Source organism: Streptomyces sp. NPDC026522, assembly GCF_055567555.1.
The window spans coordinates 364,522-476,453 of sequence record NZ_JBVHQF010000005.1 but is presented as its reverse complement, the minus strand read 5'-3'; the positions used below and the strand labels follow the sequence as shown (position 1 = coordinate 476,453).

Annotated in this window: 101 protein-coding genes and 1 riboswitch (2 of these 102 only partly in view); of the genes, 43 read left to right on the top strand and 58 right to left on the bottom strand. The window is 73.0% G+C overall.

Annotated features, from left to right (window positions below):
- Positions 1–446 carry the 5' portion of an alpha/beta hydrolase gene (locus ACZ4M3_RS16215; RefSeq protein ID WP_467732975.1) on the bottom strand. The gene continues 712 nt to the left of window position 1, outside the view, so the window shows 446 of its 1,158 coding nt (coding positions 1–446); its start codon is at positions 444–446; the stop codon falls past the left edge of the window.
- Positions 447–787: 341 nt separating this feature from the next.
- Here ACZ4M3_RS16215 and ACZ4M3_RS16210 point away from each other — a divergent pair, with 341 nt between their 5' ends.
- The 7 genes from ACZ4M3_RS16210 (at position 788) to ACZ4M3_RS16180 (ending at position 9,399) form a co-directional block, all read left to right on the top strand.
- A complete protein-coding gene (locus ACZ4M3_RS16210; RefSeq protein ID WP_467732973.1) occupies positions 788–2,053 on the top strand; it encodes an inorganic phosphate transporter in 1,266 nt (421 codons plus the stop codon).
- A 28-nt stretch (positions 2,054–2,081) separates the two neighbouring features.
- A complete protein-coding gene (locus ACZ4M3_RS16205; RefSeq protein WP_467732972.1) occupies positions 2,082–2,303 on the top strand; it encodes a hypothetical protein in 222 nt (73 codons plus the stop codon).
- A gap of 153 nt (positions 2,304–2,456) precedes the next feature.
- Positions 2,457–2,542: riboswitch (cobalamin riboswitch) on the top strand.
- A 58-nt stretch (positions 2,543–2,600) separates the two neighbouring features.
- Positions 2,601–3,560, top strand: a complete 960-nt coding sequence (locus ACZ4M3_RS16200) for a cobalamin biosynthesis protein (protein WP_467732970.1) — start codon at positions 2,601–2,603, stop codon at positions 3,558–3,560.
- The gene (locus ACZ4M3_RS16195) at positions 3,557–5,122 is read left to right on the top strand and encodes a cobyric acid synthase (RefSeq protein WP_467732968.1); all 1,566 of its coding nucleotides are present in this window, start codon (positions 3,557–3,559) and stop codon (positions 5,120–5,122) included. Before ACZ4M3_RS16200 ends, ACZ4M3_RS16195 begins: the two co-directional genes overlap by 4 nt.
- Positions 5,123–5,249: 127 nt before the next feature.
- A complete protein-coding gene (locus ACZ4M3_RS16190; protein WP_467732966.1) occupies positions 5,250–7,343 on the top strand; it encodes a putative cobaltochelatase in 2,094 nt (697 codons plus the stop codon).
- The gene (cobO, locus tag ACZ4M3_RS16185; RefSeq protein ID WP_467732964.1) at positions 7,343–7,942 is read left to right on the top strand and encodes a cob(I)yrinic acid a,c-diamide adenosyltransferase; all 600 of its coding nucleotides are present in this window, start codon (positions 7,343–7,345) and stop codon (positions 7,940–7,942) included. The genes ACZ4M3_RS16190 and cobO overlap by 1 nt, the downstream gene beginning before the upstream one ends.
- 11 nt (positions 7,943–7,953) lie before the next feature.
- Entirely contained in the window at positions 7,954–9,399 is a 1,446-nt protein-coding gene (locus tag ACZ4M3_RS16180) for a cobyrinate a,c-diamide synthase (RefSeq protein ID WP_467733131.1), read from the top strand.
- A 2-nt stretch (positions 9,400–9,401) separates the two neighbouring features.
- On the opposite strand, the gene ACZ4M3_RS16175 is transcribed toward ACZ4M3_RS16180, so the two are convergent.
- Complete coding sequence (locus ACZ4M3_RS16175) at positions 9,402–10,217, bottom strand: ZIP family metal transporter (RefSeq protein WP_467732963.1); 816 nt, start codon at positions 10,215–10,217, stop codon at positions 9,402–9,404.
- Between the two features lie 86 nt (positions 10,218–10,303).
- Here ACZ4M3_RS16175 and cobC point away from each other — a divergent pair, with 86 nt between their 5' ends.
- Positions 10,304–11,758: an Rv2231c family pyridoxal phosphate-dependent protein CobC gene (gene cobC, locus ACZ4M3_RS16170; protein ID WP_467732961.1), complete on the top strand. Its 1,455-nt coding sequence runs from the start codon at positions 10,304–10,306 to the stop codon at positions 11,756–11,758.
- An 889-nt stretch (positions 11,759–12,647) separates the two neighbouring features.
- Positions 12,648–13,868, top strand: coding sequence for a CapA family protein (locus ACZ4M3_RS16165; protein ID WP_467732959.1), 1,221 nt, complete (start codon positions 12,648–12,650; stop codon positions 13,866–13,868).
- Positions 13,869–13,892: 24 nt separating this feature from the next.
- Here the strand turns inward: ACZ4M3_RS16165 and ACZ4M3_RS16160 are convergent, their stop codons facing one another.
- On the bottom strand, positions 13,893–14,807 hold the full coding sequence (locus ACZ4M3_RS16160) for an SCO1860 family LAETG-anchored protein (RefSeq protein ID WP_467732957.1): 915 nt from the start codon (positions 14,805–14,807) through the stop codon (positions 13,893–13,895).
- A gap of 197 nt (positions 14,808–15,004) precedes the next feature.
- Entirely contained in the window at positions 15,005–16,123 is a 1,119-nt protein-coding gene (locus tag ACZ4M3_RS16155) for an amidohydrolase family protein (RefSeq protein ID WP_467733129.1), read from the bottom strand.
- Positions 16,124–16,205: 82 nt separating this feature from the next.
- On the opposite strand from ACZ4M3_RS16155, the gene ACZ4M3_RS16150 reads away from it, so the two are divergent.
- Positions 16,206–17,273: a pyridoxal-phosphate-dependent aminotransferase family protein gene (locus ACZ4M3_RS16150; protein ID WP_467733127.1), complete on the top strand. Its 1,068-nt coding sequence runs from the start codon at positions 16,206–16,208 to the stop codon at positions 17,271–17,273.
- A 29-nt stretch (positions 17,274–17,302) separates the two neighbouring features.
- Here ACZ4M3_RS16150 and ACZ4M3_RS16145 read toward each other — a convergent pair whose 3' ends face one another.
- The 5 genes from ACZ4M3_RS16145 to ACZ4M3_RS16125 form a co-directional block, all read right to left on the bottom strand.
- Complete coding sequence (locus tag ACZ4M3_RS16145) at positions 17,303–18,352, bottom strand: aminotransferase class V-fold PLP-dependent enzyme (protein WP_467732955.1); 1,050 nt, start codon at positions 18,350–18,352, stop codon at positions 17,303–17,305.
- A 60-nt stretch (positions 18,353–18,412) separates the two neighbouring features.
- Complete coding sequence (locus ACZ4M3_RS16140; protein WP_467732953.1) at positions 18,413–19,123, bottom strand: DsbA family oxidoreductase; 711 nt, start codon at positions 19,121–19,123, stop codon at positions 18,413–18,415.
- Positions 19,124–19,197: 74 nt separating this feature from the next.
- Positions 19,198–19,689 (bottom strand): GNAT family N-acetyltransferase, encoded by a 492-nt coding sequence (locus tag ACZ4M3_RS16135; RefSeq protein WP_467732951.1) that lies wholly within the window; start codon positions 19,687–19,689, stop codon positions 19,198–19,200.
- 62 nt (positions 19,690–19,751) lie between these two features.
- Positions 19,752–21,200, bottom strand: a complete 1,449-nt coding sequence (locus ACZ4M3_RS16130) for a peptidoglycan D,D-transpeptidase FtsI family protein (RefSeq protein WP_467732949.1) — start codon at positions 21,198–21,200, stop codon at positions 19,752–19,754.
- A 135-nt stretch (positions 21,201–21,335) separates the two neighbouring features.
- Complete coding sequence (locus ACZ4M3_RS16125) at positions 21,336–22,148, bottom strand: IclR family transcriptional regulator (RefSeq protein WP_467732947.1); 813 nt, start codon at positions 22,146–22,148, stop codon at positions 21,336–21,338.
- Between the two features lie 153 nt (positions 22,149–22,301).
- Between ACZ4M3_RS16125 and ACZ4M3_RS16120 the strand changes: the two genes are divergently transcribed.
- From ACZ4M3_RS16120 to ACZ4M3_RS16105, 4 genes are all read left to right on the top strand, one after another.
- Positions 22,302–23,828 carry an aldehyde dehydrogenase (NADP(+)) gene (locus ACZ4M3_RS16120; protein WP_467732945.1) on the top strand — a complete coding sequence of 509 codons (1,527 nt, stop codon included), beginning with the start codon at positions 22,302–22,304 and terminating at the stop codon, positions 23,826–23,828.
- 137 nt (positions 23,829–23,965) lie between these two features.
- Positions 23,966–24,184 carry a hypothetical protein gene (locus ACZ4M3_RS16115; protein ID WP_467732944.1) on the top strand — a complete coding sequence of 73 codons (219 nt, stop codon included), beginning with the start codon at positions 23,966–23,968 and terminating at the stop codon, positions 24,182–24,184.
- A 53-nt stretch (positions 24,185–24,237) separates the two neighbouring features.
- Positions 24,238–25,467: a TerD family protein gene (locus ACZ4M3_RS16110; protein WP_467732942.1), complete on the top strand. Its 1,230-nt coding sequence runs from the start codon at positions 24,238–24,240 to the stop codon at positions 25,465–25,467.
- A gap of 103 nt (positions 25,468–25,570) precedes the next feature.
- The gene (locus ACZ4M3_RS16105; RefSeq protein WP_361313450.1) at positions 25,571–25,747 is read left to right on the top strand and encodes a hypothetical protein; all 177 of its coding nucleotides are present in this window, start codon (positions 25,571–25,573) and stop codon (positions 25,745–25,747) included.
- A gap of 64 nt (positions 25,748–25,811) precedes the next feature.
- Here the strand turns inward: ACZ4M3_RS16105 and ACZ4M3_RS16100 are convergent, their stop codons facing one another.
- Together ACZ4M3_RS16100 and ACZ4M3_RS16095 are read right to left on the bottom strand one after the other, a co-directional pair.
- Positions 25,812–27,251 (bottom strand): alkaline phosphatase PhoX, encoded by a 1,440-nt coding sequence (locus ACZ4M3_RS16100; RefSeq protein ID WP_467732940.1) that lies wholly within the window; start codon positions 27,249–27,251, stop codon positions 25,812–25,814.
- Positions 27,252–27,481: 230 nt separating this feature from the next.
- On the bottom strand, positions 27,482–28,951 hold the full coding sequence (locus tag ACZ4M3_RS16095) for a hypothetical protein (protein ID WP_467732938.1): 1,470 nt from the start codon (positions 28,949–28,951) through the stop codon (positions 27,482–27,484).
- A 274-nt stretch (positions 28,952–29,225) separates the two neighbouring features.
- Between ACZ4M3_RS16095 and ACZ4M3_RS16090 the strand changes: the two genes are divergently transcribed.
- The 3 genes from ACZ4M3_RS16090 (at position 29,226) to ACZ4M3_RS16080 (ending at position 31,967) form a co-directional block, all read left to right on the top strand.
- A complete protein-coding gene (locus tag ACZ4M3_RS16090) occupies positions 29,226–31,067 on the top strand; it encodes an endonuclease/exonuclease/phosphatase family protein (RefSeq protein ID WP_467732936.1) in 1,842 nt (613 codons plus the stop codon).
- Between the two features lie 66 nt (positions 31,068–31,133).
- Positions 31,134–31,565, top strand: coding sequence for a GNAT family N-acetyltransferase (locus tag ACZ4M3_RS16085; RefSeq protein WP_467732934.1), 432 nt, complete (start codon positions 31,134–31,136; stop codon positions 31,563–31,565).
- Positions 31,566–31,712: 147 nt separating this feature from the next.
- Positions 31,713–31,967 carry a hypothetical protein gene (locus tag ACZ4M3_RS16080; RefSeq protein ID WP_467732932.1) on the top strand — a complete coding sequence of 85 codons (255 nt, stop codon included), beginning with the start codon at positions 31,713–31,715 and terminating at the stop codon, positions 31,965–31,967.
- An 80-nt stretch (positions 31,968–32,047) separates the two neighbouring features.
- Here ACZ4M3_RS16080 and dapD read toward each other — a convergent pair whose 3' ends face one another.
- On the bottom strand, positions 32,048–33,028 hold the full coding sequence (gene dapD, locus ACZ4M3_RS16075; RefSeq protein ID WP_467732930.1) for a 2,3,4,5-tetrahydropyridine-2,6-dicarboxylate N-succinyltransferase: 981 nt from the start codon (positions 33,026–33,028) through the stop codon (positions 32,048–32,050).
- 9 nt (positions 33,029–33,037) lie between these two features.
- Positions 33,038–34,342 carry an MFS transporter gene (locus tag ACZ4M3_RS16070; RefSeq protein WP_467732928.1) on the bottom strand — a complete coding sequence of 435 codons (1,305 nt, stop codon included), beginning with the start codon at positions 34,340–34,342 and terminating at the stop codon, positions 33,038–33,040.
- Between the two features lie 77 nt (positions 34,343–34,419).
- Here ACZ4M3_RS16070 and ACZ4M3_RS16065 point away from each other — a divergent pair, with 77 nt between their 5' ends.
- Positions 34,420–35,298, top strand: a complete 879-nt coding sequence (locus tag ACZ4M3_RS16065) for a winged helix-turn-helix transcriptional regulator (RefSeq protein ID WP_467732926.1) — start codon at positions 34,420–34,422, stop codon at positions 35,296–35,298.
- Between the two features lie 23 nt (positions 35,299–35,321).
- On the opposite strand, the gene ACZ4M3_RS16060 is transcribed toward ACZ4M3_RS16065, so the two are convergent.
- The 11 genes from ACZ4M3_RS16060 to ACZ4M3_RS16010 all read right to left on the bottom strand — a co-directional run bounded on the left by ACZ4M3_RS16060 (position 35,322) and on the right by ACZ4M3_RS16010 (position 44,404).
- Positions 35,322–35,891 carry a TetR/AcrR family transcriptional regulator gene (locus ACZ4M3_RS16060; RefSeq protein WP_467732924.1) on the bottom strand — a complete coding sequence of 190 codons (570 nt, stop codon included), beginning with the start codon at positions 35,889–35,891 and terminating at the stop codon, positions 35,322–35,324.
- A complete protein-coding gene (locus ACZ4M3_RS16055) occupies positions 35,891–36,214 on the bottom strand; it encodes a DMT family transporter (protein WP_467732922.1) in 324 nt (107 codons plus the stop codon). Before ACZ4M3_RS16055 ends, ACZ4M3_RS16060 begins: the two co-directional genes overlap by 1 nt.
- 50 nt (positions 36,215–36,264) lie before the next feature.
- A complete protein-coding gene (locus tag ACZ4M3_RS16050; RefSeq protein ID WP_467732920.1) occupies positions 36,265–37,629 on the bottom strand; it encodes a DUF3616 domain-containing protein in 1,365 nt (454 codons plus the stop codon).
- Positions 37,630–37,786: 157 nt separating this feature from the next.
- The gene (locus ACZ4M3_RS16045) at positions 37,787–38,131 is read right to left on the bottom strand and encodes a metal-sulfur cluster assembly factor (protein WP_030388904.1); all 345 of its coding nucleotides are present in this window, start codon (positions 38,129–38,131) and stop codon (positions 37,787–37,789) included.
- The gene (sufU, locus tag ACZ4M3_RS16040; RefSeq protein ID WP_190181976.1) at positions 38,128–38,589 is read right to left on the bottom strand and encodes a Fe-S cluster assembly sulfur transfer protein SufU; all 462 of its coding nucleotides are present in this window, start codon (positions 38,587–38,589) and stop codon (positions 38,128–38,130) included. The genes ACZ4M3_RS16045 and sufU overlap by 4 nt, the downstream gene beginning before the upstream one ends.
- A gap of 34 nt (positions 38,590–38,623) precedes the next feature.
- On the bottom strand, positions 38,624–39,895 hold the full coding sequence (locus ACZ4M3_RS16035; RefSeq protein WP_467732917.1) for a cysteine desulfurase: 1,272 nt from the start codon (positions 39,893–39,895) through the stop codon (positions 38,624–38,626).
- The gene (gene sufC, locus ACZ4M3_RS16030) at positions 39,892–40,656 is read right to left on the bottom strand and encodes a Fe-S cluster assembly ATPase SufC (RefSeq protein WP_053785807.1); all 765 of its coding nucleotides are present in this window, start codon (positions 40,654–40,656) and stop codon (positions 39,892–39,894) included. The genes ACZ4M3_RS16035 and sufC overlap by 4 nt, the downstream gene beginning before the upstream one ends.
- 7 nt (positions 40,657–40,663) lie before the next feature.
- Positions 40,664–40,981, bottom strand: coding sequence for a bifunctional 3-phenylpropionate/cinnamic acid dioxygenase ferredoxin subunit (locus tag ACZ4M3_RS16025; RefSeq protein ID WP_467732915.1), 318 nt, complete (start codon positions 40,979–40,981; stop codon positions 40,664–40,666).
- Positions 40,981–42,159: a Fe-S cluster assembly protein SufD gene (gene sufD, locus ACZ4M3_RS16020; protein ID WP_467732913.1), complete on the bottom strand. Its 1,179-nt coding sequence runs from the start codon at positions 42,157–42,159 to the stop codon at positions 40,981–40,983. The genes ACZ4M3_RS16025 and sufD overlap by 1 nt, the downstream gene beginning before the upstream one ends.
- A gap of 74 nt (positions 42,160–42,233) precedes the next feature.
- Positions 42,234–43,649, bottom strand: a complete 1,416-nt coding sequence (sufB, locus tag ACZ4M3_RS16015) for a Fe-S cluster assembly protein SufB (protein ID WP_361137935.1) — start codon at positions 43,647–43,649, stop codon at positions 42,234–42,236.
- Positions 43,646–44,404, bottom strand: a complete 759-nt coding sequence (locus ACZ4M3_RS16010) for a helix-turn-helix transcriptional regulator (RefSeq protein ID WP_467732911.1) — start codon at positions 44,402–44,404, stop codon at positions 43,646–43,648. The genes sufB and ACZ4M3_RS16010 overlap by 4 nt, the downstream gene beginning before the upstream one ends.
- A 204-nt stretch (positions 44,405–44,608) precedes the next feature.
- Between ACZ4M3_RS16010 and ACZ4M3_RS16005 the strand changes: the two genes are divergently transcribed.
- The 4 genes from ACZ4M3_RS16005 to ACZ4M3_RS15990 all read left to right on the top strand — a co-directional run bounded on the left by ACZ4M3_RS16005 (position 44,609) and on the right by ACZ4M3_RS15990 (position 48,541).
- Entirely contained in the window at positions 44,609–45,535 is a 927-nt protein-coding gene (locus ACZ4M3_RS16005; protein WP_467732909.1) for an ABC transporter ATP-binding protein, read from the top strand.
- Positions 45,532–46,314: an ABC transporter permease gene (locus ACZ4M3_RS16000; protein WP_467732907.1), complete on the top strand. Its 783-nt coding sequence runs from the start codon at positions 45,532–45,534 to the stop codon at positions 46,312–46,314. The genes ACZ4M3_RS16005 and ACZ4M3_RS16000 overlap by 4 nt, the downstream gene beginning before the upstream one ends.
- 84 nt (positions 46,315–46,398) lie before the next feature.
- Positions 46,399–47,547 carry a hypothetical protein gene (locus tag ACZ4M3_RS15995; protein ID WP_467732905.1) on the top strand — a complete coding sequence of 383 codons (1,149 nt, stop codon included), beginning with the start codon at positions 46,399–46,401 and terminating at the stop codon, positions 47,545–47,547.
- Between the two features lie 4 nt (positions 47,548–47,551).
- A complete protein-coding gene (locus ACZ4M3_RS15990; RefSeq protein WP_467732903.1) occupies positions 47,552–48,541 on the top strand; it encodes a COX15/CtaA family protein in 990 nt (329 codons plus the stop codon).
- A 14-nt stretch (positions 48,542–48,555) separates the two neighbouring features.
- Here ACZ4M3_RS15990 and ACZ4M3_RS15985 read toward each other — a convergent pair whose 3' ends face one another.
- The 3 genes from ACZ4M3_RS15985 to ACZ4M3_RS15975 all read right to left on the bottom strand — a co-directional run bounded on the left by ACZ4M3_RS15985 (position 48,556) and on the right by ACZ4M3_RS15975 (position 51,144).
- On the bottom strand, positions 48,556–49,677 hold the full coding sequence (locus tag ACZ4M3_RS15985; protein ID WP_467732901.1) for an amidohydrolase family protein: 1,122 nt from the start codon (positions 49,675–49,677) through the stop codon (positions 48,556–48,558).
- A 162-nt stretch (positions 49,678–49,839) separates the two neighbouring features.
- A complete protein-coding gene (locus ACZ4M3_RS15980) occupies positions 49,840–50,163 on the bottom strand; it encodes a hypothetical protein (RefSeq protein ID WP_467732899.1) in 324 nt (107 codons plus the stop codon).
- 39 nt (positions 50,164–50,202) lie between these two features.
- On the bottom strand, positions 50,203–51,144 hold the full coding sequence (locus ACZ4M3_RS15975; protein ID WP_467732897.1) for a heme o synthase: 942 nt from the start codon (positions 51,142–51,144) through the stop codon (positions 50,203–50,205).
- A gap of 278 nt (positions 51,145–51,422) precedes the next feature.
- On the opposite strand from ACZ4M3_RS15975, the gene tkt reads away from it, so the two are divergent.
- The 5 genes from tkt to pgl all read left to right on the top strand — a co-directional run bounded on the left by tkt (position 51,423) and on the right by pgl (position 58,157).
- The gene (gene tkt, locus ACZ4M3_RS15970; RefSeq protein WP_467732895.1) at positions 51,423–53,528 is read left to right on the top strand and encodes a transketolase; all 2,106 of its coding nucleotides are present in this window, start codon (positions 51,423–51,425) and stop codon (positions 53,526–53,528) included.
- Positions 53,529–53,562: 34 nt separating this feature from the next.
- Positions 53,563–54,681 carry a transaldolase gene (gene tal / locus ACZ4M3_RS15965; protein WP_467732893.1) on the top strand — a complete coding sequence of 373 codons (1,119 nt, stop codon included), beginning with the start codon at positions 53,563–53,565 and terminating at the stop codon, positions 54,679–54,681.
- 2 nt (positions 54,682–54,683) lie between these two features.
- The gene (gene zwf, locus ACZ4M3_RS15960) at positions 54,684–56,213 is read left to right on the top strand and encodes a glucose-6-phosphate dehydrogenase (RefSeq protein ID WP_389663921.1); all 1,530 of its coding nucleotides are present in this window, start codon (positions 54,684–54,686) and stop codon (positions 56,211–56,213) included.
- Entirely contained in the window at positions 56,210–57,247 is a 1,038-nt protein-coding gene (gene opcA / locus ACZ4M3_RS15955; protein ID WP_467732891.1) for a glucose-6-phosphate dehydrogenase assembly protein OpcA, read from the top strand. The genes zwf and opcA overlap by 4 nt, the downstream gene beginning before the upstream one ends.
- A 127-nt stretch (positions 57,248–57,374) precedes the next feature.
- Complete coding sequence (pgl, locus tag ACZ4M3_RS15950; protein WP_467732889.1) at positions 57,375–58,157, top strand: 6-phosphogluconolactonase; 783 nt, start codon at positions 57,375–57,377, stop codon at positions 58,155–58,157.
- A gap of 55 nt (positions 58,158–58,212) precedes the next feature.
- Here pgl and pgi read toward each other — a convergent pair whose 3' ends face one another.
- The 13 genes from pgi to ACZ4M3_RS15885 form a co-directional block, all read right to left on the bottom strand.
- Entirely contained in the window at positions 58,213–59,871 is a 1,659-nt protein-coding gene (pgi, locus tag ACZ4M3_RS15945; RefSeq protein ID WP_467733125.1) for a glucose-6-phosphate isomerase, read from the bottom strand.
- A gap of 164 nt (positions 59,872–60,035) precedes the next feature.
- Complete coding sequence (locus ACZ4M3_RS15940; protein ID WP_007263454.1) at positions 60,036–60,371, bottom strand: RNA polymerase-binding protein RbpA; 336 nt, start codon at positions 60,369–60,371, stop codon at positions 60,036–60,038.
- A 181-nt stretch (positions 60,372–60,552) separates the two neighbouring features.
- Positions 60,553–60,774 (bottom strand): preprotein translocase subunit SecG, encoded by a 222-nt coding sequence (gene secG / locus ACZ4M3_RS15935; RefSeq protein WP_453355027.1) that lies wholly within the window; start codon positions 60,772–60,774, stop codon positions 60,553–60,555.
- Between the two features lie 153 nt (positions 60,775–60,927).
- Positions 60,928–61,704 (bottom strand): triose-phosphate isomerase, encoded by a 777-nt coding sequence (gene tpiA / locus ACZ4M3_RS15930; RefSeq protein WP_467732887.1) that lies wholly within the window; start codon positions 61,702–61,704, stop codon positions 60,928–60,930.
- 6 nt (positions 61,705–61,710) lie between these two features.
- Positions 61,711–62,922, bottom strand: a complete 1,212-nt coding sequence (locus ACZ4M3_RS15925; protein ID WP_467732885.1) for a phosphoglycerate kinase — start codon at positions 62,920–62,922, stop codon at positions 61,711–61,713.
- Positions 62,923–63,061: 139 nt separating this feature from the next.
- Positions 63,062–64,069 (bottom strand): type I glyceraldehyde-3-phosphate dehydrogenase, encoded by a 1,008-nt coding sequence (gene gap, locus ACZ4M3_RS15920; RefSeq protein WP_467732883.1) that lies wholly within the window; start codon positions 64,067–64,069, stop codon positions 63,062–63,064.
- A 232-nt stretch (positions 64,070–64,301) separates the two neighbouring features.
- Positions 64,302–67,262 (bottom strand): M14 family metallopeptidase, encoded by a 2,961-nt coding sequence (locus ACZ4M3_RS15915; protein WP_467732882.1) that lies wholly within the window; start codon positions 67,260–67,262, stop codon positions 64,302–64,304.
- A 162-nt stretch (positions 67,263–67,424) separates the two neighbouring features.
- Complete coding sequence (gene whiA, locus ACZ4M3_RS15910) at positions 67,425–68,420, bottom strand: DNA-binding protein WhiA (protein ID WP_030237199.1); 996 nt, start codon at positions 68,418–68,420, stop codon at positions 67,425–67,427.
- Entirely contained in the window at positions 68,411–69,475 is a 1,065-nt protein-coding gene (locus tag ACZ4M3_RS15905) for a gluconeogenesis factor YvcK family protein (protein ID WP_467732881.1), read from the bottom strand. The genes whiA and ACZ4M3_RS15905 overlap by 10 nt, the downstream gene beginning before the upstream one ends.
- A complete protein-coding gene (gene rapZ, locus ACZ4M3_RS15900; RefSeq protein WP_467732880.1) occupies positions 69,472–70,449 on the bottom strand; it encodes an RNase adapter RapZ in 978 nt (325 codons plus the stop codon). The genes ACZ4M3_RS15905 and rapZ overlap by 4 nt, the downstream gene beginning before the upstream one ends.
- The gene (gene uvrC, locus ACZ4M3_RS15895; RefSeq protein WP_467732879.1) at positions 70,446–72,455 is read right to left on the bottom strand and encodes an excinuclease ABC subunit UvrC; all 2,010 of its coding nucleotides are present in this window, start codon (positions 72,453–72,455) and stop codon (positions 70,446–70,448) included. The genes rapZ and uvrC overlap by 4 nt, the downstream gene beginning before the upstream one ends.
- Positions 72,456–73,493: 1,038 nt before the next feature.
- Complete coding sequence (locus ACZ4M3_RS15890) at positions 73,494–74,282, bottom strand: hypothetical protein (protein ID WP_467732878.1); 789 nt, start codon at positions 74,280–74,282, stop codon at positions 73,494–73,496.
- Positions 74,283–74,286: 4 nt separating this feature from the next.
- A complete protein-coding gene (locus ACZ4M3_RS15885) occupies positions 74,287–74,877 on the bottom strand; it encodes a papain-like cysteine protease family protein (protein ID WP_467732877.1) in 591 nt (196 codons plus the stop codon).
- A gap of 229 nt (positions 74,878–75,106) precedes the next feature.
- On the opposite strand from ACZ4M3_RS15885, the gene ACZ4M3_RS15880 reads away from it, so the two are divergent.
- Positions 75,107–76,045: a hypothetical protein gene (locus ACZ4M3_RS15880; protein WP_467732876.1), complete on the top strand. Its 939-nt coding sequence runs from the start codon at positions 75,107–75,109 to the stop codon at positions 76,043–76,045.
- A gap of 22 nt (positions 76,046–76,067) precedes the next feature.
- Here the strand turns inward: ACZ4M3_RS15880 and ACZ4M3_RS15875 are convergent, their stop codons facing one another.
- Positions 76,068–76,499, bottom strand: coding sequence for a Rieske (2Fe-2S) protein (locus ACZ4M3_RS15875; protein ID WP_467732875.1), 432 nt, complete (start codon positions 76,497–76,499; stop codon positions 76,068–76,070).
- A gap of 82 nt (positions 76,500–76,581) precedes the next feature.
- Between ACZ4M3_RS15875 and ACZ4M3_RS15870 the strand changes: the two genes are divergently transcribed.
- On the top strand, positions 76,582–77,457 hold the full coding sequence (locus ACZ4M3_RS15870; protein WP_467732873.1) for a carbohydrate kinase family protein: 876 nt from the start codon (positions 76,582–76,584) through the stop codon (positions 77,455–77,457).
- On the opposite strand, the gene ACZ4M3_RS15865 is transcribed toward ACZ4M3_RS15870, so the two are convergent.
- Complete coding sequence (locus ACZ4M3_RS15865) at positions 77,447–78,052, bottom strand: TetR/AcrR family transcriptional regulator (RefSeq protein ID WP_467732871.1); 606 nt, start codon at positions 78,050–78,052, stop codon at positions 77,447–77,449. The genes ACZ4M3_RS15870 and ACZ4M3_RS15865 overlap by 11 nt on opposite strands.
- Before the next feature lie 69 nt (positions 78,053–78,121).
- Between ACZ4M3_RS15865 and ACZ4M3_RS15860 the strand changes: the two genes are divergently transcribed.
- Positions 78,122–78,772 (top strand): NAD(P)-dependent oxidoreductase, encoded by a 651-nt coding sequence (locus tag ACZ4M3_RS15860; RefSeq protein ID WP_467732869.1) that lies wholly within the window; start codon positions 78,122–78,124, stop codon positions 78,770–78,772.
- Between the two features lie 88 nt (positions 78,773–78,860).
- Here the strand turns inward: ACZ4M3_RS15860 and uvrA are convergent, their stop codons facing one another.
- On the bottom strand, positions 78,861–81,866 hold the full coding sequence (gene uvrA / locus ACZ4M3_RS15855; RefSeq protein ID WP_467732867.1) for an excinuclease ABC subunit UvrA: 3,006 nt from the start codon (positions 81,864–81,866) through the stop codon (positions 78,861–78,863).
- 175 nt (positions 81,867–82,041) lie between these two features.
- Between uvrA and ACZ4M3_RS15850 the strand changes: the two genes are divergently transcribed.
- The 3 genes from ACZ4M3_RS15850 to ACZ4M3_RS15840 all read left to right on the top strand — a co-directional run bounded on the left by ACZ4M3_RS15850 (position 82,042) and on the right by ACZ4M3_RS15840 (position 84,846).
- Positions 82,042–82,734, top strand: coding sequence for a maleylpyruvate isomerase family mycothiol-dependent enzyme (locus tag ACZ4M3_RS15850; RefSeq protein WP_467732865.1), 693 nt, complete (start codon positions 82,042–82,044; stop codon positions 82,732–82,734).
- Between the two features lie 9 nt (positions 82,735–82,743).
- Complete coding sequence (locus ACZ4M3_RS15845) at positions 82,744–83,400, top strand: MBL fold metallo-hydrolase (RefSeq protein ID WP_453356151.1); 657 nt, start codon at positions 82,744–82,746, stop codon at positions 83,398–83,400.
- 138 nt (positions 83,401–83,538) lie between these two features.
- On the top strand, positions 83,539–84,846 hold the full coding sequence (locus tag ACZ4M3_RS15840; RefSeq protein ID WP_467733123.1) for an MFS transporter: 1,308 nt from the start codon (positions 83,539–83,541) through the stop codon (positions 84,844–84,846).
- A 9-nt stretch (positions 84,847–84,855) separates the two neighbouring features.
- Here ACZ4M3_RS15840 and ACZ4M3_RS15835 read toward each other — a convergent pair whose 3' ends face one another.
- The 4 genes from ACZ4M3_RS15835 to uvrB all read right to left on the bottom strand — a co-directional run bounded on the left by ACZ4M3_RS15835 (position 84,856) and on the right by uvrB (position 90,908).
- Complete coding sequence (locus ACZ4M3_RS15835) at positions 84,856–85,839, bottom strand: TerC family protein (protein ID WP_467732862.1); 984 nt, start codon at positions 85,837–85,839, stop codon at positions 84,856–84,858.
- 294 nt (positions 85,840–86,133) lie between these two features.
- Positions 86,134–88,008 (bottom strand): TerD family protein, encoded by a 1,875-nt coding sequence (locus ACZ4M3_RS15830; protein ID WP_467732860.1) that lies wholly within the window; start codon positions 88,006–88,008, stop codon positions 86,134–86,136.
- Positions 88,009–88,076: 68 nt separating this feature from the next.
- Positions 88,077–88,655 carry a TerD family protein gene (locus ACZ4M3_RS15825; protein ID WP_136217164.1) on the bottom strand — a complete coding sequence of 193 codons (579 nt, stop codon included), beginning with the start codon at positions 88,653–88,655 and terminating at the stop codon, positions 88,077–88,079.
- 90 nt (positions 88,656–88,745) lie between these two features.
- Positions 88,746–90,908 (bottom strand): excinuclease ABC subunit UvrB, encoded by a 2,163-nt coding sequence (gene uvrB, locus ACZ4M3_RS15820; protein WP_467732858.1) that lies wholly within the window; start codon positions 90,906–90,908, stop codon positions 88,746–88,748.
- 303 nt (positions 90,909–91,211) lie between these two features.
- On the opposite strand from uvrB, the gene ACZ4M3_RS15815 reads away from it, so the two are divergent.
- The 3 genes from ACZ4M3_RS15815 to ACZ4M3_RS15805 all read left to right on the top strand — a co-directional run bounded on the left by ACZ4M3_RS15815 (position 91,212) and on the right by ACZ4M3_RS15805 (position 94,227).
- Complete coding sequence (locus ACZ4M3_RS15815) at positions 91,212–92,129, top strand: glycerophosphodiester phosphodiesterase (protein WP_467732856.1); 918 nt, start codon at positions 91,212–91,214, stop codon at positions 92,127–92,129.
- A gap of 61 nt (positions 92,130–92,190) precedes the next feature.
- Positions 92,191–92,754, top strand: coding sequence for a methylated-DNA--[protein]-cysteine S-methyltransferase (locus ACZ4M3_RS15810; protein ID WP_467732854.1), 564 nt, complete (start codon positions 92,191–92,193; stop codon positions 92,752–92,754).
- Between the two features lie 159 nt (positions 92,755–92,913).
- On the top strand, positions 92,914–94,227 hold the full coding sequence (locus ACZ4M3_RS15805) for an MFS transporter (RefSeq protein ID WP_467732852.1): 1,314 nt from the start codon (positions 92,914–92,916) through the stop codon (positions 94,225–94,227).
- Between the two features lie 10 nt (positions 94,228–94,237).
- On the opposite strand, the gene ACZ4M3_RS15800 is transcribed toward ACZ4M3_RS15805, so the two are convergent.
- The gene (locus tag ACZ4M3_RS15800; RefSeq protein WP_467732850.1) at positions 94,238–94,615 is read right to left on the bottom strand and encodes a cupin domain-containing protein; all 378 of its coding nucleotides are present in this window, start codon (positions 94,613–94,615) and stop codon (positions 94,238–94,240) included.
- 148 nt (positions 94,616–94,763) lie between these two features.
- Here ACZ4M3_RS15800 and ACZ4M3_RS15795 point away from each other — a divergent pair, with 148 nt between their 5' ends.
- Positions 94,764–95,708, top strand: coding sequence for a pseudouridine-5'-phosphate glycosidase (locus tag ACZ4M3_RS15795; protein WP_467732848.1), 945 nt, complete (start codon positions 94,764–94,766; stop codon positions 95,706–95,708).
- On the top strand, positions 95,705–96,625 hold the full coding sequence (locus ACZ4M3_RS15790) for a carbohydrate kinase family protein (protein WP_467732846.1): 921 nt from the start codon (positions 95,705–95,707) through the stop codon (positions 96,623–96,625). The genes ACZ4M3_RS15795 and ACZ4M3_RS15790 overlap by 4 nt, the downstream gene beginning before the upstream one ends.
- 3 nt (positions 96,626–96,628) lie before the next feature.
- Here the strand turns inward: ACZ4M3_RS15790 and ACZ4M3_RS15785 are convergent, their stop codons facing one another.
- Both ACZ4M3_RS15785 and ACZ4M3_RS15780 read right to left on the bottom strand, forming a co-directional pair.
- A complete protein-coding gene (locus ACZ4M3_RS15785; protein WP_467732844.1) occupies positions 96,629–97,234 on the bottom strand; it encodes a hypothetical protein in 606 nt (201 codons plus the stop codon).
- Positions 97,235–97,412: 178 nt separating this feature from the next.
- On the bottom strand, positions 97,413–98,066 hold the full coding sequence (locus ACZ4M3_RS15780) for a nucleoside/nucleotide kinase family protein (RefSeq protein ID WP_467732842.1): 654 nt from the start codon (positions 98,064–98,066) through the stop codon (positions 97,413–97,415).
- Between the two features lie 93 nt (positions 98,067–98,159).
- On the opposite strand from ACZ4M3_RS15780, the gene ACZ4M3_RS15775 reads away from it, so the two are divergent.
- Positions 98,160–99,605 (top strand): WGR domain-containing protein, encoded by a 1,446-nt coding sequence (locus ACZ4M3_RS15775; RefSeq protein WP_467732840.1) that lies wholly within the window; start codon positions 98,160–98,162, stop codon positions 99,603–99,605.
- A gap of 34 nt (positions 99,606–99,639) precedes the next feature.
- Here the strand turns inward: ACZ4M3_RS15775 and ACZ4M3_RS15770 are convergent, their stop codons facing one another.
- Complete coding sequence (locus ACZ4M3_RS15770; RefSeq protein ID WP_467732839.1) at positions 99,640–100,008, bottom strand: cupin domain-containing protein; 369 nt, start codon at positions 100,006–100,008, stop codon at positions 99,640–99,642.
- A 140-nt stretch (positions 100,009–100,148) separates the two neighbouring features.
- On the opposite strand from ACZ4M3_RS15770, the gene ACZ4M3_RS15765 reads away from it, so the two are divergent.
- On the top strand, positions 100,149–100,844 hold the full coding sequence (locus ACZ4M3_RS15765; RefSeq protein WP_467732837.1) for a DUF2293 domain-containing protein: 696 nt from the start codon (positions 100,149–100,151) through the stop codon (positions 100,842–100,844).
- A gap of 54 nt (positions 100,845–100,898) precedes the next feature.
- Here ACZ4M3_RS15765 and ACZ4M3_RS15760 read toward each other — a convergent pair whose 3' ends face one another.
- The 3 genes from ACZ4M3_RS15760 to ACZ4M3_RS15750 all read right to left on the bottom strand — a co-directional run bounded on the left by ACZ4M3_RS15760 (position 100,899) and on the right by ACZ4M3_RS15750 (position 105,790).
- Positions 100,899–101,504 carry a chaplin gene (locus ACZ4M3_RS15760; protein ID WP_467732835.1) on the bottom strand — a complete coding sequence of 202 codons (606 nt, stop codon included), beginning with the start codon at positions 101,502–101,504 and terminating at the stop codon, positions 100,899–100,901.
- Between the two features lie 237 nt (positions 101,505–101,741).
- Positions 101,742–102,947 carry an SWIM zinc finger family protein gene (locus ACZ4M3_RS15755; RefSeq protein ID WP_467732833.1) on the bottom strand — a complete coding sequence of 402 codons (1,206 nt, stop codon included), beginning with the start codon at positions 102,945–102,947 and terminating at the stop codon, positions 101,742–101,744.
- Positions 102,944–105,790, bottom strand: a complete 2,847-nt coding sequence (locus ACZ4M3_RS15750; protein ID WP_467733121.1) for a DEAD/DEAH box helicase — start codon at positions 105,788–105,790, stop codon at positions 102,944–102,946. Before ACZ4M3_RS15750 ends, ACZ4M3_RS15755 begins: the two co-directional genes overlap by 4 nt.
- Before the next feature lie 288 nt (positions 105,791–106,078).
- Here ACZ4M3_RS15750 and ACZ4M3_RS15745 point away from each other — a divergent pair, with 288 nt between their 5' ends.
- Together ACZ4M3_RS15745 and ACZ4M3_RS15740 are read left to right on the top strand one after the other, a co-directional pair.
- Positions 106,079–106,684 carry a hypothetical protein gene (locus ACZ4M3_RS15745; protein WP_467732831.1) on the top strand — a complete coding sequence of 202 codons (606 nt, stop codon included), beginning with the start codon at positions 106,079–106,081 and terminating at the stop codon, positions 106,682–106,684.
- A gap of 76 nt (positions 106,685–106,760) precedes the next feature.
- On the top strand, positions 106,761–107,021 hold the full coding sequence (locus ACZ4M3_RS15740; RefSeq protein ID WP_467732829.1) for a DUF6343 family protein: 261 nt from the start codon (positions 106,761–106,763) through the stop codon (positions 107,019–107,021).
- 23 nt (positions 107,022–107,044) lie between these two features.
- On the opposite strand, the gene ACZ4M3_RS15735 is transcribed toward ACZ4M3_RS15740, so the two are convergent.
- The 4 genes from ACZ4M3_RS15735 to rpsA form a co-directional block, all read right to left on the bottom strand.
- On the bottom strand, positions 107,045–107,482 hold the full coding sequence (locus ACZ4M3_RS15735) for a tetratricopeptide repeat protein (protein ID WP_467732827.1): 438 nt from the start codon (positions 107,480–107,482) through the stop codon (positions 107,045–107,047).
- Between the two features lie 29 nt (positions 107,483–107,511).
- Positions 107,512–108,153 carry a dephospho-CoA kinase gene (gene coaE / locus ACZ4M3_RS15730; protein ID WP_467732825.1) on the bottom strand — a complete coding sequence of 214 codons (642 nt, stop codon included), beginning with the start codon at positions 108,151–108,153 and terminating at the stop codon, positions 107,512–107,514.
- A gap of 44 nt (positions 108,154–108,197) precedes the next feature.
- Positions 108,198–109,136 (bottom strand): PAC2 family protein, encoded by a 939-nt coding sequence (locus ACZ4M3_RS15725; RefSeq protein WP_136217145.1) that lies wholly within the window; start codon positions 109,134–109,136, stop codon positions 108,198–108,200.
- A gap of 203 nt (positions 109,137–109,339) precedes the next feature.
- Positions 109,340–110,857 carry a 30S ribosomal protein S1 gene (gene rpsA / locus ACZ4M3_RS15720; protein ID WP_361136097.1) on the bottom strand — a complete coding sequence of 506 codons (1,518 nt, stop codon included), beginning with the start codon at positions 110,855–110,857 and terminating at the stop codon, positions 109,340–109,342.
- A 345-nt stretch (positions 110,858–111,202) separates the two neighbouring features.
- On the opposite strand from rpsA, the gene ACZ4M3_RS15715 reads away from it, so the two are divergent.
- Positions 111,203–111,932 carry the 5' portion of a class I SAM-dependent methyltransferase gene (locus ACZ4M3_RS15715; RefSeq protein ID WP_467732822.1) on the top strand. It continues 125 nt past the right edge of the window, so the window shows 730 of its 855 coding nt (coding positions 1–730); its start codon is at positions 111,203–111,205; its stop codon lies beyond the right edge, outside the window.

The following is a 111,932-nucleotide window of genomic DNA, read 5'->3' as shown; positions in this document are numbered from 1 at the left end:
GGGACGTCCACGTCGGCGTGGTCGAGCCCGAGGGCGGTGCGCGGGTTGCCGATGTGGACCTGGGGCGTGAGGACGACCCGGGTGCCGGGGTCGAGGCTGCCGTGGGTCACGGCGAGGAGGCGGCGGACCACGGTGTCGGCCCCGTGCGGGACGTCGGTGAGGACGGGGCCGACCACGGCGTGCACGCCGGGGGCGTCCAGGCCGTACCTGCCGGGGCGCAGGGGGCCGCGGGCGGGGGCGCCCCCGGCCGGGGGCCGGGGCACGGTCAGCACGACGCGGCCCGCCGCGGTGGACCGGACGGTCAGCTGGGGCGCATCGGGCAGAGGGCGACCCGGCCGGGGACGCAGGGCCGCGTCGGCGGCGTACCGGCCGGCCGCGATGACGGCCGCTCCGGCACCGATCAGGGTCGTCGTGACGGCCGCTGCCGTCGCTGTGGCGGTACGCACCGCTCCAGTGTCGGGGCGGGCGCCCCCGCAGGCCACCGGAGGAGATCATTCCGCAACCGCCGGGTAACGCCCGGTAACGGTTCCGCTTGGCCGCCGCGGAACGTGATCTGGGTCTCGTCGCGAGGCGGACGCGCCGCCGCCGGGGCGGCCGGGGCGGCTCTCCGAGGACCCCGTTCACCCGTCTTGACGTGCCCTTATCGCTGGATCTAGGGCCGAATCGGGAGGAAGGTCCCGATCGCGCCTCGACCCGAGACACCACCCGACCTCTCTCAGTTCATCTTCCGTTCACCCAGGTTGCCTACGGTCGCCGAGCCACTGACGCCAAACAGAAGCCTGGGTAAATGGAGCACATAACGCTTCTCCTCGGGATCGTGATCATCACCGCTCTCGTGTTCGACTTCACGAACGGTTTCCACGACACAGCCAACGCGATGGCGACCACCATCTCGACCGGCGCCCTCAAGCCCAAGACGGCGGTGGCCATGTCCGCCGTGCTCAACCTCGTCGGCGCGTTCATGTCCGTGGAGGTCGCCAAGACGATCTCCAAGGGCCTGGTCAACGAGCAGGGCATCCAGCCAGAAGTGATCTTCGCGGCCCTGGTCGGCGCGATCCTCTGGAACCTCGTCACCTGGCTGGTCGGACTCCCCTCCAGCTCCTCCCACGCCCTGATGGGCGGTCTGATCGGCGCCGCGGTCGCCTCGGCCGGCCTCGGCGCGGTCAACGGCAGCGTCGTCGTCACCAAGGTCCTCATCCCCGCCGTCGCCGCCCCCATCGTGGCCGGTGTGGCCGCCATGCTGGCCGCGAAGCTCACGTACAAGCTCGGCGGCAAGGTGGGCGGCAAGACCGCCACCAAGGGCTACCGGGCCGGTCAGATCGCCTCCGCCGGTCTCGTCTCGCTCGCCCACGGCACCAACGACGCCCAGAAGACGATGGGCATCATCACGCTCGCGCTCGTCGCGGGCGGCGCCCTGGACTCCGGCGCGAACCCGCCGGTGTGGGTCATCATTTCGGCCGGCATGGCCATCGCGACCGGCACCTACCTGGGCGGCTGGCGCATCATCCGCACCATGGGCAGCGGCCTGACCGACCTCCACCCGCAGCAGGGCTTCGCCGCCCAGACCTCCGCGGCGAGCGTCATCCTGGCTTCCTCCACCCTCGGCTTCTCGCTCTCCACCACCCACGCCTGCTCCGGCGCGGTCATGGGTGCGGGTCTGGGCCGCAAGGGCGGCGTGGTCCGCTGGTCCACCGCCACCCGGATGTTCATCGCGTGGGGTCTGACCCTGCCGGCCGCCGCCCTGGTCGGCGCCGGCGCCGAGATGGTCATGCGCACCGGCAACGTCGGCATCGCCGCCGTCGTGGTCTTCCTGGTCGCCTCCTGCGCCGCGATCTGGCTCATCTCGCGCCGCCAGGTCGTCGACCACCACAACGTCACGGACGTGGAGCCGGCCGCCGCCGAGGCGCCCGGAGTCGTCACCACGGCCATGGCCGCCGTCACCGTCCCGCCGATCGCCGCCGCCGGTACCACGGCCGCGGTGACGGACGAGGACCTCAAGGCCACCATCCCGGCGGCCGCCCCGGCACCCGCGGCTCCGGCCGCGGCGGTCTGACCCCGAGAACGACAGAGGATTCAGCGGTATGAAGATCGACTGGGCAGCACTCGGCTCCGTCTTCGGGGTCAGCCTCTCCGCCACCGTCGCCCTCGTGGCCCTGTTCACCCTGGGCCTGGTGGGTCTCTCCAAGCACGAGGCCGCCACCGAGCAGGGCGGCGCCGCCACCGCGGCGCGCAGCGGCGCGTACGCGTGCTTCGCGCTCTGCGGCGTCGCCGTGGCCTACGCGATCTATCTGATCGTCAGCTGACGCGACGACGCCGAAAGCTCCCCGCGGGAATCCCGCGGGGAGCTTTCGCATGCCCCCGCCCCGGCCGCCCCACCCCCTCGCCGCAGGTCAACGGCAAGTTGACGGGCGTTCTCGGCGCGTGGTGGACTGCCCGAGCCAATACGGCGGCATGGAGAGGAAGTCCGGTGCGAATCCGGCGCGGTCCCGCCACTGTCACCGGGGAGCGCACGCGGTCCGTGCGTCCCGGGAGCCAGGAACTCTCGCCGCCGGACACGTCGAACCAGGGCGCGGACCCTGAGCGAGGACATACCTGCCACCATGCGTGCCGATCGCGTATTCGCGTACGGCGTCACGGCGGGCCTGATCGGCGACCGGATCCTCGGGGATCCGCGCCGGGGGCACCCCGTCGCCGCCTTCGGAAGAGCCGCCGCCGCCCTCGAACGCGCCCTGTGGCGTGACGACCGGGCGCGGGGCGTGGTCCACACCCTGGTGTGCGCGGGGGGCGCGGCCGCCGTCGGGGCGCTCGGCGCCCGCGCCGTGCGCTCCCGGCCCGCGGCCGCCCGTATCGCCCTGACCGCCGCCGCCACCTGGGCCGTCGTCGGCGGTACCTCGCTGGGCCGGGAGGCCCGGGCCATCGGCGGGGCGCTCGCCGCCGGGGACGCCGAGGTGGCCCGGGAGCGGCTGCCGCACCTGTGCGGGCGCGACCCGCAGGCCCTGGACGAGCAGCAGCTGGCCCGCGCCGTCGTGGAGTCGGTCGCCGAGAACACCTCCGACGCGGTGGTCGGGGCCCTGGTCTGGGGCGCCGTCGCGGGCGTGCCCGGGCTGCTGGCGTTCCGTGCCGTCAACACCCTGGACGCGATGGTGGGCCACAAGTCGCCGCGCTACCTGCGCTACGGGTGGGCCTCCGCCCGGCTCGACGACGTGGCGGGCTGGCCCGGGGCCCGGCTGACCGCGCTGGCCGCCGTACTGGCCGGACCCGACAGGCGGGGCGCCCTACGGGCCTGGCGCGCCGACGCCGCCGCGCATCCGAGCCCCAACGCCGGGCCGGTGGAGGCCTCGTTCGCCGGGGCGCTGGGCGTACGGCTGGGCGGGACGCTGGCGTACGGCGGGCGGGTCGAGCACCGGGCCGTGCTGAACGGCGCCGCGGGGCGGCCGGTCGAAGTGGCGGACATCGAACGTGCGGTACGGCTGTCGCGTCAGGTGACGTGGGTGGCTCTGGGCGCGTGTGTGGCACTGCGGTGTGCGGTGACCCGGTGGTCGGGGAAGGGGCGGGCATGAGCGGCACGAGCGGTTCGAAGCGCGGCGGCGGCCTGCTGGTCGCGGGCACCACGTCGGACGCGGGCAAGAGCGTGGTCACGGCGGGCATCTGCCGCTGGCTGTCGCGCCAGGGCGTGAAGGTGGCGCCGTTCAAGGCGCAGAACATGTCGCTGAACTCGTTCGTCACCCGGGAGGGCGCGGAGATCGGCCGGGCCCAGGCGATGCAGGCGCAGGCCGCCCGCGTGGAGCCGACCGCGCTGATGAACCCGGTGCTGCTCAAGCCGGGCAGTGACCGCAGCAGCCAGGTGGTGCTGCTGGGCAAGCCGGTCGGCGAGATGAGCGCCCGCGGGTTCTTCGGGGATCCCGGGGGGCCGGCCGGCGGGAAGACGTCGCACGGCGGACGCGAGCGGCTGCTCGGGGTCGTCACGGACTGCCTGGAGCAGCTGCGGGGCACGTATGACGCCGTGATCTGCGAGGGGGCGGGCAGTCCGGCCGAGATCAACCTGCGCCGGACCGACATCGTGAACATGGGCATCGCGCGGGCCGCGCGGTTCCCGGTGGTGGTGGTCGGGGACATCGACCGGGGCGGGGTCTTCGCCTCGTTCTTCGGTACGACGGCGCTGCTGTCGCCCGAGGACCAGTCGCTGATCGCCGGCTACCTGGTGAACAAGTTCCGGGGCGACGTCTCGCTCCTGGAACCCGGCATGGAGATGCTGCGCGGGCTGACCGGGCGGGCCACGTACGGCGTGCTGCCGTACCGGCACGGGCTGGGCATCGACGAGGAGGACGGCCTGAGGGTCTCGCTGCGCGGCGCGGTACGGGAGTCGGTGGTCGCCCCGCCGGTCGGCGAGGACGTACTGCGGGTCGCGGTGTGCGCGGTGCCGCTGATGTCGAACTTCACCGACGTCGATGCGCTGGCGGCGGAACCCGGCGTCGTGGTGCGGTTCGTGGACCGGCCCGAGGAACTGACCGACGCCGACCTCGTGGTCGTGCCGGGCACCCGGGGCACCGTGCAGGCGCTCGGCTGGCTGCGCGAGCGCGGGCTGGCCGGCGCCCTGGCCGCGCGGGCGGCCGCCGGCCGGCCGGTGCTGGGCATCTGCGGCGGGTTCCAGCTGCTGGGCGACCTGATCGAGGACGAGGTGGAATCCCGGGCGGGCACGGTCCAGGGCCTCGGGCTGCTGCCCGTACGCGTGCGCTTCGAGCGGGAGAAGACCCTGGCGCGGCCGGTGGGTTCGGCGCTGGGCGAGCCCGTGGAGGGGTACGAGATCCACCACGGCGTGGCCGAGGTGCTGGGCGGAACCCCGTTCCTGGACGGCTGCCGGGTCGGTGAGGTGTGGGGCACCCACTGGCACGGCTCGCTGGAGTCGGACGGCTTCCGCCGGGCGTTCCTGCGGGAGGTCGCGGCGGCCGCGGGGCGCCGGTTCGTACCGGCGCCGGACACGTCGTTCTCCGCCTTGCGGGAGCGGCAGCTCGACCTGCTGGGCGACTTGATCGAGGAGCACGCCGACACCGCCGCGCTGCTGGGGCTGATCGAGTCGGGCGCGCCCGCCGGGCTCCCGTTCCTGCCGCCGGGCGCGCCGTGACGGCCCTGGCCCCGCGGGGCCGTTGCGCCACCCCGGCCCCTCCCCCGGCGCTTCCCGGTACCCGGGGCTCCGCCCCGGCCGCGGCGCCGCGACCGACAGCCGTCCGCTTCGAAGGAGTGAGTAACGCATGAGCCTGCCCTATCCGTTCACCGCGGTGGTCGGCCAGACCGACCTGCGGCTGGCGCTGCTGCTCAACGCCGTGAGCCCGGCGGTCGGCGGGGTGCTCGTGCGCGGCGAGAAGGGCACCGCCAAGTCCACCGCCGTGCGCGCGCTGTCCGCGCTGCTGCCGCAGGTGGACGTCGTGCCCGGCTGCCGGTTCTCGTGCGCGCCCGGTGCGCCGGACCCGGCCTGTCCCGACGGCCCGCACGAGCCCGGCAGCGGCGCCCTCCGGCCCGCGCGGATGGTCGAGCTGCCGGTCGGTGCCTCCGAGGACCGTCTCGTCGGGGCCCTCGACATCGAACGGGCCCTGGCGGAGGGCGTGAAGGCCTTCGAGCCGGGCCTGCTGGCCGACGCGCACCGCGGGATCCTGTACGTGGACGAAGTGAACCTCCTCCACGACCACTTGGTGGACGTCCTCCTCGACGCCGCCGCGATGGGCGCCTCCTACGTCGAGCGCGAGGGCGTCTCCGTACGCCACGCGGCCCGCTTCCTCCTCGTCGGCACCATGAACCCCGAGGAGGGCGAGCTCCGCCCGCAGCTGCTGGACCGGTTCGGGCTCACCGTCGAGGTCGCGGCCTCGCGCGAGCCCGCCCAGCGCGTCGAGGTGGTGCGCCGCCGGCTCGCCTACGAGGACGACCCCGCCGGTTTCGCGGGCCGCTGGGCCGAGGAGGAGCGCGAGGTCCGATCCCGGGTGGTGGCCGCGCGGGCGCTGCTGCCGCAGGTCGTGCTCGGCGACACCTCGCTGATGCAGATCGCGGCCACCTGCGCCGGCTTCGAGGTCGACGGCATGCGGGCCGACATCGTGATGGCCCGCACCGCGACGGCCCTGGCCGCCTGGGCGGGGCGGACCGAGGTGCGCAAGGAGGACGTCCGGCAGGCCGCGCTGCTGGCGCTCCCGCACCGGCGCCGCCGCAACCCCTTCGACGCGCCCGGGCTGGACGAGGACAAGCTGGACCAGATCCTGGACCGGTTCCCCGACGAGGAGCCCGAACCGGAGCCGGAACCCGAGCCGGAGGGCCCCGACGACGGTGGCCCGGGCGACGACGGCCCGGGCGGCGGCGGCCCCGACGGGGGTGGCGGCGTACCCCCGCAGGGCGACGGGCCGGACGCCGCGCAGGCGCCCGACGCCCCCGACGCCCCCGAGCCGCAGCCCGCCCCCGACGCCCCCGCCGACGGCGCCGGGCCGCCCGAACAGGCGCCCGTACGGGCCACCGAGCCGTTCCGGACCAAGATGCTGAGCGTGCCCGGCCTCGGCGAGGGCGCGGCCGGCCGCCGCTCCCGCGCCCGGACCGCGCACGGCCGTACCACCGGCGCCCAGCGCCCCCGGGGCCGGCTGACGAAGCTGCACCTGGCCGCGACCGTCCAGGCGGCCGCGCCGCACCAGAAGGCGCGCGGGCGCAGCGGCCGGGGGCTCGTGGTGCGCGGGGACGACCTGCGGCAGGCGACCCGTGAGGGCCGCGAGGGCAACCTCGTCCTGTTCCTCGTCGACGCCTCGGGGTCGATGGCGGCCCGGCAGCGCATGAGCGCGGTCAAGGGAGCCGTGCTGTCGCTGCTGCTGGACGCCTACCAGCGCCGCGACAAGGTCGGTCTGATCACCTTCCGCGGTGCGGGCGCCGAGCTGGCGCTGCCCCCGACCTCGTCCGTGGACGCGGCGGCGGCCCGGCTGGAGCAGCTGCCGACCGGCGGGCGGACCCCGCTGGCGGCCGGGCTGCTGAAGGCCCACGAGGTGCTGCGGATCGAGCGGTTGCGGGACCCCTCGCGCCGGCCGCTGCTCGTGGTGGTCACCGACGGGCGGGCGACGTCGGCCGGGGCGCTCGGCGGGGACCCGCGCGAGCTGTCGGCGCGCAGTGCGCGGCTGCTGGCCGCACAGGGGCTGGCCTCGGTGGTCGTGGACTGCGAGACGGGCCCGGTCCGGCTGGGGCTGGCCGGGGCGCTGGCCGCCGACCTCGGCGGCCCGGCCGTCACCCTCGACGGGCTGCGGGCCGACTCGCTGGCCGGCCTCGTGAAGAACGTACGTACCTCAGTGACCTCGACCACCACCCCCAACAGGAGGGCCGCGTAATGCCGCAGGGACAGCCGTCCGTCGTTCCGGACGACGGGCTCACGACGCGCCAGCGCCGTAACCGTCCGCTCGTGTTCGTCCACACCGGCCCGGGCAAGGGCAAGTCCACGGCGGCCTTCGGGCTGGCGCTGCGCGCCTGGAACCAGGGCTGGCCGATCGGGGTGTTCCAGTTCGTCAAGTCGGCGAAGTGGAAGGTCGGCGAGGAGAACGCGCTCAAGGTGCTCGGCGCCTCCGGCGAGGGCGGCCCGGTCGTCTGGCACAAGATGGGCGAGGGCTGGTCCTGGGTGCAGCGCGACGCGCAGCTCGACAACGAGCAGGCGGCGAAGGAGGGCTGGGAGCAGGTCAAGCGGGACCTGGCCGCGGAGACCCACCGGCTGTACGTGCTGGACGAGTTCGCGTACCCGATGCACTGGGGCTGGATCGACGTGGACGAGGTGATCGAGGTGCTGCGGGACCGTCCCGGCACCCAGCACGTGGTGATCACCGGCCGCAACGCGCCGCAGAAGCTGCTGGAGTTCGCCGACCTGGTCACCGAGATGACCAAGGTCAAGCACCCCATGGACGCCGGCCAGAAGGGCCAGAAGGGCATCGAGTGGTGACCTCGCTCCACATGCCGCGGCTGGTGATCGCCGCGCCGTCCTCCGGCAGCGGCAAGACCACCGTGGCGACGGGCCTGATGGCGGCCTTCGCGGAGCGCGGCCTCGCCGTGTCCCCGCACAAGGCCGGGCCCGACTACATCGACCCCGGCTACCACGCGCTGGCCACCGGCCGGCCGGGGCGGAACCTGGACGCCTTCATGTGCGGGCCCGAACTGGTCGCGCCGCTGTTCGCGCACGGGGCGGCGGGCTGCGACCTGGCCCTCGTCGAAGGCGTGATGGGGCTGTACGACGGGGCCGCGGGGCGGGGTGAGCTGGCGTCGACGGCGCAGGTCGCCAAGCTGCTGCGGGCGCCGGTGGTGCTCGTGGTGGACGCGTCCTCGCAGTCGCGTTCGGTGGCGGCACTGGTGCACGGTTTCGCGTCGTTCGACCCCCAGGTGCGGCTGGGCGGGGTGATCCTCAACAAGGTCGGCTCCGACCGGCACGAGGTGATGCTGCGGGAGGCGCTGGAGGAGGCCGGGACGCCGGTCCTGGGCGTGCTGCGGCGGGCTCCGCAGGTGGCCGCGCCGTCGCGGCACCTGGGGCTGGTGCCGGTGGCGGAGCGGCGGGCCGACGCGGTGGCCGCGGTGGCGGCGCTGGCGGACCAGGTCCGGGCCGGGTGCGACCTGGAGGGCCTGCTGGCCCTGGCCCGGACGGCGCCGCCGCTGGACTGCGCAGCCTGGTCCGCGGAACAGGCTCTGTCCGGTGCCACGGCGCCCGGTTCGGGCGCCGCCCGGCACAACCCGGCCCCGCCGGCGTTCGGGGCGCGGGGCTTCGGGGGCGGCGCCCCCGAAGACGGCGCTGCGCCGGACGAACCCCCGGTCATCGCGGTCGCCGGCGGCCCCGCGTTCACGTTCTCGTACGCCGAGCACGCGGAGCTCCTCACGGCGGCGGGGGCGGAGGTCGTCACCTTCGACCCGCTCCGGGACGAGGCCCTGCCCGACGGGACCACCGGCCTGGTGATCGGCGGCGGGTTCCCCGAGGTGTACGCGCCCGAGCTGTCCGCCAACGCCGCGCTGCGCCGGGCCGTCGCCGGCTTCGCCGCGGCGGGCGGTCCGGTGGCGGCCGAGTGCGCCGGGCTGCTGTACCTGGCGCGGTCGCTGGACGGGAAGCCGATGTGCGGGGTGCTCGACGCCGACGCGCGGATGTCGGAGCGGCTGACGCTGGGCTACCGCGAGGCGGTGGCGGTGTCGGACAGCGCGCTCGCCGCCGCCGGGACCCGGCTGCGGGGCCACGAGTTCCACCGGACGGTGATCGAACCCGGCGCCGGGGCGGCGCCCGCCTGGGGGTTCACGCATCCCGAACGCCGCGTCGAGGGATTCGTACAGGGCGGGGTCCACGCCAGTTACCTGCACACGCACTGGGCGGCGCAGCCGTCGGTCGCCCGGCGGTTCGCGGCAGCGGCCGCGGCGCGGGGGTGAGTTCAGTCCGCCAGGCCGACCACGAGCCAGATCCCGGCCACCCCGCCCACCGTGCACAGCAGCGTGGACAGGGCGGGGTGCCGGTGGTGCGCCTCGGGCAGGATCTCGGCGGCGGCCAGGTAGAGCAGGACGCCGGCGAAGAAGCCGAGGTACGCCCCGAGCGGTTCCTCCGGAAGGGTGAACACCAGGGTGGAAAGGGCGCCCACGACCGGCGCGGCGGCGTCCGCGAAGAGCATCAGCCGCGCCTTGCGGCGGGCGTTCCCGTACAGGCTGGTGAGCGTGTACGTGTTGAACCCGTCGGCGAAGTCGTGCGTCACGACGGCGAGGGCGACGGCCACGCCCATCCCGCCGCCGACCTCGAAGGCGGCGCCGAGGGCCACCCCGTCGGCGAGGCTGTGGCCGACCATGGCGGCGGCCGCGGCGAGCCCGACCTCGGGGGTCCGGTGCGCGTGGTCGTGGGGGTGCGGGTGGGGGTGGCCGGGCGCGGCTCCGTTCTCGGCTCCGTGCGCGGCTCCGTTTTCGGCTCCGTTCTCGGCTCCGTTCTTCGCGCCGTGCGCGGCCTGCCGTACGGCGAGCAGCCGCTCGGCGACGTGCGCGAGCAGGAAGCCGGTGACGAACAGCAGCAGGGCGAGCGGGACGCCGAACACCTCGCGGCCCGCCGCCCGCATCGCCTCGGGGAGCAGGTCGAGACCGACGACGCCGAGCATCAGCCCGCCGGCCAGGCCCAGCACGAGGTGGCGCCGGTCGGTGACGCGCTGCGCCGTCCATCCGCCCGCCAGGGTCATCAGGAACGCGCCCAACGCCACGATCACGGCCATGTGCCCCTGGATACCGATTGTCGGCGCCGCGCGCACTTCCCCGCGCGGGCGGGGTGCGAAGACGCCCGGACGGCGGCGGCCCGACAATGACTCGACAGGACGACGGAGGGAGGGCCCCGGTGGGCGAGTACGCGACCCGGCTGGTGGTCGGGGTGGGCGGACGTGCGGGGGTCTCCGTGGCGGAGGTCTGTGCGCTGGTCGAGGAGACGCTGCGGGGGGCCGGGCTGGCCACCGACGCGGTGACGGCCCTGGCCACGGTGGAGCCGAAGACGAAGGAGGCGGGGATCGCGGGCGCGGCGAAACGTTTCGGCGTGCCGCTGCTCGGTTACTCGGCGCAGAAGCTGGCGGCCATCCCGGTACCGCACCCCTCGGACGCGGCGCGCGACGGCGTCGGCACCGCCTCGGTGGCGGAGGCCGCGGCGCTCGCGGGGGGCGGGGAACTCCTCGTACCCAAACGCCGGTCGGTGGCGGCGACCTGCGCCGTCGCCACCGCGCAGGGGCACGACCTGCGCCACCACGGGGACGCGGAGGTACGGGACGCGGGCGGGGCGCTGGTCGACCTCGCGGTCAACGTACGGGCGCACACACCGCCGGAGTGGCTCAAGCAGCGGATCGCGGCCTCCCTCGGGGATCTCGCGGCGTACCCCGACGGCCGCGCGGCCCGCGCGGCGGTGGCGGAGCGGCACGGGCTGCCGGCCGGGCGGGTGCTGTTGACGGCGGGGGCGGCGGAGGCGTTCGTACTGATCGCGCGGGCGCTGGGCGCCGTACGGCCGGTGGTGGTGCATCCGCAGTTCACCGAGCCGGAGGCGGCCCTGCGGGACGCCGGCCACCGGGTGGAGCGGGTGGTGCTGCGGGCGGCGGACGGGTTCCGGCTGGACCCGGCGGCGGTGCCGGAGGAAGCCGACCTGGTGGTGGTCGGGAACCCGACCAACCCGACGTCCGTGCTGCACCCCGCGGCCACCCTGGAGGCGCTGGCCCGGCCGGGCCGGATCCTGGTGGTGGACGAGGCCTTCATGGACGCGGTCCCCGGCGAACGCGAGGCGCTGGCGGGCCGGACGGACGTGCCGGGGCTGGTGGTGCTGCGCAGCCTGACGAAGACGTGGGGGCTGGCGGGGCTGCGGATCGGGTACGTGCTGGCCGAGCCGGAGGTGATCGCGAAGCTGGCGGCGGCGCAGCCGTTGTGGCCGGTGTCCACCCCGGCCCTGGTGGCGGCGCAGGCGTGCGTGAGCCCGGAGGCGCTGGCGGAGGCGGAGGCCGCGGCGCGGCAGATCGCGGTGGACCGGGCGCACCTGCTGGCGGGGCTCGCGGAGTTCGAGGAGATCTCGGTGTCGGGGGTGGCGCAGGGGCCGTTCGTACTGATCCGGGTGCCGGGCGCGGAGCAGGTCCGGGCCCGCCTGCGCGCGCTGGGCTTCGCGGTCCGCCGGGGGGACACGTTCCCGGGCCTGGACGCCGACTGGCTCCGCCTCGCGGTCCGCGACCGCCCCACGACCGGCCGCCTCCTCCAGGCCCTGGATCACGCCCTGACCCTGAGCACCCGGTAACCCGGGCCCCGGCCCCGGCCCCGGCCCGAGGGTGGCCCGCCCGACCTGGCGCCGGCGGGGTCGTGAGCCCCAACGGCCCCCCGGCGGGCCGCCGGCGGGGGGGCGAGCAGCCCACCCACCCCAGCGCCGGGGCCGGGCCGGGGCGCCGACTCCGCCAGGACGCCGGCCGACGAGCCCGCGCCCGCCGGGTGACGTAAGGCGGCCCGACGGCAGCCACCCACCCCCAGGCCCCCTCGGCGGCGGGCTCGGGCTCGGGGCGCCGAGACCGCCGCGAGGAGCGGTCACCGCGGCCACCGCCCCCAGAACCAGCAGCAGGTTCCGCCCGCTGGCGGCTGCCCCCCTCCGCCACCGCAGGCACCGGGTCCGGAACGCGCCCAACGACCCCGGCAGCCGCCCGCCTCACCACCCTCGGACAGGAGGCCCGCCCCCGGCCGCGGACGCCACCACCCCACCCAGCCCCGCCGGCGCTTGAGGCGCGGGTCCCGGGCAGCACCGGGGCAACCGGCTCCGCCCGGACGCCGGGCCCGCGGCCCCGCGCACGAAAGGCCCCGGCAGGCCGCCTTGCCCACCGGGCAGGACCCGCCCCCGGTCGGCGCTCGGCGGCGCCCCGCCGCTGGACACGGCTGTCCCCGTCGCAGTCCCCGCCGGGGCTGGGATGGCGCCCCCGAGAGACCCAGCGCGGCCCCGGGCACGGCCGGGGCACCGGCACACACCACCGGCGCCAGGCCGGCCGCCTCACCCACCCACCGACAGGACACCCCACCCAGCCCCGCCGGCGCTTGGGGCGGGCGCCCCGGTGGGCCCGGCTCCGCCAAGGGGTCGCGTAGCGGTGGGGTGGGGGGTGCGGGAGGATCCCGGTAGTCGCATTCGGGATCACGGGGGTACGAAGATGAAGGCAGTCGGCAGGATAGGCGCGGCCCTGGGCGGGCTGGCGCTGGTGGGCGGAGCGGTGTACGCCGTACCGGTGCTGCTGGACCGGGCCGGCGGCGACACCGCCGCCGAGCAGCGGCTCGGGCCCAAGCCCGGGCGGGACACCCCGGCCGCCCCCGCCGGAAAGCCGTTCACCCTGGTGGCGACCGGGGACGTGATCCCGTACCCCTCGATCATCCAGCGCGCGGCGGACGACGCCCAAGGCACCGGCCAGAGCCACGACTTCCGCAAGATACTCGCCGGCGTCAAGCCCCTCGTCTCCGCAGCCGACCTGGCGATATGCCACCACGAGATACCGTACGGGCCGCCCGGCGGCCCCTACACCGGCTATCCCGCCTTCAAGGCCCCGCACCAGCTGGCCGACGCCCTCAAGGACGCCGGCTACGACAGCTGCTCCACCGCCTCCAACCACACCCTGGACGACGGCTACGCGGGCCTCGCCCGCACCCTCGACCACCTCGACCGCGTCGGCATCAAGCACGTGGGCTCGGCCCGCCGCGCCGAGGAGGCCGCCACCCCCGCCGTGCTCCAGGCGGGCGGCGCGAAGGTCGCCCAGTTGGACTACACCTACGGTACGAACGGCATCCCGCTCCCGGACGGCAAGCCCTGGTCCGTCAACCTCATCGACCAGAACCGGATCATCGCCGACGCCCGCGCCGCCCGCGCGGCCGGCGCGAACGTCGTCGTCCTCAGCATCCACTGGGGCACGGAGTGGCAGACCGCCCCCGACCGGCAGCAGAGCGACCTCGCCCAGGCGCTGACCGCCTCCCGCGCCCCCGACGGGCTCCCCGACATCGATCTGATCATCGGGACGCACAACCACGTGCCGCAGCCCTACGAGAAGATCAACGGCACCTGGGTGGTCTACGGCATGGGCGACCAGATCGCCAGCTTCTACGAAACCGCCCAGCTGCGCGGCAACATGTCCTCCGTGCCCCGCTTCACCTTCTCCCCGGCCGCCGCGCACCCGGGCCGCTGGGAGGTGGTGAAGGCCGAATACCTCACGCAGTACTCGGACATGGGGCCGCCGTTCCGGGTCGTCTGCGCCTCCTGCGCCGCCGCCGACGGCTCGCTGACCGCCGCCAAGCGCAGCGCGTACGCCCGCGTCGACCAGCAGGTCACCGCCGCGGTGACGGCCCGCGGCGCGACCGCCCAGGGGCTGGAGCACGCCACGCGCTGACGGGCCCCGGGGCCGGCCGGGTCGCTACGAGGACCTGCCGCGCCGGCTGAGGACCAGCGCGCCCGCGCCGACGCCGAGCAGGAGCAGCGCGCCGCCGGCCACGTAGGGGGTCGCCGAACTGCTCCCGGTCTCGGCCAGGTCGGCGCGCGCGGGGGCCGTACCGCCGGCCACCGTCTGGGGCTTGACGTCCGGCTTTGCCGGGGCGGACCCGCTCGGCGCGGCGCCGGCCGGGGTCTCGCAGTGCGCTTCGGCCAGGACGATCTCGCCCTCGACCTCGGCCACGTTCAGCTTCAGCGGGTTGACGGAGACCTTGAGCCGGAGCGCGGCCGCGGCGGCCGTGGTGGAGGTGGTCTGGGTACCGGACAGCTCCAGGGAGACCAGGCCGACCCCGGGGACCTCGACCTTGGTCGGGCCGCCCGCCGACAAGGTGACCTTCTTGCCGAGGACGGTGACGGCGCCGAGCACGTTCGCAGTGGCCACCGGCTCGCGGCCGGTCTCGCACACCGCCTTGGAGGTGACCTGCCCGACCTGGATCAGGGAGAGCAGCGGCAGTCCGGGCACGTGCACCTCGGCGTTGGCGAGGTGCGACTCCGCCTGGGCGCGGTGCGCGTCCGCGGTCGCCTTGGCGGTGGCCACGTCCGCCCGCAGGACGCTGACCGGCTTGCCCTGTTCGGCCCCGTCGAGGGTCACCGTGAGGGCGGTCTTCTCGGCCGTCGCGGGGGCGCTGACCTCGTTGAGGGTGGTCCGCAGCGGAACGTGCACGGCCTGGCCCAGCAGGCCGACGTCGAGCCCGGCGCGCAGGACGACGGCGCCGGCCTTGCCCTCGTCGGCCGCGCTGCCCCCGCCGGTGGCGGCGGTGGCGGCCGGCGCGGTCAACAGGGCCACCGCCCCCGTGGCGAGCAGGGCGGCCGCGGGCATGCGGAAGGTGTTGCTGTTCAAGGTGGTGGAACCCCCGGGGAGATGGGTGCCGTCGCGCGGCCAATGGGGGACATCGCGCACGCCGACGGCTTCGACCCTCGGATTCTTTAAGCACTGTGGGTGAACGCGGGTACACCTGAGGCGACTTCACCCCAACGGGTGGTTTCCGACCGTGCGTGCGAATCATCCGCCCCATGAGGAACGGGAGTTCCCGCTCGTCACGCCCGGACGGCCCCGTTGACCACCACCCGCAGCGGCTGCGCCAGGGTCCGTACGTCAACCCGCGGGTCCGAGCCGTAGACCACGAGGTCGGCCGGCGCGCCCTCGGTCAGGCCGGGCCTGCCGAGCCACTCGCGGGCCGACCAGGCGGTGGCCGAGAGGGCGGCCTGCACCGGGATCCCGGCCTTCACCAGCTCCGCGACCTCGGCGGCGACCAGGCCGTGCGGCAGGGAGCCGCCCGCGTCGGTGCCGACGTAGACGGGAACTCCCGCGTCGTAGGCGGCCCGTACCGTGTCGTAGCGGCGCTCGTGCAGCCGCCGCATGTGCGCCGACCAGGCCGGGAACTTCGCCTCGCCGCCCGCCGCCAGCTTGGGGAACGTCGCGATGTTCACCAGGGTCGGGACGATCGCGACCCCGCGCTCCGCGAACAGCGGGATGGTGTCCTCGGTGAGTCCGGTGGCGTGCTCGATGCAGTCGATGCCGGCCTCGACGAGGTCGCGCAGCGAGTCCTCGGCGAAGCAGTGCGCGGTGACCCGGGCGCCGAGGCGGTGCGCCTCGGCGATGGCCGCCTCGACCTCCGCGCGGGGCCAGCAGGCGGTCAGGTCCCCGGCGTCGCGGTCGATCCAGTCGCCGACCAGCTTGACCCAGCCGTCGCCGCGCCGCGCCTCGCGCCCGACGTACTCGACGAGGTCGGCCGGCTCGATCTCGTGCGCGTAGTTGCGGATGTAGCGGCGGGTCCGGGCGATGTGCCGGCCCGCCCGGACGATCTTCGGCAGGTCCTCGCGGTCGTCGATCCAGCGGGTGTCGGAGGGCGATCCGGCGTCGCGGATCAGCAGCGTGCCGGCGTCGCGGTCGGTGAGCGCCTGGCGTTCGGCGGTCCCGGCGTCGACGGGCCCGTGGGCGTCGAGGCCCACGTGGCAGTGCGCGTCGACCAGGCCGGGCAGGGTCCAGCCGGCGAGCGTGGTGATCTCGCGGGCGGCGCGCGGGCGCTCGTAGGAGATCCGGCCTCCGACCACCCACAGCTCGTCGCGCACGTCGTCGGGTCCGACGAGCACCCGCCCCTTGACGTGCAGCACTTCGCCCCCGGGCCCGCCGCCGGGCCGGCCCGCTCCGCTCATCTCGCGCGCATCGCTCATGGCGGCACCTTACGTCCGTGCTGGGTAGGCTCGGCCGGTGACCCCGGACGAAGAGAGCACCGCCGTGACCCACCCGCTGCTGGACCTCCCGGCGCTGACCGCCGCCCGTTTCGCGTCGATCGAGCGGGGGGTGGCGGAACTGCTCGGTACCCGCCAGGACGTGGTGATCACCCAGGGCGAGGCGCTGCTGCCGCTGGAGGCGTGCATCCGCTCGGGTGCCCGTCCCGGTTCGACGGCCCTGAACATCGTGACCGGGCCGTACGGGACCACGTTCGGCAACTGGCTGCGCGACTGCGGGGCGACGGTGGTGGACCTGGCGGTGCCGTTCCACACCGCCGTCACCGGGGAGCAGGTCGCCCGGGCGCTGGCCGAGCACCCGGAGATCGACTTCGTGTCGCTGGTGCACGCCGAGGCCGCGACGGGCAACACCAACCCGGTCGCGGAGATCGGCGAGGCCGTCCGGGCCCACGGCGCCCTGTTCATGCTGGACGCGGTGGCCTCGGTGGCCGCCGAACCGCTGCTCCCGGACGCGTGGGGCGTGGACCTGTGCGTGATCGGCGCGCAGAAGGCGATGGGCGGCCCGGCGGGCGTCTCGGCGGTGTCGGTCTCCGAGCGCGCGTGGGCCCGTTTCGCACAGAACCCGGCCGCGCCCCGGCGTTCGTACCTCTCGCTGCTGGACTGGAAGGAGCGCTGGATCGACGCCGGCCGTACGACGCTGCTGCACGCTCCCGCGCAGCTGGAGATGCTGGCGCTGGAGGCCTGCCTGGACCGGATCGCCGCCGAGGGGCTGCCCGCGGTGGCGGGCCGGCACGCGGCCGCGGCCGCCGCGACCCGCGCGGGCGCGACGGCGCTGGGCGTGGCCCCGTACGTCCCGGTGGCGGCGGAGGCGGCGCCGGTGGCGACGACCCTGCGGGTGGCGGACGCCTCGGTGGTGGTGGCCAAGGCGCTGTCGGCGGACCCGGCGGCCCCGCTCGCGGCGGGCGGCGGGGCGCTGGCCCAGGAGATGATCCGGGTCAACCACTACGGTCCGGCGGCCTCCCTGGAGGCGGTGCGGGCGTCCCTGACCGCGCTGGCCGCCGCCCTGTCGGCCGACCCCGCCCCGGCGCTCGCCGCGGCGGCCGCGGCCTGGTAGCGCGCGGTCGGCTCCCGTTCGGCCCGGGGTCAGCCCGCGAGGACGTCCAGCAGCCGGTCGACGTCGGCTTCGGTGTTGTAGAGGTGGAACGAGGCCCGCAGACCGCCGGCGCGCGCCGATGTGGCGATGCCCGCGGCCTGGAGCGCGGGCTGGCGGTATGCCAGGCCGGGCACGGTGACGATCGGGGTGCCGCCGGGCACTGGTTCGTGGCCCAGGCGGGCGAGGCCGGCCCGGTAGCGGGCGGCCAGGGCGGTGTCGTGGGCGTGGACGGCGGCGATGCCGATCCGCTCCAGCAGCGCCAGCGAGGGCTCGGCGGCGTGGTAGCCGAGGAAGGCCGGGGACTCGTCGAAGCGCCGCGCCCCCGCGGCCAGTCGCGGCATCGGCCCGTAGGTGGCGTCCCACACGGACTCCGCCGCCACCCAGCCCGCGTGCAGCGGGGTGAGGGTGTCCTGGGCCTCCTCGGACACGGTGAGGTACGAGGCTCCGCGCGCCCCGAGCAGCCATTTGTAGCCCGCGGTGACGGTGTAGTCGTAGGGCGCGGCGTCGAAGGGCACGCAGCCCGCCGCCTGGGTCGCGTCGACGAGCATCCGCGCGCCGTGGGCGGCCGTCGCGGCCCGTACCGCCGCCAGGTCCGCGGTGCGGCCGTCGGCGGACTGTACGGCGGACAGCGAGACGAGCGCGGTGTCCGGACCGACGGCCTCGGCCAGCGATTCCAGCGGGGCGAGCCGGAGCTTGACGTCGGTGCGCACCACGAAGGGGTTCATCACCGAGGCGAAGTCACCCTCGGGGCACAGGACTTCGGCCCCGGCGGGCAGGGCGGCCGCGACCAGGCCGACGTGGGTCGCGACGGAGGACCCGAGCGCGACCCGCTCGACGGGCACCCCGACGAGCCGGGCGAAGGCGGCCCGGACCCGGCCCACCCGGTCGAAGTCCCCGAATCCGGCCGGGTCCCCGGCCCCGGCCGCCTCGGCCAGGGCCCGGACCTCGGCGACGGCGGAACGCGGGAGCACCCCGCAGCTGGCCGTGTTGAGGTAGGTGTTGGAGTGTGCGAACTCGGCGCTGAGGGCGGAGAGATCCATGCCCTCAACTCTGCGCCGAGATCGAGTCCGCGTCCATGCCCGTGACGCGTGGACGACGGCTCACGCCCGGGGGACGGCGCACTCCCCGTCGGGCTCGCAGGCCTCGCCGCCGGCGGCCTCGGGCGGGGTGACCTCGCGGCCGGCCCACGCCTGCTCCAGCGCCCGGGTGAACACCTCGGCGGGCTGCCCGCCGGAGATGCCGTAGCGGCGGTCCAGGACGAAGAACGGTACGGCGCTCGCGCCCAGCTCGGCCGCCTCGCGCTCGTCGGCGCGCACGTCCTCGGCGTAGGCGTTGTCGTCGGCGAGGACCGTACGGGCCTGCGCCTCGTCCAGACCTGCCTCGACGGCGAGCGCCACCAGCACCTCGGGGTCGAAGACGCTGCGCTCCTCGGCGAAGTTGGCGCGGTAGACCAGGTCGAGCAGTTCCTCCTGGCGGCCCCGGGCGGCGGCCAGGTGCAGCAGGCGGTGGATGTCGAAGGTGTTGCCGTTGTCGCGGCCCTCCACCCGGTATTCCAGTCCCTCGCCGCGCGCACTGGCGGCGACGTGCTCCTCCATGCCGCGGGCTTCGTCGAGGGTGCGGCCGTACTTCTCGGCCAGCACCTCCACGACGGGCGCGGTCACGCCCTTGGGGCCGTTCGGGTCGAGCTCGAAGGACCGGAAGACGACCTCCACCTCGTCGCGGTGCGCGAACCCGGCCAGCCCCTTGACGAAGCGGGCCTTTCCGACGTAACACCACGGGCAGGCGATATCGGCCCAAATCTCTACGCGCATGATCCTTCTTCTCTCGGGGGCCGTCCGGTCGGCGGGACCGGACGGTTTCCCCTTCAACCACCTGCCGGAACGTCTCATTCCCCCGACGGGTCCCCCACGCTCAGCCACAGCGTGACGTGGGTACCGGACCGGGGCAGCCCGGGGTCCGGACGCCAGCCGTGGGCGGCGTAGAAGGACTGCGCGCGCAGGTTGTGCTCGTAGACCTCCAGGCGGGCCCGGCGTATGCCCGCCCGGCGCCAGGCGTCCAGGCACGCGGCGTGCAGCGCCGCGCCGGTGCCGCGGCGCCAGTGGTCCGGGTCCACGTGCAGCTGGGTGAGGGTGCTCTCCCCCTCCTCCGTACGGAAGGCCGCGACGCCGGTGAGCACGCCGTCCTGTTCGGCGCAGAACATCCCGCCCTCGGAGGCGGTCCGTGCGACGGCGCGGGACCAGCCCTCACGGGTGCGCGCGAGCTCGGCCTCGCCCCCGTACTCCTCCTCGGGGATGTGGCCCTGGTAGTAGGTGGCCCGGGCCCGGGTGTGCAGGGCGGCTATGGCGTCGAGGTCGTCGGGGCGCGCAGCTCTGATCATGGATAGGGGAACGCGCCGGGAACCGTGGCGGTTCCCGGCGCGGCGACCCGCGCGGTCGGAGGCTACTTCTTGAGCCACGCCTCCATCATCTTCTGCGCGATGGGCGCGGCCAGCTTGCCGCCGCCGATCTCGGAGCGGTCGGTGTCCGAGTTCTCGATCACCACCGCGACCGCGATCTGCTTGCCGTCGAGCTTGCCGTACGAGGTGAACCAGGCGAGCGGCGGCAGGCTGTTGTTCACGCCGCGCTGCGCGGTACCCGTCTTCCCGCCGACCTCGGCACCCGCGACCTGCGCGGGCTTGCCGCCGCCCTGGGTGGCTACGGTGCGCATGGCGTCCTGCAGCATCGCAGCGGTCTTGGCGCTCATGACCTGGTCCGACTTGGGATCCTTGAAGCTCTCCAGCACGTTGCCGCCGGAATCGGTGACCTCGGAGACCATGTGCGGGGCGACGAGCTTGCCGCCGTTCTCGATCGCCGCCGTCACCATCGCCATCTGGAGCGGTGTGGCCTGCACGTCGAACTGACCGATACCCGTCTGTGCGACCTGGTCGACCGACATCTTCTGCGACGGGTACTTGCTCGCGGGCCGGGCGGTGACGGGAGTGGCGGTCTCCGTGTTGAAGCCGAGCTTCTCCGCCATCGCCCGCATCTTGTCCTGGCCGAGCTTCGAGGCCAGTTCGGCGAAGACGTTGTTGCAGGACAGCCGCAGCGCGGTGCGCACGGACACGTTGTTGCACGCCTCGTTGCCCGCCTCGCTGGGCAGGGCGGTGCGGGTGCCCGGGATCGTGTACGCGCCGGGGATGCCGGTCGGCGCGTCGATGTCCGGGACCAGGCCGTTCTCGATGGCGGCGGCCATGGTGACCAGCTTGAAGGTGGAGCCGGGTGCCTGCGGCTTGCGCAGCGCCACGTTCTCCATGGCCTTGCCCTGGTCGGCAGAGAGCTCCTTCCAGGCCTCCTCGTCAGTGGCGCCGGTGATCCGGCCCGGGTCGAAGGAGGGATTGTTCACCATGGCGAGGATCTGCCCGGTCGCCGGGTCGATGGCCACCGCGGAACCCTGCTTGCCCTGCAGTGCGTCGTACGCGGCCTTCTGGACGCCCTTGTCGATGGTGGTCAGCACGTTGCCCGGGGAGGCCCGCTTGTTGGTGAGGACGTCCATCGGCGTTTTGAGCCGGCTGTCGGAGCCGTTGAGGATGTTCTTGTAGACGCCCTCCAGCATGCTCACGCCGTATGCCTGGGAGCTGTAGCCGGTGATCGGCGCGTACAGGGGGCCGTCGACGTAGGTGCGCTTGTACTGGAAGTCCTTGCCGCCGGTCTTCACCGAGCCGGTGATCGCCTCGCCGCCCACGATGATGTTCCCCAGCGGGTTCTCGTACTGCCCGATGAGGTTGCGCCGGTTGTTCTTGTCGTCTGCGAGCGCCTGGCCTTGGTACGCCTGCACCCAGGTGACCCGTACCAAGAGGGCCGCCACCAGAAGCAGACAGAAGACGGACGCGCGCCTGATCGTCTTGTTCATCCCCCGGAAAGACGCACGAGCGGCGCCGGACGTTCCGCTCTGCCCCGATTGTGGCCGGGTTCTCAGCTTTTCTTCATGCTTCCCTCACCGGGAAGCCCCGGCCCGGCGCCGGTCACCCCGCGCTCGCATTCGCGCTCACATCCGGCGGGTCGCCACCGACAGCCGGTCGCGCGCCTCGAACAGGGCGGCCTTGATCGCCTGCTCGTGCCGCGGTGTCAGCCGGGCGACCGGCACCGAGCAGCTCACCGCGTCCCGCGCCGGGGTGCGGTAGGGCACCGCCACCCCGAAGCAGCGCAGCCCGAGGGTGTTCTCCTCCCGGTCGACCGCGTACCCCTGTTCCCGCACCAGCGCCAGCTCGTCCACCAGCCGCTCCCGGTCGGTGATGGTGTGCTCGGTGACCGCCTCCAGCCGGCGCGGCAGCAGCCCGCGCACCTCGTCGTCGGTGTGCGTGGCCAGCAGGGCCTTGCCTAGGGCCGTGGAGTGCACGGGCAGCCGCCGCCCGACCCGGGTGAACGGCCGCAGGTAGTGCTGGGACTGCCGGGTCGCGAGGTAGACGACGCTCGTCCCGTCCATCCGGGCCAGGTGGATCGTCTCCGTCGTGTCGTCGGAGAGCCGGTCCAGGGTGGGCCGGGCCGCCGCGACCACCTCGTCGCCGTCGATGTAGGAACTGCCGACGAGCAGGGCGCGCACGCCGATGCCGTACCGGGTGCCCGTGGCATCGGTCTCCACCCAGCCCAGGTTCACCAGCGTGCGCAGCAGCATGTACAGGCTGGACTTGGGGAGCGAGAGGTCGTGCTGGATGTCGGCGAGGCTGTGCAGCCCCGGCCGGGCCGCGAAGTGCTCCAGCAACATGACCGTGCGAACGGCCGACTTGACGGCCGCCGGAGCTCCCGGACCGCCCGCATCCGCGACTTCGTCCCCCGGCGTCCCGGAATCACCTCTGGTCATCTGCCTCGTGCCCCTCTTGTCTCGTTTCCCTTGTCAACCGGGAAGACGCGGAAATAGAGTCCACACTGGATGTGATCATTCACCCATCGGAACAGCGTTCAGAATACTGAACGCCATCCCGCGGGTCAGCGCGGATCCAGGAGGCAGTGCGCCATGGCAGCTACACCAGTCTGGAGTGTGGACCCCCGCACCGGGAAGCAGCACGGGCAGGTTGCGGTGGAGGCCACAGCCCAGGAGGTGGACGCGGCCGTGCGCGCGGCGCACGCCGCCCGGACGGCGCTGGCCGAGCGCGCCGCCCGCGCCGCCTTCCTGCGCGGGGCCGCCGAGCTGCTGGACGCGGCCGCGGACCAGGTCGTCGAAACCGCCGACGCCGAGACCGCGCTCGGGCCCGGCCGGCTCACCGGCGAGCTGGCCCGCACCACCGGCCAGCTGCGGGCCTTCGCCGACGCCGTCGACGAGGGCGGCTACCTCGACATCCGCATCGACCGCGCCGACCCCTCGCTGACCCCGCCGCGCCCCGAACTGCGCCGCTACAAGGTGCCGCTGGGCGTGACCGCCGTCTACGCCGCGTCCAACTTCCCGCTCGCCTTCTCCGTGCCCGGCGGGGACACCGCGAGCGCCCTGGCCGCCGGCTGCCCGGTGGTGGTCAAGTCGCACCCCGACCACCCGGCGACCTCCGAACTGTGTGCCTCGCTGCTGCGCCGGGCGGCGGTACGGGCCGGCCTGCCGGCCGCGGTCGTCGCCGTCGTCCACGGCTTCGGGGCCGGCCTGGAGCTGATCCGCCACCCGCTCGTCGCGGCGGCCGGGTTCACCGGTTCCATCCGGGGCGGGCGGGCCCTGTTCGACGCGGCCGCCGCCCGGCCGGTGCCGATCCCCTTCCACGGCGAACTGGGCTCGCTGAACCCCGTCGTCGTCACCCCGGCGGCGGTCGCCGAGCGCGCCGAGGAGATCGGCGCGGGGCTCGCGGGCTCGCTCACGCTCGGCGTCGGCCAGTTCTGCGTCAAGCCGGGCCTGGCCCTCGTCCCCGCGGGCCCGGACGGCGACCGGCTCACCGCCGCGCTCGGCAAGGCGCTCGGCGGGACCGGGCCGGGGGTGCTGCTGGACCACCGGATGCGGGACGCCTTCGTGGCCGGGGTCCGCGAGCGGTCGGCCCTGCCCGGGGTGGCCGCGCCCGTCGCCCCGGGCCCGGGCGGGGAGCACACCGTCGCCGCCGGGTACCTGACCCTGCCGGCCCGGACCCTCCTCGACGGCGGGCCGTCCTACGAGGTGCTCCTGGAGGAGTGCTTCGGGCCGGTCGGCGTCGTCGTCCGGTACGCGGACGCGGCCGAGGCGGCCGCGGTGCTCGACCGGCTCGGCGGGAACCTGAGCGCCACCCTGCACCTCTCGGCGGCCGAGACCGGGGGCGCGCCCGGGCCGGCCGCCGAACTGATCGCGCAGGTCACCGGGTTGGCGGGGCGGATCGTGGTGAACGGCTGGCCGACCGGGGTCGCGGTGGCGCCGGCCCAGCACCACGGCGGCCCGTACCCGGCGGCCACCTCGCACTTCACCTCGGTCGGCGGCGCCGCCATCGAGCGCTGGCTGCGGCCGGTGGCGTACCAGTCGGTGCCGGACCCGCTGCTGCCCGCGGAGCTGCGCGAGGGCAACCCGCTGGGGCTGCCGCGCCGGGTCACCGGGGGCTGACGCCGGGGGGCGGGCCCCGGGCGGAGGCTGCCGGGCGGCGGGCCGGGCCGGGCAACCCGCGGGGGACTCCGGCCCGCTCGTCGGGCGCGGGGCAAATCCGTTGCCGCCTCCGCCCCGGGCAGGGCAGGCTGCCGCCCATGCCGAAGCCGCACGGGTTCACGTACGAAAAACAGGGCGACCGCGTCGTCATCACGCACCGGGGCCGGGCCGCGGGCACCCTGCGCGGGGCCCGGGCCGAGAAGTTCCTCGCCGAGGTGGAGTCGGGCGACGCCCAGCTGGTCATGGCCCGCTGGACCGGCGCCTACAAGTTCGGCAACGAGCGCACGGCGCGCGACCATCCGCGCAACCGCGGCTGAGAAGTCTTGCGAGGGTAAGGGAACGGCAAAGCGGTGTCGGTCGTTCTCCGGGCATGACCGCTATGACCCCTGGTTCCAATCTGCCGCTCAACACCGTCCGTGTGACGGTGGATGTGGCTGCCCCGGTGCGGCTCGACGTTTCCGGGCTCCTCCTCACGGCGGACGGCAAGGTGCGTTCGGACGCCGACTTCATCTTCTACAACCAGCCGTCCGGGCCCGGTGTGAGCTACCGGTCCGGCGGCGGTTCGGCGCCCGACTCGATCACCGTCGACACCGCCGCCCTCCCGCCGGGCATCGAGCGGATCGTGGTCACCGCGAGTCCGGACGCCGCCGGGCAGACCTTCCAGGGCATCGAACCCACCGCCACCGTGCGGGACGCCGCGACCGGCGCGGTGATCGCCACGTTCACCCCGCCGCGGCTCGGCCCGGAGACCGCCCTCGTGGTGGTGGAGGTGTACCAGCGCGGCGGTGCGTGGAAGGTGCGCGCCGTGGGCCAGGGGTACGCCAACGGCCTCGCCGGCATCGCCACGGACTTCGGGGTCACGGTCGAGGAGGAGCCGGCCGCCCCCGCGCCCGCAGCCCCCGCGCCCGCCGCCGTCGTCGCCCCGCCGATGCCCGCGGCCGCCCCGCCGATGCCCGCGGCCGCCCCGGCCGCGCCGGTCATGCCGTCGGCGCCCGCACCGGTCACCGCCGCTGCCGCCACCGGAAAGATCAACCTCGACAAGGGGCGGGTCAACCTCCGGAAGAACCAGACCGTCTCCCTCGTCAAGGGCGGCCGCCCGCTGCTCTCACAGGTCAAGATGGGCCTCGGCTGGGAGCCCGCGTTCGGCGGCCGGGCCATCGACCTCGACGCCTCCGTCATCGCCTACGGCCCGCAGCGCAACCACATCGACAGCTGCTACTTCGGCAAGCTGTCGATCCTCGGCGGAGCCGTCAAACACTCGGGTGACAATCTGACCGGCGAGGGCGCCGGGGACGACGAGGTCATCGTCGTGGACCTCGGCCGGCTGCCCGCCGAGGCCACGGGCCTGGTCTTCACGGTCAACTCCTTCTCCGGCCAGAAGTTCACCGAGGTGGCGAAGGCCTACTGCCGCCTGATCGACGCGGCGAGCGACGAGGAGCTGGTCCGCTTCGACCTCACCGGCGCGGAGCCGCAGACCGGCGTCATGATGGCGAAGCTGATCAGACAGTTCAGCGGCGAGTGGGAGATGACGGCCATGGGCGACTTTGTGAAGTCCCGCACAGTGCGCGGCATGGTCAAGCCCGGCGCGGAGGCACTCTGAGCAGGTGAGCGGCCACATCGTGCGACCGGCGGCGAACGCCGGGTGAGCGATGCCACCCCGAAATCGGAGGTGACTGTCAGTGGCCGCCCGTAGCCTTGGACTCATGCAGAAGACACTCCAGCCCGCGGGTCCGGCCCGCCCGTCCGCCGCAGAGGCGAACGCGGCGATCCGGCACCTCGTCGAGACCAGGGTGGACGACGAGTGGCCCTCCGAGGCGTACGAATTCCTGCTCGAAGAGTGGGCCGCGGCCTCCCGTGCGGAGGCCGCCCCGGCCCAGTAGGGCCGGCCGGGCCGTAACGGCCCGGCCGCCGTCCGTCGCCGTCAGCCGGCGTCCGTCGGCGTCCTCAGTGGGCGCGCCGCCAAGGCCCGGTGATGGCCAGCATGATCCCCGGCTCCTGGATGTTGGCGAACAGGGTGCGCCCGTCAGGGGAGAAGCAGACGCCGGTGAACTCCGAGTACTCGGGGCTCTCGGCCGTCCCCATGTTCATCTCGTTGCGGGCGAGCGGGTAGGTGCGGCCCGACTCCGTCGCGCCGAGCAGGTGCTGGACGCCCTCGCCGTCCTCCGCGATGACCAGGCCGCCGTACGGGGACACCGTGATGTTGTCGGGCCCGTCGAAGGCGCCGTCCTTGGACGGGTCGGCGTTCACCCCGAGCAGGACCATCAGCCGGATCGTGCGCCGCTTCGGGTCGTAGAACCACACCTGGCCGTCGTGCGCGGCACCCGGGCTCTCGGAGCGGGCGTAGGAGGAGACGAAGTACGCGCCCCCGTCGGCCCACCACATGCCCTCCAGCTTGCGCGCCCGGGTCACGGCGTCCGCCCCGAACTGCTTGCGCACCGGCGTCGTGCGCCCGTCGCGGTCCGGCACCTCCACCCAGTCGACCCCGTACACGGTGCCGGTCTGCGTCGCGCGCGAGAGGTCGTCCACGAACCGCCCGGAGCTGTCGAAGCACTTGGCCACGGCGAGCACGCCCGCGTCGGGGGCGAGCGTACGCAGCTTGCCGCGCCCGTGGTGGAAGCCCTCCGGCGGGGTCCAGCGGTAGAGCAGGCCGTTGGGGCCGGAGGCGTCCTCCGTCAGGTACGCGTGGCCCGCGCGCGGGTCGATGACGACCGCCTCGTGCGCGTACCGCCCGAACGCCTTGATGGGCTGCGGGTCGCGGTTGGCGCGGCGGTCGTGCGGGTCGACCTCGAAGACGTAGCCGTGGTCCTTGGTCATCCCGTTCTTGCCGGCCAGGTCCTCGGTCTCCTCGCAGGTCAGCCAGGTGTCCCAGGGGGTGGCGCCGCCCGCGCAGTTGGTGGACGTACCGGCGATGCCGACCCATTCGGCCACCTCGCCGCCGCGACGGACCTCGACGACCGTGCAGCCGCCGGATGCGGCCGGGTCGTAGACGAGGCCCTCGGTGAGGGGGACCGGGTGGGCCCAGCCCGAACGGGGGCCCCTCAGCTCGTGGTTGTTGACGAGGAGGGTGACCCCCCGGTGGCCCTCGAAGGCGGCCGTGCCGTCGTGGTTGGAGGGGGTGCTCTCGCCGGAGTCGAGCTTCGTCACGCCGCTGTGGGTGATGACGCGGTAGGTGAAGCCGGCCGGGAGGGCCAGGATTCCGGCCGGGTCGCAGACGAGCGGGCCGTAGCCGGGCTCGGGCGGACGACCGTGCTCGTCGTGCCGGGTGGTGTCGTCGGCCGCCAGCGCTCCGGGGGCGGTGGCGAGCGCGCCGACGGTCCCGGTGAGCGCGACGCCCGCGCCGGCGATGACGGTGCGGGCGGTGAAGTCTCTACGGCTGAGGGGCATCGTGGCTCCAGGGAGGGTGGGCGGTGGTGCACCTGTCGTACGGTCGTCGGCGCACACGCTCCCGCCCGCACGTGAACGGCGGCTGAACTACCCCGGAAAGCCGACTGATCCTTGGCCGCCCGCCGCAATGGCGAACTTCGGCCGGTGTTCGGCGCGTTGTATACCCCGGGCCCGCGGCGCCCGGGCCCGGGGCGGCCGGGCCCGGGGCGCCCGGTGCCGTGGGCGCTCCGTCAGGGGCGGCGGGAACGGGCCTTGAAGGCGGCCTTCCGGGCTTCCTTCGCCGCCTTCTTGTCGGGGTGCAGCCGGCCCATCGCCTCCAGTACCTCCGCCGTCGCCGGGTGTGCCACCCGCCAGACCTCGTCGAAGAACCCGGCGTGGTGTCCCGTCAGGGTCTGCATCAGCAGCGGCAGTTCCTCCGCCTCCCCGTCCGCCGCGAGCTGCGCCGCGATCGTGTCGACCGTCAGCCAGAACACCATCGCCCCGTCCGGAGCCGGTACGTCCGCCGCCCCGCGCTCGGCCAGCCACACCCGGGCGAGCCCGCCCAGCTGCGGATCGTCCAGTACCGCCCGGACCGCGGGTTCCGCTTCCGGTCCGGCCGGGGCGAGGGCCTGCTGGCAGCGCAGCCGGCGCAGCGGGGCCGCTTCGTCGTCGCCACGGGCCGCGTCGAGCAGTTCGGTCACCGCCGCGGGCAGTTCGCGGCCGGCCAGCCACAGCTCGATCTCCGCCTGCGCCGCGTCCTCCGGGTAGCGGGAGACCGTGTCCAGCAGGGCGTCCGCGCCCTTGTCGGCCAGTTCTCCGATGGCGGGCGCCTCGACCCCGGCTTCGAGCATGCGGGCGCGGACGCCGTACAGGCCGAGGGCGGTCAGCCGTACCATGCCGTACCGGGCGATGTCCTCCTCGTCCGCGTCGGCCGGGTCCGGGAGCAGCTCCTCGTCGTCGGCCTCGGCCATCAGCTCCTCGTCGACGGGCCGGAACTCGACCAGCCCGACGGGCTCCAGCTGCCGGAACTGGTCGTCGAGGCGCATCATCGCGTCGGAGACCTGCTCCAGCACCGCGTCGGTCGGCTCCCCCATGTCGTCGGGGACGACCATCGAAGCGGCGAGGACGGGCAGCGGCACCGGGCTCTCCCCCGCACCGCCCTCGGCGACGGTGAGCAGGTAGAGGTTGGCGAGGACCCCGTCCAGGAAGTCCGCCTCGCGCGCCGGGTTCCAGTCGAGGCGGTCGAAGTCGAGCTCCCCGCCGTCGTCCAGCGCGTCGACGAGGTCGTCCAGATCGGGCACGGCCGCGTCCGCGAGGACGGTCTCCAGGGCGGCCAGCCACAGGTCGAGTACGTCACCGGGCGCGCCCCCGCTGATCAGCGCGAGGTCCTCGCCGGGCGCGGCGGTCCCGTGTGCCGTCTCACCGGCGTCCTCCTCGGGTTCGGTCACGTCGACCAGGCCGGTGTCGACGGCCACCCGCCAGGCCTGGCTCGCGTACGCCGGACCGTCCGGGTCGGCCGCGTCGAGCCCGAGCGCGGCCGCGGCCTGCGGCAGCTGGTCGGCGGCCAGTTCGCCGCCGACCTCGACGCGCGTGCCGGGGCCGGCCCAGCGGGCTAGGCGCACGGCCCGGGCGAACAGGGGTGCGACGAGGGCGTCGCGGGCCAGTTCCGCATCGGAGTGCAGCCGTACCGGCGGCAGCGTGGGGTGCGGCTCTGCGGACATGGGGCGGTTCTCCTCGTGGACGCGGTGGTGGGACCGTCGGGCCGGACGGCGACGCCCAGCGTAGACGCATTTCGGGCACGGCCAGGGAGCCAACGCCTTTGGTTCATCCCACAGTCAGCTGCCGTCTTCCCTGGAGACCTTGACAACTTCACGCTCCACGAGGAAATTGACGCGCGTAGATGTAGCGAAGAGCCAAACCCCGCTCCCTGCCAACGATTCCGGGCACCCCGCGATCCCCGGGTGGCCCCTCCTCCACACACCGGAGTTCCTGACCATGCGCTCCACGCACCCCCGTTCCGCTGCCATCGCGGCCCTCGTCGCCACGGCCCTGGCCACCGGTCTGCTCGCGGGCTCCGCCGACGCGGCCGAGGGCACCGCGTCCGCCGACCCGGTACGCATCCACGACATCCAGGGCACCACCCGGATATCCCCGTTCAACGGCAAGCAGGTCACCGGCGTCGAGGGCATCGTCACCGGCGTGCGCACGTACGGCTCGCGCGGCTTCTGGATGCAGGACCCGGACGCCGACGACGACGCCGCCACCAGCGAGGGCATCTTCGTCTTCACCGGCTCGGTCCCGACCGTCGCGGTCGGTGACGCCGTCAAGGTGAACGGCACGGTCGGCGAGTACGTCCCGGGCGGTGTCTCCTCCGGCAACCAGTCGGTCACCCAGATCTCCAAGCCGGCCGTCACCGTGGTGTCCTCCGGCAACGCGCTGCCCGAAGCCGTCGCGATCAACGAGTACAGCGTCCCCGCCGAGTACGCCCCGGCCGGTGACGCGGCCGCCGCCGGCAGCATCAACGGCCTGACGCTGGACCCCTCGCGGTACGCCCTGGACTACTACGAGTCCCTTGAGGGCATGAACGTCCGCATCGGCACCTCGCGCGTCGTCGGGGCCACCGACCCGTACTCGGAGCTGTGGGTCACGGTGAAGGGCTGGGAGAACGCCGCCAAGCGCGGCGGCACCATCTACGGCTCGTACGAGTCCCAGAACACGGGCCGCCTGCAGATCCAGCAGCTGGCGCCCCTCGCGCAGCAGCCGTTCCCGGTGGCCAACGTCGGCGACAAGCTGACCGGCACCACGGAAGGCCCGCTCGACTTCAACCAGTTCGGCGGCTACACCCTGGCCGCGCGCACCCTCGGGCAGGTCCAGGCGGGCACGCTCGCCCCGGAGAAGACCAAGGCGCAGGCCCCGGGCGAGCTCGCGGTGGCCACGTACAACGTCGAGAACCTCGACCCGACCGACCCGCAGTCGAAGTTCGACAACCTGGCGAAGGCGGTCGTCGAGAACCTCGCCTCCCCCGACATCGTGGCCCTGGAGGAGATCCAGGACGACAACGGCGCCAAGAACGACGGCACCGTCTCGGCGGAGCAGACGCTCACCAAGTTCACCGCCGCCATCGCGGCGGCGGGCGGCCCGGCCTACCAGTGGCGGACCATCAACCCGGAGAACAACAAGGACGGCGGCGAGCCCGGCGGCAACATCCGTCAGGTGTTCCTGTTCAACCCGGCCCGGGTCTCCTTCACCGACCGGGCGGCGGGCGACTCCACGACCGCGACGGGTGTGATGACGGAGAAGGGCCACGCGGCCCTGACCCACTCCCCCGGCCGGATCGACCCGGCGAACCCGGCGTGGGCCGACAGCCGCAAGCCGCTGGCCGGCGAGTTCGTCTTCCGCGGCCGGACGGTCTTCGTGATCGCCAACCACTTCACCTCGAAGGGCGGCGACGAGGGCCTGACCTCCGCGCACCAGCCGCCGGTACGTTCCTCGGAGGCCAAGCGGCGGCTCCAGGCGCAGGCCGTGAACGGCTTCGTCAAGGAGATCCTGGCGACGGAGAAGAACGCCGACGTCCTCGCGGTCGGTGACATCAACGACTTCGAGTTCTCGGGGACGGCGCAGGCGCTGGAGGACGGCGGCGCGCTGTACTCGGCGATCAAGTCGCTGCCGAAGGCGGAACGTTACTCCTACGTCTACCAGGGCAACGCCCAGGTGCTGGACCAGATCCTGACGAGCCCGGCCGTCAAGAACTTCTCCTACGACAGCGTGCACATCAACGCGGAGTTCGCCGCCCAGAACAGCGACCACGACCCGCAGGTGCTGCGCTTCCGCCCGTAACCGCGGACCGCAGGCGGCCCCGGGTGCCCTCCCCTCCCGCCCGGGCCGCCTGCCACACTTCCGGGCATGATCTTCCGCACCGCGACCCGTACCGACCTGCCCGCCCTCCTGGCCCTGCTGGCCGACGGCGGCGCCGCCGCGGTCACCGAGGCGCACGAGCGGGCCTTCGCCGCCATCGAGGCGGACCCGCGCAACGAGATGCTCGTCCTGGCGGACGAGGGCCAGGTACTGGGGTGCCTCCAACTGACGTACGTTCCCGGTCTCGGCCAGGGCGGCCGGGAGCGGGCGCTGGTCGAGGCGGTACGCGTGCGCCCGGACCGGCGGGGCGACGGGCTGGGCACCGAGCTGATGGGGCGGGCGGTGGCGCGGGCCCGCGAGCGGGGCTGCGGTCTGGTACAGCTGACCAGCAACAAGCGGCGGGTGCAGGCACACCGCTTCTACGAACGGCTGGGTTTCGCGCGCAGCCATGACGGCTTCAAGCTGCCGCTGACGGACTGAACGGGCGCCGGCGGAGGCGAGATGGGGACTTTCGCCCCTGGCGTGACGCTGGCCACATCCGTACCCATTCAACCCGGGTTGTGGTGTTGAGTATCCCCACGCCAGGCCCACGCCCGATCCCGTCCCCCCGCACTCCTGGAGGACCGCGTGTTCCCCTCCGTCTCCCTCGCCCAGGAAATCGGCCTGGCCGTGCTGCTCTTGGCGGCGCTGACCTGGGTCATCGGCCTCGGCCACATGCTGTGGGACAGCCGGCTCCACCATCCGGAGCCGGGCGCCCGCCAGGGCCTCGCGGCCATCCCGGCCCAGCGCGGCCCGGCCGGCCACCCGATGGAGACGGTCCAGCTGACCGAGGAGGAGGAACGGGCCTTCGCGGGCCTGATCCGCACCATCGCCCTGCACTGACCGCCCCGTACCGCACGAACGCCCTCCCACCCCGCTCGGGGGTGTGGGAGGGCGTTCGTGCGGAACCGGGCGGGCCCGGGTCAGTTGTGGCTGTGCAGGACCTCGTTCAGGCCGCCCCAGACCGCGTTGTTCGGGCGGGCCTCGACGGCGCCGGTGACCGAGTTGCGGCGGAAGAGGATGTTGCTGGCGCCCGAGAGTTCCAGGGCCTTGACGATCTGGCCGTCCGGCAGGGTGACGCGGGTGCCCGCGGTCACGTAGAGGCCGGCCTCGACGATGCACTCGTCGCCCAGCGCGATGCCGACGCCCGCCTCGGCGCCGACCAGGCAGCGCTCGCCGATCGAGATGATCTGCTTGCCGCCGCCCGAGAGGGTGCCCATGGTGGAGGCGCCGCCGCCGATGTCGGAGCCGTCGCCGACCACGACGCCGGCCGAGATGCGGCCCTCGACCATGGAGGTGCCGAGGGTGCCGGCGTTGAAGTTGACGAAGCCCTCGTGCATGACGGTGGTGCCCTCGGCCAGGTGCGCGCCGAGGCGGACCCGGTCGGCGTCGGCGATGCGGACGCCCTTCGGGGCGACGTAGTCCGTCATCCGGGGGAACTTGTCGATCGAGGTGACCTGGAGGTGCAGGCCTTCGGCGCGGGCGTTCAGCCGTACGGTCTCCACCTGGTCGACGGCGACCGGGCCGAGCGAGGTCCAGGCGACGTTGGCCAGCAGGCCGAAGAGGCCGTCCAGGTTCTGGCCGTGCGGCTTGACCAGGCGGTGGCTGAGCAGGTGCAGGCGCAGGTACGCGTCGTGCGCGTCCAGCGGCTTGTCGTCGAGCGAGGCGATCACGGTGCGGACGGCTACGACCTCGACGCCGCGCCGCGCGTCCGGCCCGAGGGCCTTGGGCGCGGCCTCGCCCAGGAGCTCCACGGCCCGCTCGGCGGTGAGGCGCTCGGTGCCGGCCGGGCCGGGCTCGGCGACCAGCTCGGGGGCGGGGAACCAGGTGTCGAGGACGGTGCCGTCGGCGGCGAGGGTGGCAAGTCCGGCGGCGACGGCGCCGGTGGTACGCGTAGCAGTCATATCCGAAACCTAACCGGCCAGGGCCTGCGGTTGCGAACCGGTCTCATGTGCCGGGCGCGCTGCCCGGCCCCCGCCCCGGCCGGCGTCCCGGCCCCCGTCCCGGCCGGCGTCCTGCCCGCGGGCTTCCTCCCGCCGGGACTGGCGCGCCGAGGCCCAGAGCACCGCCCCGCCGGCGCCCGCTGCGAGCGCCGCGCACAGCGGCCAGAGCAGCCCGGGCGCGGCGGAGTACAGCGCCCCGCCCAGCGGCGCGCCGAGCACGACCCCGCTGACCGACATGCCGGCGTACAGGCTCTGGAACCGCCCGGCCGCGTGCTCCGGCGCCTGGTCGGCCACGTAGGCGGTGGCGGTGGTCTTGTAGAGGATCTCCCCGAGGCTCAGCAGCACCATCATGGCGACGGCGCTCGCCGCGCCCGCCCCGCCGAGCAGCGCCGCGTACCCGGCGCCGACGAGCACGAGCCCGGCGGCGATGACGGGCAGCGGGGGCCGGTCCCGCAGGGCGACGGCGGCGGGCAGCTCCAGCAGCAGGATGACGCCCCCGTTGAGGGCGATGACCAGCCCGAAGGCGCTGACGTCGAGGCCGTGGTCGGCGAGGAAGACCGGGAAGGTGCCGTACTGCTGGCGGTAGACGAGGTCGGTGACGAGGATCGCGCCGAGGAGGACGAGCACGGCCGGCCTGGCCCGCAGTTCGCCCCATACGCCGCGGCCCCGACCCCCGTCCGGGGCCGCGGCCGGCTTCCGGGCGGCGCCCCGGGCCGGGACGACGCGGGCGGTCCAGCCGGCGAACAGGAGCGTGCCGAGGCCGTCGGCGACGAAGAGCCAGTCGTACGAGACCGCGGTCGCGACGAGGGCTCCGAGGGGCGGCCCGAGGGTGAAACCGCCGTTGGAGACGCAGCGCACCACGGCGAAGGCCTGCCGGCGGGCCCCTTCCGGCACGGTGACGGCGACCAGTGCGCAGTTCGCGGCCCGGATCACCCCGGAGGCGTACTGGGCCACCGGCAGGGCGGCGTACAGCAGCGGCGTGGCCAGCAGCGGAAGGCTCACCAGGGTGAGTCCGCCGAGGCAGGCGGCGGCGAGGAGGACCCGGCGGTGGCCGAAGCGGTCGCCGTACCAGCCGCCGGTGAAGTTCCCGGCGACCATGCCGATGCCTCCGACGCCGACGGCGACGCCCGCCTGGGCCGCGCCCAGCCCGCGCGGGCCGGAAAGGTAGAGGAAGACGAAAACGAACGTGAAGCTGACGACGGCGTTGACGAACACGCCTGCGGCCAGCAGCCACACGACCCTCGGCACGTCCTTGAAGACCTGCGGCACGGCCACCCCACCCCGAGTTAGTTCCTTTTGGGAACGGACTATGTCAGCATGGCAGCCTCGGGTCAACGGACAAAGGAGTTCCCATGGCCCAGCGCACCACCCTCGGCGACGCGGACTGCTCCATCGCCCAGGCCCTCGACGTGGTCGGGGACTGGTGGACGCTGCTGATCGTGCGCGACGCCGCGCGCGGCGTGCACCGCTTCGACGAGTTCCAGCGCGAGCTGGGCATGTCCCGGAAGGTGCTCGCCGAGCGGCTGAAACTGCTGGTCGAAGCCGAGGTGCTGGCGCGCGTGCCGTACCAGGAACGCCCGGTGCGGCACGAATACCGGCTGACCCCGCGCGGGCGGGGCCTGCTGCCGGTACTGGTCGCCCTCCAGGACTGGGGCGACACCTGGATCCTCGGAGAGGGAGAGATGACGGCGACGACCGCGGAATCCTCGCGCGAGGCGGTACGGGTGCACGCGCTGCGCGGCACCCGGCTGCCGGAGCTGCTGCTGCCGGACCGCTTCGGCGAGCTGCGCGACCCGGTGGCCGACACGCCGTTCACGGTCCTGTACTGCTTCCCGGGCGCGTACGCCCGGGCCGAGTCCTACCCCCCGGGCTGGGCCGGGATCCCGGGGGCGAAGGGATGCACGCTGGAGTCGTGCACGTACCGGGACCAGCTGGCGCAGTTCAGGGCGGCGGGCGCGACGGTGCACGGGGTCTCCACCCAGCGCCCCGACGAACAACGGGAGTTCGCCGAGGCGGAGCAGCTGCGCTTCCCGCTGCTGTCGGACGCGGGCCTCGGACTGGTGGCGGCGCTGCGGCTGCCCACCTTCCGGGCGGCGGGGGTGAGCCGGATCAAGCGGCTGACGCTGGTGGTGGACCGGGAGCGGACCGTGCGCGAGGTGTTCTACCCGATCGGGGACATCGAGGCGAGCGTGGGGGCCGCCCTCGCCGCGGTCCGCGCGGCCGGCGCCTGAGCGGCGGCCCTCAGCGGCCGCCCCTACGGCCGCTGCGGCCGCCCCAGTACCCGCGCCAGCAGCTCGCGCGCGTACCTCTCGTCGTACTCGGCATCCGTCAGCAGGACCTGGAGGCTGATGCCGTCCAGCACCGCCGACACCGCCCGGGCCGTCGCCGCGTCCACCCGTGCGGCCAGCGCCGCCACCACCGCCTCGCACCACTCGGCCGCCACCGGCCGCAGCGCCGGCTTGCGCAGGGCGGCCAGGTACAGCTCGTACTCCAGTTCCGCGCCCGCCCGGTCCGCCGTCAGGAACTCCCCCAGCCGGCGGGCCAGCGCCGCCGCCAGGTCGCCGCCTTCGCCTGAACGGTCACCGTCGCCGTCGCCGTCGCCGAGCTCGGCCAGCGCCACCGCGAAGCCCTCGTTCGCCTGCCGCAGCGCCGCCACCAGCAGCTCGTCCAGCGTGGCGAAGTGGTACGTCGTCGAGCCCAGCGGTACGTCGGCCTCCGCCGCCACGCTCCGGTGACTCAGCCCCGCGATGCCCTCGGCGGCCACCACCCGGGTCGCCGCGTCGATGATCCGCTGCCTGCGGTCGGGGTCGTACCGGCGGCCCATCAGTGCGCCGCCCCGCCCAGGTTCAGCAGGACCACGCCGCCGATGATCAGGGCGATCCCGGCGATCTTCGCCGCGGTGGCCGCCTCCCCCAGGAACACCATCCCGATGGCGGCGATGGCGGCCGTGCCGACCCCGGCCCATATCGCGTAGGCCGTCCCCACCGACATCGACTTCAGTGTCTGCGCGAGCAGGGTGAAGGCGATCAGGTACCCCAACAGCGTGCCCAGCGACGGCCAGAGCCGGGTGAAGCCGTCGCTGTACTTCATGGCGGTGGTCCCGGCCACCTCGGAGGCGATGGCCGCCGCGAGCAACACGTAAGGCATGTGTACAACGGTACACATGCCTTACGTACGTGCGTACACGAACGGGCACGTCAGTTCAGCGTGAACCAGGCCGCGCGCGCCTTCTTCCACTCCGGGTGCGTGAGGTCCTTGGCCTCGACTCCGTCGCCGTACAGGTCCGCCGACCCGCTGTCGGTGATCAGCTGCACCCGCGCGCCCGGCGCCGTCAGGTCAGGCACCTCCACGATGGCTTCCCAGCCGCCGGGGTCGGTGGTCGGCAGGTCGGCCCGCTTGACCGGGGCGTGGCCGGCGATCCCGTCCCACTGGTAGAGGGCGTACGGGTCGGAGTTGTCGTCGGCGGCCCAGGAGCCGGCGAGGATCAGGTACTGGTCCGCCGCGTTCTTGCGGATGTCGCGGACGGCGAGGCCGCCCAGGTCGAGCTCGATCCCGGTCCCGAACACGGCCTTCGAACCGCTCGACAGCACCTTGTCAAAGTTGGTCACCGGCACGAGCAGCGCCTTGCCGCCCGGTACGGCGGGCGCCAGCGGGGCCCGGAAGCCCAGGTAGGCGGTGGTCGTGGAGCCGGGGGCGAACTCCAGCCCCTCGACGTTGAACCCGTCGATCTGCTTGGGCGCCTGGCCGGCCGCGGTCCCGGCGGCGAAGCCGTACCGGTCGCCGTTCGCCTCGTCCCAGGCCACCAGGTCGTCGCGGAGCTGCGTGTACGAGCGCCCGTACGCGAGCTGCGTGCCCGAGCCGGAGCCGCTGACGGTGGTGGTGAACACCGTGTTCCGGGGCGCCTTGTACTCGCCGTCCTTGTTGTTGCCGAGCGAGCCGGTCCAGTAGACGGTGTTGCCGATCCGGGTCGCCCCCTCGATGTCCACCTCCTTGGTGACACCGAGCTGGGAGCTGAAGTCCCAGGTCCTGACGGGCGCGTCGGAGCGCGCGCGGTCGTACAGGCGCAGCACGTTGTTCTCGTCGTCGGCGACGACGGTGTAGCCGCCGCCGACGTCCACGGCGGCCGAGGAGTCGGAGGCGCCGCTGAAGTAGCGGGCGTCGGCCGGGTTCTGCACCGCCGCGGAGGCCGCGTAGGACAGGGTCTTGGTGGCGGTCTTGCCGCCGAGCCCGGTCACCTTGACGGTCAGGCTGGTGTAGCCGCGGCCCCGTGCGGTGACGGCGAGCCGGCGTACCGCGCCGGCCCCGGTGACCGTGACGTCGCCGGTCCCGGCGACGGAGGCCTTGCTGGAGGCGGAGGCGCTGACGGTCAGCGCGGACACGTCGGCGCCGCTCTGCCCGACGGTCACGGCGACGGTCTGGTCGCCGACGCCGCCGACGGCGCCGGACAGGTAGGACGAGGACAGGGTGATGGTCGGCGTACCGTACGTCACCGCGTGCGCCGGCAGCGCCGCACCGGCGACGACCAGCGCCGCGACGGCGGCGATCCCCAGTTGCTTCTTCATCCGAAGGGTCCTCTCGTCCGGGTCCGCCACCTCATGGCGGCCGTCGAGAAGATTCGGCCACCCCGGCCAACTTCCGGTGCACATGGACCGACCACCGCAAGAACACGAAAGGGCCCCCGGCACGACCGTGCCGGGGGCCCTCACGCGGGTGGAGCGGTCAGACGTTGAAGCCGAGCGCGCGCAGCTGCTCCCGGCCGTCGTCCGTGATCTTGTCCGGGCCCCACGGCGGCATCCAGACCCAGTTGATGCGGAGCTCGTTGACGATCCCGTCCGTCGCCGACTTCGCCTGGTCCTCGATGACGTCGGTCAGCGGGCAGGCCGCCGACGTCAGCGTCATGTCGAGGGTGGCGATGTTCGCGTCGTCGATGTGGATGCCGTAGATCAGGCCCAGGTTGACGACGTCGATGCCCAGCTCGGGGTCGACCACGTCGTAGAGGGCCTCGCGGACCTCTTCCTCGGTGGCGGGCTTGATCGACGCCTCGGGCGTCGCGTTCTCGGTCATGCCGTCTTCCTCTCGGCGTCGCCCAGTGCCTGGGCGGTCGCGTCCTTCCACGCCATCCAACTCAGCAGAGCACACTTCACCCGCGCCGGATACTTGGAGACGCCGACGAACGCGACCGCGTCCTCCAGCACCTCCTCCATGGCCTCGTCGGGCTCGATCTTGCCCTTGGACTGCATCATCTCCAGGAACACGCCCTGGATCTTCCGCGCCTCGGCCAGCTCCTTGCCGACGAGCAGCTCGTTCAGTACGGACGCGCTGGCCTGGCTGATCGAACAGCCCTGGCCCTCGTACGAGACGTCGGTGAGCGTCTCGCCGTCGTACTTCACACGCAGCGTGATCTCGTCGCCACAGGTGGGGTTGACGTGGTGCACCTCGGCGTCGCCGTCGCGCAGGCCTCGCCCGTGCGGGTGCTTGTAGTGGTCCAGGATCAGTTCCTGGTACATCGAATCCAGCTTCACAGCGTCCTCGTCAGCCTCGTCGTCCGACTCGTCTTCACCCGAAGAAGTTCCGTACGTGCTCCAGCCCGTCGATCAGCGCGTCGACGTCGGCGGGAGTGGAGTACAGGTAGAAAGACGCTCGCGTCGTCGCGGGAATTCCGTAGCGCAGGCAGACCGGGCGCGCGCAGTGGTGTCCCACGCGGACGGCGATGCCCTGCTCGTCCAGCACCTGCCCCACATCGTGCGGGTGGATGTCCCCGAGGACGAAGGAGATCGCGGCGCCGCGGTCCTCGGCCGTGGTGGGGCCGATGATGCGCAGGTCCGGGACCTCGGCGAGGCGCTTGACCGCGTACTCGGTGAGCGCGTGCTCGTGCGCGGCGATCTTGTCCATGCCGATCGCGGTCAGGTAGTCCACCGCCGCGCCGAGGCCGACGGCCTGGGCGATCGGGGGCGTCCCCGCCTCGAACTTGTGGGGCGCCGGGGCGTACGTCGAGGCGTGCATCGACACGGTCTCGATCATCTCGCCGCCGCCGAGGAACGGGGGCAGGTCCTCCAGGAGCTCCTGGCGGCCCCACAGGACGCCGATGCCGGTCGGGCCGCACATCTTGTGGCCGGTGAAGGCCACGAAGTCGGCGCCGAGCGCCTGTACGTCCAGCGGCATGTGCGGGGCGGCCTGCGAGGCGTCGATCAGCACCAGCGCGCCGACCTCCTGCGCGCGCCGGACGATCGCCTCGACCGGGTTGACCGTGCCCATGATGTTGGAGACCAGCGTGAAGGAGACGATCTTCGTCTTCTCCGTGATGACCTCTTCCATGTTGGACAGGTCGAGCCGGCCGTCGTCGGTCAGGCCGAACCACTTCAGCTTCGCGCCGGTGCGCTGCGAGAGCAGCTGCCACGGCACGATGTTGGAGTGGTGCTCCATCTCCGTGATGGCGATCTCGGTCTCGCGGTCGACCCGGTAGGGCTCGTCGGCCCAGCCGAGCATGTTCGCGACCAGGTTGAGCGACTCCGAGGCGTTCTTCGTGAAGATCACCTCGTCGCGGCTCGGCGCGTTGATGAAGGCGGCGACCTTGTCGCGGGCGCCCTCGTACAGCGCCGTGGCCTCCTCCGCGAGCACGTGCACGCCGCGGTGGACGTTCGCGTTGTGCTGCTCGTAGTACTCGTTCAGCGCGTCGAGCACCTGGCGCGGCTTCTGCGAGGTCGCCGCGTTGTCCAGGTAGACGATCTTCTTCCCGTCGTGGACCACACGATCCAGCAGGGGGAAGTCCTTGCGGATCGCCTCGTCAAGCAGATGAGAGCCAGTGAGGAGGCCAGGCAGCTGTGTCACGCGGTCGCGCCACCCTTCACGTACTTGTCGTAGCCCTCGGCCTCCAGCTGGTCCGCCAGCTCGGCGCCGCCGGACTCGGCGATGCGGCCGTTCGCGAACACGTGCACGAAGTCGGGCTTGATGTAGCGCAGGATGCGCGTGTAGTGGGTGATCAGCAGGGTGCCGACCTCGCCGGTCTCGCGGACGCGGTTGACGCCCTCGGAGACGATGCGCAGGGCGTCGACGTCCAGGCCCGAGTCGGTCTCGTCGAGGATCGCGATCTTCGGCTTGAGGAGCTCCAGCTGGAGGATCTCGTGGCGCTTCTTCTCACCGCCGGAGAAGCCCTCGTTCACGTTGCGCTCGGCGAAGGCCGGGTCCATCTGGAGCTGCTCCATGGCGGACTTGACCTCCTTCACCCAGGTGCGCAGCTTCGGCGCCTCGCCGCGGATGGCGGTGGCCGAGGTGCGCAGGAAGTTGGAGACCGAGACGCCGGGGACCTCGACCGGGTACTGCATGGCGAGGAAGACGCCGGCGCGGGCGCGCTCGTCGACGGACATCTCCAGGACGTCTTCGCCGTCGAGGGTCACGGTGCCACCGGTGATGGTGTACTTCGGGTGACCGGCCAGCGAGTACGCCAGCGTGGACTTGCCGGAGCCGTTGGGACCCATGATGGCGTGCGTCTCACCCTGCTTGACGGTGAGGTCGACGCCCTTGAGGATCTCGCGGGCGCCATTCTCGGCCTCGACGGAGACGTGCAGGTCGTGGATTTCAAGCGTTGCCATGGATACCTCAGGACTCCTGGGTGAGGGAGACGAGCACGTCGTCCCCTTCGATCTTTACGGGGTATACGGGGACGGGGCGCGTCGCGGGCAGGCCGGACGGCTTTCCGGTGCGCAGGTCGAAGGACGATCCGTGCAGCCAGCACTCGATCATGCAGTCCTCGACCTCGCCCTCCGAGAGGGAGACGTTCGCGTGCGAGCAGATGTCGTTGATCGCGAACACCTCCCCGTCGGTGCGGACGATGGACACCGGCGTGCCGTCGAGCTCCACCCGCTTCGGGGTGTTGTCCTCCAGCTCGCTCAGTGCGCAGGCCTTGACGTAATTCATCAGACGGAACCCTGGAGCTCGGCCTCGATCTTGGCGAGCAGGCGCTCCTCGATGTCGGGGACACCGATCTGCTGGACGAGCTCGGCGAAGAAGCCGCGCACGACCAGGCGCCGCGCCTCGTCGGCCGGGATGCCCCGGGCCTGGAGGTAGAAGAGCTGTTCGTCGTCGAACCGGCCGGTGGCGGAGGCGTGGCCGGCGCCGACGATCTCGCCGGTCTCGATCTCCAGGTTCGGCACCGAGTCGACCCGCGCGCCGTCCGTGAGGACGAGGTTGCGGTTCATCTCGTAGGTGTCGGTGCCCTCGGCGGTCTTCTCGATGAGCACGTCACCGATCCAGACGGCGTGGGCGTCCTCGCCCTGGAGCGCGCCCTTGTAGACCACGTGGGACTTGCAGTGCGGGGCGTCGTGCGTGACCAGGAGGCGGTGCTCCTGGTGCTGGCCGGCGTCCGTGAAGTACAGGCCGAACAGCTCGGCCTCGCCGCCGGGGCCCGCGTAGCTGATCCGCGGGTGCAGGCGTACGACGTCGCCGCCGAAGGTGACCACGATCGACTTGTAGCTCGCGTCCCGGCCGACCAGCGCGTTGTGCTGCGAGCAGTGCACGGCGGTGTCGTCCCAGTCCTGCACCGACACGACGGTGAGCTTCGCGCCGTCACCGACGAGGAACTCGACGTTGGCGGCGCGGACGCCGTCACCGGTGTGGTCGATGACGATGACGGCCTCCGCGAAGGCCTGCACGTCGAAGACGGTGTGGCCGAAGGTGGTGCCACCCTCGCCGTGCAGCGAGACGCGCACGGGCTCGTCCAGGACGGCCTCCTTGGGCACGGTGACGACCGTGGCCTTGGTGAAGGAGGAGAACGCCTGGGCGGCGACGCGGTCTACGGGGGCGCCGGCCTTGCCGATGCGGGCGTCGTCGCGGCCGACCGACTCGATCGTGACGACGTCCGGGGCGTCGATCTGGGCCTTCATGGTGCCGTTGGCGACCGCGGTGCCGTCGTGGAGACCACGCAGGCGCGCCAGCGGGGTGAACCGCCACTCCTCCTCGCGGCCGTGGGGGACGGGGAAGTCCGCCACGTCGAAGGACGGGGGTGCACTCATCCGGGTGGCGACGGTGGACTCTGCGGCCACCGCGATCGCGCCGGCGGTGGTCGAGCCCGCCGGGATGTTCTGAGCCTCAGCCATGGCTGTCGTGTTGCTCACTCTCTTTTGAAGCGCTGCCTGCGTCGAAGAATTGCTACGGATCCGGGTGGCCGGGATCAGCCGACCGAACCCTCCATCTGCAGCTCGATCAGCCGGTTCAGCTCCAGCGCGTACTCCATGGGCAGCTCACGCGCGATGGGCTCGACGAAGCCGCGCACGATCATGGCCATGGCCTCGAACTCCGTCAGACCGCGGCTCATCAGGTAGAAGAGCTGGTCGTCGGAGACCTTGGAGACGGTGGCCTCGTGGCCCATGGAGACGTCGTCCTCGCGCACGTCCACGTAGGGGTACGTGTCCGAGCGGGAGATCGTGTCGACCAGCAGCGCGTCGCACAGCACGTTGGACTTGGAGCCGTGCGCGCCCTCGCCGATCTCGACCAGGCCGCGGTACGAGGTGCGTCCGCCGCCTCGGGCCACCGACTTGGAGACGATGTTGGAGGAGGTGTGCGGCGCCATGTGGACCATCTTGGAGCCGGCGTCCTGGTGCTGGCCCTCGCCCGCGAAGGCGATGGACAGGGTCTCGCCCTTGGCGTGCTCGCCCATCAGGTAGACGGCCGGGTACTTCATGGTGACCTTGGAGCCGATGTTGCCGTCGATCCACTCCATGGTCGCGCCCTCGTACGCCACGGCGCGCTTGGTGACCAGGTTGTAGACGTTGTTCGACCAGTTCTGGATGGTCGTGTAGCGGCAGCGGCCGCCCTTCTTGACGATGATCTCGACCACGGCGCTGTGCAGCGAGTCCGAGGAGTAGATCGGGGCGGTGCAGCCCTCGACGTAGTGGACGTACGCGTCCTCGTCCACGATGATCAGCGTCCGCTCGAACTGGCCCATGTTCTCCGTGTTGATGCGGAAGTAGGCCTGGAGCGGGATGTCGACCTTGACGCCCTTGGGGACGTAGATGAACGAGCCGCCCGACCACACGGCGGTGTTCAGGGACGCGAACTTGTTGTCGCCGACCGGGATGACCGTGCCGAAGTACTCCTGGAAGAGCTCCGGGTGCTCCTTGAGCGCGGTGTCCGTGTCGAGGAAGATCACGCCCTGCTCCTCCAGGTCCTCGCGGATCTGGTGGTAGACGACCTCGGACTCGTACTGGGCCGCGACACCGGCGACGAGGCGCTGCTTCTCCGCCTCGGGGATGCCGAGCTTGTCGTACGTGTTCTTGATGTCCTGCGGCAGGTCCTCCCAGGAAGCGGCCTGCTTCTCGGTGGAGCGCACGAAGTACTTGATGTTGTCGAAGTCGATGCCGGAGAGGTCGGAGCCCCAGTTCGGCATGGGCTTCTTGTCGAACAGCTTGAGGCCCTTGAGGCGGAGGTTCAGCATCCACTCCGGCTCGGACTTCTTGGCGGAGATGTCGCGGACGACCTCTTCGGACAGACCCCGCTTGGCAGCGGCACCGGCCGCGTCGGAGTCGGCCCAGCCGTATTCGTAGGTGCCCAGGCCATCGAGCTCAGGGTGAGCAGTCTCCGTGGTCATGCGGGGTTCCTCCCGGCCGTGCTTGCAGATACTGATGTGTCGGTCTGTGCGGCGCCCGTGGCGCCGGCGCTTCCGCTTCGCGGAATGAACGTCGTGCACACCCCGTCGCCGTGGGCGATGGTGGCGAGTCGCTGCACATGGGTCCCGAGCAGGCGGGAGAAGACCTCGGTCTCCGCCTCGCAGAGCTGCGGGAACTGCTCGGCTACGTGGGCCACCGGGCAGTGGTGCTGGCAGAGCTGTTCACCGCTGTGCGGACCGGGAGCGCTCTTCGCCGTAGCAGCGTACCCGTCCGCGGTCAACGCCTTGGCCAGGGCCTCGGCGCGGTCCTCGGGGGCCGCCGCGTCGAGGGATTCCCGGTAGGTCTCCGCCTGTGCGGCCATGCGCGCCCTGGCGAAGGCGGCGACGGCCGCCTCTCCCTGCTCGCCCCCGCCGGCGGCCTGCGCGATCCAGCGCATGGCGTCCACCGCGAGCGAGTCGTAGGACTGGTCGAAGGCGTCGCGGCCGCAGTCGGTGAGCGCGAAGACCTTGGCGGGCCGGCCCCGGGTGCGCGCCCCGTAGACGCGCTGCGCGCGGGGTGCGACCACGTCGTCCGCGACGAGTGCGTCGAGGTGACGGCGCACGGCGGCCTGGGTGAGGCCGAGGCGCTGTGCGAGGTCGGCGACGGTGGACGGACCGTGGTCCAGGATGGAGCGCGCGACCCGGTCGCGGGTTGACCGCTCCCCGGTTGCGAGCTCCCCCTGAGGGGTCTCGATCATCCGTTCGCCGTATTTCACAACGCCATTGTTGCGTAATTAGCTCGGGCCAGACAAGCCGTGACGGACGCCACTCCTGGTGTCCTCCATCACTAAGGGTTACCTTATTTACTTAAAAGATCACCGAAAGCCGCACGTGAGAGCGAGTTCCGGCCCCTTACACCCCACGGCCCGGGGGGCCGTCCGGCCCTCCGTAGACTCACCCGCATGAGTAACGACCCCGCCGTGGAGATCCGCGGACTGGTGAAACGGTACGGCCCCAAGACCGCGGTGGACGGCCTCGACCTCACCGTCCGCAAGGCCTCGGTCACCGCCGTCCTCGGCCCCAACGGCGCGGGCAAGACCACCACCGTGGAGACCTGCGAGGGCTACCTCCGCCCCGACGCCGGCACCGTACGCGTCCTCGGCCTCGACCCGGTCGCACAGGCCCCGGCCCTGCGCCCGCGGATCGGCGTGATGCTCCAGTCCGGCGGCGTCTACTCCGGCGCCCGCGCCGTGGAGATGCTGCGCCACATGGCCGGGCTCTACGCCGACCCGCTCGACGTCCCCACCTTGGTGGAACGCCTCGGCCTCGGCGGCTGCGGACGCACCCCCTACCGCCGGCTCTCCGGCGGCCAGCAGCAGCGGCTGGCCCTGGCCATGGCCGTCGTCGGCCGCCCCGAGCTGGTCTTCCTGGACGAGCCGACCGCCGGCCTCGACCCGCAGGCCCGCCGCGCGACCTGGGACCTCGTACGGGAACTGCGCGCCGACGGCGTCAGCGTCGTACTCACCACCCACCACATGGACGAGGCCGAACAGCTCGCCGACGAGGTCGCCATCGTCGACGCGGGCAAGGTCATCGCGCACGGCAGCCCCGAGCTGCTGTGCCGCGGCGGCGCCGAGAACACCCTGCGCTTCACCGGCCGCCCCGCCCTCGACCTGGCGTCGCTGCTGAAAGCACTGCCCGACGGCACCCAGGCCGCCGAGCTCGGCGCGGGCGTCTACCGGGTCACCGGCGAGGTCGACCCGCAGCTGCTGGCGACCGTCGCCTCCTGGTGCGCGCAGAACGGGGTGCTGCCGGACAGCCTCACGGTGGAGCGGCACACCCTCGAAGACGTCTTCCTGGAACTCACGGGCAAGGAGCTGCGCGCATGAGCGCCGGTACGTTCACCCCCCGGCCCGGGGCGGCGCCGCTCGCCCGGATGATCCGGGCGCAGACCGCGCTGGAGACCCGGATGCTGCTGCGCAACGGCGAGCAGCTGCTGCTGACGGTGATCATCCCGGCGCTGCTGCTGGTGCTGTTCTCGGCCGTGGACATCGTCGACGTGCCGATTTCCGAGGGCGGGAGCGGCAAGTCCGTGGACTTCCTCGCGCCCGGCGTCCTGGCGCTCGCCGTACTGTCCACCGCATTCACCGGCCAGGCCATCGCCACCGGCTTCGACCGGCGCTACGGGGTGCTCAAGCGGCTCGGCGCCTCCCCGCTGCCGCGCCGCGCGCTGATGGCCGCCAAAACCCTGTCGGTGCTGGTCACCGAGGTGCTCCAGGTGGCCCTGCTCACGCTGATCGCGCTGGCACTGGGCTGGTCGCCGCACGGGAACCCGCTCGCGGTCGCCGCGCTGCTGCTGCTGGGCACCGCCGCCTTCTCCGGGCTCGGGCTGCTGATGGCGGGGACGCTCAAGGCCGAGGCGACCCTGGCCGCCGCGAACCTGGTGTTCCTGCTGCTGCTGGTCGGCGGCGGGGTGATCGTGCCGCTGGAGAAGTTCCCGGGCGCGGTGCGCTCCGTACTGGAGCTGCTGCCCATCTCGGCGCTCTCCGACGGGCTGCGCGAGGTGCTCCAGCACGGGGCGGCGATGCCGTGGGGCGACGCGGCCGTGCTGGCCTGCTGGGCGGTACTGGGCCTGGGCGCCGCGGCCCGCTTCTTCCGCTGGGAGTGAATCCCCTCCCCCGTTCGTTGTCCCGGCGGGAGGATGGGCGCCGCCGCACATCGGCGACGCACACCAGGACACCGGGAGCGGGGCATGGGACAGCGCGAAGCCGTTCTGCGGCTGGACCAGCAGTGGGCGAGGGTCCGCTCGGGCGCCGCGCAGGCCGGGCCCGGCGAGGGCGACCGGCTGCTCGCCGAACTGATCGGCGCGCTGCGCGAGCCCGCCCGGACCGACGCCGAGTGCGCCGCGCGGCTGGGCCTGCGCCTGGGTGACCTCGCGGCCCGCCGGTTCGCCGCCGGGGACCGGGCGGGGGCCCTGTCCGCCGTCGAGGAAGGGCTGCGGCACGCTCGGGACGCGGCCGGGCACGACCCCGAGTACGCCCGCTGGTACGCCCGGGCGCTGATCAATCAGGGCGTGTGGCTGGCCTGGCCGCTGAGCGACGGGGACCGGCTGCCCCGCTACCCGCTCGGCGCGGCCGCGGAGAACGGCCCGAGCCCCATGGAACGCGCGGCCGGCGAGCGGGCCCGTGACGTGACCCGGGCCGCCGTGGAGGTGTGGGCGGGCCTCGACCAGCGCGAGCCCGTCAACCGGCGCGGTCTGGCACAGGCCAAGGTGTTCCTCGGGGACCGCCTCGCCGAGCTGGGCTCCGCCGAGGAGGCGGTGGCCTGGGCAGTGGACGCGGAGGCCGGGTTCCGCCGGATCCTGCTCTCCGCGCCGGGCTCGGAGGAGGCGCAGGAGGCGGCGGAGGAGGCCGAGGCCGCCCTCGACCACATCGGCCGCCAGCTGGAGCTGCGGCTGCGTCACCTGTCCTTCGACTCCCTGGCCGGCCTGCGGGCCGGCGGCCTGCTGCCCGAGCGGCTGCTGCCCCAGGCCGTGGTGGCGGCCCGGATCCAGGGCGCCGCGGAACCCGAGATCGCGGCCCGGCTGGGGCTGGAGGGCGAACAGGTCGCCACGATGCTGGAGGTCACCCCCTGGCTCGCGGTGTGGCGCGTCGAGGTGCGCGGCGCCGACGGGCTGTGGACCGTACCGGACCACCCCTGGCACGGCGCGTCCGAGGTCCGCGACCGGACGGCTGAGGAGGTGGCGGCCGAGCTGATCCGCGGGTTCCTGGCATCGCCGCAGTACCCGGGCGATGAGGGCTTCTGGCGCGTGCGGGTGTGGTGGCACGAGGAGGGCGACCCGGCGGGGGCGAAGTTCCGCCTGGTCATCGGCCCCGACGCACCCATGGGTACCCCCTCGTGAAACTTTGCACAAGGCGCGGCCTACGATAGGGGCCGTGTTGAACCCCCTCGCCTTCCTCGCCAGCCGCTGGACTCCGTCACCCCGGACCGTCCGGCGGGCCGCGTTCGCCGCGCTCCTCATGAGCGTGGCCATCGTCGTCACCGGCGGCGCGGTGCGGCTGACCGGATCCGGGCTCGGCTGCGACACCTGGCCCAAGTGCACCGGCGACAGCCTGATCGTCACCCAGGAACAGGGATTCCACGGGGCGGTCGAGTTCGGCAACCGCATGCTGACGTACGTGCTCTGCGCGGCGGTCGGCTGGTGCATCCTGGCCGCCCGCTCCGCCACGCCGTGGCGCCGTTCGCTCACCAGGCTCGGCTGGCTGCAGTTCGCCCTCGTGATGGGCAACGCGGTCCTCGGCGGCATCACCGTGCTGACCGGGCTGAACCCGTACAGCGTGGCCGGGCACTTCCTGCTCGCCACCTCGCTGATCACGGTCACCACCGTCACCTGGCAGCGCACCGGCGAGGGCGACTCCGCCCCCCGGCCCCGGGTGCCCGTTCCGGTGCGCAGGCTCGGCTGGGCGCTGGTCGCGGCCACCCTGGTGCTGATCGCGGCGGGCACGGTGGTCACCGGTTCCGGCCCGCACGCGGGTGACAGCAGCGAGATCGAGCGGATGCCGTTCGACTGGGCGGCCACCGCGCACGTCCACGCCGTCGCCGCCTGGGTGGTGTGCGCGCTCGCGTTCGCGGTGTGGCTGGTGCTGCGCGTGGCGGACGCCCCCCTCGACACCCGGGCGCGCGCCCGGGACCTGCTGGTCGTGCTGCTCGCCCAGGGCGCCGTGGGCTACGTCCAGTTCTTCACCCACGTGCCCGAGGTGCTGGTCGCCGTGCACATGCTCGGCTCCTGCCTGGTGTGGATCGCGGTCCTGCGCGTGGTGCTGAGCCTGCGCGAGCGGGCCGTGGAGCGGGCGGACATCCCCGCCCAGGGCGACAGCCAGCTTTCCGCCGTCTGAGCCGCGCGAGCGGGTCAGGCCCGCTCGTCCAGCCGGTAGACGCGGCGGGCGTTGCCCGCCGCGATCATCGCCGCGACCCGGTTCGCGTCCCGCCAGGACCAGGCGCCGTCGCCGACCCAGCCGAGCAGCACCCGGCCCAGCGCCTCGCGGAACACCAGGGCGCCCACCGCGTGCAGCTCGGGCAGCTGCCGGCCGCCGCTGGAGTACAGCAGCTTCCCGAACGGCGCGAGCTCCAGCAGCTCGGCCAGTACGGCGGCCGCCCCCGCGCCGGTCCGCGCCAGCAGCGGCCCCAGATCGGCGTGTACGTGGGGGAACGCCTCGGCCAGCCGGGCGGCGCTGCGGTGGTACGGGTAGCCGCCGAGCAGCACCAGCGGGGCGCCGAGGCCCGCGGTGGCCCGTACGAAGCCGGTCAGCAGCGCGGGGTCGGCGTGCTCGGGCCGCTGCCCCGGGTCCCCCGCGCCGGTGTGCAGCTGGATCGGCAGCCCGGTCGCCACGGCGCTCCACAGCAAGTGCCGCAGGAGGACGGGGTCGTGTACGGCCCCGCCCTTGGCGCGGCCGGCCAGCCACCGCCCGGCGGCCCCGCGCACCTCGCCGGGACCGGGCGGCCCGGGCGCGTGGGCCAGTACGGCGGGGTAACCGGCGTCGGCCCCGCAGGTGAAGGCGACGGCCCCGGCGGCGGCGTGGTGGAGGGCCGCGGCGAGGTTGGCGAGGAACGCGGCAACGGTCCCGGAGGTATCGGCGACCTGCTCGGCCAGCGGCTCCAGCCGGACGGCCTCGAAGGCCTCGGCGGCACCGGCGCGGGCCAGCTCCTTGGGGGCGGTGAGGTCGCCGGCCGCCCCCGTGTCGACGAGGAAGGCGCCGACCCCCGCGCCCCGCAGCAGCCGCCGCCCGGTCTCGGCGACGCCGAGCTCGCGCCGCCGGGCGAGGTAGCGGGCGGGCGCGCAGTGCGGTTCGAGCCCGAGCAGCGGCGGGCACCAGCGGCGCACGGCGAAGCCGGTCTGCGTGTCGAAGAAGGTGGTGCCCGCGGCGGGCGGGCCGGCCGAGCGGACCAGTTGGGCCTCGAAGGTGCCGAGGCCGAGCTCCGTGCGGAGCACTCCCTGGCAGTACTGGTCCACCAGGGGCGGCGTTTCGATCATCCGGGCATCCCGTTGCGGACGTGAGGAAGCGGCTTCCACACGTCCTAACGGGTGAGCGGCACACCAGGTGTTGCTCGCGCGCTTGACCGAGCCGACCCCCTCACGGTCCACGTGGGGGGCAGCCCCCTTGCCCGACCGAAGTCGGCACGAACCGAGCCCCAATCAGAGCTGGATCCCCGCCATGCGCGACCATTCGTACGGGCCGGTCTTCACCCGGGCCGCGAACTCGCCGTCGAACTGCTCGTGGAGGGTCAGCCCGGCCTTCTGGGCGGCCTGCTCGGCCACCGCGTAGGTCGGGGCCACCAGGTCGCCCCAGCCGCCGTCCGCGCCGACGAGCACGATCCGGGTGCCGGCCTGGCCGATGTACGCGAGCTGCCCCTCGGCGCCGCCGTGCCGCCCGGCGAACGCGCCGATCTGCCTGGCCAGCTTCGCGGCCTTACGGTCCTGCTTCTTGGTGTCTGCGGTGTCCGCGGTGGTGTCTGCCATGGACGGCATGCTACCGGCGGGTAATGGAGGGAGGAAGTATCAGCGGAGGAAGGGATCCACGGCCACGGCGACGAAGAGCAGCGACACGTAGGTGATCGACCAGTGGAACAGCCGCATCTCCTTGAGCTTCGCGCCCGTCACCCCGGCCTTGGCCCGCGCGTTCAGCGCGTGCGCCTCCCACAGCCACCAGCCGCCCGCCAGCAGTGCGACCGCGGTGTAGAACCAGCCCGTGTAGCCCAGCGGCGTCAGCAGCAGCGAGACGGCGACCATCACCCAGCTGTAGAGGACGATCTGACGGGCGACGGCCGTGTTGCCCGCGACGACCGGCAGCATCGGCACGCCGACCCGCGCGTAGTCGTCCTTGACCTTCATCGACAGCGGCCAGTAGTGCGGCGGCGTCCAGAAGAAGATGACGAGGAAGAGGATGACCGCGGCCCAGGAGACCTCGTTCTTCACCGCCGACCAGCCGATGAGCACCGGCATGCAGCCCGCGATGCCGCCCCAGACGATGTTCTGGGCGGTGCGCCGCTTCAGCAGCATCGTGTAGACGACGACGTAGAAGAGGAGGGCGCCGAGCGACAGCGCAGCCGAGAGCCAGTTGATCAGCAGCCCGAAGAACAGCGTCGACAGGACGCCGAGGGTGATGCCGAAGACCAGGCACTCGCGCGGGCTCACCATGCCGGTCACCAGCGGGCGCTGCGACGTACGGTCCATCAGCGCGTCGATGTCGCGGTCGATGTACATGTTCAGCGCGTTGGCGCCGCCGGCCGAGAGGTAGCCGCCGAAGCAGGTCGCGAGGACCAGCCACAAGGACGGCACGCCCTGTTCGGCCAGGAACATCACCGGCACTGTGGTGATCAGCAGAAGTTCGATGATCCGCGGCTTGGTCAAAGCCACGAAAGCCATGACCCTGGCCCCGAACGGCCGGTGACCGGGAGGGGTCCCGAGCACCCCCGCTGGACGGGATTCGACGGCCGTCACGCACACCCCTGACAGAGAATTCAGCGAGCCGCGGACAGGAGGTCCGGCAAGGCTCGCACGTACCACGCCACTCTAGACGTTGCCCTCACCCCGCCCGGCCCCGGGGTCGCCCCGTGTTGGGCCGATCGGCCCGAGCGCAGGTGAACAGCAGTCGCCGACCCGGCGACGCACTACCGGCACTCGAATAGTGGCACGCCGTCTCGGGGGTAGGCTCGGAATCGCGCCGGTGCACCGTTCGTCACCGGGAAACAACATGTGGAGAGGAGCCCTGACTCACGGTGAGCACCAAGCCGACCACCACAGAGCTCGAGTGGACCGAACTGGACCAGCGGGCCGTCGACACCGCCCGCATCCTGGCCGCGGACGCGGTCCAGAAGGTCGGGAACGGCCACCCCGGAACGGCGATGAGCCTGGCCCCCGCCGCGTACACCTTGTTCCAGAAGGTCATGCGGCACGACCCGGCGGACCCCCAGTGGGTCGGCCGCGACCGTTTCGTGCTCTCCGCGGGCCACTCGTCCCTCACCCTTTACACCCAGCTCTACTTCGCCGGCTTCGGCCTGGAGCTGGACGACCTCAAGGCATTCCGCACCTGGGGCTCCAGGACCCCCGGCCACCCGGAGTACGGCCACACGCCGGGCGTCGAGACCACGACCGGCCCGCTCGGCCAGGGCGTGGCCAACGCGGTGGGCATGGCCATGGCCGCCCGTTACGAGCGCGGTCTGTTCGACCCGGACGCCGCCCCGGGCACCTCCCCGTTCGACCACATGATCTACGCGATCGCCGGTGACGGCTGCCTCCAGGAGGGCATCTCCGCCGAGGCGTCCTCGCTGGCCGGCCACCAGAAGCTCGGCAACCTGGTGCTGCTGTGGGACGACAACCACATCTCCATCGAGGGCGACACGGAGACGGCCGTCTCCGAGGACACCCTGAAGCGCTACGAGGCGTACGGCTGGCACGTCCAGCGCGTCGCCCCCAAGGAGAACGGCGACCTCGACCCGAAGGCGCTGTTCGAGGCGCTCAAGGCGGCGAAGGCCGAGACCCGGCGTCCGTCCTTCATCGCCATGCGCTCGATCATCGCCTGGCCGGCCCCGGACGCCCAGGGCACCGAGGCCGCGCACGGCTCGGCGCTCGGTGACGACGAGGTCGCCGCCACCAAGCGCGTCCTCGGCTTCGACCCGGAGAAGACCTTCGAGGTCTCCGACGAGGTCATCGCGCACACCCGCAAGGCGCTGGACCGCGGCCGCGAGGCCAAGGCCGCCTGGGAGAAGGACTTCTCCGCCTGGCGCACCGCCAACCCGGAGCGCGCCGCCGAGTTCGACCGCATCGAGGCCAACGAGCTGCCCGCGGGCTGGGAGGACAAGCTCCCCGTCTTCGAGCCCGGCAAGGGCGTCGCCACCCGCGCTGCCTCCGGCAAGGTGCTCCAGGCGCTCGGCCCGGTCATCCCGGAGCTGTGGGGCGGTTCGGCCGACCTGGCCGGCTCCAACAACACCACCATCGACAAGAACTCCTCGTTCCTGCCGGAGGGCAACCCGCTGCCGGAGGCCGACCCGTACGGCCGCACCATCCACTTCGGCATCCGCGAGCACGCGATGGCCGGGTCCATGAACGGCATCGCACTCCACGGCCACACCCGCATCTACGGCGGCACCTTCCTGGTGTTCTCCGACTACATGCGCAACGCCGTACGGCTGTCGGCGCTGATGCACGTGCCGGTCACCTACGTGTGGACCCACGACTCCATCGGCCTCGGCGAGGACGGCCCGACCCACCAGCCGGTCGAGCACCTCGCCTCGCTGCGCGCCATCCCGGGTCTGAACGTGGTCCGTCCGGCCGACGCGAACGAGACCGTCGTCGCCTGGCGCGAGATCCTGCGCCGCCACACCAAGGTGTTCGGCAAGGGTGCCCCGCACGGTCTGGCGCTGACCCGCCAGGGCGTGCCGACGTACGAGCTCAACGACGACGCCGCCAAGGGCGGGTACGTGCTGTTCGAGGCGGAGGGCGGGGCGCCCGAGGTCGTCCTCATCGGCACCGGCTCCGAGGTCCAGCTCGCCGTGGGCGCCCGCGAGGCGCTGCAGGCCGAGGGCATCCCGACCCGGGTGGTCTCGATGCCGTCCGTCGAGTGGTTCGAGGAGCAGGACCAGGCGTACAAGGACAGCGTCCTGCCGCCGTCCGTGCGGGCCCGGGTCGCGGTCGAGGCGGGCATCGGCCTGACCTGGCACCGCTACGTGGGTGACGCCGGCCGCATCGTGTCGCTGGAGCACTTCGGTGCCTCGGCCGACGCGAAGGTGCTGTTCCGTGAGTTCGGCTTCACCCCGGAGGCCGTGGCCGCCGCCGCCCGGGCCTCCCTCGACGAAAGCCGTGGCATCGCAGCCGCTGCGCGCTGACGCCCGTACCCGACCAGTAGGAGATGCAATTCCCATGACAGACGCACTCAAGCGCCTCTCCGACGAGGGCGTGGCGATCTGGCTGGACGACCTGTCCCGCAAGCGCATCACGTCCGGCAACCTCGCCGAGCTGATCGACCAGCAGCACGTGGTCGGTGTGACCACCAACCCGTCGATCTTCCAGAAGGCGATCAGCCAGGGCGACGGCTACGACCAGCAGCTCTCGGACCTCGCCGCCCGCAAGGTGACCGTCGAGGAAGCCATCCGCATGATCACCACGGCGGACGTCCGCGACGCCGCCGACATCCTGCGGCCGGTCTTCGACGCGACCGAGGGCCAGGACGGCCGGGTCTCGATCGAGGTCGACCCGCGGCTCGCCCACAACACGAAGGCGACCGTCGCCGAGGCCAAGCAGCTGGCCTGGCTGGTGGACCGCCCGAACACCCTGATCAAGATTCCGGCGACCATGGGCGGCCTGCCCGCGATCACCGAGGTCATCGGCCGGGGCATCAGCGTCAACGTGACGCTGATCTTCTCGCTGGAGCGCTACCGCCAGGTCATGGACGCCTACCTGGCGGGCCTGGAGAAGGCCAAGGCCGCGGGCCTGGACCTGTCCCAGATCCACTCGGTGGCCTCCTTCTTCGTGTCCCGCGTGGACACCGAGATCGACAAGCGGCTGGACGAGATCGGCACCCCCGAGGCCAAGGCCCTCAAGGGCAAGGCGGCGCTCGCCAATGCCCGGCTGGCCTACGAGGCGTACGAGGAGGTCTTCTCCTCCGAGCGCTGGGCCGCCCTGGACCGGGCGCACGCCAACAAGCAGCGCCCGCTGTGGGCCTCGACCGGCGTGAAGGACCCGTCGTACAAGGACACCCTGTACGTGGTGGACCTGGTCGCCCCCGGCACCGTCAACACCATGCCGGAAGCCACCCTGGAGGCCACCGCCGACCACGGCGAGGTCACCGGCGACACCATCCGCGGCACCTACGAGCAGGCCCGCGCCGAGCTCGACGCGGTCGCGAAGCTGGGCATCTCGTACGACGATGTGGTGCAGCTGCTGGAGGACGAAGGCGTCGAGAAGTTCGAGGCGTCGTGGAACGACCTGCTGAAGTCGACCCAGGCGGAGCTCGAGCGCCTCGCCCCCGCGGAGGACTGAGTATTTTGTCGGTGAACGGAGCGAACCCGCTTCGTGACGCACAGGACCGGCGGCTCCCGCGCATCGCGGGGCCGTCCGGCCTGGTCATTTTCGGCGTTACGGGTGACCTGTCGCGCAAGAAGCTCATGCCCGCCGTCTACGACCTCGCGAACCGCGGCCTGCTGCCGCCGGGTTTCTCGCTGATCGGGTTCGCCCGTCGCGAGTGGCAGGACGAGGACTTCGCCCACGAGGTGTACGAAGCCGTCAAGCAGCACTCGCGGACCCCCTTCCGCGAGGAGGTCTGGCAGCAGCTGGTCCAGGGCTGCCGCTTCGTCCAGGGCGAGTTCGACGACGACGCGGCCTTCGAGACCCTCAAGGCCACGATCGAGGAACTCGACAAGGCGCAGGGCACGGGCGGCAACTTCGCCTTCTACCTGTCGGTCCCGCCCAAGTTCTTCCCCAAGGTGGTCCAGCAGCTCAAGGACCACGGTCTGGCGCAGAAGGAGGGTTCCTGGCGGCGCGCCGTCATCGAGAAGCCCTTCGGCCACGACCTCAAGAGCGCCGAGGAACTCAACAAGGTCGTCCACGAGGTCTTCCCCCGTGACGAGGTCTTCCGGATCGACCACTACCTCGGCAAGGAGACCGTCCAGAACATCCTGGCGCTCCGCTTCGCCAACACCATGTTCGAGCCGATCTGGAACCGGTCGTACGTCGACCACGTGCAGATCACGATGGCCGAGGACATCGGCATCGGCGGCCGGGCCGGTTACTACGACGGCATCGGCGCGGCCCGTGACGTCATCCAGAACCACCTGCTCCAGCTGCTCGCGCTCACGGCGATGGAGGAGCCCGGCTCCTTCCACCCCAAGGCGCTGGTGGCCGAGAAGCTCAAGGTGCTGACCGCCGTGGAGCTGCCGGAGGACCTGGGCAAGCACACCGTGCGCGGCCAGTACTCGGCGGCGTGGCAGGGCGGCGAGAAGGTCGTCGGCTACCTCGAAGAGGACGGCATCGACCCCAAGTCGAAGACCGACACCTACGCGGCGATCCGGCTGGAGATCAACAACCGCCGCTGGGCGGGCGTCCCGTTCTACCTGCGGACCGGCAAGCGCCTGGGCCGCCGGGTGACCGAGATCGCGGTCGTCTTCAAGCGGGCCCCGTACCTGCCGTTCGAGTCGGGCGCGACCGAGGAACTGGGGCAGAACGCCCTGGTCATCCGGGTCCAGCCGGACGAGGGCGTGACGGTGCGGTTCGGCTCGAAGGTTCCGGGCACCTCCATGGAGGTCCGCGACGTGACGATGGACTTCGCGTACGGCGAGTCCTTCACCGAGTCCAGCCCCGAGGCGTACGAGCGGCTGATCCTCGATGTCCTGCTGGGTGACGCGAACCTCTTCCCGCGCCACCAGGAGGTCGAACTGTCCTGGAACATCCTCGACCCGATCGAGGAGTACTGGGACAAGCACGGGAAGCCCGCGCAGTACCCGGCGGGTACCTGGGGGCCGGTCGAGGCGGACGAGATGCTCGCACGAGACGGACGGAGCTGGCGCCGGCCATGAAGATCGACCTTACGGAGACCACCTCCAGCAAGATCAACGCCGCGTTGGTGCAGGCCCGCCGGGACATCGGCACGCCGGCCATCGGCATGGTCCTCACGCTGGTGATCGTGACCGACGAGGAGAACGCGTACGACGCGCTCAAATCGGCCAACGACGCGTCCCACGAACACCCTTCGCGGATCATCGTCGTGGTCAGGCGGGTCAGCCGCTCCCCCCGCAGCCGTCGCGACGCCCGGCTCGACGCGGAGCTCCGCGTCGGGGCGGACTCGGGCACCGGCGAAACGGTGGTGCTGCGCCTGCACGGTGAACTGGTCCACCACGCCCAGTCCGTGGTTCTCCCGCTCCTCCTGCCCGACGCCCCCGTTGTCGTCTGGTGGCCGGAGGGGGCTCCGACGGACCTGGCGGGCGACCCGCTCGGTGCGCTCAGTCAGCGCCGGATCACGGACACCTACTCCTCCGAGGACCCCGTCGGCGCCCTCGGCACCCGGGCCGAGGCGTACGCACCGGGTGACACGGACCTGGCCTGGACCCGGATCACCCCCTGGCGCTCGATGCTGGCCGCCGCGCTGGACCAGCAGCGGGTGTCGGTCGTCTCCGCCACGGTGGAGGGCGAGGACGAGAACCCCAGCTGCGAGCTGCTCGCCATGTGGCTCGCGGACCGGCTGGACGTGCCGGTGGCGCGCACGCTGTCCCAGGGCCCGGGTCTGACCGCCGTCCGGCTGGAGACCAAGGACGGCCAGATCGTCCTGGACCGCGCGGACGGCGCCCTGGCGACGCTGTGCATGCCGGGTCAGCCCGACCGGTCCGTGGCGCTCAAGCGCCGCGAGACCGCCGAGCTGCTGGCGGAGGAGCTGCGTCGGCTGGACCCGGACAACACGTACGAGTCCTCGCTGAAGTTCGGCGTGAGCCGGCTGGCGGCCGCCGCCCCGGCGGCCGAGGAGGCCCCCGCCGAGGCCCCCGACGGGGCGGCGGCCGCCCCGGCGGCGAAGCCGGCCGCCAAGTCCGCGGCGAAGAAGGCCACGGCCAAGCAGTGACGTTCCACGGCCGCCGGCCGGATCCCCGTGCGGGGGTCCGGCCGGCGGCCGCTCCCTTTTCCGTCCGGCACCGCGTACGTCCGGCACGTACGCCGGGCACGAGCAAGAAGGCGGCACACACATGGGTATGACGACTCCCCAGGTCGTCGTCCACCGGGACAAGGAGCTGATGGCGCAGGCCACCGCGGCCCGGCTCATCACGAAGGTCGTGGACGCGCAGGCGGCCCGCGGCAGCGCCTCGGTGGTGCTGACCGGAGGCCGCAACGGTAACGGGCTGCTCGCCGCGCTCGCCGCGGCCCCGGCCCGGGACGCGATCGACTGGTCCCGGCTGGACCTGTGGTGGGGCGACGAGCGCTACGTCCCCGCCGACGACCCCGAGCGCAATCACGTCCAGGCCCGCGAGGCGCTCCTGGACTCCGTCCCCGTCGACCCGGCGCGCGTCCACGTGATGCCGGCCTCGGACGGCCCGTACGGGCCGGACGTGGACGCGGCGGCCGCGGCCTACGCCGAGGAGCTGCGCAAGGCCGCGGGGCCCGAGGACCACGGGCCGGTTCCCCGCTTCGACGTGCTGATGCTGGGCGTGGGCCCGGACACGCACGTGGCGTCGCTCTTTCCGGAGCACCCGGCGGCGCGCGAGGCCGACCGTACGGTGGTCGGGGTGCACGGGGCGCCCAAGCCGCCGCCGACCCGGGTCTCACTGACCCTCCCGGCGATCCGCGCGGCGCGCGAGGTCTGGCTGCTGGCGGCCGGCGAGGACAAGGCGGGCGCGGTGGCCCTCGCCCTCGGCGGCGCCGGTGCGGTCCAGGCCCCGGCCGCGGCGGCGTACGGGCGCAGCCGCACCCTGTGGCTGCTGGACCGCGCGGCGGCGGCGAAGCTGCCCGCGGCGCTCTACCCGCCGGCCTCGGCCTGACGTACGGCCCCGGACGCGGGGTGCGGGGGCCCGGCGCCCCCGTCCCCGCTCCGGCTCAGGCCCGGCCGCGCAGCTCCCGGTACGTGGAGACCAGCGCCCGGGTGGACGGGTCGAGGCCCTCCATGTGGGAGCCGTCCACCAGGGCCGGCTCGACCTGCTTGGCCAGCACCTTCCCCAGTTCCACGCCCCACTGGTCGAAGGAGTCGATGTTCCACACCGCGCCCTGGACGAACACCTTGTGCTCGTACAGGGCGATCAGCTGGCCGAGTACCGCCGGCGTCAGCTCGTCCGCCAGGATCGTCGTCGTCGGGTGGTTGCCCCGGAACGTCTTGTGCGGGACCAGGGCCTCGGCGACGCCCTCCGCCCGCACCTCCTGCGCCGTCTTGCCGAAGGCCAGCGCCTGGGTCTGCGCGAAGAAGTTCGCCATCAGCAGGTCGTGCTGGGCCGCCAGCTCCGGCTCCAGTTCCGCCACCGGGCGGGCGAAGCCGATGAAGTCCGCCGGGATCATCCGAGTGCCCTGGTGGATCAACTGGTAGTACGCGTGCTGTCCGTTGGTGCCGGGCGTGCCCCAGACCACCGGGCCGGTGTCCCAGTCCACCGGCTCGCCGTCCCGGTCCACGGACTTGCCGTTGGACTCCATGTCCAGCTGCTGCAAGTACGCCGTGAACCGCGAGAGGTAGTGGCTGTAGGGCAGCACGGCGTGCGACTGCGCGTCGAAGAACCCCACGTACCAGACGCCCAACAGGCCCATCAGCAAGGGCGCGTTCCGCTCCGGCGGGGCCGTACGGAAGTGCTGGTCCATGGCGTGGAAACCGCCCAGCATCTCCCGGAAGGCGTCCGGGCCGATCGCGATCATCAGCGAGAGGCCGATGGCCGAGTCGAAGGAGTAGCGGCCGCCGACCCAGTCCCAGAACCCGAACATGTTGGCCGGGTCGATGCCGAACTCCTCGACCTTCTCGGCGTTGGTCGACAGCGCCACGAAGTGCCGTGCCACCGCGGCGTCTTCGCCGTCCAGTCCGGCCAGCAGCCAGCTGCGCGCCGAGGTGGCGTTGGTGATGGTCTCGATCGTCGTGAACGTCTTGGAGGCGATGATGAACAGCGTCTCGGCCGGGTCCAGGTCCCGTACCGCCTCGTGCAGGTCGGCGCCGTCCACGTTGGAGACGAACCGCAGGGTCAGCCCGCGGTCGGTGAAGGCGCGCAGCGCCTCGTAGGCCATCGCCGGACCGAGGTCGGAGCCGCCGATGCCGATGTTGACGACGTTCTTGATGCGCTTGCCGGTGAACCCGGTCCACTCCCCCGACCTGACCTGCTCGGAGAAGGCGGCCATCTTGTCGAGGACGGCGTGCACGGCGGGCACGACGTTCTCGCCGTCCACCTCAACCACCGCGTCCCGGGGCGCGCGCAGGGCGGTGTGCAGGACCGCCCGGTCCTCCGTCGTGTTGATCTTCTCGCCGCGGAACATCGCGTCGCGCAGCTCGGCCACGCCGGTGGCCGACGCCAGTTCGCGCAGCAGCGCGAGCGTCTCGTCGGTGACGAGGTGCTTCGAATAGTCGATGTACAGGTCCCCGACCCGCAGCGTGTAGCCGGTGCCCCGGCCCGGATTCGTCTCGAACAGCTCCCGCAGATGCGTCTGCCCCAGCGCTTCCCGGTGCTTGCCGAGCGCCAGCCACTCGGGGGTCCGGTTGAGCCTCGTCCTACGGCCGTCTGCGTTCATCTCGGACATCAACCCACTTCTTCCGTCCTGTTGTGCCCCGCCACGCCCCAACCTAAGGGATCCGAAGGGGGACAACGCACACAAAGGGGCCCGGCCCGCGGGATCGTGTCTCCCGCGGGCCGGGCCCCAAGTCACTCTCGAGTGCGACCGGCGAGGACCGACTCTCAGATCTCGCCCCGGAGTTTGGCGAGCGCCTCGGCGAGGATCGCCTCGCCGTCGGCGTCGGTGCGCCGCTCCCGCACGTACGCCAGGTGCGTCTTGTACGGTTCGGTGCGCGGCGGCGCCGGCGGGTTGTCCCGGTCCTGGCCCGCGGGGAACCCGCAGCGCGGGCAGTCCCAGGTGTCCGGCACCTGCGCGTCGCTGGCGAAGCTCGGCTGCGTCTCGTGCCCGTTCGAGCACCAGAAGGAGATGCGCAGGCGGGGCGCGGATTCGCCGCGCTCGGCCTCGCCCATCGGCCCCGCTCCGACCCGACTTCCACGGATCGCGTTGCCACTTGCCACGGTCGTAACTCCCTGCCTGATGGTGCCGCGGAGCGTGAGGGGTATTCCGCTGCGGGCGCCCAAGTCTACGTAAGGCCGGGCGGCCGTCCAGCAACTGGAGGGGGCGCCCCCGCAGAAGCCCATGATAGGCCGGAGGGGGCGGGTCGGACCGGCACAATGGCCGGAACGGTGGGCTTCCGGATTACTTCCGCAGCAGGCCCAGCGCGACGATGCAGGCGAACCAGAGCAGACCGACCACGACGGTGATGCGGTCCAGGTTGCGCTCGGCGACCGAGGAGCCGCCGACGGACGACTGCATGCCGCCGCCGAACATGTCGGAAAGACCACCGCCCTTGCCCTTGTGCATCAGCACGAGCAGCATCAGCAGGGCGCTGAAGACGATCAGGGCGATCGAGAACCCCAAAATCACGGCTGATTCCTACTTTCTGGCTTTTCTGGCTTTCCGGCTCTGCTGTGACGTGCGCGGGGGCCAGTGGCTGGTGGTGCAGCCCCCTGGCCCCCGCAAGGGTACGACGGATCCGTCCCGCCGCATACTCGCGGCGGGGACGGCCGGACGCTACTGGTCCCGGAACCGGACGATCTTGACGAACTCGTCCACGTCCAGCGCCGCGCCGCCGATCAGGGCGCCGTCGACGTCGGGCTGGGCCATGATCGCGGCGATGTTGCCGGCCTTGACGGAGCCGCCGTACTGGATGCGGACCTTGTCGGCCAGCTCCTGCGAGTACAGCTCGGCCAGGCGGCCGCGGATCGCCCCGCAGACCTCCTGGGCGTCCTCGGGGGTGGCGACCTCGCCGGTCCCGATGGCCCAGACGGGCTCGTACGCGATCACGATGGACTCGACCTGCTCGGCCGGTACGTCCTTGAGACCGCCGTCGACCTGGGCGAGCGTGTGCTCGACCTGGTGGCCGGCCTTGCGGACGTCCAGGCCCTCGCCGACGCACAGGATCGGGGTGATCCCGTGCCGGTAGGCGGCCTTGACCTTGGCGTTGCAGAGCTCGTCGCTCTCGCCGTGGTACTGGCGGCGCTCGCTGTGGCCCACGGCCACGAAGGTGCAGGCCAGCTTGGCCAGCATCGGGCCGGAGACCTCACCGGTGTAGGCACCGGAGTCGTGCGCCGAGATGTCCTGGGCGCCGTACTTGATCTTCAGCTTGTCGCTGTCGACCAGGGTCTGGACGGAACGCAGGTCGACGAAGGGCGGCAGGACCGCCACCTCGACGGCGTCGAAGTCCTTGTCGGCGAGCGCGAAGGCGAGCTTCTGGACGTGCGCGATGGCCTCGAGGTGGTTGAGGTTCATCTTCCAGTTGCCCGCCATGAGCGGGGTGCGCGTGGTCATTGAGGGTCAGACCTCCAGTGCGGCGAGGCCGGGGAGCGTCTTGCCCTCGAGGTATTCGAGGGAGGCGCCGCCACCGGTCGAGATGTGGCCGAAAGCATTCTCGTCGAAACCGAGCGTGCGCACGGCGGCGGCGGAGTCGCCACCGCCGACGACGGTGAACGCGTCGCTGTCGACGAGGGCCTGCGCGATCGCGCGGGTGCCTCCGGCGTAGTCGGGGTGCTCGAAGACGCCCACGGGACCGTTCCAGAAGACGGTCTCCGCGTCGGCGATCTTCGACGCGTACAGCTCACGGGTCTTGGGACCGATGTCCAGACCCTCCTTGTCGGCGGGGATCTTGTCCGCGTCGACGGTGATGTAGTCGGCCGGGGTCTTGCCCTTGAGGTCGGGGAACTCCGCGGAGGCGAGGATGTCGACCGGCAGGACCAGCTCGACGCCGTTCTTCTCGGCGCGGTCCATGTACTCCTTGACGACGTCCACCTGGTCCTTCTGGAGCAGGGAGATGCCGACCTCATAGCCCTTGGCGTAGAGGAAGGTGTACGCCATGCCGCCGCCGATGAGGATGCGGTCGGCCTTGCCGAGCAGCTGGTCGATGACGGCGAGCTTGTCGGACACCTTGGCGCCGCCCAGCACGACCACGTACGGGCGCTTGACCTCGGCGGTCAGCTTCTTCAGGACGCCGACCTCGGTGGCGATGAGGTAGCCGGCCGCATGGGGCAGGCGCGCCGGGAGGTCGAAGACCGAGGCGTGCTTGCGGTGGACGGCGCCGAAGCCGTCGCCGACGTAGAGGTCGGCGAGCCCGGCGAGCCGGTCCGCGAAGGCGCCGCGCTCGGCGTCGTCCTTCGAGGTCTCGCCGGGGTTGAAGCGCAGGTTCTCGATGACGGCGACCTGGCCGTCGGCGAGGGCCGCGACGGTCTCCTGGGCGGAGGACCCGACGGTGTCGGTGGCGAACGCGACATCGGTGCCGAGCAGCTCACCGAGCCGCTCGGCGGCCGGGGCCAGCGAGAAGGCCGGGTCCGGGGCGCCCTGGGGGCGGCCCAGGTGCGAGGCGACGATCACCCGGGCGCCGGCTTCGGCGAGCTTCGCGATGGTCGGCTGGACGGCACGGATGCGTCCGTCGTCGGTGATCTCGGTGCCGGCGAGCGGCACGTTGAGGTCCGCGCGGACGAACACCCGCTTGCCGGAGACGCCCTCGGCGAGAAGTTCGTCGATCGTCTTCATGTGTTTCTACTCCTTATCCCCACGTGGGGTTTCCGTCCCGACCTGGGTGAGAGGGTACGAGACAAGCCACAGGGCCCGTGCGGCGCCTCGTTGCGCCACCCGGACCCTGTGCCTCACATCGTGCTGCCTGCCGTGACGATCAGAGCTGACCGCCGACGAACACGGTCAGGTCGACGAGGCGGTTGGAGTAGCCCCACTCGTTGTCGTACCAGCCGATGACCTTGACCTGCGTACCTTCCTGAACCATCGTCAGGGACGCGTCGAAGGTGCAGGACGCGGGCCAGTTCACGATGTCGGAAGAGACGATCGCGTCCTCGGTGTAGTCGAGGATGCCCTTGAGCTGGCCCTCGGCGGCCTTCTGGAACGCCGCGTTGATCTCTTCCTTGGTGGTCTCGCGGGAGAGCTCCAGGACGAGGTCGGTGACCGAGCCGGTCGGGACCGGGACGCGCATGGCCATGCCGTCCAGCTTGCCCTTGAGCTGCGGGAGGACCAGCGCGGTGGCCTTGGCGGCACCCGTCGACGTCGGGATGATGTTCTCGGCGGCGGCGCGGGCGCGGCGCAGGTCCGAGTGGGGGAAGTCGAGGATGCGCTGGTCGTTGGTGTAGGCGTGGACCGTCGTCATCATGCCCTTGACGATGCCGAAGTTCTCGTCGAGGACCTTGGCCATCGGCGCCACGCAGTTGGTGGTGCAGGAGGCGTTGGAGATGATGTGGTGGTTGGCCGCGTCGTACTTGTCCTGGTTGACGCCCATCACGATCGTGATGTCCTCGTCCTTGGCCGGAGCCGAGATGAGGACCTTCTTCGCGCCGGCCGCGAGGTGCTTGGCGGCGTCGGCCTTCTTGGTGAAGATGCCGGTCGACTCGATGACGATGTCGGCGCCCAGCTCGCCCCAGGGCAGGTTGGCGGGGTCGCGCTCGGCGAACGTCTTGAAGGTGTTGCCGTTGACGGTGATGGTGTCGTCGGTGTGCGAGACCTCGGCCTTGAGGCGGCCGAGGATCGTGTCGTACTTGAGCAGGTGCACCAGAGTGGCGTTGTCAGTCAGGTCGTTGACACCGACGATCTCGATGTCCGCTCCCTGCTCAAGGAGCGCCCGGAAGTAGTTGCGGCCAATTCGGCCAAAACCATTGATGCCTACGCGGATCGTCACGAACCGATCTCCTCGTTGGTGCGCCGGTAAAAGTCCCCCGGCGAGCTGTATGGGATGTCCCCGACCGCTTACGACCCTACCTCTCCGTGAGCTTCCGAGTGACATCGGCCGACGGCTGACACTCCCCCGCTTCCCAGGAATGACACCGCGAGGCCCCGTACCGGACGTACCGGCACGGGACCTCTGGGACCTTGTCCCCGTTACCCGGAGTGAGGGCCGGTTAAGCCTCGGATCAGTGATTCAGCGAACGGATCGCCTTACCGACGAGTACCGCTCGGTCCGCCGCCGCCGGTACGTGTTCCAGGCCGAAGCCGAGGAGGACGGTGTTACGCGTGGTGACCGCCGCGTAGGACTTGAAGAGCTCTCCGGACCTGTACCAGTCGCCCGGGACGACGGGGCTTCCGGCCGGTGCGCCCTGGGCGGTCCAGGCCCCCAGCGAGGTCTCGAAGCCCTCGACGGCCTGGTCCACCCCGCCGACCGCGAGCCGGGCCTCGTCCGCGAAGACGCCCCGGCCGCCCGCCCCGCCGTCGGTGATGTACGACAGCGAGAGCTCGACGGACTTGCCTGCGTAGGGGCTCAGGTCGAAGGAGACCTGCTTCCAGCCGCCCGAGGAGCCGGTGAAGCTGTTCCACGCCCCGCTGCTGCCGTGCGGGGCGCAGCCGCCGGCGGTCAGGTCGAGGTAGTGGCGCAGGAAGGGGTGTCCGTTGACGAAGAACCCGGCCTCGCACTCGGCGGGGACGGCCGTGCTGCTGAGGCCGCCGGCCTCGGGCAGCGTGGTCCAGTCCTCCGCCCCGGTGGAGTGCGCCTCCAGGACGGCGTGGTCGTACCCCGGCTCGGTGTTCCAGTTGAGGGCCATCTTGAGCTGCGGCCGGTCCGCGGCCGAGACCCTGGTGAGGTCGATGGTGCGGGTCAGCCGCTTCCACTCGTTGTCCTCGTGGGTGGCTGAGGCCATCCCGCTGCCGGCGTAGGGGGCGTACGGATTCACGACCCCGGCGTACCCGCCCGCCTGCGCGCTCTTGAACTGCGGGAACTGCGCCGGCGGCAGGGTCTCCGAGGTCACGGAGTAGGAGCCGGGGGCGTCCAGCGGGTTGTCCGCCGCGTTCCCGAGGCCGGCCTTGGCTCCGGCGAGGGCCCCAGCGCCGGTGAAGGCGGTGGGCCCGCTGACCCCGGCCCGGCCGTAGGCGCCGAGGTAGTACTGGCTGAAGTCGTCGGTGGCGGCGCGGCCGACCTGGGCGTCGCCGCCCGCCAGCTCACCGGCCTCGACCAGCCTGCCGCCCTCGTTGAGGAAGTCGCGCAGCGCGAGCTGGGTGTCGCCGCCGGGCGCCTTGGCCCCGGTGTAGTGGACGGCGGTGCGGAAGTGGGACAGCACCCCGAGGTGGTGCGGTACGCCCTGGGTGGCGACGTCCCAGACGGCGGCCTTCTTGCCGTTCGCGCGCAGGGCGTCGACGTACTCCTGGGCGTGGGCGGCCTTGGCGCCCTCCTCGGCGATCACGAGGACGTCGGCGTCGCGGGGCCGCTCGGCCACCGTGTAGGTGAAGTGCTCACTGGCGATTTCGCGGCCGCGGTCGCGGCCGGTGAACCAGACCTCGACCCGGTCGCCCGGCTTGGCGCCGTCCACCTCGGCGCGGTACTCGTCGAACCAGTTGTTGTCGTCGCCGCCGTAGACCTCGCCGCCCTTCCAGGCCTTCAGACCGTCGTCGTGCGTACGGCCGCCGTTGATCCGGAACTTGAGCTGCTTGTCCTGGAGCGCCTTGCGGGCGGTGACGGCGACGGTCTGGTCCTCGCCGCGCTGGACGTAGGAGGTGGTGAAGGGGTCCGGGGTGAAGTCGGCGGCGCTCAGGCCGACGGAGGACACCGGCCGGTCCGGGTGCGCGGCGCTCTCGGCGACCGACAGTGCGAAGGGGACGTTCTTGGCGAACTCGGCCTGGATGAGCTTCTCGTCGTCCGGGAAGTTGAAGACGGACGGGCAGTCCTCGGGCTTCCAGCGGTCGTTCGGGTCGACGGCGGAGGCCGTCTGGCAGGTGCTCATCTCCGGCGTGAACATCATGACGCCGTTGACGTTGGCCGCGTGGCCGTCGGCCTCGCCGTTGGTGGTGTAGAGCTCGGAGGACACCTGCGGGTAGTAGCCGGGGATGGCCGAGTGCCCGGGGGTGCCGGCGAGCGCCTTGTAGGCCACGTCGTCGGGGGTGGGGGTGGCGACCTGCCAGCCCACTCCGTAGAGCAGCAGCTCGGCGGCCGAGTGGTAGTTGACGGCGTACGCGAAGCCGACGCGCTTCTCGAACGCGTCGAGGGCGACGGTCTCGGGTTCGGAGTTCGGCTTGGGGCCGCGGTAGGTCTCGCTCGACGGGCTCTCGGAGGAGCCCTCGTCGTCGTAGCCCCACCGGTAGGCGAAGTTCCGGTTGGGGTCGACCCCGTCGACGGCGGTGATCTTGCCGTCGCCGTCGTTGTCGCGCAGGTTCTTGCGCCACAGCCGCCGGCCGTCCGGGGCGTGCGTGTAGTCGTAGCCGTCGGGGTTGGCGGAGAGCAGGAACCACAGCTCGGTGGAGTCCACCAGCTTGGTGATGCGCTGGTCCTTGCCGTAGGTGTCCAGCGTCTGGTGCATCAGCCGCCGGGTCATCTCGGGGGTGATCCACTCGCGGGCGTGCTGGTTGGACATGTAGAGCACCGACGGCTTGGCGCCGTCCTTGGTCTTCTTGGCGTCCTTGGTGACCTTCAGGGCGAGGATGTCCTTGCCCTGGCCGGTCTTGCCGATGGAGACGACCTTGGTGAGCGAGGGGTTGTCCTGGGCGGTCCTGAGGATCTCCTCCTGGAGGCCGCCCTTGCCGCTGTAGGGGCGGAAGACGCCGTCGCCGGGGGCTTGCGCCCGGGCGGACGGGGCGATCTTCCGTTCGGCGAGCCTGACGCCTTGCGCGGCGAGTTTCCCGGCCTGGCGCTCGGTGAGGAACAGTTCGACCTTCGCCGTCCCGGTCTCGGGCGGGTGCTCGGTCAGCTCGTGGGCGTCCTGGCCCGAGGCGAGGACGAGCGGGAGCTGCTCCTTGGTGATGTCGGCGTCGTAGACCCGGACCTCGTCGGAGGCCGGTCCGGGCCCGCTGTCCGCCGCGGGCCGGGCGTGTGCCGCCACGGGTGCCGCGGCGAGTGTGGTTCCGATGACGAGTGCGCTTGCGGCGAGGATCGATCTCGCGCGGTGCCTCATGTGCCCCCCTGGGCGTCGTCTGCCACGAAAGCGTTGGCAGCCAGGCTCACGACACTCCATGCCCATGTCAATGGGGCATACCGCGAAGGACCCGCACGATCACCCGTGCGGGTCCCTGTCGGCCCTGCTCCGCGGCTAAGGGCTGTCTGACGGGGAGGGAAATCAGCCGGCCATGTTGTCGGCCAGTTCCTCGCTGAGGTCGAGGTTCGACTCGGTGCCCGGGATGCCCAGGTCCTGCGCCCGCTTGTCCGCCATCGCCAGCAGCCGCCGGATCCGGCCCGCGACCGCGTCCTTGGTCAGCGGCGGGTCGGCGAGCGCGCCCAGCTCCTCCAGGGAGGCCTGCTTGTGCTCCATGCGCAGCCGGCCGGCGGCGGCGAGGTGCTCGGGGACCTCCTCGCCCAGGATCTCCAGGGCGCGCTGCACCCGCGCGCCGGCGGCCACCGCGGCCCGCGCCGACCGGCGCAGGTTGGCGTCGTCGAAGTTGGCGAGGCGGTTGGCGGTGGCCCGCACCTCGCGCCGCATCCGGCGCTCCTCCCAGGCCAGCACCGACTCGTGCGCACCCAGCCGGGTCAGCAGCGCACCGATCGCGTCACCGTCGCGGACCACGACCCGGTCCACCCCGCGCACCTCGCGCGCCTTGGCGGCGATCGAGAGCCTGCGGGCGGCGCCCACCAGGGCCAGGGCGGCCTCCGGGCCCGGGCAGGTGACTTCGAGGGAAGAGGACCGGCCGGGCTCGGTGAGCGAGCCGTGGGCCAGGAAGGCGCCGCGCCAGGCCGCCTCGGCGTCACAGGTGGCCCCGGAAACGACCTGCGGGGGCAGCCCCCGGATGGGGCGGCCGCGGCCGTCCACGAGGCCGGTCTGCCGGGCCAGCTGGTCCCCGCCCGCCACGACACGGACGACGAACCGGCTGCCGCGGCGCAGCCCGCCCGGAGCCATCACCACGAGGTCGGAGGAGTGCCCGAAGATCTCCAGGATGTCCTTGCGCAGGCGCCGGGCGGCGATGCCGGTGTCCAGCTCCGCCTCGATGACGATGCGGCCGCTCACCAGGTGCAGCCCGCCCGCGAACCGAAGGATCGCCGAGACCTCCGCCTTCCTGCAGCAGGTCCGGGTGACGGGGAGGCGGGAGATCTCATCCTTCACCGCGGGCGTCATCGCCATGGGCCGATCCTTCCATGCATCCGAAAAATACGGTCGTACGCGGCGGCCAGCAGCTCCGGATCGTGCTTCGGAGCCCCGTCCGGCCTGGCCACGGGCGCCAGCTCGACCGCGGCGCCGAACCGTTTGGCGGCATCGGCCAGGGACTCGCGGTCGGGCACGGCGGCCTCGTCGGCCAGCACCACGTCCAGGGCGAGTTTAGGGGCGTGTCGGGCCAAAACCTCCAAATGACGCTGCGGAGAGAAGCCCTCTGTTTCACCGGGCTGCGGCGCGAGGTTCAGCGAGAGCACCCTGCGGGCCTTCGTCGCGATGAGCGCGTCGAGCAGTTCCGGCACCAGCAGGTGCGGAATCACCGAGGAGAACCAGGACCCCGGACCGAGCACCACCCAGTCGGCGTCGAGCACGGCCGCGACCGCCTCCGGAACGGCCGGCGGATCGCCGGGGACGACCTGCACGGACAGCACCTCGCCGGGGGTAAGGGCCACCGTGGCCTGCCCCCGTACGGTGTCCACGTCCTCCGGGCGCGCCGGGTCGTGGCCCTTGACCAGCGCCTGGAGCTCCAGCGGGACCGCCGACATCGGCAGCACCCGGCCCTGCGCGCCGAGCAGCTTGCCGACCAGGTCGAGCGCCTGCACGGGGTCGCCGAGCTGCTCCCACAGGGCGACGATCAGCAGGTTGCCGACCGCGTGCTCGTGCAGGTCGCCCGCGGACTGGAAGCGGTGCTGGATGACCCGCGACCAGGTCTGGCCCCACTCGTCGTCCCCGCACAGCGCGGCGAGCGCCTTGCGCAGGTCCCCGGGGGGCAGTACGCCGAGCTCCTCGCGGAGCCGGCCGCTGGAGCCGCCGTCGTCGGCGACGGTGACGACGGCGGTGAGCTCGCCGGTGATCCGGCGCAGCGCGGCGAGGGAGGCCGACAGGCCCATGCCCCCGCCGAGGGCGACGACCTTGGGCGCGACCACCTTGGCGGCCGCGCGGCGTCCGGTGCGGCCCGCGCCGTCCTCGCCCCGGCCCGGGGCGAGCCGGCGCAGACGGCGCAGGCGCAGGGAACGTCCGGTCACTCGCGCCCCATGTCCCGGTGGACGACGACGGTCTCTACTCCCTCGGAGGCGAGGCGGGCCGCTAGCTTCTCGGACATGGCCACGCTGCGGTGCTTGCCGCCCGTACAGCCGACCGCGATGGTCACGTACCGCTTGCCCTCACGGCGGTAGCCGGTGGCGATGAGCTGGAGCAGCTCGGTGTACCGGTCGAGGAACTCCTTGGCGCCGGGCTGGCTGAAGACGTACCCCGACACCTCCGCGTTGAGCCCGGTGAAGGGGCGCAGCTCCGGGACCCAGTGCGGGTTGGGGATGAAGCGGCAGTCGACGACGAGGTCCGCGTCGACGGGGAGGCCGTACTTGTAGCCGAAGGACATGACGGTGGCCCGCAGCTCGGGCTCCTCGTCGCCGGCGAACTGGGCGTCCATCTTGGCGCGCAGCTCGTGCACGTTCAGGCTGGAGGTGTCGATGACCAGGTCGGCGTCGCCGCGCAGCTCGCGCAGCAGGTCGCGCTCGGCGGCGATGCCGTCGACGATGCGCCCGTCGCCCTGGAGCGGGTGCGGGCGGCGGACCGACTCGAAGCGGCGGACCAGCGCGTCGTCGGAGGACTCCAGGAAGACGATGCGGCGGGTGACCCCGCGGGCCTCCAGGTCGGCGAGGGACTCGCGCAGGGCGTCGAAGAACTGGCGGCCCCGGACGTCGACGACGACGGCGATGCGCGCCACGTTGCCCTGCGAGCGGGCGCCCAGCTCCACCATGGTGGGGATGAGCGCCGGCGGGAGGTTGTCCACGACGAACCAGCCGAGGTCCTCCAGGCACTTGGCCGCGGTACTGCGGCCGGCCCCGGACATCCCGGAGATGATCACCAGCTCGGGGATGGCCGCCTCGGCGGTATCGCCGGGCTCCACTGTCGTGCCCGTACTCACCTGTGCTCCGTCTCGGTCGTGCTCGGTCTCGTTCTGGTCCACTGCGTGTTCGTTCGCTGGGCGCTCGGTCATGGCGTTGTCCCCCGTTCGGACGCTCCCGCCGGTGCGGGAGGCTCATCCTCAATGATCTCTCCTGTCGCCATGTTGACGGCAGGACGGGCGGGGACGGCCCGGGCGAGCGCGGCGGCCACGGTCTCGGCCGTCTTACGGCCTATGCCCGGAACCTCGCAGATCTGGTCGATTGTCGCCGCTCTCAGCTTCTTCACCGAACCGAAGTGCTTGATCAGGGCCTGCTTGCGGCTCTCGCCGAGGCCCGGCACCTCGTCCAGCGGGCCCGCCTTGAACCGCTTGCCGCGCTTGTTGCGCTGGTACTGGATGGCGAAGCGGTGGGCTTCGTCACGTACCCGCTGGAGCAGGTAGAGGCCCTCGCTGGTGCGGGGCAGCACCACCGGGTCGTCCTCGCCGGGCAGCCACACCTCCTCCAGCCGCTTCGCGAGGCCGCACACGGCCACGTCGTCGATCCCCAGCTCCTCCAGGGCCCGCTTGGCGGCCGTGACCTGCGGACGGCCGCCGTCGACCACGACGAGCTGCGGCGGGTACGCGAAGCGCTTGGGGCGCCCGTCGTCCTCCGGCACCCCGTCCGCCTCCGCGTCCTCGGGGGACCACTCGCCGGTCTTCAGCTTCTCCTGGAGGTAGCGCCGGAAGCGCCGGGAGACCACCTCGTGCATGGACCGGACGTCGTCCTGTCCCTCGAACGTCTTGATCTGGAAGCGCCGGTACTCGCTCTTGCGGGCCAGCCCGTCCTCGAAGACGACCATGGAGGCCACCACGTCGTCGCCCTGGAGGTGCGAGATGTCGAAGCACTCGATGCGCAGCGGCGCGCCGTCCAGCTCCAGGGCCTCGGCGATCTCCTCCAGGGCGCGGGAGCGGGTGGTGAGGTCGGCGGCCCGCTTGGTCTTGTGCAGGGCGAGGGACTGCTGCGCGTTGCGGTGGACGGTCTCCATGAGGGCCTTCTTGTCGCCGCGCTGCGGGATGCGCAGGCTGACCTGGGCGCCGCGCCGCTCGGCGAGCCACTGGCTCAGCACGGGCGTGTCCTCGGGCAGGGCGGGGACCAGCACCTCCTTGGGGACGGCCTCGCCCTTCTCCTCCCCGTACAGCTGCTGGAGCGCGTGCTCGACGAGCCCTGCGGTGTCGACGGCCTCGACCTTGTCGGTGACCCATCCGCGCTGGCCGCGGACCCGGCCGCCGCGTACGTGGAAGATCTGCACGGCGGCTTCGAGCTCGTCCTCGGCGACGGCGATGAGGTCGGCGTCGGTGGCGTCGGCGAGCACGACGGCGTTCTTCTCCATGGCCCGGCGCAGTGCGCCTATGTCGTCGCGCAGCCGGGCGGCCTTCTCGTACTCCATGTCCTCGGCGGCCTCGTGCATCTGCGCTTCGAGCCGGGCGAGGTACGTACCGGTGCGGCCGGCCATGAAGTCGCAGAAGTCCTCGGCTAGTTCGCGGTGCTCCTCGGGGGTGACCCGGCCGACACAGGGCGCGGAGCACTTGCCGATGTAGCCGAGCAGGCAGGGCCGGCCGATCTGCGCGGACCGCTTGAACACCCCGGCGGAGCAGGTCCGCACGGGGAAGACCCGCAACATGAGGTCGACGGTCTCGCGGATGGCCCAGGCGTGGCCGTAGGGACCGAAGTAGCGCACGCCCTTCTTCTTGGGCCCCCGCATGACCTGGACCCGCGGGTACTCCTCGTTCATGGTGACGGCGAGGGAGGGGTAGCTCTTGTCGTCGCGGTACTTGACGTTGAACCGGGGGTCGAACTCCTTGATCCAGGAGTATTCGAGCTGGAGCGCCTCGACCTCGGTGGAGACGACGGTCCATTCCACGGCGGCGGCCGTCGTCACCATGGTGGCGGTACGGGGGTGCAGGTTCGCGACGTCCTGGAAGTAGCTGGCCAGGCGCTGGCGCAGGCTCTTGGCCTTCCCGACGTAGATCACCCGGCGGTGCTCGTCGCGGAACTTGTAGACCCCGGGGGAGTCGGGGATCTGCCCCGGCTGGGGGCGGTAGCTGGAAGGGTCGGCCATGCCAACCACCCTACTGTCGCCCACGGACAACCCACCCCCGCGCCCCGACCCGCCGGCCACTTCCGGTCGCGGGGCTGCCCGCCCGTGCCGGGGCCGGTGCTGCCCGCCCGTGCCGGGGCCGGTGCTGCCCGCCCGTGCCGGGGACATGGGTGTACGTCAGCGCCCGCCCCGACGGACACCCGCGCCCCCGCGGCGCCCCGGCCGGCGGCCCACCGTGCCGGGCGGGCGGCGGAGTCCGCGGGACCGGAGCCGGAAGACCCCGGGCCCGGGCAACGCACGGATGTGGGGCGCCGGGACGGGGAGCGGGCCCGCAAGGCCCGCGCAACCCCGGGCCGGGACTGGGGCGGGCCACCCGACGTGCCCCGCTCGGCTGCGCGCCAGGACGGCACTGGGGCGGCGGAGCCCGGGAGACGTGCCGCAGCCCGAGGCCACTCCGTACCAACGGGGGGGCGGGGCCGCGTCCACCCGGAACCCCGGGCGCGGGCAACGCACGGATACCGCGTCCGCCTGCCGGTGCGGGCCTTGGGGATACCCGGACGGGGAGCGGGCCCGCAAGGCCCGCGCAACCCCGGGCCGGGGCTGGGGCGGAGCCCCAGGAGACGTGGATGGGGCGGGGCGGGGAGCAGCCCCGCGGGGCGCGCCCGGCCCGTCGGCCCGGCGGGGCGGCGGGGCGGCGTGGCCTGTCCCACCCGGACGGGACCTGGTGGCAGCGGGCCTACTGTCGCGGGGCAGACCGGGCGGCGCCCCGACCGGGGACCTGCCGTCGTGGGAGGGCCCGGCCGCCCTGGCGGGGCGGGGCCTGCCGTCCAGGCAAGACCGGGCGCCTGGCCCGGGGCCTGCCGTCCTGGCGGTACGGCGGACCCGGGGCGGCTGTGTCCGCAGCGTCGGCGGCGGCGCAGCAGCACCCCCGCCCGGCGGGGCGAGGGTCTGCCGTCGTGCGAAGGCGGCGGGGCTACCCGGCGGGGCCTGCCGTCCAGGGCAAGGCCGGGCGCCCGGCCCCAGGCCTGCCGCCCTGGCGGTACGGCAGGCCCCCGGGGGCTATGCCCGCAGCGTGCGGCGGCGCAGGAGCAGGGCTCCCGCTCCGCCCAGCGCCAGTGCACCCGCGGCGCCGGCGGCACCCGCGGCACCGGCAGGGGCGCCCGGGGTACCGGCGGAGCCGTCCGCGTAGCCCCCGGCCCGGCCGGCCTTCGCGTACGCCGAGCCCGGCAGCTTGTCCCCGTACGCCCGCGCGACCCGCGTCCGGTAGGCGGCCAGGGTCGTGCCCCCGGCGCCCACGGCCCGCTCCGCGTCCTCGTCCAGCGGCAGCACCCGCGCGCCCTGGGCCACGTACCACGCGTCGATCTGCGGCTCCCGGAACACCGTCCCGCCCGGCAGTTTCTCCGCGCCGAGCCGCGCGTAGCGGAACTCGTCGTCACCGGTGGCGATGTTCACCACCTGCCACCCGGCCTCCGTCCGCGCCGTCCACAGCGCGGCCCGCTGGCCGTCCGAGGAGACCGCCTGGCTGGCGAGGAACTCCAGCCGGGCGACCGGCGCCCCGGCCTTGCCCGCCACGAAGTCGGGCGAGAGGTAGTTCACCGGGATCGCCTCGCCCTCCACCCGCGGCTGCGCGGCGCTGACGGCGACCTTGCCCTCCCGCGCGAAGAACCGGGACAGGGTGGCCAGTGTTCCGGGCGCGGCCGCCGCCTGCCCCGCGGCCGCCTTGACCTCGGCGGTCGCGGACTGCGGCTGGGGCACGGGGGCCGCCTGGGCCGGCGGGGCCACCGCCAGGCAGGCGGCGGCGGTGGCGAGGACCGCGACGGCGGCGGTACGCAGCTGCTGGGCGTTCACGCGGTCACGCTCCGATCCGGTAGAGCGAGTGGGTCCAGGAGAAGGTGCTGTTGTCGACGTACCAGGCGTGGGAGGCCCAGTTGTAGCGGTCGTTGGAGGGCCACGGGTCGCCCCAGTACACCCAGCTGTTGGCCGTGTCGTACCCGTACAGGACGTGCATGTGCCCGCCCCCGTTGGACCACTGGATACGGGTCTCCACCGGCCGGTTGGCGTTGATCTCGTTCTGGACGGTCGAGTACTGGAGCCAGCCGGTCACGTAGGAGCCGGAGTTGATGCCCGCCCAGCGCAGGGCGGTCTGGACGTTGCCCAAGGTCGCCTGGTTGTTGGGGCACTCGGTGCCCTGCTGGCGGTTGAAGGCGGCGTTGCAGAACTGGTTCTGGCTGTAGGTGCGGCCGAACCAGGTGGCGATGGTGTTGCCGGAGGCGGCCCAGCACCAGTTCGTCTTCTGCTGCGCCTGCATCGTGATGTTGAGCCGGTTGTAGGAGAGGGCGGACTGCGGGCCGGCATCGGCGGCGGTGGCGGTGCCGGCGGGCAGGGCGAACAGCAGGGCGGTGAGGAAGGCGGCCAGGGAAAGCCGCCGGTGGGGGTTGCGCATCGCGTTCCTCCCGTGGGGGGAGTGGGGATGGAGGAGCGCGTCCGGACGCTGAGGAGGAGCATCAGGGTGTTGTCGCGATCAGGTCAACAGGCTTCAATGCACGGTGAGATCGCGGTGTGAACGGCGGGGCTCCGGTGTGAACGGCGACCGTCCCGTCACCTGGACCCCAGAGGCCACCGCCGCTGCCCCCGCCCCGCCGCACGTGAACGTTCACAGGAAGGAGCGCGCCGTGCGACCGTCCGCCGACGGCGACCCCGACCTGCCGCGACTGCTGCGCGCCGGCCCCTTCCACCTCGCGCTGCGCGCCGCGCTCACCGCCCGCGGGCTGCCCCTGCACCGGGTGCAGCACCGGCTGGCGGCCCAGGGCATCAGGGTCGGCGTGACCAGCCTCAGCTACTGGCAGCAGGGGGCCCGGCGCCCGCAGCGCGCCGAGTCGCTGAAAGCCGTACGGGCCCTGGAGCCGATCCTGGAGTTGCCCGAGGGAACGTTACTGCGGCTGCTGTCGGCCCCCGCGGCCGCCCGGTCGGCCGCGGACCGGCCACCGGCCCGCCCGTACCGGGCGCTGGTCAGCGCCGGCGCGGCGGTCGACGAGCTGTTGGCCGGCCTGGAACTGCCCACGGACGGCGGCCTCCACACGGTCGGCCACCACGAGCGGGTACGCGTCGGCGCGGGCGGTGAGCTGCTGGACCGCGCCTCGCAGCACGTCGTACGGGCCCACCGCGACGGCATCGACCGCTACCTCGCCGTCCACCACGGCGACCCGGGCTGCGACCCGGAGCGGATCCGCGTCCGCGCGGGCGAGAACTGCCGGACCGGCCGGGTGCGGTGGCACCGCGAGGCCGGGGTGACGGTCGCCGAGCTGCTCTTCGATGCCCGGCTGCGGGCCGGCGACACGTACCTCTTCGGCTACGGCTTCGAGGACGGCACGGGCGGCCGCTGCACCGAGTACGTACGCGGATTCAGCTACACCGGCGGCCAGTACGTGCTCCAGGTCCGCTTCGACGAGGCGGCGCTGCCGGTGCGCTGCCGGCGCTTCACCCGCAGCGGTCCGGGCGCGCCGCGCACCGCGCTGGCGGACCTGACCCCGAGCGGGCGCCACCGGGCCGTGCACCTGGTGGAGGAGTCGGTGCGGCGCGGCATCCTGGGCATCGCCTGGGACTGGGACTGAGCGGTCCTCCGCTGTTGCGGACTCAGCCCGCGATGATCTTGCCGCCCTCCGCCTTGACCGGGACCGGCGTCAGCGGGTCGGCGGCCGGGCCGCGCAGCACCTGGCCGGTGGTCACGTCGAAGCGGCTGCCGTGGCAGGGGCAGCTGCCCTGCCCGTCGACGATCTTGTCCAGGATGCAGCCCGCGTGCGTGCACTGGGCGGTGAACGCCTTGTACTGGCCCGCCGCCGGGCAGCTGACGACGAGCTTCTGCTCCCGGTACAGCTTCGCGCCCCCGACCGGGACGTCCGCCGCCGCGCCGAGCTCGACCGGCTCGCCCGGGGCCCCCGGGGAGCCCGCCGCACCGGCCGGCCCGGGGGAGCAGGCCGCGAGGGTCAGTCCGGCTCCGGCGGCCCCGGCGAGGGCGGCCGCGCCCTTGAGCACGGTACGGCGGGCGGCGGGCTGGGACGCGGACATGTGCTGCTCCTGGTGTCGTGGGGCCGGTGGCCGGCCGGGCCCACCCGACGATACCGCCGCCCGATGGGGTACTTTCCCCCGCGTGATCGTCGTCGGTGGAGAAGCCCTGATCGACCTGGTGCCCCTCGCGGAGCCGCCCGGAGCCCTCGCGCCCCGGCCGGGCGGCGGGCCGTACAACACCGCACTGGCGCTGGGGCGGCTCGGCGAGCGGGTCGCCTTCTGCTCCAGGGTGTCCACCGACGGTTTCGGCGAGAGCCTGCTGGCCGGACTGCGAGCCGCCGGGGTGGACCTCTCGCTGGTCCAGCGCGGGCCGGAGCCGACCACGCTGGCCGTGCCCTCGCTGGCTCCGGACGGCTCGGCGGCGTACCGCTTCTACGTCGAGGGCACGGCCGACCGGCTGTTCAGCCTGCCGCCCGCGCTCCCCTCCGGCGTACGGGCCCTCGCGCTCGGGACCTGTTCCCTCGTGCTGGAGCCGGGCGCGAGCGCGTACGAGGCCCTGCTGCGCCGGGAGTCCGGGCGCGGGCTGCTGACCCTGCTGGACCCGAACGTCCGCCCGGCGCTGATCGCGGACCCCGACGCGTACCGCGCGCGCTTCCTGCGCTGGCTCCCGTACGTCTCCGTGCTGAAGCTGTCGGAGGAGGACGCGGCCTGGCTCGGCGGCCGGATCCCCGACTGGCTGGCGGCCGGCCCCTCGGCGGTGGTGCTGACGCGCGGCGCCGCGGGGCTGACGGTACGGACGCGGGAGGGCGCGGAGCACACGGCGGCGGCCCGCCCGGTGACCGTCGCCGACACGATCGGCGCGGGCGACACCGTCAACGCTGCGCTGCTGCACCGGCTGGCGGGGCCCTCCGGGCAGGTGGACTGGCCGGACGTACTGGCCTACGCGGCCCGCGCGGCGGCGCTGACCTGCACCCGGGCCGGCGCGGAACCCCCGTACGCGGCGGAGCTCAACGGATAGCCGCCCAGAGGGTGCCGGCCACGGCGGAGGCGAACTCCTCGACCGGGCGCACCACTTCCTCCCCCGAGAAGTGCAGGAAGAAGGCCCGCTGGAAGCAGGCGCCGAGCAGCAGCGCGGCGGCGGCCTCCGGATCGGCGTCCGGGCGCAGCCGCCCGCGCTCACGCTCCCGGCGCAGGTGCCCGGCCAGGGCGTCCCGGATGACGTGCGGGCCGGTGCCGATCTGCTGGACGCCCTCGCGGTGCCGGGTCAGCAGTGCGGGCTCCGCGAAGAGCGAGGCGGCCATGGGCATGGCGTCGGCGTAGAAGAGGGCGGCATGGCGGGCGATGGAGACGAGGCCCTCCTCGACCGGGCGCCCGTCGTGCTCCGCGCCGAGCTCGGCCATGAGCGGTCCGGCGTTGGGGGTGCGCTCCATGAGGACGCGGACGAAAAGCTCCTCCTTGTTGGCGTAGTGCTTGTAGAGCGCGGCCTCCGAGCAGCCCGCCTCACGGGCTATGGCCTTGGTGGTGGTGTTGGCCAGGCCGACGGTGCGCATGAGCGTCTCCGCCGCGTCGAGCAGCCGCTCGGGGGTGGGACGGCTTGACTTCGAGGTGAGCATTCACTCACTCTAAGGGTGATCAGGGGTGAGTGAATACTCACCCACCCACGGGGAGGCAGGAGCTCAGCCATGAAACTCACGGTGTTCGGAGCCACGGGCGGCGTCGGGACCGAAGTCGTCCGCCAGGCGCTCGATGCCGGTCACGAGGTGACGGCGGTGGTCCGCGACCCGGCCCGGCTGCCGGTGCCCGCGCACGAACGGCTCCGGGTGGCGGTGGTGCCCGACCTGACGGACGAGGAGGCGCTGGTCCCCGTCCTCACCGGGCAGGCTGCGGTGATCTCGGCGCTGGGCTCCCCGAGCAACAAGCAGGCGCGGCTGGCGCCGGTTGCCGGGCCCGCACTGCGGGCCATCGTGTCGGCCATGGACCGGGCCGGGGTGAGCCGCCTCGCCGCGGTCAGCGCGGCGCCCGTCGGACCGGACGTGCCGCAGGACGGGGTGCTGGCCCGGAAGGTCTTCATGCCCCTGCTGCGCCGGGCGCTGCGCGATCTGTACGCGGACCTCGCGGCGATGGAGGCGACGATCAGTTCGAGCGGCACGCAGTGGACGGTGATCCGCCCGCCGCGGCTGCTGAACCGGCCGGGTACGGGGCGCTACCGCCGGGTGATCGGGGCCAACGTGCCGGGCGGCCGGGTCATCGCCCGCGCGGACGTCGCGGACGCCCTCCTGGCCTCCCTGACGGATCCGGCCACCGTCCGGCAGCCGGTGGGCGTGGCGGCCTGAGTCCGGCGGGAGGCCTCGGGATGGCGCCCGCGGAACCCGCCGGAACCGGGGCGGGCGGGGGGAAGCGTCCCCCCGCCGGCCCCGGGCGTCAGGCCTTGCGGGCCCGGACCGCCTTCTTCGGCGCGGCGGCGGTCTTGGCCGTGACCGTGGCCTTGGCCGCGGACTTGGCCGCGGCCGCGGTCTTCTTCGCCGCGGCCCGCTTCCGGGCCGGCGCGGCGACCGGCGCCGCGTCCGAGATGCGGTCCGCTCCCAGGATGTCCCGCAGGAACTTGCCCGTGTGGCTGGCCCCGACCGAGGCGACCTGCTCCGGCGTCCCTTCGGCGACGACGAGGCCGCCGCCGTAACCACCCTCCGGGCCCATGTCCACGACCCAGTCGGCGGTCTTGATGACATCGAGGTTGTGCTCGATGACGATCACCGAGTTCCCCTTGTCGACCAGACCCGACAGCACCTTGATCAGCTTCGAGATGTCCTCGAAGTGCAGCCCGGTCGTCGGCTCGTCCAGCACGTACACCGTCCGCCCCGTCGACCGCTTCTGCAGCTCCGACGCCAGCTTCACGCGCTGCGCCTCGCCGCCCGACAGCGTCGGCGCCGACTGGCCGAGCCGGACGTACCCGAGGCCCACCTCGTTCAGCGTCCGCAGGTGCCGGGCGATCGTCGGCACCGCCTCGAAGAAGTCCAGCGCCTCCTCGATCGGCATGTTCAGGACCTCGGCGATGGACTTGCCCTTGTAGTGGACCTCCAGCGTCTCCCGGTTGTACCGGTCGCCGTGGCACACCTCGCACGGGACGTACACGTCCGGCAGGAAGTTCATCTCGATCTTGATCGTGCCGTCACCGGAGCAGTTCTCGCACCGGCCGCCCTTGACGTTGAAGGAGAAGCGGCCCGGCAGGTAGCCGCGCACCTTCGCCTCCATCGTCTCCGCGAACAGCTTGCGCACGTGGTCGAAGACACCGGTGTACGTCGCCGGGTTGGACCGCGGGGTCCGGCCGATCGGCGACTGGTCGACATGCACGACCTTGTCGACCAGGTCGTCGCCCTCCACCCGGGTGTGCCGGCCCGGCACCGACCGGGCGCCGTTCAGCTCGCGCGCCAGGTGCGTGTACAGGATGTCGTTGACCAGCGTCGACTTGCCGGAGCCGGACACCCCGGTCACGGCCGTGAGCACGCCCAGCGGGAAGGACACGTCGATGTCCCGCAGGTTGTTCTCCTTGGCGCCGTGGACGGTCAGCTTCCGCTCCCCGTTCACGGGACGGCGCACCTCCGGCAGCGGGATCGACCGCTTGCCCGACAGGTACTGCCCCGTCATCGACTCGGTGTTCTTCAGCAGGTCCTTGAGCGAGCCGCTGTGCACCACCTTGCCGCCGTGCTCGCCCGCGCCCGGACCGATGTCCACGACCCAGTCGGCCACCTTGATGGTGTCCTCGTCGTGCTCGACCACGATCAGGGTGTTGCCCATGTCGCGCAGCCGTACGAGGGTCTCGATCAGCCGGTGGTTGTCCCGCTGGTGCAGGCCGATGGAGGGCTCGTCCAGTACGTACAGCACGCCGACCAGCCCGGAGCCGATCTGCGTGGCCAGCCGGATGCGCTGCGCCTCGCCGCCCGAGAGGGTGCCGGCGGCGCGGTTCAGCGACAGGTAGTCCAGGCCCACGTCCACGAGGAAGCGGAGCCGCTCGTTGACCTCCTTGAGGACCCGCTCGGCGATCTTCTTGTCGCGGGCGTCGAGCCGCAGCTGCCCCAGGAAGTCGGCGCACTCGCTGATCGACATCGCGGCGACGTCGGCGATGGACTTCTCCATCACCGTCACCGCGAGCACGATCGGCTTGAGCCGGGTGCCCTCACAGGTCGGGCAGGGCACCTCGCGCATGTAGCCCTCGAAGCGCTCGCGGCTCGCGTCGCTCTCGGACTCCGCGTGCCGCCGCTTGACGAACGGCACGGCGCCCTCGAAGGCGGTCGTGTACGCCCGCTCGCGCCCGTACCGGTTGCGGTAGCGGACCTCGATCTGGGTGCGGTGGCCGTACAGCAGCGCCTTCTTGGCGCGCTGCGGCAGCCCCGCCCACGGGATGTCCGTACGGAAGCCCAGCTCGCCCGCGAGCGCGCCGATCAGTCGCTGGAAGTAGTCCTTGGTGTGGCCGAGCGACCACGGGGAGACGGCCCCCTCGTCCAGCGACTTGTCCTCGTCCGGAACGATCAGGTCCGGGTCCACTTCCATGCGCGTGCCGATGCCCGTGCACTCGGGGCAGGCACCGAACGGCGAGTTGAAGGAGAAGGAGCGCGGCTCCAGCTCCTCGAAGGACAGGTCGTCGTACGGGCAGTAGAGGTGCTCGGAGAACATCCGCTCGCGCTCGGGGTCGTCCTCGGCGAGGTCGACGAAGTCCAGGATCACCATGCCGCCGGACAGGCCGAGGGCCGTCTCCACGGAGTCCGTGAGCCGGCGCTTGGCGGAGTCCTTGACGGTGAGGCGGTCGATGACCACCTCGATGGTGTGCTTCTCCTGCTTCTTGAGCGCGGGCGGCTCGGAGAGCTGGATGGTCTGCCCGTCCACCCGGGCGCGGCTGTACCCCTTGGTCTGGAGGTCGGCGAAGAGGTCGACGAACTCGCCCTTGCGCTCGCGCACCAGCGGCGAGAGCACCTGGAAGCGGCTGCCCTCGGGCAGCGCGAGCACCTTGTCGACGATCGCCTGCGGCGACTGGCGCGAGATCGGGCGGCGGCACTCGGGGCAGTGCGGCTTGCCGATGCGGGCGAACAGCAGGCGCAGGTAGTCGTAGACCTCGGTGATCGTGCCCACGGTGGAGCGCGGGTTGCGCGAGGTGGACTTCTGGTCGATCGAGACGGCCGGGGAGAGGCCCTCGATGAAGTCGACGTCGGGCTTGTCCATCTGCCCGAGGAACTGGCGGGCGTACGACGAGAGCGACTCGACGTAGCGGCGCTGGCCCTCGGCGAAGATCGTGTCGAAGGCCAGGGAGGACTTGCCCGAACCGGAGAGTCCGGTGAAGACGATGAGGGAGTCGCGGGGCAGGTCGAGCGAGACGTTCTTCAGGTTGTGCTCGCGAGCGCCACGAACGATGAGACGGTCGGTCACGCCGGTCCGCACCTTTCTTGAGAGAGCGGGGGGCCACGGGCCCCCGTCCCAGGGTATGGGGGGCGCGTTTGCGGTGGAGTGGTGCTTGACTTCCGAGCGTATAGCACGTGCATTCGATTTACGGCACGCGCAAGTGGGCTTCACCCGATCGTGTGGCCGACGCCCCGCGGCCACTAGGCTCGGGCCCATGACTGATCATGTGCACGACCTGCGATCTGTACGTGAAGCCACGGACCGGCTGCTGACCGCAGTCGCGAAACTGGACAACGCCGCCCTTGCCGAGGAGTCACACCTGCCCGGCTGGACCCGCGGCCACGTCCTCGCCCACCTCGCCCGCAACGCCGACGCCCTGGTGAACGTCTTCGAGGGCCGCCCGATGTACACGAGCGCCGAGGCACGCGACGCGGACATCGAGCGCGATTCCGGCCGGCCTCTGATGGAACAGCTGGAGGACGTGCGTAATTCCGCGGACCGCTTCCGGGCCGTCGCGGACTCCGCCCAGGACTGGTCGCGGACCGTCGAGCTGCGCAACGGCGTGACCGACCTCGCCTCCAACGTGCCGTTCCGCCGGCTCGTGGAGGTGGAGCTGCACCACGTGGACCTGAACATCGGCTACGGCCTCGCCGATCTGCCCGAGGAGTTCGCCCGCCGCGAGATCGCCTTCCTCGCCGACCGCTGGACCGGGCACCCGCAGGTACCGCCGGTCACCCTCCGCGCGGACCACGACGACAGCGTCTGGCACACCGGCTCGGCCGCGGGTGCCGCCGTGACCCTGACCGGGCCGCTGAGCGAGCTCCTGGGCTGGCTGGCGGGCCGCGAGACCAAGGGCGCCCGCCTGACCGCCGTCGGCGGGTCCCTGCCCGCGCTTCCTCCGCTCTAGGATCGGGACATGACGTACAGCGGAGCGGTCAAGGTCGGCGGTCCTGCCGACGTGCACGAACTCGCGGACCTGATGATTTCCAAGGTCGCGGTGGGCGGCATGAACAACAACGCCTACCTGCTGCGCTGCCGGGCCACCGGCGAGCAGCTGCTGATCGACGCGGCCGCCGAGGCGGACACGCTGCTGAACCTGATCGGGGACGACGGCATCGCGTCCGTCGTCACCACCCACCGGCACGGCGACCACTGGGGCGCCCTCGCGGCCGTCGTGGAGGCCACCGGGGCGCGCACGTACGCGGGCGCCCTGGACGCGGAGGGCATCCCCGTCGCCACGGACGTCCCGGTCGGGGACGGGGACACGATCACGGTCGGGCGGGTCTCGCTGACCGCCCGCCACCTGGTCGGCCACACGCCCGGCTCGATCGCGCTCGTCTACGACGACCCGCACGGTCACCCGCACGTGTTCACCGGCGACTGCCTCTTCCCGGGCGGCGTCGGCAACACCCACGACGACCCGAAGGCCTTCGCGAACCTGCTCGACGACGTGGAGCACAAGATCTTCGAGCAGCTGCCGGACGAGACCTGGGTCTACCCGGGCCACGGCAACGACACCACGCTCGGCGCCGAGCGGCCGCACTTGGCCGAGTGGCGCGAGCGCGGCTGGTAGCACCGGCGACGACCGGTCAACACGGGGCGCGCGAGCACTCCTTCCGGTCGATCCTCACCGAACGCACGTCCTGGGGCCCCGGGGCGGGGTAGTTGCTGCACCATGCAACAAGACCCCGCCCCGGGCCGCTCCCCCTCGATGCCGCGGCTCGCGCTGGCCTCGCTCGCCGGGACCGCCATCGAGTTCTACGACTTCTTCGTCTACGGAACGGCCGCCGCCCTCGTGCTCGGCCCGCTCTTCTTCCCGTCCTTCTCGCCCCTCGCCGGCACCCTCGCCGCCTTCGGCACCTTCGGCATCGGCTTCCTCGCCCGTCCGCTCGGTTCTGCGGTCTTCGGCCACATCGGCGACCGCTACGGGCGCCGGCCGGTGCTGCTCGGCTCGCTCCTGCTCACCGGCCTGGCCACGGTGGCGGTCGGCTGCGTTCCCTCCTACGCCGCCATCGGCACGGCCGCGCCCGTCCTGCTCCTCCTGCTGCGCTTCCTCCAGGGGCTCGGGCTGGGCGGCGAATGGGGCGGCGCGGTCCTGCTGACCGCCGAGCACGCCCCCGAGGGCCGGCGCGGGCTGTGGTCGAGCTTCCCGCAGATGGGGCCGCCGGTGGGCTTCGTACTGGCCAACGGGACGATCCTGGTGCTGTCGGCCGCCCTGACGGAGGGCCAGTTCACCGCCTGGGGCTGGCGCGTGCCGTTCTGGGCCGCCGGCCTGCTGGCGCTGGCCGGGCTGTGGCTGCGCCGCTCGGTGGCGGAGACCCCGGAGTTCCGGGCGCTCGCGCGGACGGGGCGGCGCTCGGAGGCGCCGCTCGCCGACGTGGTCCGCGGCCACTGGCGGCTGCTCCTGCTGACCGGCGGGGCCCTCGCGTCGGGTTACGCCGTCTTCTACGCGACCACCACCTGGTCCCTGGCGTACGCGACGAAGCACCTGGGGGTGGACCGCACGGTGATGCTGGCCTGCATCATGACGGCCGTCGTGCTCAAGGGCGCGCTGACCCCGCTGCTGGCGGTGCTGGGCGACCGCTACGGCCGCAAGCCGTTGTGCCTGGCCGGCTGCGCGATCTGCGCGGTGTGGATGCCGCCCTTCGTCGCGCTGCTGTGCACCACCGATCCGCTGCTGATGACCCTGGGCTTCCTGGGCGCCCTGCTGGGCATGGTGACCACCTTCGCGGTGGTGGGGGCCTACCTGCCCGAGCTGTACGCCCCGCGCATCCGGTGCACCGGGGCGGCCGTCGGCTACAACCTGGGCGGCGTGCTGGGCGGGGCCCTGACCCCGATCGTGGCGACGGCGCTGGCGGACGGCGGCGCCGGTCCGCCGTGGGGGGTGGCCGGGTACCTGAGCGGTATGGCCCTGCTCAGCCTGGGCTGCTTCGCGCTGCTGCCGGAGACGAACCCCGCGGTCGCGGGGCCCGGCGCGGGTGCGGAGCAGGGGGCGGCCGAAGCGGCCGCCCCCGTATAGCCGTCGGGATCAGGCGTCGACGCTCTCCGGGCGGGCGGCCTCCTCGGCGGCCGCCCGCTTCCTGGAAGCGATCAGGCTGGTGACGGTAGTGATGACCAGGACCCCGCAGATGACGCCGAGGGAGACCGGGATGGAGATCTGCGGGACGTGCACGCCGGCCTCGTGCAGCGCGTGCAGCACGAGCTTGACGCCGATGAAGCCGAGGATGACGGACAGGCCGTAGCTGAGGTGGACCAGCTTCTTGAGCAGGCCGCCGATGAGGAAGTACAGCTGGCGCAGCCCCATCAGGGCGAAGGCGTTGGCGGTGAAGACGATGTACGGGTCCTGGGTGAGGCCGAAGATCGCGGGGATCGAATCCAGGGCGAACAGCACGTCGGTGGTACCGATGGCGAGCATGACGATCATCAGGGGGGTCAGGACGCGCTTGCCGTTGCTGCGGATGAAGAGCTTGGTGCCGTGGTACCGGTCGGCGACGCCGAACTTCTTCTCGACGGACCTGAGGAGCCGGTTCTCCTCGAACTCTTCCTCGTCCTCGTCCTTCCGCGCCTCCTGGATCAGCTTCCAGGCGGTGTAGATCAGGAAGGCGCCGAAGATGAAGAAGACCCACGAGAAGCTCGCGATGATCGCGGCACCGGCTGCGATGAAGACGGCGCGGAGCACCAGGGCGATCAGTACGCCGACCAGCAGGACGCGCTGCTGGAGGTGGGACGGTACGGCGAACTTCGCCATGATCAGGACGAAGACGAAGAGGTTGTCCACGCTCAGCGACTTCTCGGTGACGAAGCCCGCGAAGAATTCCTGCGAGGCCTGGGCGTTGCCGAAGATCAGCAGGCCGAGGCCGAAGAGCACGGCGAGGACGATCCAGACGACCGTCCAGACGCCGGCTTCCTTGACCGATACGTCATGGGGTTTGCGGCCGATGAGGAAATCGGCGCCGATGAGGATGCCCAGACCCACGATGGTCAGCACCCAGAGGGTCAACGAAACGTCCATGTCTACACGCCTCCGGCGGATGGCTCAGCACTGCGTCAGCGTCATCGCTGCCGGAGGTCTCTTCCACCCGGGCGGCCTGGAGGCCGGGGGCCGGCGCCCCGGGACCGACGCGGTTCGTATGACCGAGTGGGGTCCGTATTGACGGGCACGCCGTAGCAGGAAAGCAGGAATACTCCCCTCCGCGCTTCCGAGAGTAGCCGCCGAAGGGGGTGAAGGTAAAGGGGAGCCCAAGAAAAGGTCAGGGACGGGTCACCCGGAGGTCATGGACAGGCCGCGTCAGGGCAGGCCGGGGCCTCATGGCCGGGCCTCGCGGCGCGCCTGCCCGATCCGCTCCAGCGCCCGGTCGAGGACCCCGCTGTGCTGCGGCGGCAGGTCCGGTTCGAAGGTCCAGGCGTGGTGCACCCACGGGTCGGCGAGGTGGTGGTCCGGTACGGGTGACAGGCGCATCAGCGCCCGCCACAGGGGGTCCAGCAGCGGCCCGTACGCCGAGGCCTCGTCCCGGTCGGCCACCATCAGCAGCTGCACGCCGACCGCCGGTCCCTCGTCGGCCAGGTACCGCAGCCGGGTGACGGCGCGGTCGTCGAAGCCGTGCGGGAAGTCGTGCACGATCAGCAGCTGGTCGGCCGGATCCACGTCCGGGGGCAGCTCCTCGGGCGCACCGGCGCGCAGCGCCATCTGTACGAGGTCCACCCGCCGGGTCAGCCGCTCCAGGGTCGCGGTGACGCCCCCGGCGCCCGCGGCGGGCGGCGCGGCCAGCACGCCGGACCGGACGAGGGGGGCGAGCGCGGCGGAACCGGCCCCGGCCGCGTCGATGACGTGGACGGAGATCCGGCCGCCGGGGTGGACGGCGAGCAGCCGCACGGCGTGCGCAACGGCCATGTCCATGGCGAGGCGGCGCAGCCGGTCGGTGTCCATGGTCATGGCGGCCTCGGAGCCGGTGCGGCCGTTGTCGATCCACAGGCCGCGCTCCAGCGGGAGCCGCATCAGCATCGGCACGCGCAGGCCGGGCGCCTCGGGCAGGCTCAGGTCGCCGAGGCGCAGCGCGAGCGGGCTTTCGCGGGGCAGACCCGCGCCGTGCCAGACGGGGTTGTCCCAGCGGGCGTACGCGGCCGGCAGCGCGGGTTCGACCACCTCGGCTTCGGCGCGCAGCTGGGCGAGGTCCCGGTCGAGCACGGCCTGCGCCCGGGCGACGAGTTCGTCACGGCGGGCGCGGGCGGCGTCGCGCGCCGCGTTGCCGGGGCCGGCGAGGCGGGCGCGCGGGTCGGACAGGGCCTCGTCGAGTTCCCGGTCGAGCCGGGAGTCGGCGAAGTCGACGGCGCCGCGGTAGGCGGCCACCGTACGGGCCAGGTCCTCGAACATGCCCCAGACCTGGTTGTAGAGCCGCTCCTCCATGGACCAGCCGCTCGCGTCCCCGGCGACGGGGGGCGGCGGCGTCCCGGGCGCGGCGGGCGCCTCGGGGGCGGGCGCCGGCTCGGGCGGCTCGGTGGTCCGGCGGCGCCGGGGGTGGGCGTAGTCGATGGCCGCCGGCCCGGCGGCGGCACCCCGGCTCGCGCCGGGCGGGCCCTCGCCGGGCAGGCCGCGCGGCACGGCGGGGGCGGCCGTCGGCAGGGCCGCGGCGTGCGTGATGCCCTCCCCCAGCGCCGCCGTGGCCAGCGCGGCGGCGGCCGGGCCGGCCAGCCCGGCGTCGGCGAGCAGGGCGCCGAGCCCTTCGGCGTACCCCTGGCCGACGGCGCGGACCTTCCAGGCGTCCTGCCTGCGGTACAGCTCCAGGGCCACCACGGCGGTCTCGGAGTCCAGCCCGGTCATCGTGTAGGCGGCGACCTCGGCGCCGCCGGGGCCGGCCACCGCCACGTGCGGCGCCGGGACCGCGCCGAAGCGCACCGGTCCGCCGGGCGGCAGCGCGAGCACCACGCGGACGCGGTGGACGGCCGCCCCGACGGCGTCGAGGTCCAGGGAGAACCGGTGCCGGCCGGCGGCCGCCGCCGGCACCTCCAGCAGCCCGGGCAGGGACCGGTGACCGGGGTGCGCCAGCGCTTCGGGACCGGGCAGCCGGCCCTCGTCGTCACCGGCCGAGACCAGGGCCAGTACGGGCGTACCCGCCTCTACCCTGATCTCCACCTGACGCTGGGACAGGGGGTGGTTCTGCCCCCGGACCAACTCGGCCGTCATCGTGCAGCCCTCCCCCGTGCCCGCTGTGCTGTTGGCCGTCCGCGCCGTCGGCGCCGTTCGTCAGTTCCTTACAGGTGCGGCAGGATCGCCGGCATCAGGTCCTGGAAGGTCCGGCCGTTCGCCGGGGTCCCCAGGGCCGTCATCTGCCAGCCCGCGCCGACGCGCGACACCTTCGCCATGATCTGCGCGGTGTACGCGCCGCCGCCGTCGAGGGTGTAGCGGGCCAGTTCCTGGCCGTTGGTCTCGTCGACGATGCGGCAGAAGGCGTTCTGGACCTCCTGGAAGGTCTGCCCGGTGAAGGAGTTCACCGTGAAGACGATCTGGTCGATGTGCACCGGCACGCGCTGGAGGTCGACCAGGATCGCCTCGTCGTCCCCGCCCTGCCCGACCCCGCCGACGAGGTTGTCACCGGTGTGCCGGACGGAGCCGTCGTCGCTCTGCAGGTGCCGGAAGAACACCACGTCAACCGGCTGCTTGTCGGCGAAGAGCACCGCCGACGCGTCCAGGTCGATCTCGCGGGTCCGCGAGCCGAACAGCCCGCGGCGCTTCGCCGCCTGCCAGCCGAGGCCCATCCGGACCGCGGTCAGCGTGCCCCCGTCCTGCTTCTGCAGACTGATGGCCTGACCCTTGGTCATGTTGACCGTCACGTGCTGTCCCCTCTCCTCTACCCGCCCCAATGTGGGCCCGCGGCAAGTACCCGCGGCCGCCCGTGGCCCACCCTACTGACCTGCCCCGGGTCAGGCGAGGCCCGCTTCCCTCATCTGGCGAAGCTCCTTCTTGAGCTCGCCGACCTCGTCCCGGATCCGGGCCGCGACCTCGAACTGGAGCTCGGCCGCCGCCGCCCGCATCCGCTGCGTCATCTCCTCGATGATCCCGGCCAGTTCCGCGGCCGGACGGTCGGTCAGCACCTCCGCCGCCTTGGCCCCCTTGGCGCCCTTGGCCGCCTTGGCCCCCTTGCCGCCGGCGCCGCCTGCCGCGGCCGCGCCCAGGGCCGGGACCGGGGTCTTCGCCCCCTTGCCGTCCCGCGCCTGGCGGTAGCCGGTCCCGAGCAGCTGCTCGGTGTCGAGCTCCTCGCGGGCGATGGTGGCGACGATGTCGTTGATCTTCTTGCGCAGCGGCTGCGGGTCGATGCCGTTGGCCGTGTTGTAGGCGATCTGCTTCTCGCGGCGCCGGTTCGTCTCGTCGATGGCCTTCTCCATCGCCGGGGTCATCTTGTCCGCGTACATGTGCACCTGGCCGGAGACGTTGCGCGCCGCGCGGCCGATGGTCTGGATCAGGGACGTCCCGGAGCGCAGGAAGCCCTCCTTGTCGGCGTCGAGGATCGCCACCAGGGACACCTCGGGCAGGTCGAGGCCCTCGCGCAGCAGGTTGATGCCGACCAGCACGTCGTACTCGCCGGCGCGCAGCTCGCGCAGCAGCTCGATGCGGCGCAGCGTGTCGACGTCGCTGTGCAGGTAGCGGACCTGGATGCCGAGCTCCAGGAAGTAGTCGGTCAGGTCCTCGGCCATCTTCTTGGTGAGGGTGGTGACCAGGACGCGTTCGTCCTTCTCCGTCCGCTGGCGGATCTCGTGCACCAGGTCGTCGATCTGGCCCTCGGTCGGCTTGACCACCACTTCGGGGTCGACGAGGCCGGTGGGGCGGATGATCTGCTCGACGAAACCGTCACCGCGGGAGAGCTCGTACTTGCCGGGCGTGGCCGACAGGTACACCGTCTGGCCGATCCGCTCCTGGAACTCTTCCCACTTGAGCGGCCTGTTGTCCAGCGCCGACGGCAGCCGGAAGCCGTGGTCGACCAGGGTCCGCTTGCGCGAGGCGTCCCCCTCGTACATCGCGCCGATCTGCGGCACGGTGACGTGGGACTCGTCGATGACGAGGAGGAAGTCCTCGGGGAAGTAGTCGATGAGGGTGTTGGGGGCGGAGCCGGGCGCGCGGTCGTCCATGTGGAGGGAGTAGTTCTCGATCCCCGAGCAGGACCCGATCTGGCGCATCATCTCCAGGTCGTAGGTGGTGCGCATGCGCAGCCGCTGCGCCTCCAGCAGCTTGCCCTGCTTCTCCAGCTCGGCGAGGCGCCCGGTCAGCTCCGCCTCGATGCCGGCGATCGCCTTCTCCATGCGCTCGGGGCCGGCGACGTAGTGGCTGGCGGGGAAGACGTACAGCTCGCGGTCCTCGCTGATGACCTCGCCGGTCAGCGGGTGCAGCGTGGAGAGCGCCTCGATCTCGTCGCCGAACATTTCGATGCGGACGGCCAGTTCCTCGTAGACCGGGAAGATCTCGATGGTGTCGCCGCGCACCCGGAAGGTGCCGCGGGTGAAGGCCAGGTCGTTGCGCGTGTACTGGATGTCCACGAAGCGGCGCAGCAGCTGGTCCCGGTCGATCTCCTCGCCGACCTTGAGGGCGACCATCCGGTCGACGTACTCCTGCGGGGTGCCGAGGCCGTAGATGCAGGACACGGACGCGACGACGATGACGTCGCGCCGGGTCAGCAGCGAGTTGGTCGCGGAGTGCCGCAGCCGCTCCACCTCCTCGTTGATCGAGGAGTCCTTCTCGATGTAGGTGTCCGACTGCGGTACGTACGCCTCGGGCTGGTAGTAGTCGTAGTAGGAGACGAAGTACTCGACGGCGTTGTTCGGCAGCAGCTCGCGGAACTCGTTCGCCAGCTGCGCGGCGAGGGTCTTGTTCGGGGCCATCACCAGGGTGGGGCGCTGGAGCCGCTCGATCATCCAGGCGGTGGTCGCCGACTTGCCGGTGCCGGTCGCACCCAGGAGTACGACGTCCTTCTCACCCGCACGGATGCGCTTCTCCAGCTCGGCGATGGCCGTCGGCTGGTCGCCGCTGGGCTGGTAGGGGCTGACGACCTCGAAAGGCGCCACCGTGCGTTCGATCTTCGATACGGGCCGCATGACTCCACCGTACGACCCTCCACTGACACTCACGCACTCGCGCCGGTCCGGGCGGCCCGGGCCGGGGCGCCCCGGCCGTTCGCGGTACCCGTCCGGTCCGCACGGGCCTGGTCCGTTTGTCGTAGTTCGGTGGCGGCCCGGTGATCTTCACCTCCATGATCGCCATACAGCGGATCTCCATGGGGCAGATCTCCGTGAAGGGCATCGCCGTCAACCGCACCGCCGTGAAGTGCACCGCCGCAACGTCTGCCGCTTCGCGCCTGTTTGAGGCAGGGGCAGGGGCTCACGACCCGAGGAGAACGCATGTACGTCGTCCGACCCGCCGCCGCAGCCGCAGCCGCCTTCCTGGGCCTGACCCTCACCGTGCTCGGCACGACGGTCTCGTCCGCCGCGGCCGGCCCCGCGGGCCGCCCCGCCGCGGGCACCGGCCCGCTCGGCCCGTCCGCCCCCGTCGTGTACGCCCACCGGGGGGCTTCGGCGTACGCCCCGGAGAACACCCTGACGTCGATCGACCTCGCCATGCGGCTGGGCATCACCTGGGTCGAGAACGACGTCCAGCGCACCAAGGACGGCGAGCTCGTGGTGATCCACGACGACAGCCTGGCCCGCACCACCAATGTCGAGCAGGTCTTCCCCGGTCGCAAGCCGTGGCTCGTCAAGGACTTCACGGCGGCGGAGATCTCCCGGCTGGACGCGGGCAGCTGGTTCAGCGAGGAGTACGCGGGCGCCCGCGTACCGACCCTGCGGGACTACATGAACCGGGTCCAGCGCAACCGGCAGCGGCTGCTGCTGGAGATCAAGAAGCCGGAGCTCTACCCCGGGATCGAGCGGCAGACCCTCGACCTGCTGGAGCGGCTCGGCTGGCTCGACGAGGCGCACGTCGGCCGCCGGCTGGTGGTGCAGAGCTTCAGTGCGGACTCCATCCGGACCGTGCACGGCCTGCGGCCGGACATCGTGACGGCCTTCCTGGGCACTCCGAAGGTCGCCGACCTGCCGCGTTACGCCGCCTTCACCGACCGGATCAACCCGTGGCACACGACGATCTCGGCCGACTGGGTCGAGGCGGTGCACCGCCTCCGGGGCGCCCACGGCAGGACGATGGAGGTGGACACCTGGATCGTGGACGACGCGGCGACGGCCCGCAAGGTCCACGGCATGGGCGTGGACGGGATCATCACCAACGCGCCCGACGTGGTGCGGGACGCGGTGGGCTGGTTCTGATCCCGGCGCCCTCGTCCCCGAACGGCCCCGGGCTGTCGGTGGGGCGCCGTACGGTGGACGGGTGGACAGCTCCGAGCGGCCCCGCGGGCCGCATCTCGAATGGACCGTCGTGGCCGGCGGCGTCGGCCCCCTGCTCCTTGCCGCGACGCCGGAGGGCCTGGTCCGGGTCGGGTTCCATGCCGGGCCGGACCGGATCGACCGGATGATCGGCTCGCTGGTCTCCCGGCTCGGCGCGGACGCCTGGCGGCCGGATCCGGGGCGGGAGGTGCTGCTCGCCGAGCCGGTCCGGCAGGTGCGGGCGTACTTCGCCGGGTCGCTGCGGCGCTTCGAGCTTCCGCTGGACTGGCGGCTCAGCTCCGGCTTCAACCGCCAGGTGCTGCTGGAGCTCGACCGCTCGGTGCCCTACGGCCAGGTCGTCGGGTACGGGGAGCTGGCCGCCCGGGTCGGGCAGCCGGGCGCGGCCCAGGCCGTGGGCAACGCCATGGGTGCCAATCCGCTGCCGGTGGTGGTCGCCTGCCACCGGGTGGTGGAGAACGACGGCGGCATCGGGGGCTTCGGGGGCGGGGTGGAGGCCAAGCGGATCCTGCTCGCGCTGGAGGGCGTGCTGCCCGAGCCGCTGTTCTGAGGGGCCGCTCCCGCGGGTGCCCCCGGCCCCTCCCCCACTTGGGGGGTGCTTGCCGGTTCCGTCCGCCGGTAAGGGGTGGGAAACTGCGGCGGTGACTACTTCTGCCGCCGCACGCGGTGTCCTCACCCCCCGCGCACCCGCCCCGCTGCCCGGACGGGGGTGCCGGGCGTGACGGCGTCCGTCGGCACGGAGCGCACCGGCGCGCCGGTCACGGCCGCGGATCTCCCCCGGCTGCGCCGGCGGGTCACCGGGGTGCTGATCGCCAGTCAGATGCTGGGCGGCCTGGGCGTGCCCATCAGCATCGCCCTGGCCCCGGTCCTGGCCACCGAGGTCAGCGGCACGGAGTCGCTGTCCGGCTTCGCCTCCACCGCCTCCGTGATCGGCACCGCCCTGGTCTCGCTGCCGCTCGCCGCCTTCATGACGGCGCGGGGACGGCGGCCCGGGCTGGTCCTGGCCTACGGGATCGGCGCCGGCGGCGCGCTCCTCGTGGTGCTGGCCGCATCGGTCAAGAGCTTCCCGCTGCTGATGCTGGGCATGGCCTGCTTCGGCGCCGCCTCCTCGGCCAACCTCCAGGCCCGCTTCGCCGCCGCGGACCTCGCGGCCCCGGACCGCCGCGCGCGGGCGATCTCCGTGGTCGTCTGGGCCTCCACGATCGGGGCGGTCGCCGGGCCGAACCTCTCCGCCCCGGCCAGCGCGGCCTTCGCCGGCACCTCCATACCCCGGACGGCGGGCCCCTTCCTGTGGGCCGCCGTCGTCTTCGTCCTCACCGGCACCCTGCTCGCCGTCTTCCTGCGGCCCGACCCGCTGCTGACGGCGCGTGCGCTGGCGGCACCCGCGGCGCGGCCGGCGGCCGGCCGCTCGCTGCGCGCCGGGTTCGCCGCCGTCAAGGCCTCACCGCGGGCCCGTCTCGCGCTGCTCACCGTCGCGGTGTCCCACACCACCATGGTGTCGATCATGGTGATGACCCCGATGGACCTCGGCCACCACGGCGCCGGGCTGAAACTGGTGGGTCTGGTCATCAGCGGCCACATCGCCGGCATGTTCGCCTTCTCCCCGCTCATGGGGTGGCTCGCCGACCGGCTCGGCCGGCTGTCCGTCATCGGGCTCGGGGCGGGGCTGCTGTCGCTCGCCGCGCTGCTCGCGGGTACGGCGGGCGACCGCCACGGCCAGAGCGCGCTCGGCCTGTTCCTGCTCGGGCTCGGCTGGTCCGCCGGAATGGTGGCCGGCTCGGCGCTGCTGACCGACTCGGTGCCGCAGGGCGCCCGGGCCGCCGTACAGGGCCTGAGCGACCTGACGATGAACACCGCCGCGGGGGTGGGCGGCGCCGCGGCCGGTCTGGTCATGTCCCAGGCGGGCTACGGCTGGCTCAACGCGGTCGGCGCCGCGCTGCTGCTGCCGATGGCGGCGCTCGCCCTGTTCACCGCCCGCCGCCACCCCGGGCCCGGGCCGGCGGGGGCGCGGGCGGACGCGTAACCGGCGCTGCTCAGCAGTTGATGTGGTAGGCCTTGCGCAGCGTCTCGTGGACGGTCCAGGTCGTCCTGTCGCCCGCGCGGAGCACGCAGGCGGAGCCGGGTCCCACCTCCAGGGTGGCCCCGCCCTCGATCTCGATGGTGGCGCGGCCGCTGACGACCACGAACAGCTCGTCGGCCTCGGTGTCGGTGACCACGCCGGGGGTGATCTGCCAGATCCCGCGGATCTGCGAGCCGTCCTCGGCCTCCCACAGCACCTTTCCGGTCACGACCGGTTCGCCGGAGACGATCTGGGCCGGGTCCAGCTCCTCCGCCTCCAGTTCGGCGTCCGGGACGTCGGGCAGGGAGACGGCGAAGGAGGCGGGGCGTCCGCCGGGGTCACTGGTGCTCATGGGGCGCAAGCGTAAGGCCGGTGCCGCGGCCCGCGGGGTGGCCAGAGCGTCCAGCGCGGGCGCGGGGAACGCGTCAACCTGTCCAGGGGCGGGTACGGGCGCGGCGCCCCGCGTTTGGCGGCGGCGATCCCGTGCCATGGATGGGGACATGTCACAGCACAGAGCAGCCGCATCCCCGTCCGGAGTTCCGGTCCTGTCCGATGAGGTGCGCGAGGCGCTCGCCGCGGGGCGGCCGGTCGTCGCGCTGGAGTCGACGATCATCGCCCACGGCCTGCCCCGCCCCCGGAACCTGGCGGTCGGCCTGGAGCTGGAATCGCTGGTCCGCGCGGAGGGCGCGGTCCCGGCGACGGTCGCGGTCCTGGACGGAGTGGCGTACGCCGGCCTCGACAAGGCCGCGCTGGAGCGGATCGCGAGCGGCGACGGCGTGCGCAAGCTCGGCCACCGGGACCTGGCGCCGGCCCTGGCGACGGGTGCGACCGGGGCGACGACGGTGTCCGCGACGGCCTTCCTGGCCGCGCGGGCGGGGCTGCGGGTCTTCGCCACGGGCGGGCTGGGCGGCGTACACCGGGACTGGACCCGGAGCCAGGACGAGTCGGCGGACCTGGCGCTGCTGGCGCGCACCCGGCTGACCGTGGTGTGCGCGGGGGTGAAGTCGATCCTGGACGTGCCGGCCACCCTGGAGCGGCTGGAGACCCTGGGGGTGGGGGTGATCGGCTACGGGACGGACCGTTTCCCCGGCTTCTACCTGGCCAGTTCCGGCGAGCCGGTGGACTGGACGGTGCACCGCCCGGAGGAGGTGGCCGAGGTGATGGCCGCCCAGGACGCCCTCGGCGGGCCGGAGTCCGCGCTGCTGGTGGTCAATCCGGTGGCGCAGGATGAGCAGTTGGATCCGGAACTCCACGACCGGGTGCTGGCCGAGGCCCTCGCGGAATGCCGGGAGCGGGGGCTCACGGGGCAGGCGGTGACCCCGTTCCTGCTGGGGTTCCTGGTACGGGCGACCGGCGGGGCCGCGCTGGAGGCGAACCTGGCGGCGGTACGGGGCAACGTGCGGCTCGGCGCCCGGATCGCGCGGGCCTGGGCGGCGCGGGCATGACCGGGGCGCGGTTAGAAGGGGGCCCGGCCGGGGCGTTGTTGGTCGTGGGAGACGTGGTGACGGACGTGGTCGCGGTGCATCCGGAACCGCTGGCCCCGGCCACCGACACGGCGGCCCGGATCCGCACCCTGCCCGGCGGCGCCGGTGCCAACGCGGCCTGCTGGGCGGCCCGTACGGGCGTCGCCGAGGTACGCCTCCTCGCGCGGGTCGGCGCGGAATCGGCGCGCTGGCACGAACGGGCCCTGGTCGACGCCGGGGTGCGGCCGAAGCTGGTGATCGACCGCGAGGAGCCCACGGGGACGGTGGTCGCGCTCGTCGGCAAGGACGCGGAGCGCACGTTCCTGACCGACAGCGGGGCTTCGCTGCGGCTGTCCCCCGCCGACTGGGCGCCCGCCCTGCTGGACGGCGCGGCGCACCTGCACCTGTCGGGCTACCTGTTCTTCGCCGACTCCAGCCGGGACCTGGCCCTGGTCGCGCTGCGGGCGGCCCGCGCCCGGGGGGTGCCGGTGAGCGTGGACCCGGCCTCGGCGGGGTTCCTGGCCGCGCTGGGCCCGGAGCGCTTCCTGGCCGCCGTGGCGGGGGCGGCCGTACTGCTGCCCAACGAGGACGAGGCCGGACTGCTGGCCGGACTGCCGGAGCCGGCCGGGGTGGCGCGCGCGGCGGCCGAGCTGAGCCGGCGGATACCGCTGGTAGTGGTCACCCGGGGGGCGGCGGGGGCGCTGGTCGCCGAGGGGGGCCGGATCACCGCCGAGGTCGCGGCGGAGGCCGCCGAGGCGGTGGACTCCACGGGTGCCGGAGACGCCTTCACGGGTGGTTTCCTCGCGGCCCGGCTCACGGGCGCCGGCCCGGCCGAAGCGGCCCGCGCGGGCTGCCGCGCCGCCGCCCGGGCCGTGACCCGGCTGGGCGGCCGGCCGTAGCGCTCAGACCGTGTACTCCTCCTGTCCGAGGGTCTCGACGGCGCCCGACTTGCCCACCTTGTAGTGGAACACCAGGCCCTTGTCCGGGTGGGCGATCAGCCACTCGCTCAGCTCGTGCACGGTGATCGGCTTGCTCACCGGGCTCGCGACGACCGGGGTCACGGCCGTGATCTTGGCGTCATCGGCGACCGGGAGGAAGGTCTCCTCGCCGACCGTCTCGAAGTGGGCGGCGCCGCCCGGCCCGGGGCAGCCCCAGTGGCCGTGCTTGACGATCAGGTTGTGGGAGCCGCCTTCGGGGGTGTAGCGGTAGACGGCGACCTCGTCCGGCGAGACCGGCGCCTTCGAGGCGCAACCGGGCGCGGGCGCCGACGGGCCGGGCTTGCCGGGGGCGGTGGCGGACGCGGCCGGGGTCGCCTTCGCGGCCGGCTTCGCGGGTGGGGGCGGCGCGCCGCCGGCCGGGGCCGTGGGCGGGGCGGGGGTTGCGCTCGGGGTGCCGCCGGGCGTCGAGCCGGCGGCTCCCGTGTCCGGGTCACCGGTGCAGCCCGTCAGGGCCAGGGTCGCGCACAGGGCCAGTGCGGTCAGTGCCGCTGCCTTCGGGCCTCTGTTCATTGCCGTCTCCCTCCGCCAAGGCGCCGCGGGACGGCTGCCGTTGAAGCGTCCCCGGCAACGTAGCCCGCGGGTATCGGCCATCGCGACGGCCTGATCCGGTTCGTCACCGGGCGGGGATCGGGCTGTTGCGGACCGGGGACGTCCGTGACGGTGCGGCAGGCTGGGGGCGGGCCGGCCGTCAGCCGGCCGCGCCGCGGATGCCGGTCCACGCCGGGTGGCGCGGATCGTCGGCCCGTACCAGCGCGTCGGCGGCCGACTCCGGATCGGTCTCGGACTCGTAGCGCGCGAACGCGGGCAGGGTCCAGCGCGCGGACTCCTCGGTGCGGCGGGCCAGGGCCCCCGGCGAGAGCCGGACGTGCACGCTGAGGTCGAAGGGGAACCAGTGGCCCAGCAGCAGCGGGCCGTGCACGATCAGCACCCCGCCCGGCGGAAGTTCGGCGTACGGGCTGCGGGTGGCCCGGTCGGTCACCGGGTCCCACAGGTCGGGCAGCACCCGCCCGGTGCCCCCCGGGTCGGTCGGGCCGAACACCTCGCGCCACAGGGCGGCGGTGTCGTACCAGCCGCCGAGGTAGGCGTCCACGTCCTCGCGGCCGTACTCGAAGCGGAGGGAGGCCGGGCGCAGGAAACCGTCGGCGGCCACCACGAGGACCGCCCGGCCGTGCGAGCGCAGCGCGTCGGCGAGCTGCCCCGCCACCGCCCCGGTGTCGGCGGCGGGCGCGCCGTCGATGCCCACCCGCTGCCAACTCGCCTCACCGGTCGAGGGTTTGCGTTCGTCGAGATGACCGGCGAGCCGCTCGGCCAGCCGCTGCCAGGTGATCGGTTCCAGCTGCACCAGCCCATTGTCAGTGGTCGGCCGTAGCGTCTTTCACCAGGGATCACCGACGCGAACCGAAGCCGTCGGCCCGGCCTTGGGGAGGGGTCTGTCATGACGCGGGAGACGACGTACCTGGAGCTGTCGCAGGACGGCGGAGGGGCGCACAAGTTCTACGAGGTGACCGTGGACGGCACGGCCGTCTCGGTGCGGTACGGGCGCATCGGCGCGGACGGCCAGCTGCAGAACTCCTCCTTCCCCACGGCGGAGAAGGCCCGGGCGGCCGCCGCGAAGAAGATCGGCGAGAAGGTCCGCAAGGGCTACGCCCCGGCCGTGCGCGGGGCCCGCGCGGCGCGGTCGGTGACCCGCCGGCAGGTGACCTCGGCGCCCTCGACGGCGCGTGCGGTGGCTCCGGTGCTGTGGCGCTTCCGTACGGGCTCCTCCGCCTTCGGCATCCACGTGGACGAGGACCGCTGCTGGGTGGGCAATCAGGCGGGGGACGTCTACACGCTCAGCCACGGCGGGGAGGTACTGGCCCGGTACTCGCTGCCGGACGGGGTCAAGTGCCTGGTGGCGGACGAGTTCTGGATATACGCGGGCTGCGATGACGGCACGGTGTACGACCTGTCGTCGAAGGTGCCGTTCGGGGCGTACGACATAGCCGCGGATGTGGACATCTTCTGGCTGGACATCCACGAGGGCGTGCTGAACGTCTCCGACCGCAGTGGCGGGCTGACCGTCATCGACCACGAGGACGAGTTCCAGTGGTCGCGCCGCTCGGCCGGGTCCAACGCCTGGATGGTGCGGGCCGACGAGCGGGCGGTCTACCACGGCCACAGCGGCGGCGTCACGGCCTACGCCCCGGAGGGAGGACGGGAGTTGTGGCACACCCCGACCGACGGGTCGGTGCTGTTCGGCTGGCAGGAGGACACCGCGGTGTACGCGGGCACCGGCCGCAACACCGTGCAGCGGCTGTCGAAGGCGACGGGCGCGGTGGAGGCCTCCTACCGGTGTGACGCGGCGGTGTACTCGTGTGCGACGTCCCCGGACGGCCGGCACGTGTTCGCCGGCGACCTCGCTTCCTCGGTCTACTGCTTCGACGCCTCGGGGCGGCGGCTGTGGAAGCTGGGTACGGGCAGCGGGGCCGCGCTGTCCATGCAGTACCTGGACGAGCGGCTGTACCTGGTGACCACCGACGGGTCGCTGGTGTGCGTGGACGCGAGCGAGACGGCGATCAGCGCGGCCCAGCAGGGCTCGGTCCCGGCGGCGGTGGACGTGAAGTCCGCGGCGGCGCTGCCCGTGTTCACCCCGCCCGCGTCACCCGCGGCGGTGGCGACCGTCTCGGTGGCCGCGGCCCCGGCGGGTGGCGTGGTGGTGGAGTGCGTACGACAGGGGGGCCGGGTGCGGGTCCAGGTGGTCTCCGGTGGCTTCGACCCCTCGTGGAACGTGCAGTTCCCGCGCGGGATACGGGAACCGGGGGCCCGGTACGTGGTGGACGGGCTGCATGCGGCGTCCGGGGGTTTCTACCGGGTGCGCGGGGAGATACGCCGGCTGGTCTGACCGCCGGGGCCGGCGGGCGGCGCGGCGGGTCCCGTCAGGCGGCGTGGTCCGGGCAGCCGCAGGGGGTCGCGGCGGGCGGGGTCCGGGTCGGGACCGACCAGGGCGCGTCCCCGGCGAGGGAACAGGTCACCTGGAGCACGACCGGTTCCGTGCCGAGGTTGCGGCCCAGGTGGATGTGGTCGATCCCCGGGGGCTCCACGAAGGTGGTCCCGGCCGGGTGCACCTCGACCGTGCCGTCGTGCAGGATCCGGGTCAGCGTCCCGGACTTGACCACCGCCATCAGCGGCACGTGGTGGTAGTGCCACCCCGTGCACTCGCCGGGCGCTATGACGATCTCCCGGCCCATGAGGTCCGAGGCCTCAGCCGCTCTCGGGCGCCGTACCGTGGCCTGCCATCCAGCCATGTGTCCTCCTCCATGGGCCGGAAAATCACCCATCCGAGTGACGGTAGGTGGACCTGATGACGTCCGAAGCGGATTGATGAAAAGCCAACAACCCATATCGGCAAGGTGATATAGGCGCCCGACGGCGGTATCACTCCTTCATGAGTCTCGTCGTCTTCGAGTCGCTGAAGCACATCCACTGCGCCGACTGCCGGCGGGGGCCGCTGCGGCTCCTCGTCCGCGAGGAGGGCGTGCCCCGCTGCCTCGACTGCGCCGACCTCGGACACCTGGTGTACCTGCCGCGTGGTGACGCGGCGCTCACCCGGCGTGCCCGGGAGGCCAGTTCGCTGTCCGCCGTCGTCGTCCGCCACCACAAGCGGCGCCACCGCTACGAACGGCAGGGGCTGCTCGTGGAGGAGGAGGCACTGGCGCGGGCGGAGCGGGCCTGTCTCGCCGACGCCGACGCGCGGGCCCGCCGCCGGGAACGGGACCGGCTGCGCCGCGCGGCCGAGGACACCCGTTTCACGGCGGCCTTCGCCGCCGAGATCCTGCGCCTGTTCCCCGGCTGCCCCGCCGACCGCGCCCGGGCGATAGCCGCCCACGCCTCACTGCGGGGCAGCGGCCGGGTGGGCCGCACGGCGGCCGGCCGGGCCCTCGACGAGCAGGCGGTCTCGGTGGCGGTACGGGCGGCCGTGCGCCACACCGACACCGAGTACGACGCACTGCTGATGGCGGGCGTCCACCGCTTCGCGGCGCGGGCCCGGCTCGCGCCGCGGATCGACGCGATCCTGGACGGCTGGCGCGCCCACCCGCAAGCCACGGCGGCCGGGCCACTCCGGTCGGACCAGGCCGGCTGAGCGCCGCGCCCCGGCCGGGCGGGTCGGGCCCGGCCGTGATCCGCCGGGCACCCCCTAACCCAGGCGGAAGCGGCGGTAGAGCAGTACTCCGCCGAGCAGGAGCGCCCCGCCGCCGGGCAGCAGGTAGCCGACCGCGTCGGCGCCGGTGTGGGCCAGCGCGCCGGTGGGTTCCTGCTGCGCCGGCGCGGTGATCGGCCGTGGGGTGACGGGCGGCTGGGCAGCGGGCGGCTGGACGGGCTCGGCCGGGCCGGGAGCGCCGTTGACCGAGGTGTTGCCGACGGCTCCGTTGCCGACCCCGGCCACGTTCACCGAGTTGCCGCTGATGTTCAGCGGCAGGTCGACGGGAAGCTGGACGCCGTTGCCGGACAGCACCCCGGGTGAATCCTTTCCGCTCCCGTGGGCCACGGCTCCCGCCGCGTTGCCGGCCCCGGGTTTCGACGGATGGGCCGGCCCCGGATGGCTGTTGCCGCCGCCCCCGGGCGCGTCGTTGACGCAGCGGTTCCCGGCCGCGGGGTTGAGCAGCCCGACCACGCTCACGGTGTTGCCGCACACGTTCACCGGCGTGTGGACCGGCAGTTGCACCAGATTCCCGGAGAGCAGCCCCGGCGACTGCTGGGCGGCGCCGCCCGCGTCCGCATCGGCGTAAGCGAAGCCGCTCATCCCCGCGACCGCCACGCCACCTCCCGCGACCACCGCCGCGATCAAGCCGTTCCGACGACTGTGACGCATCAGTTTCCCTGCCTTCCGGAGGAGTTCACGGGCAACCCGCCCGCACCGGAGACAACGCCGTAGACCCATACGAGTTATAGAACCGGTACGTATTTCACTCCATCGTGTACTGGGTAACCCGTACTGAATGACCGGAGCCGTTCAGGACCGGGACCGCCACGCGCAGGCTCATTTCCGCAGCGCGGCGACCGGGTCCGGGGAGGGCCTGCCGGTGGGCCACCAGTCCCCCTCGTCCAACCTGGACTCGTAGGCGTACCAGAGGCCCTGGCGGCCCAGCCGGAGCTGACGGGAGCGGTCGCTGAGGCGGTTGCGGTCGGGCCGGAAGGAGCCGAAGCCCGCGGCGACGAGGACGGGCCGGGCCCGGTCGAAGGGGCCGGCCGGCGGATCCCAGGGCTCTTCGAGGACGGTCAGCGCGGCCAGGCCCCCCTGCCGCCAGGCCGCCGCGCCCCGCGCCAGGTCGGTGGTGGTGCGGCCGGTGGCCCGGGCCAGGTCGCGGTAGAGGGCCCGGGCGGGGCCGGTGAGCCCCGCCGTCGGGTGCGCGGAGGCCAGCCGGACGGCGTCCTGCCACAGGGTGAGCCCGGCAAGGGGGTCCGCACCGGTCCGGAGCATGGCCAGCGCCCGATCGGCGGCGTCCGACGCGAGCTGGTCCAGCGCCAGCGGATCCGGCGCGGCGGGATCGGACGGATACACGGGCGGCAGGCCCGCGGCGCCGGGCGGCTCCCACGGGGCCGGCAGCGGGGGCAGGCCGGTCCGGGCCAGCGCCGCGCGGGCCGGGACCCCGGGGAAGGCGGGCTCGGCATCGGGCCGCTCGCGCGCGGCGTGGGCGGCATTGCGCTTGGTCAGCTCCGCCAGCAGCTCCCGCTCGCCCCGCCCGCGCAGGAGCAGCAGTACGAACGGGTCCTCGTCCAGCAGCCGGGCCGCCCGGTAGCAGAGCGCCGCGGCGTGCTTGCAGGGCGGCCGGCCGACGTCCGGGCAGGAGCAGCGCGGGAGGAGCTCCCCCGCGCCCGGCAGGACCGTGTCCGCGAGGGACTGCGGGACCTCCCCCTCCAGCAGCCCGGCCAGAGCCGCCGGATCGGCCGCCACGGCCTCCAGCACCTCCGCCCAGTCGGCGTCCGCGAAGGCCGGCAGCGCCAGCTCGGTGCGGTAGGGGCGGGCCCGGCTGCCCCGCACGTAGGCCACGATCCGGCCCGGGGTGATCGTCACCGCGTCGACGTGGCCCTCCGCCGCGTACGCCCGCCCGCGCGCGAGCCGGGCGGGATCGTGCGAGCGCTCTTCCAGGGCGGCCACCCAGGCCCGCCCCCACCAGGTCCCGGCCTCGACGCCGGGCGGCACGGTCTCGAAGGTACGGCGGCGGTCGTCCCGGGCGGTGATCACGCGGGCCTCCGCAGCGAGACGAGGTCGGCCAGCTCGCGGTCGGTCAGCTCCGTCAGCGCCGATTCCCCCGAGCCGAGGACGGCGTCGGCCAGGGTCCGCTTCGCCTCCAGCATCTCGGCGATCCGGTCCTCGACGGTGCCCTCCGCGATGATCCGGTGGACCTGCACGGGCTGGGTCTGCCCGATCCGGTAGGCGCGGTCGGTGGCCTGCTCCTCGACGGCCGGGTTCCACCAGCGGTCGAAGTGGATGACGTGCCCCGCCCGGGTCAGGTTCAGCCCGGTGCCCGCCGCCTTCAAGGACAGCAGGAAGACCGGGACTTCGCCCGCCTGGAAGCGGTCGACCAGCTGCTCCCGGGCAGCGACGGGAGTGCCCCCGTGCAGGAGCTGGTGGGGGACCCCCCGGGCGGTGAGGTGCCGCTCGATGATGCGGGCCATCGTCACGTACTGGGTGAAGACCAGCACCGAGCCGCCTTCGGCGAGGATCGTGTCGAGCAGCTCGTCGAGCAGGGCCAGCTTGCCGGAGCGGTGCGCGATGCCGTGCCCACGCGGGCTGTGCGGCTGCGCGCTGTGCCCACTCGGGCTGTGCTGGTTCAAGCTGTGCCCACTCAAGAACTGCTCGGGGTGGTTGCAGATCTGCTTGAGCGAGGTCAGCAGTTTCATGATCATGCCGCGTCGTTCGATGCCCTCGCTCGACTCGATCACGGCCATCGCCTCGTCCACCGCGGCCTGGTACAGCGATGCCTGCTCGCGCGTGAGGGACACCGGATGGTCGGTCTCCGTCTTCGGCGGCAGCTCGGGGGCGATGCCCGGGTCGGACTTCTTGCGGCGCAGCAGGAACGGGCGGACCAGGGCCGCCAGCCGGGCGACGGCCTCCTCGTTGCCGCCGTCCTCCTCCGTCTGGTGCTCCACCGGACGGGCGTGCCGGGCCCGGAACGTGGTCAGCGGGCCCAGCAGGCCCGGTGTGGTCCAGTCGAGCAGCGCCCACAGCTCGGACAGGTTGTTCTCCACCGGGGTGCCGGTCAGCGCCACCCGCGCGGGGGCCGGGAGGGTGCGCAGCGCCCTGGCCGTCGCCGAATGCGGGTTCTTGACGTGCTGCGCCTCGTCCGCGACGACCATGCCCCAGCTCTGCTCCGCCAGCTTGGCGGCGCCGGCGCGCATCGTCCCGTACGTGGTGAGGACGAACCCGCCGGCCACGCCCGCCAGGCTGCGGCTGCCGCCGTGGTAGCGGCGCACCGGGGTACCCGGCGCGAACTTCTCGATCTCCCGCTGCCAGTTGCCCAGCAGCGACGCCGGGCAGACGACCAGCGTCGGCTCGGGCCGGTCCCGGTGCAGGTGCAGCGCGATCAGCGTGACGGTCTTGCCCAGGCCCATGTCGTCGGCGAGGCAGGCACCGAGGCCGAGCGAGGTCATCAGGTCCAGCCACGCCAGGCCGCGGGCCTGGTAGTCGCGCAAGGTCGCCTTCAGCCCGGCGGGGGGCGGCAGGGGTACCGGCTCGCCGGTCAGCCGGTCGCGCAGTGCGGCCAGCGCCCCGACCGGAACCGCCTCCACCTGCTCTCCGCCGACCTCGGCCGTCCCGGTCAGTACGGTGGCCAGCGCGTCCACCGGGTCCAGCAGCCCCAACTGGCGTTTGCGGGCCTTGCGCACCAGCTCCGGGTCGACCCGCACCCACTGGTCGCGCAACCGCACCACCGGTCGGTGCGCCTGCGCCAGCGCGTCCATCTCCCCCGGGGTGAGCCGGTCACCGCCCAGCGCCAGCTCCCAGGAGAAGGTGAAGAGGTTCTGCGCGTCGAAGAAGGCGGTGCCCTCGGTCGCGGACCCGGGCGCCGCCGACCGTACGACGGCGGTCGCCGACAGCGTACGGGCCAGCTCGCGCGGCCAGTGGACCACGACCCCGGCCGCCGCCAGCCGGGTCGCGGCCACCCCCAGCAGGTCGTCCAGCTCCGGATCGGAGAGGGCCAGCACATCGGGGACCGGCTGGTCCAGCAGGCGCAGCAGCGGCGGCCACACCCGCGCGGCCCGGCGCAGCGCGAGGACGGCGTCGATGCGGGCGCGCGGCCCGAACCCGGCTGCGGCCGCGCCCGCCCAGAGCTGCGCCGCGTCCGCGACCAGCGTCGGATCGGCCAGGCTGTGCACCTGGACCACGGCGGCCCCGGCGCGGCGGGTGTCCTCGGGCTCGGCCTCGTCGAAGAGGCGGAAGGAGGAGAGGTCCAGCCGCAGGGAGATGCCCACCCCGGCGTCCGCCCCGGCCGCGACCTCGGCGGCCCAGTCCCCTATCCCCGGCACCCGCTGCGGCTCCCGCGCCGCGAAGGGCCGCCCGGCGGCCACCGGCGCGGCGGGGGTACGGGGCAGGCTGTCCGCGGCGGCGTCGAGGAAGGCCCGGACCAGGGCCTCCGGTTCGGGCAGCTGGAGCGGCCGGCGGCCGGTGAGCGGGGTGGCGTACCCCTCGGGGGGCAGCGCGGCGGCGATCGCGCGCAGGTGGGCCACGTCATCGGCGTCGAGCGGTCCGGCCCGCCAGGCGTCGATGCCGTCGGCGGTGAGGCCCGGGAGCAGCCGCCCGCGCGCGACCAGGGCGAGCGCCTGCGCGGCCGCGGTGCCCCAGGCCCGGGTGGCGGGGTGGGCGGCGCGGCTGCGGGCCGCCCCGAGCAGCAGCGGGAGCGCCGCGCTGACCGACAGGCTGACGGACGGGACGGTACGGGTACGGACCCCTTCACCGTGCGGCCGGACCACGGCGAGCGGGGCCGCCGTCCCGGCCTCGGGCAGCTGCTCCCCCTCCGGGCACCAGAAGGCCACCCGGCCCTGGCGCGGGACGGCCGCAGGAAGGAACACGGCGGCGTACCGCAGCAGTGCCTGCGGCGGTGCCGGTTCCCGGGTCCGCGCGTACGCCTGGGATGCCGGTGTCGCGGTGCCCACGGTGCTCCTCCCCTCCCGCCGGTCGGCTGGTTCTCCTCTGCCGCCGAGTCTAGGTGGGCCCACTGACAACCCCGCCGGCCTGCGTCTTCGCCGACCCGGCCGGCAGGCGGCAGCGCCTCGTCACGGCCGTGTCCCGGTTCCGTCCCGGTCCGCGCCCCGGCGCCCATGCCGGGGTAGGAACCCCCCGACCACCCACCGACCGGGAACGGGGACCAGCCGACCATGCTCCGACGCCTCACCACCGTCCTCGCGACCGCCGCCGCGGCCGCCGCCCTCCTGCTCTCCGGCCCGGGCACCGCCGTGGCCGCCACCGCGCCCGGGTTCCTTGACGGCGCCGACCTGCCCGCGCACCCCGCCTCGCCCTGGTACGCCGGGAAGGTGACCGACGGCCCGCCCGAGAACGCGCCGTTCTGCCTGGAGCGGGCGCTCCCGGCCACCGGCAGCATGCACCGCGTCTTCACCACCGACTACGACACCGGCGCCACGCAGCTCTCCGTCCGCACCGCCTCCGCCCCGGCGGCCGCGGCCCTCGCCGCGGCCCTGGAGCGCAAGGTCGCCGCCTGCGCCGCCGACTGGTTGCGTGCGACACCCGGTGGCACGGCCTCCTGGCAGGACTACGGCAAGCTCCCCGTCGAGGAGGGAGCCCACGTCTTCGGGGTCCACACCTCGGTGCCGGACTCCGAACCCGGTGTCCACCTGTTCGGCATCGGCCGGGACGGCGCGACCGTGACCGTCGTGACGTGGGGGCAGATGGGCACGCTCGCCGACGCGCCCGTGCCGGCCTTCAAGCGGACCACCACCACGGCCGTGCACAAGCTGAACCCGTGACCGCGCCCCCTGCCGGCGCGCCACCGGTGGGACCATGGAACCGAGGGCCACGGTGATCCGAGGCGAGGCGATGGTCATGCGTAGCGGGAACGAACCGGTGACCGCCCGCAGTCCGCTGCGGCTGCGGTTGTGGCTCAGCATGTGGGGCCTGCTGTGGGCCGCGGGCGGTGCGGCCCTCTTCGCGCTGGCCGGCCGCCCCGGGTGGGCGGCCGCCTGCGCGGTGGTCGCGGTGCTGGCGGCGGTGGACCTGGTCGTGGTCGTCCGCCACATCCGGCAGGGCCCGCACTACCAGCCCGGCCGCGACGTCCCGCCGTACGAGCCGCCGCGCTCCCGCTGAGCCCGGGGCCGACGCACCCGGGCCTACTCCTCGAAGCGCGCCGCGGCCAGGTACTCGGGCTGCGGGTCGAGCGCGGCGGCCAGCCGGAAGTGCTTGCGGGCCTGCGCGCGGCGCCCGGACCGCTCATGGGTCCGGGCGAGCGCGAAGTGCGCGTACGCGTTGTCCGGTTCGCGCTCCAGCACCAGCTCGAACTCCAGCGCCGCCGGGCGTAGTTGCGCGGCCGCGAAGAAGGCGCGGGCGCGCAGCAGCCGGGCCGCCGTGTTCTCGGGATGGGCGGCTATCACCGAGTCGAGCAGCCTGACGGCGCCCCGCGGGTCACGGGCGGCCAGCAGCTGCTCGGCGGCCCGGAAGTCGATGACGTGCGTCTCCGGACTGCCTGCGCCAGCCGGGCCGGGCGGGCCCGGCGAGCCGGAGGACCCGGAGGACGACGGCGGCTGCGGCGGAGGCGTGGTGTCGGACACGTTGTCTTTCCTTCCCTCTGCGGGCGCCTTCACGCCCCTTCCCGGCCCGGCCCGCTCCCGCCTCCCGCGGTGGCCGCCGCGGCCCGCTCGGTCAGCGTCTTCCACACTTCGCGGACCTGCGGCGCCAGTTCCTCCAGCGGACCGTCGTTGTCGATCACGAGCGTGGCCACCGCCAGCCGCTGCTCCCGCGTGGCCTGCGCCGCCATCCTGGCCCGCGCCTCTTCCCCGGCCATCCCGCGCAGCCCCGTCAGCCGGGCCAGCTGGGTCTCCGGCGCCGCGTCCACCACCACGACCAGGTCGTACAGCGGTGCCAGGCCGTTCTCGGCGAGCAGCGGTACGTCGTGCACCACGATCGCGTCGGCGCCCGCCGCGCCCTCCAGCTCGGCGGACCGGGCCCCGACCAGGGGGTGCACGATCGCGTTCAGCATCCGCAGTTTCTCCGGGTCGGAGAAGACGATCGCGCCCAGCTTGGGCCGGTCCAGCGCCCCAGCCTCCGTCAGTACGGACTCCCCGAACGCCGCCACGACGGCCGCGAGCCCGGGTGTCCCGGGCTCCACGACCTCCCGCGCGATGCGGTCGGCGTCCACGATGACCGCCCCGTACCCCGCCAGCAGCCGCGACACTTCGCTCTTGCCGGCTCCGATTCCGCCCGTCAGGCCCACTTTCAGCATGCCCGGCAGCCTAGACGCAGGCACCGGGCCCCGCCCCGACGGGATCAGCCCTCGCCCTCGCGCTCGGCCAGGAACCGCTCGAACTCGCGCCCCAGCTCCTCCGCCGAAGGGATCTCGGCGGGCTCCGCGATCATGTTGCCCCGGCTCTCGGCCCCGGCCGCCGCGTCGTACTGGTGCTCCAGCCCCTGGACCAGGGCGACCAGTTCCTCGTCGCCCTCCCGGATCTGCCGGTCGATCTCCGTCTGCGTGCGGTGGGCCTCGGTGCGCAGGGCGTGCGCCACGGCCGGCAGCACGAGCCCCGTCGCCGCGGTGATCGCCTCCAGGACCGTCAGTGCCGCGTCCGGGTACGGGGAGCGGGCCACGTAGTGCGGTACGTGGGCCGCGACGCCCAGCACGTCGTGCCCGGCCTGCCCCAGCCGGAACTCGACCAGCGATTCCGCGCTGCCCGGCACCTGCGCCTCGTCGAACGGGCTGCGGTGCCCGGGCATCAGGTCGGTGCGGTTGCCGTGCGGGGTGATGCCCACGGGCCGGGTGTGCGGGACGCCCATCGGGATGCCGTGGAAGTTGACCGAGAGCCGCACGCCCAGGCGCTCGACGATCTGCCGCACGGCGACCGCGAAGCGCTCCCACTCCACGTCCGGCTCGGGGCCGGACAGCAGCAGGAAGGGCGCGCCGGTGGCGTCCTGCACGAGGCGCACCTCCAGCTTGGGCTCCTCGAAGTCCGTCCAGTGGTCGCGCTGGAACGTCAGCAGCGGGCGCCGGGCCCGGTAGTCCACGAGCCGGTCGGCGTCGAAGCGGGCCACGACCTGGTGGGGCAGGGTGTCCAGGAGCCGCTCGACGATCTGCTCACCGGCCTCTCCCGCGTCGATGTACCCCTCCAGGTGGTAGAGCATGACCAGCCCGGCCGAGTCCTGGGCGAGCGCCAGATCGGCCACCGCCAGGCCCTTGGCGTCCCATTCGTACAAACCCTGTGGATCAAGCACCGCCACCACTCCTCCTCGCCGCGTTCTCTGCAAGAACGCCCAAGGCGGCGCCGCCATTCCCCAGTTGGCCGGTTTCACAGGAATCGGCCCCGCGTCCGGAAACGCGGTGAGGCCCGCCCCCCGAAGGGGACGGGCCTCAGCGTTCAGCTCAGCTCACTCACTCACGCGCCGGGGCGCGGAGCGGGCGTGCCGTGTCGCTGCGATCAGCTCTGGCCGCCGGCCAGCTTCTCGCGGAGCGCGGCGAGGGCCTCGTCCGACGCCAGGGCGCCGGAGGTCTCGTCCGAGCCCTCGGAGGAGTAGGAGCCACCCGAGATGTTGCCCGCACCGGCGTTGCCACCGGCGGCCGGGGCGGCAGCGCCCTCGGCAGCAGCGGCCTCGTCGGCCTCGCGGCTCTTGATGACCTGCGCCTGGTGCTGCTCGAAGCGGACCTGCGCCTCGGCGTACTGGCGCTCCCACGTCTCGCGCTGGGTCTCGTAGCCCTCGAGCCAGTCGTTGGTCTCGGGGTCGAAGCCCTCGGGGTAGATGTAGTTGCCCTGGTCGTCGTAGGACGCGGCCATGCCGTACAGGGTCGGGTCGAACTCGACCGACGCCGGGTCGGCACCGAAGGACTCGTTGGCCTGCTTGAGGGACAGCGAGATCCGGCGACGCTCCAGGTCGATGTCGATGACCTTGACGAAGATCTCGTCGTTGACCTGGACGACCTGCTCCGGGATCTCCACGTGGCGCTCGGCCAGCTCGGAGATGTGCACCAGACCCTCGATGCCCTCGTCCACGCGGACGAACGCACCGAACGGAACCAGCTTGGTGACCTTACCCGGGACGACCTGACCGATCTGGTGGGTCCGGGCGAACTGCTGCCACGGGTCCTCCTGCGTCGCCTTCAGCGACAGGGAGACGCGCTCGCGGTCCATGTCGACGTCGAGGACCTCGACGGTGACCTCCTGGCCGACCTCGACAACCTCGGAGGGGTGGTCGATGTGCTTCCAGGACAGCTCGGAGACGTGGACGAGACCGTCGACGCCACCCAGGTCCACGAAGGCACCGAAGTTGACGATCGAGGAGACGACGCCGGAGCGGACCTGACCCTTCTGCAGGGTGGTGAGGAACGTCTGGCGAACCTCGGACTGGGTCTGCTCGAGCCAGGCACGGCGGGACAGGACCACGTTGTTGCGGTTCTTGTCCAGCTCGATGATCTTCGCCTCGAGCTCCTTGCCCACGTAGGGCTGGAGGTCGCGGACGCGACGCATCTCGACGAGAGAGGCCGGCAGGAAGCCGCGGAGGCCGATGTCGAGGATGAGACCACCCTTGACAACCTCGATGACGGTACCGGTGACGATGCCGTCTTCTTCCTTGATCTTCTCGATCGTGCCCCAGGCACGCTCGTACTGAGCGCGCTTCTTGGACAGGATCAGACGGCCTTCCTTGTCCTCCTTCTGGAGAACCAGGGCCTCGATCTCGTCGCCGACCTTGACGACCTCGTTCGGGTCGACGTCGTGCTTGATCGAGAGCTCGCGGCTCGGGATCACGCCTTCGGTCTTGTAACCGATGTCGAGCAGGACCTCGTCCCGGTCGACCTTCACGATGACGCCGTCGACGATGTCGCCGTCGTTGAAGTACTTGATCGTCTCGTCGATCGCGGCCAGGAAGGCTTCCGCGTTACCGATGTCGTTGACCGCTACCTGCGGAGGGGTGGTGGCGGTGGTCTCGGTGCTGCTCGTCATGTGGGAAAGGGCTCCGGTTACGGACAGAAAGTCGTAGGTACTGCTACGCCGGGAGCCCTTATCGGCATCTGCCGAAGAAGCCGGACAGCCAAGGAAGCCCCAGATCCGCGAGAGCGGGGAGGGCCTCGAAAACCGAGGGGACATCAACAGATGCAAGCGCAGCCTGCTAGGTCTGAGGAGCACAGGCTCGCAGCGCAACTTGTAGCATACGGGGGCAGCCGGACAGGGTCAATGCGCGAAGGCGCACACCCCGGGCGGATCGCCGCATTACCGGCACAAATCGTGGGCGGGGAAGGCCTGCTGGCTCTCGCTCCCCACTTCTCGCAGACTACGACGACGGGCCCCATGAACAAAGAGGACTACCTCCCCGAAGACGCGTTCGAAATCGCCGCCGGCGACGGGGACGGTTCCGACGCCGAGGCCACCCGCCGCGCGGCCGGCGAAGCCGAGAGCAGCCGGGCGAGCCGGGGCTGGTGGGACCGCAACGCCGACGAGTACCAGAGCGAGCACGGCGCGTTCCTGGGCGACGACCGTTTCGTCTGGGGACCCGAGGGCCTGGACGAGGAGCAGGCGGCCCTCCTGGGACCGGCCTCCTCCCTCCGGGACAAGGACGTCCTGGAGATCGGCGCCGGCGCCGCCCAGTGCTCGCGCTGGCTGGCCGCCCAGGGCGCCCGCCCGGTGGCCCTCGACCTCTCCCACCGCCAGCTCCAGCACGCCCTGCGCATCGGCGATGACGTTCCGCTCGTGGAGGCCGACGCCGGCCGGCTGCCCTTCCGTGCCGCCTCCTTCGACCTGGCCTGCTCCGCCTACGGCGCCGTCCCCTTCGTCTCCGACCCGGTGAACGTCATGCGCGAGGTCCACCGCGTGCTGCGCCCCGGCGGCCGCTGGGTGTTCTCCGTCACCCACCCCGTCCGCTGGGCCTTCCCCGACGAGCCCGGCCCCGAGGGGCTGTCCGTCGCGGCCTCCTACTTCGACCGGACGCCGTACGTGGAGCAGGACGAACAGGGCCGCGCGGTGTACGTGGAGCACCACCGCACCCTCGGGGACCGGGTCCGGGACGTGGTCGCGGGCGGGT

Excerpts from the sequence above, each read along its gene's own strand:
- ACZ4M3_RS16210 (WP_467732973.1), top strand. The coding sequence starts at position 788 with ATGGAGCACATAACGCTTCTCCTCGGGATCGTGATCATCACCGCTCTC.
- ACZ4M3_RS16205 (WP_467732972.1), top strand. The coding sequence starts at position 2,082 with ATGAAGATCGACTGGGCAGCACTCGGCTCCGTCTTCGGGGTCAGCCTC.
- ACZ4M3_RS16200 (WP_467732970.1), top strand. The coding sequence starts at position 2,601 with ATGCGTGCCGATCGCGTATTCGCGTACGGCGTCACGGCGGGCCTGATC.
- ACZ4M3_RS16195 (WP_467732968.1), top strand. The coding sequence starts at position 3,557 with ATGAGCGGCACGAGCGGTTCGAAGCGCGGCGGCGGCCTGCTGGTCGCG.
- ACZ4M3_RS16190 (WP_467732966.1), top strand. The coding sequence starts at position 5,250 with ATGAGCCTGCCCTATCCGTTCACCGCGGTGGTCGGCCAGACCGACCTG.
- cobO (WP_467732964.1), top strand. The coding sequence starts at position 7,343 with ATGCCGCAGGGACAGCCGTCCGTCGTTCCGGACGACGGGCTCACGACG.
- ACZ4M3_RS16180 (WP_467733131.1), top strand. The coding sequence starts at position 7,954 with ATGCCGCGGCTGGTGATCGCCGCGCCGTCCTCCGGCAGCGGCAAGACC.
- ACZ4M3_RS16175 (WP_467732963.1), bottom strand. The coding sequence starts at position 10,217 with ATGGCCGTGATCGTGGCGTTGGGCGCGTTCCTGATGACCCTGGCGGGC.
- cobC (WP_467732961.1), top strand. The coding sequence starts at position 10,304 with ATGACTCGACAGGACGACGGAGGGAGGGCCCCGGTGGGCGAGTACGCG.
- ACZ4M3_RS16165 (WP_467732959.1), top strand. The coding sequence starts at position 12,648 with ATGAAGGCAGTCGGCAGGATAGGCGCGGCCCTGGGCGGGCTGGCGCTG.
- ACZ4M3_RS16155 (WP_467733129.1), bottom strand. The coding sequence starts at position 16,123 with ATGAGCGGAGCGGGCCGGCCCGGCGGCGGGCCCGGGGGCGAAGTGCTG.
- ACZ4M3_RS16145 (WP_467732955.1), bottom strand. The coding sequence starts at position 18,352 with ATGGATCTCTCCGCCCTCAGCGCCGAGTTCGCACACTCCAACACCTAC.
- ACZ4M3_RS16140 (WP_467732953.1), bottom strand. The coding sequence starts at position 19,123 with ATGCGCGTAGAGATTTGGGCCGATATCGCCTGCCCGTGGTGTTACGTC.
- ACZ4M3_RS16135 (WP_467732951.1), bottom strand. The coding sequence starts at position 19,689 with ATGATCAGAGCTGCGCGCCCCGACGACCTCGACGCCATAGCCGCCCTG.
- ACZ4M3_RS16130 (WP_467732949.1), bottom strand. The coding sequence starts at position 21,200 with ATGAACAAGACGATCAGGCGCGCGTCCGTCTTCTGTCTGCTTCTGGTG.
- ACZ4M3_RS16125 (WP_467732947.1), bottom strand. The coding sequence starts at position 22,148 with ATGACCAGAGGTGATTCCGGGACGCCGGGGGACGAAGTCGCGGATGCG.
- ACZ4M3_RS16120 (WP_467732945.1), top strand. The coding sequence starts at position 22,302 with ATGGCAGCTACACCAGTCTGGAGTGTGGACCCCCGCACCGGGAAGCAG.
- ACZ4M3_RS16115 (WP_467732944.1), top strand. The coding sequence starts at position 23,966 with ATGCCGAAGCCGCACGGGTTCACGTACGAAAAACAGGGCGACCGCGTC.
- ACZ4M3_RS16110 (WP_467732942.1), top strand. The coding sequence starts at position 24,238 with ATGACCGCTATGACCCCTGGTTCCAATCTGCCGCTCAACACCGTCCGT.
- ACZ4M3_RS16105 (WP_361313450.1), top strand. The coding sequence starts at position 25,571 with ATGCAGAAGACACTCCAGCCCGCGGGTCCGGCCCGCCCGTCCGCCGCA.
- ACZ4M3_RS16100 (WP_467732940.1), bottom strand. The coding sequence starts at position 27,251 with ATGCCCCTCAGCCGTAGAGACTTCACCGCCCGCACCGTCATCGCCGGC.
- ACZ4M3_RS16095 (WP_467732938.1), bottom strand. The coding sequence starts at position 28,951 with ATGTCCGCAGAGCCGCACCCCACGCTGCCGCCGGTACGGCTGCACTCC.
- ACZ4M3_RS16090 (WP_467732936.1), top strand. The coding sequence starts at position 29,226 with ATGCGCTCCACGCACCCCCGTTCCGCTGCCATCGCGGCCCTCGTCGCC.
- ACZ4M3_RS16085 (WP_467732934.1), top strand. The coding sequence starts at position 31,134 with ATGATCTTCCGCACCGCGACCCGTACCGACCTGCCCGCCCTCCTGGCC.
- dapD (WP_467732930.1), bottom strand. The coding sequence starts at position 33,028 with ATGACTGCTACGCGTACCACCGGCGCCGTCGCCGCCGGACTTGCCACC.
- ACZ4M3_RS16065 (WP_467732926.1), top strand. The coding sequence starts at position 34,420 with ATGGCCCAGCGCACCACCCTCGGCGACGCGGACTGCTCCATCGCCCAG.
- ACZ4M3_RS16060 (WP_467732924.1), bottom strand. The coding sequence starts at position 35,891 with ATGGGCCGCCGGTACGACCCCGACCGCAGGCAGCGGATCATCGACGCG.
- ACZ4M3_RS16055 (WP_467732922.1), bottom strand. The coding sequence starts at position 36,214 with ATGCCTTACGTGTTGCTCGCGGCGGCCATCGCCTCCGAGGTGGCCGGG.
- ACZ4M3_RS16050 (WP_467732920.1), bottom strand. The coding sequence starts at position 37,629 with ATGAAGAAGCAACTGGGGATCGCCGCCGTCGCGGCGCTGGTCGTCGCC.
- ACZ4M3_RS16045 (WP_030388904.1), bottom strand. The coding sequence starts at position 38,131 with ATGACCGAGAACGCGACGCCCGAGGCGTCGATCAAGCCCGCCACCGAG.
- sufC (WP_053785807.1), bottom strand. The coding sequence starts at position 40,656 with ATGGCAACGCTTGAAATCCACGACCTGCACGTCTCCGTCGAGGCCGAG.
- ACZ4M3_RS16025 (WP_467732915.1), bottom strand. The coding sequence starts at position 40,981 with ATGAATTACGTCAAGGCCTGCGCACTGAGCGAGCTGGAGGACAACACC.
- sufD (WP_467732913.1), bottom strand. The coding sequence starts at position 42,159 with ATGGCTGAGGCTCAGAACATCCCGGCGGGCTCGACCACCGCCGGCGCG.
- sufB (WP_361137935.1), bottom strand. The coding sequence starts at position 43,649 with ATGACCACGGAGACTGCTCACCCTGAGCTCGATGGCCTGGGCACCTAC.
- ACZ4M3_RS16010 (WP_467732911.1), bottom strand. The coding sequence starts at position 44,404 with ATGATCGAGACCCCTCAGGGGGAGCTCGCAACCGGGGAGCGGTCAACC.
- ACZ4M3_RS16005 (WP_467732909.1), top strand. The coding sequence starts at position 44,609 with ATGAGTAACGACCCCGCCGTGGAGATCCGCGGACTGGTGAAACGGTAC.
- ACZ4M3_RS16000 (WP_467732907.1), top strand. The coding sequence starts at position 45,532 with ATGAGCGCCGGTACGTTCACCCCCCGGCCCGGGGCGGCGCCGCTCGCC.
- ACZ4M3_RS15995 (WP_467732905.1), top strand. The coding sequence starts at position 46,399 with ATGGGACAGCGCGAAGCCGTTCTGCGGCTGGACCAGCAGTGGGCGAGG.
- ACZ4M3_RS15985 (WP_467732901.1), bottom strand. The coding sequence starts at position 49,677 with ATGATCGAAACGCCGCCCCTGGTGGACCAGTACTGCCAGGGAGTGCTC.
- ACZ4M3_RS15980 (WP_467732899.1), bottom strand. The coding sequence starts at position 50,163 with ATGGCAGACACCACCGCGGACACCGCAGACACCAAGAAGCAGGACCGT.
- tal (WP_467732893.1), top strand. The coding sequence starts at position 53,563 with ATGACAGACGCACTCAAGCGCCTCTCCGACGAGGGCGTGGCGATCTGG.
- opcA (WP_467732891.1), top strand. The coding sequence starts at position 56,210 with ATGAAGATCGACCTTACGGAGACCACCTCCAGCAAGATCAACGCCGCG.
- pgl (WP_467732889.1), top strand. The coding sequence starts at position 57,375 with ATGACGACTCCCCAGGTCGTCGTCCACCGGGACAAGGAGCTGATGGCG.
- pgi (WP_467733125.1), bottom strand. The coding sequence starts at position 59,871 with ATGAACGCAGACGGCCGTAGGACGAGGCTCAACCGGACCCCCGAGTGG.
- tpiA (WP_467732887.1), bottom strand. The coding sequence starts at position 61,704 with ATGACCACGCGCACCCCGCTCATGGCGGGCAACTGGAAGATGAACCTC.
- ACZ4M3_RS15925 (WP_467732885.1), bottom strand. The coding sequence starts at position 62,922 with ATGAAGACGATCGACGAACTTCTCGCCGAGGGCGTCTCCGGCAAGCGG.
- ACZ4M3_RS15915 (WP_467732882.1), bottom strand. The coding sequence starts at position 67,262 with ATGAGGCACCGCGCGAGATCGATCCTCGCCGCAAGCGCACTCGTCATC.
- whiA (WP_030237199.1), bottom strand. The coding sequence starts at position 68,420 with ATGGCGATGACGCCCGCGGTGAAGGATGAGATCTCCCGCCTCCCCGTC.
- rapZ (WP_467732880.1), bottom strand. The coding sequence starts at position 70,449 with ATGACCGAGCGCCCAGCGAACGAACACGCAGTGGACCAGAACGAGACC.
- uvrC (WP_467732879.1), bottom strand. The coding sequence starts at position 72,455 with ATGGCCGACCCTTCCAGCTACCGCCCCCAGCCGGGGCAGATCCCCGAC.
- ACZ4M3_RS15885 (WP_467732877.1), bottom strand. The coding sequence starts at position 74,877 with ATGCGCAACCCCCACCGGCGGCTTTCCCTGGCCGCCTTCCTCACCGCC.
- ACZ4M3_RS15875 (WP_467732875.1), bottom strand. The coding sequence starts at position 76,499 with ATGTCCGCGTCCCAGCCCGCCGCCCGCCGTACCGTGCTCAAGGGCGCG.
- ACZ4M3_RS15865 (WP_467732871.1), bottom strand. The coding sequence starts at position 78,052 with ATGCTCACCTCGAAGTCAAGCCGTCCCACCCCCGAGCGGCTGCTCGAC.
- ACZ4M3_RS15860 (WP_467732869.1), top strand. The coding sequence starts at position 78,122 with ATGAAACTCACGGTGTTCGGAGCCACGGGCGGCGTCGGGACCGAAGTC.
- ACZ4M3_RS15850 (WP_467732865.1), top strand. The coding sequence starts at position 82,042 with ATGACTGATCATGTGCACGACCTGCGATCTGTACGTGAAGCCACGGAC.
- ACZ4M3_RS15845 (WP_453356151.1), top strand. The coding sequence starts at position 82,744 with ATGACGTACAGCGGAGCGGTCAAGGTCGGCGGTCCTGCCGACGTGCAC.
- ACZ4M3_RS15840 (WP_467733123.1), top strand. The coding sequence starts at position 83,539 with ATGCCGCGGCTCGCGCTGGCCTCGCTCGCCGGGACCGCCATCGAGTTC.
- ACZ4M3_RS15835 (WP_467732862.1), bottom strand. The coding sequence starts at position 85,839 with ATGGACGTTTCGTTGACCCTCTGGGTGCTGACCATCGTGGGTCTGGGC.
- ACZ4M3_RS15830 (WP_467732860.1), bottom strand. The coding sequence starts at position 88,008 with ATGACGGCCGAGTTGGTCCGGGGGCAGAACCACCCCCTGTCCCAGCGT.
- uvrB (WP_467732858.1), bottom strand. The coding sequence starts at position 90,908 with ATGCGGCCCGTATCGAAGATCGAACGCACGGTGGCGCCTTTCGAGGTC.
- ACZ4M3_RS15815 (WP_467732856.1), top strand. The coding sequence starts at position 91,212 with ATGTACGTCGTCCGACCCGCCGCCGCAGCCGCAGCCGCCTTCCTGGGC.
- ACZ4M3_RS15800 (WP_467732850.1), bottom strand. The coding sequence starts at position 94,615 with ATGAGCACCAGTGACCCCGGCGGACGCCCCGCCTCCTTCGCCGTCTCC.
- ACZ4M3_RS15795 (WP_467732848.1), top strand. The coding sequence starts at position 94,764 with ATGTCACAGCACAGAGCAGCCGCATCCCCGTCCGGAGTTCCGGTCCTG.
- ACZ4M3_RS15790 (WP_467732846.1), top strand. The coding sequence starts at position 95,705 with ATGACCGGGGCGCGGTTAGAAGGGGGCCCGGCCGGGGCGTTGTTGGTC.
- ACZ4M3_RS15785 (WP_467732844.1), bottom strand. The coding sequence starts at position 97,234 with ATGAACAGAGGCCCGAAGGCAGCGGCACTGACCGCACTGGCCCTGTGC.
- ACZ4M3_RS15775 (WP_467732840.1), top strand. The coding sequence starts at position 98,160 with ATGACGCGGGAGACGACGTACCTGGAGCTGTCGCAGGACGGCGGAGGG.
- ACZ4M3_RS15770 (WP_467732839.1), bottom strand. The coding sequence starts at position 100,008 with ATGGCTGGATGGCAGGCCACGGTACGGCGCCCGAGAGCGGCTGAGGCC.
- ACZ4M3_RS15765 (WP_467732837.1), top strand. The coding sequence starts at position 100,149 with ATGAGTCTCGTCGTCTTCGAGTCGCTGAAGCACATCCACTGCGCCGAC.
- ACZ4M3_RS15760 (WP_467732835.1), bottom strand. The coding sequence starts at position 101,504 with ATGAGCGGCTTCGCTTACGCCGATGCGGACGCGGGCGGCGCCGCCCAG.
- ACZ4M3_RS15745 (WP_467732831.1), top strand. The coding sequence starts at position 106,079 with ATGCTCCGACGCCTCACCACCGTCCTCGCGACCGCCGCCGCGGCCGCC.
- ACZ4M3_RS15740 (WP_467732829.1), top strand. The coding sequence starts at position 106,761 with ATGCGTAGCGGGAACGAACCGGTGACCGCCCGCAGTCCGCTGCGGCTG.
- coaE (WP_467732825.1), bottom strand. The coding sequence starts at position 108,153 with ATGCTGAAAGTGGGCCTGACGGGCGGAATCGGAGCCGGCAAGAGCGAA.
- rpsA (WP_361136097.1), bottom strand. The coding sequence starts at position 110,857 with ATGACGAGCAGCACCGAGACCACCGCCACCACCCCTCCGCAGGTAGCG.